90 protein-coding genes and 4 tRNA genes (1 of these 94 cut by a window edge) are annotated in these 115343 nt (G+C 67.9%); 34 read left to right on the top strand and 60 right to left on the bottom strand.

Annotated elements, in window-relative coordinates:
- Window positions 1-125: the 3' portion of a M20 family metallopeptidase gene (locus CURTO8I2_RS02165; RefSeq protein WP_159678280.1), read on the top strand. It extends 1396 nt beyond the left edge of the window; only the last 125 of its 1521 coding nucleotides appear in the window; its start codon lies beyond the left edge, outside the window; its stop codon occupies window positions 123-125.
- 795 nt (window positions 126-920) lie between these two features.
- On the opposite strand, the gene CURTO8I2_RS02160 is transcribed toward CURTO8I2_RS02165, so the two are convergent.
- Window positions 921-996, bottom strand: a tRNA-Phe gene (locus tag CURTO8I2_RS02160).
- Between the two features lie 154 nt (window positions 997-1150).
- On the opposite strand from CURTO8I2_RS02160, the gene CURTO8I2_RS02155 reads away from it, so the two are divergent.
- From CURTO8I2_RS02155 to dxs, 5 genes are all read left to right on the top strand, one after another.
- The gene (locus CURTO8I2_RS02155; RefSeq protein WP_201295463.1) at window positions 1151-1624 is read left to right on the top strand and encodes an LEA type 2 family protein; all 474 of its coding nucleotides are present in this window, start codon (window positions 1151-1153) and stop codon (window positions 1622-1624) included.
- Window positions 1625-1667: 43 nt separating this feature from the next.
- A complete protein-coding gene (locus tag CURTO8I2_RS02150) occupies window positions 1668-3458 on the top strand; it encodes an acyl-CoA dehydrogenase C-terminal domain-containing protein (RefSeq protein ID WP_159678278.1) in 1791 nt (596 codons plus the stop codon).
- 95 nt (window positions 3459-3553) lie between these two features.
- Window positions 3554-4213 carry an HNH endonuclease gene (locus tag CURTO8I2_RS02145; protein WP_159678276.1) on the top strand — a complete coding sequence of 220 codons (660 nt, stop codon included), beginning with the start codon at window positions 3554-3556 and terminating at the stop codon, window positions 4211-4213.
- A 125-nt stretch (window positions 4214-4338) separates the two neighbouring features.
- Entirely contained in the window at window positions 4339-5490 is a 1152-nt protein-coding gene (locus CURTO8I2_RS02140) for a hypothetical protein (protein WP_236550979.1), read from the top strand.
- A 72-nt stretch (window positions 5491-5562) separates the two neighbouring features.
- The gene (gene dxs, locus CURTO8I2_RS02135; RefSeq protein WP_159678272.1) at window positions 5563-7476 is read left to right on the top strand and encodes a 1-deoxy-D-xylulose-5-phosphate synthase; all 1914 of its coding nucleotides are present in this window, start codon (window positions 5563-5565) and stop codon (window positions 7474-7476) included.
- A gap of 54 nt (window positions 7477-7530) precedes the next feature.
- On the opposite strand, the gene CURTO8I2_RS02130 is transcribed toward dxs, so the two are convergent.
- Window positions 7531-8703 (bottom strand): TraB/GumN family protein, encoded by a 1173-nt coding sequence (locus CURTO8I2_RS02130; RefSeq protein WP_236550978.1) that lies wholly within the window; start codon window positions 8701-8703, stop codon window positions 7531-7533.
- A gap of 113 nt (window positions 8704-8816) precedes the next feature.
- Here CURTO8I2_RS02130 and CURTO8I2_RS02125 point away from each other — a divergent pair, with 113 nt between their 5' ends.
- The gene (locus CURTO8I2_RS02125) at window positions 8817-8984 is read left to right on the top strand and encodes a hypothetical protein (protein WP_201295462.1); all 168 of its coding nucleotides are present in this window, start codon (window positions 8817-8819) and stop codon (window positions 8982-8984) included.
- A gap of 77 nt (window positions 8985-9061) precedes the next feature.
- On the opposite strand, the gene CURTO8I2_RS02120 is transcribed toward CURTO8I2_RS02125, so the two are convergent.
- From CURTO8I2_RS02120 to CURTO8I2_RS02060, 13 genes are all read right to left on the bottom strand, one after another.
- Window positions 9062-9138 (bottom strand) — tRNA-Pro (locus CURTO8I2_RS02120).
- A 58-nt stretch (window positions 9139-9196) separates the two neighbouring features.
- Complete coding sequence (locus tag CURTO8I2_RS02115) at window positions 9197-9553, bottom strand: MerR family transcriptional regulator (protein WP_096209477.1); 357 nt, start codon at window positions 9551-9553, stop codon at window positions 9197-9199.
- A complete protein-coding gene (locus tag CURTO8I2_RS02110; protein WP_159678270.1) occupies window positions 9546-9857 on the bottom strand; it encodes an integration host factor subunit alpha in 312 nt (103 codons plus the stop codon). Before CURTO8I2_RS02110 ends, CURTO8I2_RS02115 begins: the two co-directional genes overlap by 8 nt.
- A 22-nt stretch (window positions 9858-9879) precedes the next feature.
- Window positions 9880-12255, bottom strand: coding sequence for a phenylalanine--tRNA ligase subunit beta (gene pheT, locus CURTO8I2_RS02105; protein WP_159678268.1), 2376 nt, complete (start codon window positions 12253-12255; stop codon window positions 9880-9882).
- Window positions 12256-12342: 87 nt separating this feature from the next.
- Window positions 12343-13338, bottom strand: coding sequence for a phenylalanine--tRNA ligase subunit alpha (pheS, locus tag CURTO8I2_RS02100; protein ID WP_159678266.1), 996 nt, complete (start codon window positions 13336-13338; stop codon window positions 12343-12345).
- A gap of 146 nt (window positions 13339-13484) precedes the next feature.
- Window positions 13485-13844 (bottom strand): 50S ribosomal protein L20, encoded by a 360-nt coding sequence (gene rplT / locus CURTO8I2_RS02095; RefSeq protein ID WP_159678264.1) that lies wholly within the window; start codon window positions 13842-13844, stop codon window positions 13485-13487.
- Window positions 13845-13857: 13 nt separating this feature from the next.
- Entirely contained in the window at window positions 13858-14055 is a 198-nt protein-coding gene (gene rpmI, locus CURTO8I2_RS02090; RefSeq protein ID WP_159678262.1) for a 50S ribosomal protein L35, read from the bottom strand.
- Between the two features lie 373 nt (window positions 14056-14428).
- Entirely contained in the window at window positions 14429-14977 is a 549-nt protein-coding gene (gene infC / locus CURTO8I2_RS02085; RefSeq protein WP_159678260.1) for a translation initiation factor IF-3, read from the bottom strand.
- 65 nt (window positions 14978-15042) lie between these two features.
- Window positions 15043-16950 carry a threonine--tRNA ligase gene (gene thrS, locus CURTO8I2_RS02080; protein WP_159678258.1) on the bottom strand — a complete coding sequence of 636 codons (1908 nt, stop codon included), beginning with the start codon at window positions 16948-16950 and terminating at the stop codon, window positions 15043-15045.
- 327 nt (window positions 16951-17277) lie between these two features.
- A complete protein-coding gene (locus tag CURTO8I2_RS02075) occupies window positions 17278-18453 on the bottom strand; it encodes an HlyD family type I secretion periplasmic adaptor subunit (RefSeq protein WP_159678257.1) in 1176 nt (391 codons plus the stop codon).
- Window positions 18450-20615 carry a type I secretion system permease/ATPase gene (locus tag CURTO8I2_RS02070; protein WP_159678255.1) on the bottom strand — a complete coding sequence of 722 codons (2166 nt, stop codon included), beginning with the start codon at window positions 20613-20615 and terminating at the stop codon, window positions 18450-18452. Before CURTO8I2_RS02070 ends, CURTO8I2_RS02075 begins: the two co-directional genes overlap by 4 nt.
- Window positions 20612-22090, bottom strand: a complete 1479-nt coding sequence (locus CURTO8I2_RS02065; RefSeq protein ID WP_159678253.1) for a TolC family protein — start codon at window positions 22088-22090, stop codon at window positions 20612-20614. Before CURTO8I2_RS02065 ends, CURTO8I2_RS02070 begins: the two co-directional genes overlap by 4 nt.
- A 97-nt stretch (window positions 22091-22187) precedes the next feature.
- The gene (locus CURTO8I2_RS02060) at window positions 22188-26330 is read right to left on the bottom strand and encodes a BapA/Bap/LapF family large adhesin (protein WP_201295461.1); all 4143 of its coding nucleotides are present in this window, start codon (window positions 26328-26330) and stop codon (window positions 22188-22190) included.
- Between the two features lie 1033 nt (window positions 26331-27363).
- Between CURTO8I2_RS02060 and CURTO8I2_RS02050 the strand changes: the two genes are divergently transcribed.
- Entirely contained in the window at window positions 27364-28401 is a 1038-nt protein-coding gene (locus CURTO8I2_RS02050; protein WP_201295460.1) for a LacI family DNA-binding transcriptional regulator, read from the top strand.
- A gap of 169 nt (window positions 28402-28570) precedes the next feature.
- Here CURTO8I2_RS02050 and CURTO8I2_RS02045 read toward each other — a convergent pair whose 3' ends face one another.
- Together CURTO8I2_RS02045 and CURTO8I2_RS02040 are read right to left on the bottom strand one after the other, a co-directional pair.
- Window positions 28571-30304 (bottom strand): alpha-amylase family glycosyl hydrolase, encoded by a 1734-nt coding sequence (locus tag CURTO8I2_RS02045; protein WP_159678248.1) that lies wholly within the window; start codon window positions 30302-30304, stop codon window positions 28571-28573.
- Window positions 30305-30326: 22 nt separating this feature from the next.
- Window positions 30327-31814, bottom strand: coding sequence for an MFS transporter (locus CURTO8I2_RS02040; RefSeq protein ID WP_159678246.1), 1488 nt, complete (start codon window positions 31812-31814; stop codon window positions 30327-30329).
- Window positions 31815-32012: 198 nt separating this feature from the next.
- On the opposite strand from CURTO8I2_RS02040, the gene CURTO8I2_RS02035 reads away from it, so the two are divergent.
- Window positions 32013-33629, top strand: coding sequence for an alpha-glucosidase family protein (locus tag CURTO8I2_RS02035; protein ID WP_159678245.1), 1617 nt, complete (start codon window positions 32013-32015; stop codon window positions 33627-33629).
- 6 nt (window positions 33630-33635) lie between these two features.
- Here the strand turns inward: CURTO8I2_RS02035 and CURTO8I2_RS02030 are convergent, their stop codons facing one another.
- Complete coding sequence (locus CURTO8I2_RS02030) at window positions 33636-34568, bottom strand: oxygenase MpaB family protein (RefSeq protein ID WP_159678243.1); 933 nt, start codon at window positions 34566-34568, stop codon at window positions 33636-33638.
- A gap of 304 nt (window positions 34569-34872) precedes the next feature.
- Between CURTO8I2_RS02030 and CURTO8I2_RS02025 the strand changes: the two genes are divergently transcribed.
- Window positions 34873-37620 carry a TonB-dependent receptor gene (locus CURTO8I2_RS02025; protein ID WP_159678242.1) on the top strand — a complete coding sequence of 916 codons (2748 nt, stop codon included), beginning with the start codon at window positions 34873-34875 and terminating at the stop codon, window positions 37618-37620.
- Between the two features lie 54 nt (window positions 37621-37674).
- Here the strand turns inward: CURTO8I2_RS02025 and CURTO8I2_RS02020 are convergent, their stop codons facing one another.
- The 4 genes from CURTO8I2_RS02020 to uvrB form a co-directional block, all read right to left on the bottom strand.
- A complete protein-coding gene (locus CURTO8I2_RS02020; protein ID WP_159678240.1) occupies window positions 37675-37899 on the bottom strand; it encodes a hypothetical protein in 225 nt (74 codons plus the stop codon).
- Window positions 37899-46517 (bottom strand): glycoside hydrolase family 94 protein, encoded by an 8619-nt coding sequence (locus tag CURTO8I2_RS02015; RefSeq protein WP_159681512.1) that lies wholly within the window; start codon window positions 46515-46517, stop codon window positions 37899-37901. Before CURTO8I2_RS02015 ends, CURTO8I2_RS02020 begins: the two co-directional genes overlap by 1 nt.
- A 435-nt stretch (window positions 46518-46952) precedes the next feature.
- Window positions 46953-47027 (bottom strand) — tRNA-Val (locus CURTO8I2_RS02010).
- Window positions 47028-47084: 57 nt separating this feature from the next.
- A complete protein-coding gene (gene uvrB, locus CURTO8I2_RS02005; RefSeq protein ID WP_159678239.1) occupies window positions 47085-49118 on the bottom strand; it encodes an excinuclease ABC subunit UvrB in 2034 nt (677 codons plus the stop codon).
- Between the two features lie 521 nt (window positions 49119-49639).
- On the opposite strand from uvrB, the gene CURTO8I2_RS02000 reads away from it, so the two are divergent.
- The gene (locus CURTO8I2_RS02000; protein WP_159678237.1) at window positions 49640-50155 is read left to right on the top strand and encodes a GspH/FimT family pseudopilin; all 516 of its coding nucleotides are present in this window, start codon (window positions 49640-49642) and stop codon (window positions 50153-50155) included.
- A gap of 148 nt (window positions 50156-50303) precedes the next feature.
- Window positions 50304-50380, top strand: a tRNA-Asn gene (locus CURTO8I2_RS01995).
- A 122-nt stretch (window positions 50381-50502) separates the two neighbouring features.
- Here CURTO8I2_RS01995 and CURTO8I2_RS01990 read toward each other — a convergent pair.
- From CURTO8I2_RS01990 to grxD, 11 genes are all read right to left on the bottom strand, one after another.
- Window positions 50503-50964, bottom strand: coding sequence for a type IV pilin protein (locus CURTO8I2_RS01990; RefSeq protein WP_255475739.1), 462 nt, complete (start codon window positions 50962-50964; stop codon window positions 50503-50505).
- On the bottom strand, window positions 50961-54803 hold the full coding sequence (locus tag CURTO8I2_RS01985) for a PilC/PilY family type IV pilus protein (RefSeq protein WP_159678235.1): 3843 nt from the start codon (window positions 54801-54803) through the stop codon (window positions 50961-50963). Before CURTO8I2_RS01985 ends, CURTO8I2_RS01990 begins: the two co-directional genes overlap by 4 nt.
- A gap of 10 nt (window positions 54804-54813) precedes the next feature.
- The gene (locus tag CURTO8I2_RS01980) at window positions 54814-55317 is read right to left on the bottom strand and encodes a PilX N-terminal domain-containing pilus assembly protein (protein WP_236550977.1); all 504 of its coding nucleotides are present in this window, start codon (window positions 55315-55317) and stop codon (window positions 54814-54816) included.
- Between the two features lies 1 nt (window position 55318).
- Complete coding sequence (locus CURTO8I2_RS01975; RefSeq protein ID WP_236550976.1) at window positions 55319-56467, bottom strand: PilW family protein; 1149 nt, start codon at window positions 56465-56467, stop codon at window positions 55319-55321.
- Window positions 56464-56907 (bottom strand): type IV pilus modification protein PilV, encoded by a 444-nt coding sequence (gene pilV / locus CURTO8I2_RS01970; RefSeq protein ID WP_159678232.1) that lies wholly within the window; start codon window positions 56905-56907, stop codon window positions 56464-56466. The genes CURTO8I2_RS01975 and pilV overlap by 4 nt, the downstream gene beginning before the upstream one ends.
- Window positions 56904-57431 carry a GspH/FimT family pseudopilin gene (locus CURTO8I2_RS01965; protein ID WP_201295459.1) on the bottom strand — a complete coding sequence of 176 codons (528 nt, stop codon included), beginning with the start codon at window positions 57429-57431 and terminating at the stop codon, window positions 56904-56906. The genes pilV and CURTO8I2_RS01965 overlap by 4 nt, the downstream gene beginning before the upstream one ends.
- 134 nt (window positions 57432-57565) lie before the next feature.
- On the bottom strand, window positions 57566-58954 hold the full coding sequence (gene ppnN / locus CURTO8I2_RS01960) for a nucleotide 5'-monophosphate nucleosidase PpnN (protein ID WP_159678228.1): 1389 nt from the start codon (window positions 58952-58954) through the stop codon (window positions 57566-57568).
- A gap of 110 nt (window positions 58955-59064) precedes the next feature.
- Complete coding sequence (locus CURTO8I2_RS01955) at window positions 59065-62280, bottom strand: TonB-dependent receptor (RefSeq protein ID WP_159678227.1); 3216 nt, start codon at window positions 62278-62280, stop codon at window positions 59065-59067.
- A gap of 257 nt (window positions 62281-62537) precedes the next feature.
- Window positions 62538-63140, bottom strand: a complete 603-nt coding sequence (locus CURTO8I2_RS01950) for a YhgN family NAAT transporter (RefSeq protein ID WP_159678226.1) — start codon at window positions 63138-63140, stop codon at window positions 62538-62540.
- Window positions 63137-63895, bottom strand: a complete 759-nt coding sequence (locus CURTO8I2_RS01945) for an SDR family NAD(P)-dependent oxidoreductase (RefSeq protein ID WP_236550975.1) — start codon at window positions 63893-63895, stop codon at window positions 63137-63139. The genes CURTO8I2_RS01950 and CURTO8I2_RS01945 overlap by 4 nt, the downstream gene beginning before the upstream one ends.
- Entirely contained in the window at window positions 63892-64212 is a 321-nt protein-coding gene (gene grxD, locus CURTO8I2_RS01940; RefSeq protein WP_159681508.1) for a Grx4 family monothiol glutaredoxin, read from the bottom strand. Before grxD ends, CURTO8I2_RS01945 begins: the two co-directional genes overlap by 4 nt.
- 106 nt (window positions 64213-64318) lie before the next feature.
- Between grxD and CURTO8I2_RS01935 the strand changes: the two genes are divergently transcribed.
- On the top strand, window positions 64319-64906 hold the full coding sequence (locus tag CURTO8I2_RS01935) for a Fe-Mn family superoxide dismutase (RefSeq protein WP_159678224.1): 588 nt from the start codon (window positions 64319-64321) through the stop codon (window positions 64904-64906).
- A gap of 66 nt (window positions 64907-64972) precedes the next feature.
- On the opposite strand, the gene CURTO8I2_RS01930 is transcribed toward CURTO8I2_RS01935, so the two are convergent.
- Together CURTO8I2_RS01930 and CURTO8I2_RS01925 are read right to left on the bottom strand one after the other, a co-directional pair.
- The gene (locus CURTO8I2_RS01930) at window positions 64973-66208 is read right to left on the bottom strand and encodes a bifunctional diguanylate cyclase/phosphodiesterase (protein ID WP_159678222.1); all 1236 of its coding nucleotides are present in this window, start codon (window positions 66206-66208) and stop codon (window positions 64973-64975) included.
- Between the two features lie 19 nt (window positions 66209-66227).
- On the bottom strand, window positions 66228-67490 hold the full coding sequence (locus CURTO8I2_RS01925; RefSeq protein ID WP_236550974.1) for an HD-GYP domain-containing protein: 1263 nt from the start codon (window positions 67488-67490) through the stop codon (window positions 66228-66230).
- A 454-nt stretch (window positions 67491-67944) separates the two neighbouring features.
- Between CURTO8I2_RS01925 and CURTO8I2_RS01920 the strand changes: the two genes are divergently transcribed.
- The 3 genes from CURTO8I2_RS01920 to CURTO8I2_RS01910 all read left to right on the top strand — a co-directional run bounded on the left by CURTO8I2_RS01920 (window position 67945) and on the right by CURTO8I2_RS01910 (window position 71097).
- Window positions 67945-68760, top strand: a complete 816-nt coding sequence (locus tag CURTO8I2_RS01920; RefSeq protein ID WP_236550973.1) for an aldo/keto reductase — start codon at window positions 67945-67947, stop codon at window positions 68758-68760.
- Between the two features lie 13 nt (window positions 68761-68773).
- Window positions 68774-70090, top strand: coding sequence for an MFS transporter (locus CURTO8I2_RS01915; protein ID WP_159678217.1), 1317 nt, complete (start codon window positions 68774-68776; stop codon window positions 70088-70090).
- 65 nt (window positions 70091-70155) lie between these two features.
- Window positions 70156-71097 carry a DMT family transporter gene (locus tag CURTO8I2_RS01910; RefSeq protein ID WP_159678215.1) on the top strand — a complete coding sequence of 314 codons (942 nt, stop codon included), beginning with the start codon at window positions 70156-70158 and terminating at the stop codon, window positions 71095-71097.
- Window positions 71098-71110: 13 nt separating this feature from the next.
- On the opposite strand, the gene CURTO8I2_RS01905 is transcribed toward CURTO8I2_RS01910, so the two are convergent.
- Complete coding sequence (locus tag CURTO8I2_RS01905) at window positions 71111-72181, bottom strand: sensor domain-containing diguanylate cyclase (RefSeq protein ID WP_159678213.1); 1071 nt, start codon at window positions 72179-72181, stop codon at window positions 71111-71113.
- Between the two features lie 195 nt (window positions 72182-72376).
- Here CURTO8I2_RS01905 and CURTO8I2_RS01900 point away from each other — a divergent pair, with 195 nt between their 5' ends.
- On the top strand, window positions 72377-72601 hold the full coding sequence (locus CURTO8I2_RS01900; protein ID WP_159678211.1) for an RNA-binding S4 domain-containing protein: 225 nt from the start codon (window positions 72377-72379) through the stop codon (window positions 72599-72601).
- 61 nt (window positions 72602-72662) lie between these two features.
- Here the strand turns inward: CURTO8I2_RS01900 and CURTO8I2_RS01895 are convergent, their stop codons facing one another.
- A complete protein-coding gene (locus tag CURTO8I2_RS01895; protein ID WP_343161345.1) occupies window positions 72663-73172 on the bottom strand; it encodes a DUF4019 domain-containing protein in 510 nt (169 codons plus the stop codon).
- 173 nt (window positions 73173-73345) lie between these two features.
- Here CURTO8I2_RS01895 and CURTO8I2_RS01890 point away from each other — a divergent pair, with 173 nt between their 5' ends.
- Together CURTO8I2_RS01890 and CURTO8I2_RS01885 are read left to right on the top strand one after the other, a co-directional pair.
- The gene (locus CURTO8I2_RS01890) at window positions 73346-73903 is read left to right on the top strand and encodes a LemA family protein (RefSeq protein WP_159678209.1); all 558 of its coding nucleotides are present in this window, start codon (window positions 73346-73348) and stop codon (window positions 73901-73903) included.
- Between the two features lie 23 nt (window positions 73904-73926).
- Window positions 73927-75600, top strand: a complete 1674-nt coding sequence (locus CURTO8I2_RS01885) for a DUF2207 domain-containing protein (RefSeq protein ID WP_159678207.1) — start codon at window positions 73927-73929, stop codon at window positions 75598-75600.
- Here the strand turns inward: CURTO8I2_RS01885 and soxR are convergent.
- Complete coding sequence (soxR, locus tag CURTO8I2_RS01880; protein WP_159678205.1) at window positions 75585-76040, bottom strand: redox-sensitive transcriptional activator SoxR; 456 nt, start codon at window positions 76038-76040, stop codon at window positions 75585-75587. The two genes, CURTO8I2_RS01885 and soxR, sit on opposite strands and share 16 nt — an antisense overlap.
- Before the next feature lie 65 nt (window positions 76041-76105).
- Between soxR and CURTO8I2_RS01875 the strand changes: the two genes are divergently transcribed.
- Both CURTO8I2_RS01875 and CURTO8I2_RS01870 read left to right on the top strand, forming a co-directional pair.
- Window positions 76106-77137 (top strand): NADP-dependent oxidoreductase, encoded by a 1032-nt coding sequence (locus CURTO8I2_RS01875; RefSeq protein WP_159678203.1) that lies wholly within the window; start codon window positions 76106-76108, stop codon window positions 77135-77137.
- 101 nt (window positions 77138-77238) lie between these two features.
- Window positions 77239-79071: an ABC transporter ATP-binding protein gene (locus CURTO8I2_RS01870; RefSeq protein ID WP_159678201.1), complete on the top strand. Its 1833-nt coding sequence runs from the start codon at window positions 77239-77241 to the stop codon at window positions 79069-79071.
- Between the two features lie 297 nt (window positions 79072-79368).
- On the opposite strand, the gene CURTO8I2_RS01865 is transcribed toward CURTO8I2_RS01870, so the two are convergent.
- The 6 genes from CURTO8I2_RS01865 to CURTO8I2_RS01840 all read right to left on the bottom strand — a co-directional run bounded on the left by CURTO8I2_RS01865 (window position 79369) and on the right by CURTO8I2_RS01840 (window position 87475).
- Complete coding sequence (locus CURTO8I2_RS01865; protein ID WP_201295458.1) at window positions 79369-80643, bottom strand: hypothetical protein; 1275 nt, start codon at window positions 80641-80643, stop codon at window positions 79369-79371.
- A gap of 146 nt (window positions 80644-80789) precedes the next feature.
- Window positions 80790-81788, bottom strand: a complete 999-nt coding sequence (locus CURTO8I2_RS01860; RefSeq protein WP_159678199.1) for an alpha/beta hydrolase — start codon at window positions 81786-81788, stop codon at window positions 80790-80792.
- 76 nt (window positions 81789-81864) lie between these two features.
- A complete protein-coding gene (locus CURTO8I2_RS01855; protein WP_201295457.1) occupies window positions 81865-82542 on the bottom strand; it encodes a class I SAM-dependent methyltransferase in 678 nt (225 codons plus the stop codon).
- Window positions 82539-83897 (bottom strand): amino acid permease, encoded by a 1359-nt coding sequence (locus CURTO8I2_RS01850; protein ID WP_159678197.1) that lies wholly within the window; start codon window positions 83895-83897, stop codon window positions 82539-82541. Before CURTO8I2_RS01850 ends, CURTO8I2_RS01855 begins: the two co-directional genes overlap by 4 nt.
- A 225-nt stretch (window positions 83898-84122) precedes the next feature.
- Window positions 84123-85058: a ribonuclease H-like domain-containing protein gene (locus CURTO8I2_RS01845; RefSeq protein ID WP_159678195.1), complete on the bottom strand. Its 936-nt coding sequence runs from the start codon at window positions 85056-85058 to the stop codon at window positions 84123-84125.
- Window positions 85055-87475: a DEAD/DEAH box helicase gene (locus CURTO8I2_RS01840; protein WP_236551108.1), complete on the bottom strand. Its 2421-nt coding sequence runs from the start codon at window positions 87473-87475 to the stop codon at window positions 85055-85057. The genes CURTO8I2_RS01845 and CURTO8I2_RS01840 overlap by 4 nt, the downstream gene beginning before the upstream one ends.
- A gap of 168 nt (window positions 87476-87643) precedes the next feature.
- On the opposite strand from CURTO8I2_RS01840, the gene CURTO8I2_RS01835 reads away from it, so the two are divergent.
- From CURTO8I2_RS01835 to CURTO8I2_RS01825, 3 genes are all read left to right on the top strand, one after another.
- Window positions 87644-88183, top strand: a complete 540-nt coding sequence (locus CURTO8I2_RS01835; RefSeq protein ID WP_159678191.1) for a type 1 glutamine amidotransferase domain-containing protein — start codon at window positions 87644-87646, stop codon at window positions 88181-88183.
- Between the two features lie 22 nt (window positions 88184-88205).
- Window positions 88206-88598: an MAPEG family protein gene (locus CURTO8I2_RS01830; protein WP_159678189.1), complete on the top strand. Its 393-nt coding sequence runs from the start codon at window positions 88206-88208 to the stop codon at window positions 88596-88598.
- 195 nt (window positions 88599-88793) lie between these two features.
- A complete protein-coding gene (locus CURTO8I2_RS01825; protein WP_159678187.1) occupies window positions 88794-89030 on the top strand; it encodes a hypothetical protein in 237 nt (78 codons plus the stop codon).
- A 482-nt stretch (window positions 89031-89512) separates the two neighbouring features.
- On the opposite strand, the gene CURTO8I2_RS01820 is transcribed toward CURTO8I2_RS01825, so the two are convergent.
- Entirely contained in the window at window positions 89513-89740 is a 228-nt protein-coding gene (locus tag CURTO8I2_RS01820; protein ID WP_159678185.1) for a hypothetical protein, read from the bottom strand.
- Between the two features lie 690 nt (window positions 89741-90430).
- On the opposite strand from CURTO8I2_RS01820, the gene CURTO8I2_RS01815 reads away from it, so the two are divergent.
- Window positions 90431-90808, top strand: coding sequence for a DUF1428 domain-containing protein (locus CURTO8I2_RS01815; RefSeq protein ID WP_159678183.1), 378 nt, complete (start codon window positions 90431-90433; stop codon window positions 90806-90808).
- Between the two features lie 208 nt (window positions 90809-91016).
- Here CURTO8I2_RS01815 and CURTO8I2_RS01810 read toward each other — a convergent pair whose 3' ends face one another.
- Together CURTO8I2_RS01810 and CURTO8I2_RS01805 are read right to left on the bottom strand one after the other, a co-directional pair.
- Window positions 91017-91838, bottom strand: coding sequence for a hypothetical protein (locus CURTO8I2_RS01810; RefSeq protein ID WP_159678181.1), 822 nt, complete (start codon window positions 91836-91838; stop codon window positions 91017-91019).
- Between the two features lie 119 nt (window positions 91839-91957).
- On the bottom strand, window positions 91958-92461 hold the full coding sequence (locus CURTO8I2_RS01805) for an MgtC/SapB family protein (RefSeq protein WP_159678179.1): 504 nt from the start codon (window positions 92459-92461) through the stop codon (window positions 91958-91960).
- Window positions 92462-92698: 237 nt separating this feature from the next.
- Here CURTO8I2_RS01805 and CURTO8I2_RS01800 point away from each other — a divergent pair, with 237 nt between their 5' ends.
- Window positions 92699-93811, top strand: a complete 1113-nt coding sequence (locus CURTO8I2_RS01800; RefSeq protein WP_159678177.1) for an alkene reductase — start codon at window positions 92699-92701, stop codon at window positions 93809-93811.
- Window positions 93812-93857: 46 nt separating this feature from the next.
- On the opposite strand, the gene CURTO8I2_RS01795 is transcribed toward CURTO8I2_RS01800, so the two are convergent.
- Together CURTO8I2_RS01795 and CURTO8I2_RS01790 are read right to left on the bottom strand one after the other, a co-directional pair.
- Entirely contained in the window at window positions 93858-94247 is a 390-nt protein-coding gene (locus tag CURTO8I2_RS01795; protein ID WP_159678175.1) for a hypothetical protein, read from the bottom strand.
- Between the two features lie 108 nt (window positions 94248-94355).
- Window positions 94356-94718 carry a hypothetical protein gene (locus tag CURTO8I2_RS01790; RefSeq protein ID WP_159678165.1) on the bottom strand — a complete coding sequence of 121 codons (363 nt, stop codon included), beginning with the start codon at window positions 94716-94718 and terminating at the stop codon, window positions 94356-94358.
- A 160-nt stretch (window positions 94719-94878) separates the two neighbouring features.
- Here CURTO8I2_RS01790 and CURTO8I2_RS01785 point away from each other — a divergent pair, with 160 nt between their 5' ends.
- From CURTO8I2_RS01785 to CURTO8I2_RS01775, 3 genes are all read left to right on the top strand, one after another.
- Window positions 94879-95985 (top strand): calcium/sodium antiporter, encoded by a 1107-nt coding sequence (locus CURTO8I2_RS01785; protein WP_236550972.1) that lies wholly within the window; start codon window positions 94879-94881, stop codon window positions 95983-95985.
- 169 nt (window positions 95986-96154) lie between these two features.
- Window positions 96155-96544, top strand: coding sequence for a BlaI/MecI/CopY family transcriptional regulator (locus CURTO8I2_RS01780; RefSeq protein WP_159678164.1), 390 nt, complete (start codon window positions 96155-96157; stop codon window positions 96542-96544).
- A 1-nt stretch (window position 96545) separates the two neighbouring features.
- The gene (locus CURTO8I2_RS01775) at window positions 96546-98363 is read left to right on the top strand and encodes a M56 family metallopeptidase (RefSeq protein ID WP_159678162.1); all 1818 of its coding nucleotides are present in this window, start codon (window positions 96546-96548) and stop codon (window positions 98361-98363) included.
- Window positions 98364-98620: 257 nt separating this feature from the next.
- On the opposite strand, the gene CURTO8I2_RS01770 is transcribed toward CURTO8I2_RS01775, so the two are convergent.
- From CURTO8I2_RS01770 to CURTO8I2_RS01755, 4 genes are all read right to left on the bottom strand, one after another.
- Window positions 98621-99658, bottom strand: a complete 1038-nt coding sequence (locus tag CURTO8I2_RS01770; protein ID WP_159678161.1) for an SMP-30/gluconolactonase/LRE family protein — start codon at window positions 99656-99658, stop codon at window positions 98621-98623.
- A gap of 84 nt (window positions 99659-99742) precedes the next feature.
- Window positions 99743-100408 (bottom strand): ChrR family anti-sigma-E factor, encoded by a 666-nt coding sequence (locus tag CURTO8I2_RS01765; protein ID WP_159678159.1) that lies wholly within the window; start codon window positions 100406-100408, stop codon window positions 99743-99745.
- Window positions 100405-101043, bottom strand: coding sequence for a sigma-70 family RNA polymerase sigma factor (locus tag CURTO8I2_RS01760; RefSeq protein WP_236550971.1), 639 nt, complete (start codon window positions 101041-101043; stop codon window positions 100405-100407). Before CURTO8I2_RS01760 ends, CURTO8I2_RS01765 begins: the two co-directional genes overlap by 4 nt.
- A 196-nt stretch (window positions 101044-101239) precedes the next feature.
- Complete coding sequence (locus CURTO8I2_RS01755; protein WP_159678157.1) at window positions 101240-102613, bottom strand: MFS transporter; 1374 nt, start codon at window positions 102611-102613, stop codon at window positions 101240-101242.
- A gap of 204 nt (window positions 102614-102817) precedes the next feature.
- On the opposite strand from CURTO8I2_RS01755, the gene CURTO8I2_RS01750 reads away from it, so the two are divergent.
- From CURTO8I2_RS01750 to CURTO8I2_RS01740, 3 genes are all read left to right on the top strand, one after another.
- Window positions 102818-103315 (top strand): sigma-70 family RNA polymerase sigma factor, encoded by a 498-nt coding sequence (locus CURTO8I2_RS01750; RefSeq protein WP_159681503.1) that lies wholly within the window; start codon window positions 102818-102820, stop codon window positions 103313-103315.
- Window positions 103316-103325: 10 nt separating this feature from the next.
- Window positions 103326-103982 (top strand): hypothetical protein, encoded by a 657-nt coding sequence (locus CURTO8I2_RS01745; protein WP_159678156.1) that lies wholly within the window; start codon window positions 103326-103328, stop codon window positions 103980-103982.
- Window positions 103983-104281: 299 nt separating this feature from the next.
- Window positions 104282-105445, top strand: a complete 1164-nt coding sequence (locus CURTO8I2_RS01740) for a zinc-dependent alcohol dehydrogenase (RefSeq protein WP_159678154.1) — start codon at window positions 104282-104284, stop codon at window positions 105443-105445.
- A 78-nt stretch (window positions 105446-105523) separates the two neighbouring features.
- On the opposite strand, the gene CURTO8I2_RS01735 is transcribed toward CURTO8I2_RS01740, so the two are convergent.
- The 4 genes from CURTO8I2_RS01735 to CURTO8I2_RS01720 all read right to left on the bottom strand — a co-directional run bounded on the left by CURTO8I2_RS01735 (window position 105524) and on the right by CURTO8I2_RS01720 (window position 110593).
- A complete protein-coding gene (locus CURTO8I2_RS01735) occupies window positions 105524-106501 on the bottom strand; it encodes a hypothetical protein (protein WP_159678152.1) in 978 nt (325 codons plus the stop codon).
- A gap of 71 nt (window positions 106502-106572) precedes the next feature.
- The gene (msrB, locus tag CURTO8I2_RS01730; protein WP_159678151.1) at window positions 106573-107037 is read right to left on the bottom strand and encodes a peptide-methionine (R)-S-oxide reductase MsrB; all 465 of its coding nucleotides are present in this window, start codon (window positions 107035-107037) and stop codon (window positions 106573-106575) included.
- 68 nt (window positions 107038-107105) lie between these two features.
- Window positions 107106-107693 carry a hypothetical protein gene (locus CURTO8I2_RS01725; protein ID WP_159678149.1) on the bottom strand — a complete coding sequence of 196 codons (588 nt, stop codon included), beginning with the start codon at window positions 107691-107693 and terminating at the stop codon, window positions 107106-107108.
- A gap of 92 nt (window positions 107694-107785) precedes the next feature.
- Entirely contained in the window at window positions 107786-110593 is a 2808-nt protein-coding gene (locus CURTO8I2_RS01720) for a PAS domain-containing protein (protein WP_236550969.1), read from the bottom strand.
- Window positions 110594-110843: 250 nt separating this feature from the next.
- On the opposite strand from CURTO8I2_RS01720, the gene CURTO8I2_RS15390 reads away from it, so the two are divergent.
- Both CURTO8I2_RS15390 and CURTO8I2_RS01710 read left to right on the top strand, forming a co-directional pair.
- A complete protein-coding gene (locus CURTO8I2_RS15390; protein WP_236550968.1) occupies window positions 110844-111296 on the top strand; it encodes a DUF305 domain-containing protein in 453 nt (150 codons plus the stop codon).
- Window positions 111297-111379: 83 nt separating this feature from the next.
- Window positions 111380-112279, top strand: coding sequence for a prolyl oligopeptidase family serine peptidase (locus CURTO8I2_RS01710; protein WP_159678148.1), 900 nt, complete (start codon window positions 111380-111382; stop codon window positions 112277-112279).
- A 123-nt stretch (window positions 112280-112402) separates the two neighbouring features.
- Here the strand turns inward: CURTO8I2_RS01710 and CURTO8I2_RS01705 are convergent, their stop codons facing one another.
- From CURTO8I2_RS01705 to CURTO8I2_RS01695, 3 genes are all read right to left on the bottom strand, one after another.
- Window positions 112403-112762, bottom strand: coding sequence for a YciI family protein (locus CURTO8I2_RS01705; protein WP_159678146.1), 360 nt, complete (start codon window positions 112760-112762; stop codon window positions 112403-112405).
- 187 nt (window positions 112763-112949) lie between these two features.
- Complete coding sequence (locus CURTO8I2_RS01700) at window positions 112950-113225, bottom strand: hypothetical protein (RefSeq protein WP_159678144.1); 276 nt, start codon at window positions 113223-113225, stop codon at window positions 112950-112952.
- A gap of 262 nt (window positions 113226-113487) precedes the next feature.
- Window positions 113488-115026, bottom strand: coding sequence for an ATP-binding protein (locus tag CURTO8I2_RS01695; RefSeq protein WP_159678143.1), 1539 nt, complete (start codon window positions 115024-115026; stop codon window positions 113488-113490).
- Window positions 115027-115343 lie beyond the last annotated feature (317 nt).

Genomic DNA, 115343 nt, shown 5'->3' with positions numbered 1-115343 from the left:
GCGTCACGAGCTGCGTCGCCCGCGTGATCACGGAACACCATCATGCAGGCCGGCGCGGTGAGACCACCGGTGCTGCGGTCGTGGCCGACAGCGGGACCCGCCACGGCGACCACGGCTGCTGCTGAGCTTCACGAGGGCCGGCGGACACGCCGGCCCGATTGTCTGCCGAGGGTCCCAGCTGCGAGCCGATGGCCTTCGACGCACGCGGCGGAACCAGCCGTGGCGATTGGAGCAATCGAAAGTCTGGCGTATGCAGCGTCGCCGCACGTATGCCGCACGACGACGTGGCGTTTCGGAATGCGTCCCGGGCCACGCGCGCCAGCCGTGCGCGGATTGCACGCGGCGACCTGGGCAAATGACCGCGCAGGCAACGTGAGCTGCGTTTTGTCTTGCGCTGGCACGGCGGAATCTTGATTGGGGCGCTTCGGACTGTTCTGCCGAAGGTGTGTCCGGGAACGGATCAAACGCGCGGGCGTGCAGACCACGAGCGCCATCTCGCAAGCGCCACCTAACGGATTCGTGCGCAAGCATGCAGTGCGCGCAGGCAGGGTCCGTTGCGCAAGCGGTGGGTACCCAAGTTAGCGCGTCCAGCTTCTGCCCGAAACCGCACCTGTTATCGGCGCATCGCAGCGGTCTATCCAGCCGTGTGCACCTCGCTGCGCGCCAAGCTCGCCTCCAGCCAAACAGCGAGTGCACTGATCCGCGATCACGGTGCAGCTCCGGCCCACCCCTCCGCTTCGGCCAAGACGTGTCACGGCTGACGGCGCGCCATCCGGCTGGGCTGGGACCTCTTGAGGCGCGCACACGCATGCTGCCATGCGCCGAACACCGCGAAGAGGCGACGCCGAGGGCGGCAGCGATGGCCCGAACGGCAGACATGCAAAAGGCCCGCGCGTGGCAGGCCTTCGACGTTCTCGCAATGGTGGCCGGGGAGGGAATCGAACCCCCGACACGGGGATTTTCAATCCCCTGCTCTACCAACTGAGCTACCCGGCCACTGCGGGAGGCGCATGATACGAGGCAGGCTCGCGAACAGCAACCGTTTTTAGCAAATCTTCTTCGCCGGGCGCATTCCCGCCGCCGGACTGCAGCGGCCGGCGACCGTCGACGCGTTAACATCGGCCTCCACCCAGCCACCGGAGTGCCGCGCATGAAGCCGTGGAAGTTGCTGACGATCCTGTTGATGATCGGCGCCCTCGTCGCCTGCGCCACCGGGCAGCGTCGCGTGTCCGAGCCCACCGCGAGTCTCCAGCAACTGAGCGTCTCCGCCGACGGCACCTGGTCTGTCGATCTGCGGCTGCAGAACTACAGCAGCATTCCTATGCGCTTCGAATCGCTGCGTTTCACGCTGTCGGTCGACGGCGAGTCGGCGGGCATCCTCGACGCCACGCCCGCGTTGACCATCGGCCCGGAATCGGCCGACATCCTGAGCCTCCGTCTTGCGCCTTCTCCGGAAGGCCGGCTGCATGCGGCCGACGCGCTGGCCGCGGGTCGCGCGCTGCCGTACCGCATCGACGGCACCATCCGCGCCGCGCCCGACGACCGCGGCAGTGCCCGGGACTACACCATCCGCCGCGACAGCACCTTGGCTCCGGTCCCCGGGCTGCCCGGCGTGATGCGCTGAGACCGCCGCCCTTCAACGACCCGAATACGAGACAGACCGACGCATGAGCACCTACCACGCCCCATTGACCGACATCCGCTTCGCGCTGCACGACGTCCTGCAGGTCGAGTCCCTGTTCTCCACGCTCGGCTTCGACGACGCCAACCGCGAGACCGTCGACGCGGTGCTCGACGAGTGCACGCGCTTGTGCGAGGGCGTCCTCGCCCCGCTCAACCGCATCGGCGACGTGCAGGGCGTGCGCTTCGACAAGGCTACCGGCGCGGTCACCACGCCCGACGGATTCAAGGCGGCGTACGACCAGTTCGTCGAAGGCGGCTGGACCGGCATCAGCGCGCCGACCGAATTCGGCGGCATGAACATGCCGCACGCGATCGGCATCTGCCTGGAGGAGATGATCGACGCGGCCAACCTCGCGTGGAGCAATTTCCCGCTGTTGTCGCATGGCGCGGTCAACGCGCTGCACCACCACGGCGAGGCCTGGCAGAAGGAGGTCTTCCTCAAGCCGCTGATCGCCGGCACCTGGACCGGCACCATGTGCCTGACCGAGCCGCAGTGCGGCACCGATCTGGGCCTGCTCAAGACCCGCGCCGAGCCGGCCGGGGACGAGACGTACGCGATCACCGGCACCAAGATCTTCATCACCGCGGGCGAGCACGACCTCACCGACAACATCGTGCACCTCGTGCTGGCACGCCTGCCCGACGCACCCGAAGGCAGCCGCGGCATTTCGCTGTTCGTCGTCCCCAAGATCCGCGTGGCCCGCGACGGCACCGTTGGCGAACGCAACGCGGTGCGCTGCGGCGCGGTCGAGCACAAGATGGGCATCCACGGGTCCGCAACTTGCGTGATGAACTTCGACGGTGCGCAGGGCTATCTCGTCGGGCAGCCGCACAAGGGCCTGATGGCGATGTTTACGATGATGAACACCGCACGTCTCGGCGTCGGCGTGCAGGGGCTGGGTCTTGCCACGCGCGCTTACGAGAACGCGTTGCGCTACGCACGCGAACGTCTGCAGTCGCGTGCGCTGTCGGGCCCGAAGCTGCCGTCGAAGCCGGCCGATCCGATCCTCGTGCAGCCCGATGTGCGCCGCATGCTGCTGACCTGCAAGGCCCTGACCGAAGGCGGTCGCCTACTGGCGTATCACGCCGGGTCGCTGGTCGACAGCGCAGCGCATGCCGGCGACGCCCCCGCGCGACAGGAGGCCGATGATCTGCTCGGATTCCTGACACCCATCGTCAAGGGGTGCCTCACCGAATGGGGCAACGAGTGCACGTCTCACGCGCTGCAGTGTTTCGGCGGCCACGGCTACATCGCCGAGCACGGCATGGAGCAGCTCGCCCGCGACGCGCGCATCACCACGCTCTACGAGGGCACGACCGGCATCCAGGCGCTGGACCTGATGGGCCGCAAGACCCTGCAGCTGAAGGGCGCGGGCCTGCGCGTATTCCTGGGCATGATCGAGGGCTTCTGCACCGAGCATGCGACCGATGCAGCGCTGGCCGAGTTTATCGGACCGCTGCGCGAGAAGGCCGGCGAGTGGCAGGCGCTGACCCGTGCCATCGTCGAACGCGCGTCGGCGGATCCCGAAGAGATCGGCGCGGCCGCCCACGACTACCTGTTCTTCTCCGGCTACGTGGCCCTGGCCTACTGGTGGGCGCGCAGCGTGGCGGTGGCGGATGCCTCGTCGCGCTCCGAGACCTTCAAGGCCGGCAAGCGTGAGACTGCGCGCTTCTATTTCAGCCGCATCCTGCCGCGTACGCTGACGCATGCGGCCGTGATCGCCAGCGGCCCGGCCCCACTGCTGTCGATCACCGACGAGGCCCTCGACAGCTGAGCCCTGCGCGCACGTCGCGACGGCCATCCGGCGTCGCGACGTGCGCTCAAATCCGTTGCACACAGTGTCATCGTTCGGGTATATGCTCGATCGCAATGGAGGCAGACAGCGCGATCACACGCCTGATCCCCACCGGCGCTGCAAACGCGCTGGACGCCGGAGTCTCCCCCGCACCTTCTGGTCACGCGCCGCGTCGCGATGCAGTCCGTCTGCTCGCCCTCGATGCATACGGCCGTGCCCTCAACTGGATCAGCTGGCAGGACGCCGCGTGCCTGTACGCGCGCGGCGCGGTTGCCTGGACGCTTGGCGATCCCTGCATGACCGTGCATGGCGGCCTGTGTCGCGCCACCGGGCAGCAGAGCCGCATGGACCTGCATCCGATCATCGCCGGCCGCAGCCACGTCCGCCCGAGCGCGACGGACCCGACGCCGGCGCTGACGAATACCGCCCTGTTCGCCCGCGATCACCAGCTCTGTCTGTATTGCGGTCGCCGCGCGGGTCGTCAGACGCTGACACGCGACCACGTCGAACCGCTGTCGCGCGGCGGCCTGGACATCTGGGAGAACGTGGTGACGGCGTGCTTCCACTGCAATTCGCGCAAGGGCGCGCGCACGCCGCAGGAGGCCTCGATGCCCCTGTTGGCGGTCCCGTTCCGGCCGAGCTGGATCGAGCACCTGATTCTCAGTAACCGCAACATCCTCGCCGACCAGATGGCCTTTCTCAGCACCCATCTGCCACGCCGCGACCGGGGGTGATGCCACGGCCGTGCAGCGCGTTCGCTGCACAGCGTCGACGGCACTCGATACACTCCAGCGATGGCGCAGCTCGCGCAACGTGGCCCGGTATGTCCTGCATGACCCTGACGATCTCCCTGAGCGGAATGGATACCGCCACCGAAACCGCCCTGCGCGCTGCATTCGCCGGTGCCAACACCCAGCTCGGTGCGCCCTTCCTGCTGGTCGCAGAACCCGACGCCCAGCACGTCATCGTCGACATGGACAGCATGTACGGCCCGATGAGCTGGTTGCGCCTGCACGCGGCCGGCAAGCAGATCGTCGGCCTGACCTCGGCGCCGCGCGTACAGACCCATTTTCGGCTGGGTCGTCCGTTCGACGACCACACCATGGCCGCGTTGCTGCGCGAAATCGCCGCCACGCAGGACGTCGCGCTGGACATGCACGCACAGGTGACCCCGTCCGACGTGCCGGCATCCGCGGCGGTTGCAGACACGTCCGCGCCCGAAGCCGAAACACGCGAAGCGCCCGATGCTCCGGCTGCATCCACCGCGAAGCCCGCGACGGCGCAGCCGGCTGCGCCTCCCGAGGCGGCACCGGCAGCGGGCGACGATGCGCTCGACACGCCGCCCCTCGACGCGTCGGCCATGCAGCCCGTGGCACAGCCGGAGATCGAACCCGCGCTCGAGCCCGAAGCCGAACCGGAGCCGGAGCCGGAGCCGGAGCCGGAGCGTGCGCTGCCCTTCGCGGCCTGGCTCGACGCCGGCGTGCTGCGCGGACGGCGCCGCTACCGGCGCGAGACCGGACCGACGCTGTGGCTCGATTTCGATGCGCAGCACTACCACGGCCCCACCACGCTGAAGCCCTTGAGCCAGTATTTCGACGGGCCGATCGAGCGTGATGCGATCGAGGCCGTCGATGACGCGACCTGGTCGCGCGAGACGCAGGCGTCCGGCGCGGCGCAGCCGCTGATGCGTCTGGTGTGGCTGGGCGGCCTGCTTGCCGGAGACGGCACGTTGTCGGCCGCGCATGATCCCGATGCGCGCTACCAGCTGAACAAATGGCCGCAGACAGAGCGTGAGTACCCGCGGCATTTCCGCATCGCGACGGCCATGATGAAGGGGCCGGCGACGCTCGACGACATCGTCGCCGCCAGCGGCCTGCCGGCGGAGGATGTGGTCCGGTTCGTGAACGCGAATCTCGCGACCGGCTACGCCGAACCGTTCGTGGAATCGCCCGAGCCGGTCGACACGCCAGCGCGTCCGGGCGGTTTTTTCTCCCGTCTGCGCGGTCGCTGAACAGGCGGACCGACGCACGGTCCATGACAGATCGGTGACGCCGGCAGAAGGGTCGCGGCGTACAATTGGCGGATGATCGACTCCACGCGCTATCCGCGCCTCGCGCGCATCGACGCGCCGTCCGACCTCCGCCAGTTCGACGAGTCCGAACTGCCCGCGATCGCCGACGAGCTGCGCGCCTATCTCATCGAATCCGTCGGCAAGAGCGGCGGCCACTTCGGCGCCGGCCTCGGCGTGATCGAACTGACGACCGTGCTCCACTACCTCTACGACACGCCGCACGATCGCGTCGTCTGGGATGTCGGCCATCAGACCTATCCGCACAAGATCCTGACCGGTCGCCGCGACCGGATCCACACCGTCAAGCAGAAGGACGGCGTCGCGCCGTTTCCAAAGCGCGAAGAATCCGAGTACGACACCTTCGGCGTCGGGCACTCCTCGACCTCGATCTCGGCGGCGCTGGGCATGGCGATCGCGAATGCCCAGGCAGGCAACGACCGGCGCGTGGTCGCGGTGATCGGCGACGGTGCGATGACCGCGGGCATGGTCTACGAGGCGCTCAACCACGCCGGCGGCATGGAACCCGAGCCCGACGTGCTGGTGGTGCTCAACGACAACCGCATGTCGATCAGCGAAGCCGTCGGCGGTCTGACCAAGATGCTCGGTCGCGCGACCGGCAACCGCACGCTCAATGCGTTGCGCGAAGGCGGCAAGAAACTGCTCGGCGACAAGAACAATCCGACCGCGAAGTTCGTCCGCCGCTGGGAGGAACACTGGAAGGGCATGTTCGTGCCGTCCACGCTGTTCGAGGAGATGGGCTTCCATTACACGGGGCCGATCGACGGGCATGATGTAAAGGCGCTGGTCGACACCCTGAAGACGCTCAAGGGCCTGAAAGGCCCGCAGTTGCTGCACGTCATCACGACGAAGGGCAAGGGTTACGAACTCGCCGAAGGCGATCAGATCGGCTATCACGCCGTGTCTCCGTTCGACCCGGACAAGGGCCTGGTCGCCAAGGCCGGCGCCAAGAAGCCGACCTATACCGACGTATTCGGCGACTGGATCTGCGACATGGCTGCGGCCGACCCGTTGTTGCTCGGCATCACGCCCGCGATGCGCGAAGGGTCCGGGCTGGTGCGTTTCTCGAAGGAATATCCGGCGCGCTATTTCGACACCGCCATTGCCGAGCAGCACGCGGTGACGCTGGCCGCGGGCATGGCCTGCGAAGGTGCCAAGCCGGTCGTGGCGATCTACTCGACGTTCCTGCAGCGCGCCTACGACCAGCTGGTCCACGACGTGGCGGTGCAGAAGCTCGACGTGCTGTTCGCGATCGATCGCGGTGGCGTCGTCGGCCCCGACGGGGCGACGCATGCCGGCAATCTCGACCTGAGCTTCCTGCGTTGCGTGCCGAACATGGTCGTCATGGCACCAGCCGACGAGCAGGAATGCCGCACGATGCTGACGACCGGGTTCCGCCACGAAGGAGCTGCCGCGGTGCGGTATCCGCGCGGCAGCGGCCCGGGCGTGCCGATCGACACCACGCTGGAGACGCTGACCATCGGCAAAGCGGAGGTCCGTCGTCGCGGGGCGCGCATCGCGTTGCTGGCTTTCGGCGCAATCGTGCCTGCCGCCGAAGCGGTCGCCGCCCAGCTCGACCTCACGTTGGTCAACATGCGCTTCGTACGCCCCCTCGACCGGGATCTGCTGCTGGAGCTGGCGAAGACCCATGATGGCTTCGTGACGCTCGAAGACAATGTGGTTGCCGGCGGCGCAGGGTCGGGTGTGGCCGAGCTGCTCAATGGCGAAGGCGTGACGATGCCGCTCCTTCACCTCGGCCTGCCGGACGCATTCCAGCATCACGCCAGTCGCGAGGACCTGCTCGCCGAAGCCGGGCTGGATGTGGACGGCATCCGGAACACGTTGTTGCGCCGCTGGCCGGCGCTGGCACAACCGCTGGCGGCGGACGCCCGGGTCGCGGCAGGCTGACGGATCGACGCGGCGCGCGGACGCCCGCCTGAGTGCGGTCCGCGCCGCGGTGGATCAGGGCATTTCGCTGTCTGCAGGCGTGACGTTCCCGTCGTCGACGTCGTCCGCCTCGTCGGGTGCAAGCACCGCATCCACCCGCGGACGCAGCGCTGCGAGATAGCCGGCCGTTCCCAGCAGATCGTCGACCGACAGCGTCGCGAAGCTCACACGATGCCGGGTCAGCGCTTCGTCCGCGGCTGCCAGCCAGTGCGCGCGTACCTGCATCTCCAGATCGTCCAAGCCCCGCTTGCGCGCGGTTTCGGTCTGCAGGAACGATGACAGGCACGCCTGTACCCGTGCGCCCTGCCCGGCCGTCGCCCGCAGTACATCGAGATCCCCGACGGCCCATGCGTTGGCGCGCGCGGCGACCTGCGGCAACCCCCGCTCGATGACGTCCAGCATGTGGCGCATGCATGCCACGTCCTCGGGCTTCGTGCCTTCCTTGCGGAAATCGGCCAGCGCCTGGCGCGGGTCGTCGATCTTGACCTCCAGCGTGGTCGGCGTGAGCGCCATGTCGCGCGCCTTCAATGCCTCGTCGAGCACCGGTGTGATCACACGTCCTTCGCGCAGCCCGTTGGCGTCGAGCGCGGCGCGATAGAGCTCGTACACGGCAATCGCCGGCCGCTTGCGCTCGATGCCACGATCACGCCCGAGGTAGCGCGCCTTGAGCGTGGACCAGCGCTGGTAGAGATCCGCTGGCAACAGCGCGTCCAACGTGGCGCCGTCCGGGTTGCGCGAGGCACGCATGGCCGCGGGCAACATCGTCAGCCCCCGCAGGATGCCGATGTCAGAGCCCACGGTCACGCCGGGCGGGCCCAGCACCACGCCGGCTTCGGCGAGCACCTCGCGCACTTCGTCCGAACGCCAGGTCATGGCCTTGGGCAGCGGCGACTGCGTGCCGAGAATGTAGAGCGTGTGCGTACCGCGGCGCACCCGCCAGAGACCCGGCCCGGGCTGGACGCCGGTGACCACGACCGTCTCCATGTCACGCACATCGCCGACATCCGGCGCTGCGACCGCGGGCGGGAGCGCCGCAGCATCATCCCGGGCCCCCGCCATCGAAATCACCGGCGCGGTTGCGAGCAGCAGACACATCATGACGAGCTGTCTGGCCATGCGTCGAATCCGTTCAAGAAGATGAAGGCCGAGCATACATCCGCGCATGCGAACGCCTGTCGTCACGCACACCCATCCGCCATCGGTTCAGCAAAGAGGCGACTGCACAGGCCACTGCGCGGCGTACCCACGCGCTTCCCACATCCAGATCGTTACGGTGCCGTACGCCCCAATGGAACGACACCATGACACTCAGCGCAGACGAGCGCCGCATCCTGCAGGACATCGACACGACCACGCGGATCACCGAATCCGAAACCAGCTGGGCGGTCAACGCCGGCTACGCCATGCTGGCCGAGGACGGAGACATCGATCTCTCGGCCAAGGGACGCGCAGCGCTGGACACGGCGTGAGCGGAGCCGCTCGCAACGACTGACCGATAGCAGAACGGCCCGTGCTTGAGCACGGGCCGTTCGGATCTCGCGTGTAATGGTCGGGGTAGCCGGATTTGAACCGACGACCACTTGTCCCCCAGACAAGTGCGCTACCAGGCTGCGCTATACCCCGGAATCTGGAAATTATACCGTCTGGCGGACGTTTCGCCCATCCATATCGCGCCTCGGGATCAGCGCTTTAGCAACTGCAGGACGTCCTCAAGCTCCATGCGCACCTGGCGGACGATCTGGTTGCTCAACGCCGATTCCTGCTTCGCCCCCTCGCCCTCGAGACGCAACCGCGCGCCGCCGATGGTGTAGCCCTGCTCGTAGAGCAGACCCCGGATCTGGCGCACCATCAGAACGTCATGGCGCTGGTAGTAGCGCCGGTTGCCACGACGCTTCACCGGTTCGAGACTCGGGAACTCGGTTTCCCAGTAGCGCAGCACGTGCGGCTTGACGTCGCACAGTTCGCTCACCTCACCGATCGTGAAGTAACGCTTCGCCGGAATCGGCGGCAGTTCGCGGTTGCTGCCCGGATCAAGCATGGGCGGCGCCCACTGAACCCGAGTAGGCCTCGACGCGTTCCTTGAGCTTCTGCCCCGGACGGAACGTCACCACCGTGCGGGCGGAGATTGGAATCTCTTCGCCCGTCTTCGGATTGCGGCCCGGGCGCTCGTTCTTGCGCCGCAGATCGAAATTGCCGAACCCAGAAAGCTTGACCTGTCGACCCTGCTGCAGCGCGTCGCGCAGCACGTCGAAGAAGGCGTCGACGAATTCCTTTGCCTCGCGCTTGTTCAAGCCGACCTCCTCATAGAGCTTCTCGGCCATATCCGCCTTCGTCAGTGCCACGCAGCCATCCCCCTGTGAGGCCTCAGCCCCGGATCTTCGCGTCGTGTTCGCGCGCGAGCGCGGCCACCACATCCGCAACGACGGCATCGACATCGCGATCGGTCAGAGTGCGTGAAGTTTCCTGCAGAATCAAGCCCATGGCGAGACTCCTGAACCCCGTTTCGACCCCCTGACCTGCGTACCGGTCGAACAGGCGTACGTCGGCCAGCAACGGGCCGGCGGATGCGCGGACGGTCTCCTGCAGCGCGGCCCAACCGACCGAATCCGGCGCGACGATCGCCAGATCGCGTCGCACCGACGGGAACTTCGACAGTCCGGTCACACGGGGCAGCGGACGGGCCTGCAATGCGGATGCGTCGAGTTCGAACGCCACCACCGGCACGTCGATGTCGAGTGCGCGCAACAGACGCGGGTGCAGTTCGCCGATCCAGCCCACGCGCGCGCCGTCGCGCAGCACATCGGCCGAGCGGCCGGGGTGGCCGTGCGGCGCGGTCGAACGCGCGAAGGCCAGAGTCGCACCGGCGACTGCGGCCAGCGCTTCCAGATCGCCCTTGAGGTCGAAGTAGTCGACCGGACGCGTGGCACGGCCCCACTGCTCGGCGCCGGCATCGCCGGCAACGGCAGCGGCCGCGCGCAGGGTTTCGACCGGCGCGTCGCCAGTTGCGGCCGCCTGCTCGAAGACCTTGCCGATTTCGAACAGGCGAACGCGGTCCTGCTGGCGCGCGAGGTTGCGCGCGAGCGTGGACACCAGCCCCGGGAGCAATGCGGTGCGCATGACGCCGAGTTCGGCGCTCAGCGGATTGGCAAGTGGCACGCTGCCGGCATCCGCCTGCCAGGTGGCGAGCAGCGACGCATCGACGAACGCGAAGTTGACCGTCTCCAGGCAATCGCGCGCGACCATCTGCCGGCGCAGTTCGGCCTCCGCCACATGGGTTTCGCTCGGCACGGCGATGCGCGTCGCGCCGCCGGGCAGCGTGGTCGGCACGCGGTCGTAGCCGTGGATGCGCACGACCTCCTCGATCAGGTCTTCCTCGATCGCCAGATCGAAGCGACGCGTCGGCGCGGTGACCTGCCAGCCTTCGCCGTTGGCGACGACGGTGAGCCCCAGCGCGCGCAGAATGCGTTCGATCTCCGCGTCGTCGACCGTCAGGCCGAGCACACGCGTCAGGCGTGCGCGACGCAGCGCGATCGTGCGTGGCTGCGCGAGATGCGCATCGAGTTCGGCAGCGGTCACCGGACCGGCGCTGCCGCCGGCGACATCGAGGATCAAGCGCGTCGCGTATTCGATCGCGGTCCGCGGCAGTTCCGGATCCACGCCGCGCTCGAAGCGGTGCGCGGCATCGGTATGCAGGCCGAGACGGCGGCTGCGGCCGATGATCGCGTCCGGCGCGAAGTGCGCGGATTCGAGGAACACGTTGCGGGTGCCGTCGGTCACGCGCGTGTCGAAACCGCCCATGACACCGGCCAGCGCGACGACGCGGTCCGCGTCGGTGACCGCGAGGAACTGTTCGTCCAGCGTCACGTCGCGACCGTCGAGCAGCTTGAGCGCTTCGCCCTTGCGCGCGCGGCGCACGCCGACCTGGCCCTTGAGCAGGTCACGGTCGAACGCATGCATCGGCTGGCCGAGTTCGAGCATCACGTACTGAGTGACGTCGACGAGGAAGCTGACCGGACGCACGCCACTGCGTCGCAAGCGCTCGGCCATCCATGAAGGCGTCGGGCGCGTCGCGTCGATGCCTTTGATCACGCGGCCGAGATAGCGCGGCGCATCGGCGCCCGCGTCGAGCACCACCTGCAGCGATGCCTCCGACGTCGCCGATACGGGCGCCGCGTCGAGCGGTGCGACTTCGCTGCCGAAGGCAGCGGCGACATCGAACGCGATACCGCGGATGCCGAAGCAGTCGGCGCGGTTCGGGGTGAGCTTGAGTTCGATGCTCGCGTCGGGCAGTCCGAGGTAGTCGGCCAGCGGCGCGCCGATCGGCGCATCGTCGGGCAGTTCGAGCAGACCCGATGCATCGGCGTCGATGCCGAGTTCCTTGGCCGAGCACAGCATGCCGTTGGAATCGACGCCACGCAGTTGCGCAGCCTTAATCGTCAGAGTGCCGACTGTCGTGCCGATCGTTGCCAGCGGCGCAACCAGGCCCGGACGCGCGTTCGGCGCGCCGCAGACGATCTGCAGCGTCCGGCCACCGGCATCGACCTGGCAGACCTGCAGCCGGTCGGCTTCGGGGTGCTTCTCGGCCGAGACGATGCGCGCGACGACGACGCCATCGAGCGACTCGCCCAGCGGCGTGATCTCTTCGACTTCCAGGCCGATCGCGGTCAGCGTCGCCGCCAGCTGGTCACGGGTGGCATCGGTCTTGACGTGCTGGCGCAGCCAGTTCTCGGAAAATTTCATGGCGATCTCTTGGAATCGTCGTCCCGCACTGCGGGACCTGTTCGCGACGGATGACGCGGAGAGGGAACGGGCGCGACGCGCCTGGTCTTACGCGAACTGGCGCAGGAAGCGCACATCGTTGTCGAAGAACGCGCGCAGGTCGTCGACGCCGTAGCGCAGCATCGCGAAGCGCTCGACGCCGAGTCCGAAGGCGAAGCCGGTGTAGCGCTCGGGATCGATGCCGACGGCCTTCAGCACGTTCGGATGGACCATGCCGCAGCCCAGCACTTCGAGCCAGCGCGTGCTGCCGTCCGCCTGCTGCCAGGCGATGTCGACCTCGGCGCCGGGTTCGACGAACGGGAAATAGCTGGGGCGGAAACGCATTTCGAAATCGCGTTCGAAGAACGCGCGGACGAACTCGCTCAACGTGCCCTTGAGATCCGCGAATGTCGCGTGTTCGTCGACCAGCAGGCCTTCGACCTGGTGGAACATCGGCGAATGCGTCTGGTCACTGTCGGAGCGGTAGACCTTGCCGGCTGCGATCATGCGCAGCGGCGGCGCGTGTTCGCCCATGTAACGCACCTGCACGCCCGAGGTATGCGTGCGCAGCAGGCGACCGTCGCCGAAATAGAACGTGTCGTGCATCGCGCGCGCGGGATGGTGCGGCGGGAAATTCAACGCCTCGAAGTTGTGCCAGTCGTCCTCGATCTCGGGACCGTCGGCGAGCTCGTAGCCCAGGCGGCCGAAGATGTCGGCGATGCGCTCGAGTGTGCGGCTGATCGGGTGCACGCCGCCGCGCGTACCGTCGCGGCCCGGCAGGGTCACGTCGATGGTCTGCGAAGCGAGCCTGGCATCCAGTGCGATGTCGTCGAGCGCGATCTTGCGCGTCGACAGCGCGGTGCCGATCACGTCGCGCGCGCGGTTGATCGCCTCGCCCGCCGCTTTGCGCTGGTCGCCCGGCAACGCGCCGAGCGCCTTGAGCTGCGACGTGATGCTGCCGCTCTTGCCGAGCAGTGCGACGCGCAGCGCTTCGAGCGCCTCCGGCGTGGCAACTGACTCGATATCGGCAAGCGCCTGGTTCGAAAGGGAGTCGATTTCGCTCATCGCACTGCTGGCCCGTCGCTGATGGGGAATGTCACGCGCGGAACATCCGGCGCCACAAACAACAATGGGGAAGGACTTGCGCCCTTCCCCACGTGACCGCCGGACGGATCCGGCGGCAGTACCGCTTTACGGTGGAGACGACGGCCTCAGGCCGCCAGCGCGCCCTTCGCCTTCTCGGCGAGCGCGGCAAAGCCGGTGGCATCGTTGACCGCGAGGTCGGCCAGGATCTTGCGATCCAGGGTGATGCCGGCCTTGAGCAGACCGTTCATGAAGCGGCTGTAGCTGATGCCGTTCAGACGTGCGGCCGCGTTGATACGCGTGATCCACAGCGAACGGAAATCGCGCTTCTTGAGCTTGCGACCGATGTACGCGTACTGGCCAGCCTTGATGACGGCCTGCTTGGCGACGCGGAAGACCTTGCGACGGGCGTTGTAATACCCCTTCGCGCGACCGAGAACCTTCTTGTGACGACGGCGTGCCTGGACGCCCCGCTTGACTCGAGCCATGGTTCAGTCCTCCTCAGAGATACGGCAGCATGCGGGCGACGCGACCGCTGTCGCACGCCGGAATGATGTTCGTCTGACGAAGACCGCGCTTCCGCTTGGTCGTCTTCTTCGTGAGGATGTGGCTACGGTTTGCGTGGCCGGCCTTGAACTTGCCGGACGCCGTCTTCCGGAACCGCTTGGCGGCACCCCGGTGCGTCTTGATCTTGGGCATTGAGAGAGTCCTTGTGGGATACGAGTACTGACTGGGCGGTGGCTGGCGCCACACTTTCCGTCCTGCCCATGCCGGTTTTAAGCCTTTGATCCCACGAGGGAATCCAGGCGGGTCCTGGATGAATCTGCCACCCCGGCGGACCGGGGAGCCGCGCATTATGCCGTGCCCGGATTCGGCTTGCAAATCATCGGGTTGGCGGACGACCCGTGCCGCAGGCGATCCGGCTGCGATCGCGCACGAAGCGCGATCGGGCGACCGTGCGCCTGATCCGGACCGCCTCGGCCTGGAACGGCAAGAGGCGCCTTTCGCCGCCTCCACCACCTTCAGCCCGCTTCCACGGAAACGGCCGAGGGACTCCGCGCGACAGCGCGGATTACTTCTTCTTCGGCGCGATCATCATCACCATCTGCCGGCCTTCCAGGCGCGGACGCGATTCGATGACGATGTCTTCGCCCAAGTCCGCTTCGATGCGCGACGCCATCTCGCGGCCCAGCTCCTGGTGGCTCATCTCGCGACCACGGAAGCGGATGTTGACCTTGATCTTGTCGCCATCCTCGAGGAACCCGCGCATCTTGCGCAGCTTGATCTGGTAGTCGCCCTCGTCGGTGACCGGCCGGAACTTGAGTTCCTTGATTTCCTGCTGCTTGGTCTTCTTCTTGGCCTCGTTCGCCTTTTTCTGCAGGTCGAACTTGAACTTGCCGAAGTCCATGATCTTGCAGACCGGCGGATCCGCGTTCGGCTGGATCTCGACGAGGTCGAGCCCCTCCTCCTCGGCAGCCTTCAGCGCATCGTCGCGCGACAGGACGCCGATCATCTCTCCGTCGGAACCAATCACGCGCACCCGCGGAACGCGGATGTCCTGGTTGCGCCGATTCTGCTTGTTGTCAGGGGTGCTAATACTGCGATCTCCAAAGTGGAACATGCCGCCGGTTCGTCAACCAACGGGGCGACCGGCGCGTCCATGGTGGACCGGCGCCGGTGAAGGACTCATGCTGGAACGGGCGCCGCGCGAAGGCGGGCAACGAAGTCGTCGATCGGCATCGAGCCCAAATCTTCCCCGGAACGCGTCCGAACAGCGATGGTACCGGTTTCCTTCTCGCGATCCCCGACCACGACCAGATACGGCACCCGCTGCAGCGTGTGCTCGCGAATCTTATAGCCGATCTTTTCGTTCCGCAAATCGGCCTCGATGCGGACCCCTTGATTTGCAAGGGATTTCCGAACCTGCTCGACGAAATCGGCCTGGGCGTCGGTGATATTCATCACCACCGCCTGCACCGGCGCCAGCCAGGCCGGGAAGGCGCCTGCGTGGTGTTCGATCAGGATGCCGATGAACCGCTCCATCGAGCCGACGATCGCGCGATGCAGCATTACCGGCACCTGCTTCTGGCTGTGTTCGTCGACGTACTCCGCGCCCAGGCGACCCGGCATCATGAAATCGACCTGCATCGTGCCCAGCTGCCAGGTGCGACCGATCGCGTCCTTGAGGTGATATTCGATCTTCGGGCCATAGAACGCGCCCTCGCCCGGCAGCTCTTCCCACGCCACGCCGCAGGCCGACAGCGCATTGCGCAGCGCGGCCTCGGCCTTGTCCCAGGTGGCGTCATCGCCGAGCCGGGATTCCGGGCGCAGCGCGATCTTGATCTGGATCTCGTCGAAACCGAAGTGCGTGTAGACCGCCAGCGCCTGCTGGTGGAACGCGGTGACTTCCGATTCGATCTGCGCCTCGGTGCAGAACACGTGGCCGTCGTCCTGGGTGAAACCGCGGACGCGCAGGATGCCGTGCAACGCGCCCGAGGGCTCGTTGCGATGGCAGCTGCCGAACTCTCCGTAGCGGATCGGCAGGTCGCGGTAGCTGTGCAGGCCCTGGTTGAAGATCTGCACGTGGCCCGGGCAGTTCATCGGCTTCACCGCGTACGTGCGCTTCTCCGACTCGGTGAAGAACATGTTGTCCTTGTAGTTGTCCCAGTGGCCGGACTTCTGCCACAGCGACACGTCGAGGATCTGCGGGCAACGCACTTCGCCGTAGCCGCTGTCGCGGTAGACGCTGCGCATGTGCTGCTCGACGACCTGCCACAGCGCCCAGCCCTTCGGATGCCAGAACACCAGGCCCGGCGCCTCTTCCTGCAAATGGAACAGTTCCTGCTGCTTGCCGATGCGGCGATGGTCGCGCTTCTCGGCTTCTTCGATGCGCTGGATGTAGGCCTTGAGCTGCTTGGAATCCGCCCACGCGGTGCCGTAGATGCGCTGCAGCTGTTCGTTCTTGGAATCGCCGCGCCAGTACGCGCCGGAGATGCGCGTGAGCTTGAACGCCTTGAGGAAACGCGTGTTTGGCACGTGCGGGCCGCGGCACATGTCGACGTATTCCTGATGGTGGTAGAGCCCCATCTGCGTGATGTCGGCGGACATGTCGTCGATCAGGCGCAGCTTGTAATCCTCGCCGCGGGCCTTGAACGTTTCGATAACCTCGGCGCGCGGCGTCATCTTCTTGATGACGTCGTACTCGGTGTCGATCAGCTCGACCATGCGCTTCTCGATCGCCGCCATGTCTTCGGGCGTGAACGGGCGCTCGCTGTAGATGTCGTAGTAGAAGCCGTCGTCGATCACCGGGCCGATGACCATCTTCGCGTCCGGGTAGAGCTGCTTGACCGCGTGGCCGACGAGATGCGCGCAGGAGTGGCGGATGATCTCGACGCCCTCGGCATCCTTCGGGGTCAGGATCTGCAGCGTCGCGTCGTGATCGATGACGTCGGACGCGTCGACCTGGCGGCCATCGACCTTGCCGGCAACGGTGGCCTTGGCCAGGCCCGGGCCGATCGACTGGGCGACCTCGAGGACGGAAACGGGCTGTTCGAATTCGCGGCGGCTGCCGTCGGGGAGCGTGATCGTGATCATGGGAACCGGGATCTGGAAGTGTCGGGAGCGGGCCGGTGTCGGTCCGCGGGCCGCGTGGCGGCCACAAAAAAAGCGCCGGAGGGCGCCTTGTGCAGGAGGCCTCGGGGCGGTCAGCGCTGGGCGGTGGTAGTGCGCATGTCGCACGCTCGGCCGGCGTTGCCGCGGGCCACCTGTATGCAGAAGGACGGAATCGGATGGTAGCGCAGAATTCCGCGTCGGGGCGCCGAGCGCGGCGGCGCCCTGTCCATGAGCGCCCTGTCTCCGGAGGCCGACCGGTGATCCCGGCGAGGTCGGAATCTGCAGATCGTTCGGTACATCCCGGCCCACTCAGCGCTCTCGGAGCGCTTCTCCCGCCCGGTTCAAAGGCTTCATGAGGTAACTCATGATGGTCTTGCTGCCGGTATGGATGTCGGCCGTGGCCACCATCCCGGGAAAAATGCGGAACTGGCGCCCCGCGGCATTGAGCAGGTGATCGCGCTCGGTCCGGACGAACACCCGGTAGTAGTACACCTCAGGCTTCACCTCGTCCTGGATGGTGTCGGGAGAGATCATCGCCACCTCGCCTTCGAGGCCGCCATAGATGTGGTAGTCGTATGCGGTGATCTTCACTACGGCGCGCTGTCCCGGATGCAGGAATGCGACGTCGCGGGGCGACACCCGGGTCTCGATCAGCAGCTTGTCGTCGAGCGGCACGATTTCCATCAGTTTTCCGTTGGGGGGGATCACACCCCCCACCGTCGTGACCTCGACATTCTTCACGATGCCCTTGACCGGCGACACGATCGTCGAGCGCCTGAGTGCATCGCTGCGACCGCGGGTCACCGACTGGTATTCGAGAACCTGCGCGTTGGCCGTGGCCAGTTCCTCGCGCGCCGTCACCAGATACTGGGTTCGCAGGTCGGTCAGCTTGTTCTGCAGCTCATTGGCCTGTCGCCGCAGGCGCAGGAGTTCGACGTTGCTGGCCGCGCCCCGCGCTACAAGCGGCGCGGTCAGGCTGATCTCCTGTTGGATGAGCGCCAAGGCGCGCCCGAGCCCGGCCGTGGTTTCCTGGAGACTGTCGCGTCGCGATTGGTAGAGCGCGGTCTCGGCCTGGACCAGGCGAGGGTCCTCGCGGACTTCAGCAGGGAATTCCAGAGCGCCGCCACCGACCTCCGCCTGCAGTCGCGCCGCTTTGGCGAGCGTGGCCCGCATGCGCGATGCGCTTTCCTCGACCGTTGCCTCGGCGAGCGTGGGATCGAGATGGGCAAGGACCTGCCCAGGCTCCACCACGTCGCCCTCCCGCACGTGCAGGCGCGCCAGGATGCCGCCTTCGAGCGATTGCACCACCTGCTCCCGGGAGGTGGGTACCACCCGCCCGGTACCCGTGGTGACCTCGTCGAGTTCGAACGCGGCGGCCCAGGCGAGCAGGACGAGCAGGCAGGCGACGGTGGCCCACACCACTTTGGACGCAAACGGCGCGCGCGCGCGCGCCAACCCCGTACTTCCGCGCAGTTCACCGGTCATGACCGCGTCCCGCCCGCAGCCAAAGCACCGCGCGGCACACGGGTGGCCACAGGTCGCACCAGCACGTCGTCCTTGGGCCCATCGCGCACCACGCGCCCGTTCTCGAGCACCACAACCCGATCAACCCACTGCAGGACAGCCGGGCGATGCGTCGCGACCACCAATGTTCTCGGCGCGAGCCAGCCCGCCATGCTGTCAATAAAGCGGCGCTCGCTGGCCTCGTCGAGCCAGGCGGTAGGCTCGTCGAGCAACAGGACATTGGGCCCGCGCATCAGGGTGCGGGCCAGCAGCAGGGTCTGGCGTTGCCCGCCCGACAGCCCGTGCCCGCCCTCCTGCACCATGTAATCCAGACCCTCCGGCAACGAACGCACCACATCCGCCGCGCCACTGCGCGCAAGGGCCTTCAGCAGATCATCGTCGGTGGCGTGCGGCATGCCCATCGTCAGGTTATCGCGCAAGGTGCCGTAGAAGAGCGCCGCGTGCTGATTGAGGAGCGCGACGTCGCGACGCACGTCCATCGGATCGAGCACCGAACTCTTGACCTCGTCGAGCAGCACCTGCCCCGACTGCGGGAACTGCATCCCGGCCAACAGCTGCAGCAGCGTCGACTTTCCCGCGCCGTTTCGACCCAGCAACGCGACTTTCTCTCCGGCGGCGATCTCCAACCGCTTGATCTCGAGCGCTGGCCTGCCCGCCTCTGCGTAGGCGAACCGGACCTCGTTGAGGACATAGCGGCCGCGCAGCACCGGCCGATGCACGCGCAAGCTGCGTTCGGGCTGGTCGACGGGGCGCTTCATCAGTTCGTCCAGACCCTCGCGCGCCACCTTCGCCTGCTGCCAGCGCACCATGACGCCGGTCATCTGACCCAGCGGCGCGATCATGCGCGAGGCGAGCATCGAGCACGCCACCAGCACGCCCACCGACAGTTCGCCCGCCATGACCGCAAACGCGCCGACGAGGACCACGCAGGCATAGACCAGCTGCTGGACTTCCTGCGTCCAGGCGTTCAACGCACCGGTCAGGCGCCGGGTCCGCATGCCGATGCCGGCCGTGGTCTCGTTGAGGTGGTTCCACTGGTTCTGGAACCGCGGCTCGGCCCGCAACAACTTGATGTCGTCCATGTTCTGGACAGTCTCGACCAGCATCGCGCTACGGATCGACGACTCCCGCATGCCGGACCGAGACAGCCTTGCCAAGGGCCGCTGTGCCAGCAAGCCAGGAATCAGCAGCACCGGCAGCGCGGCCAGCGGGACCAGCACCAGATGCCCGCCGATCAGCCAGATCACGCCGAGGAACAATACGAAGAACGGCAGATCCGCAAGCGCGCCGATCGTCGTCGATGTCGTCAGCTCGCGAATCTGTTCCAGCTCGCGCAATTGCGCAACGAAACTGCCGGTGGACCGCGGACGGGCGTCATTGCGGATGCGCAGCGCATGCCCGAACACGCGATCGGAAATTCGCAGGTCCGCGCGTCGACCCACGAGATCGGTGATGTGAGTCCGCAATACGCGCATCAGGAATGCGAACGTCAACGCGATCAGCAGACCGCCGAACAGCACCCACAGAGTCGGCGCCGATTGGGCAGGCACGACCCGATCGTAGACCTGCATCGTGAACAGCATTCCCGCCAGCGTGAGCACGTTGGCGACCATCGAGGCGAGCATCACGTCCAGATAGCGTGGCCACTCCTTCAAGGCCTCTTTGAACAGCCAGTCCGACTGCCACGGTTTGATGTACTCGTCCACGCGCGCGTCGGGCACGGCCGACTGGGGCTTCGCCAGCAGCACGCGCCGCGTGCGTTGCAGGAGGTCTGCCTTGGTGAGTCGTGTGACCAGTCCATGCTCGCCGCTCAGGCGCACACTGACCTCGCCGTCGCTGTCGATCTGCTCCAGCACCCCCACCTGGCCATCGCCGAGGTCGACGATCATCGGCAGCCGCCAAGGGTCGAGCATGACCGGAACCAGGCGGTCGATGACGGCCACCAGCCCAAGCTGACGCGCCATGTGCTCGATCACATCGTCGAGACTGTCGGCGTCGGCGCGCCACTCCGCCTCCACCCGCACACGCTCTTCGGAACCGTCGAGCCGGTAGTGGCGCGAGACGGCGATCAGCGCGTCCAGCCATGGCAGATGATCGAAAGGTTCACGCGGCGGCGTAGTCAAAAGGTTGCTCCTGAGGCCCCTGTCCAATCGCGCTCCGCAGCCGACTGCAGACCGAACGCCGCGCGTGCAGCACCGCTGGCCAACAAATAATCCAGCTGGGCGAGCCACAGATCGTGGCGGGCGTTGTGAAGATCTTCGGTGGATTGACCGATCTCCTGCTCGGCGTTGAGCAGGTCCAGCACATTACGGGTGCCAAGCGCCAGGTACTGGTCCCAATAGAGCTCGCGTGTCTCGACGATGCTCGTCACACGTCGCTCAAGCACTTCGATGCGTTCCGCCAGGCCTTCGATGCGCGCCTGATGGGTGCGCAGCGCATCGAGGGCCTGTAAACGCTCGGTGCGCAGCTGCTCGTCGGCGAGCTCCAACGCACTTGCGCTCGCCCGCGCCCGGGCTCCGGTCGCGCCGCCCTGGTAGAGATCGCTGCGGACGGCGATCAGGGCGTTGTTGTAGGTCCGTCGTCCGTAGATGCCCTCGTAGCGTTCTCCGGCCGCGCCCAACCGATGGTTGGCGTTCGCTTCAAGGCTGATGGTGGGATAGCGCTGGGCACGTGCCAGGCGCAATAGTGCTTCCGCCTCGGCGCGCTGCGCACGCGCGACATGGATCGCGGGCAAGGCATCGACATCGACATCGATCGTCGTTGACCCCTGCTCAAGCAATGCACCCGGGCCTGCCGAGACCGGTCGCATTGCGTCCGCTCCGATGTAAGTCTGCAATCGAATGCGCCATTGGTCGATCTGCGCACGCGCGGTGGACTGCTTGGCCTCGACGGCCTCGATCCGCGCGCGCGCCTGCAAGGGATCGCTGCGCGTAGCGGCGCCGGCTTCGGCGCGCAGACGGGTGATTTCCTCGACCCGCCCCAACGCTTCGGTCTGGTCCGCGAACCTATCGAGCAGACCTTCATGGCGATGGATCTCGATCAGCGCCTGACCGGTCTGTTCGATCACGCTGTCGATCGCGATCAGCAATTCGGCCCGCTCGCGCTCGCCAGCCGCGCGCTCGCGCGCGACTGCGCTGCGGGTTTTGCCAAAGTCGTACAGCATCTGCGACACCCCCACGGTCGCGACCTGCCCGGTTCCGAACTCGCCCTGCTGCCCGCTGGTGATCTCGGCCTGCACGCGCGGGAGATAGCCGGCGCGCGCCGCGGCCTCCAGGCTGGTCTGCTGGTCGATCGCCGACCGCGCGCCCGCAATTGCGGGAAAGCGCTCGACCGCCAACTGCACCGTTTCCCGCCAGTCCAGTGGCACGCCGGCGCCCATGTGCGCCTCCGCATCCGGCTGCCAGCCAGGCGGTCGTGCTGCGAGCATTGCGACGGGCGCCCGCAGAGCAACGGGTTTGGATTCGACAGGGTTGCCTGCCTGCGCGACTGCCGGGGCGGCGCTCGCCAGAACGGGCGCCGCCGCCATCAGCGTCCACACCAGGGCGCCGCGCACACCGAGAGCCGCCTGAGTCAAACGATGCTCCGCATCGGCAGGCACCTGTCGCACCGCCCGCCCCGATGGGCGTGCCGGCCCGTTAAACCAAGCCGGCACACGTTTCCCATATCGGACAGGACGTCGAACATCCAGCGCGGCTTCAAAGTGCGCTGGTCGTCTGTTGCGCCAGAAGCGTGTCGGTCTCGTCCTCCTGTCGAAGCGGAACGCCATACTCGGCCTCCCACATCGGCGCATGATGGAGACCGCCGACCTGCGGCACATCCAACGCAATCACCTCCCCACCCTCGCCTCGTACGAGAATCGGCGCTTCGTACGCCATCGCGCCGAACAGGGCGGATGCATCGAACTCTCCCGACACCGCATCGTTCCCGGCATCCGAATCGACCTGCGCATCTTCGATCGCCATCGTCTCGAGATCGAAGCTTTCGACAACGGAATTCACGCCTGCGCCGCCCGGCTCTACGGTGACCACGAGCTCACCTTGCGCGACCTGCCCCGTAGGATGCAGCAGCCGGTACTCGAAGGATTCCGAGACGGGTGCACCGAAGAAGCTGCTGTTCCCGTCAGGGGTATAGACATAACTTCCGCCTGCATCCACGTTCAGCGCGCCGTACTGCCCCTGGATCGAGACCGTTGTGCCCGCCGGCACATCGACATAGCCGCCTGCCGCATTGTCGAACACCTGCAGCTGGGTGAAGCCCGACCCTGGCATGTCGTTGGCCAACACGTTTCCGGTTGCGGCATCGACGCCGGCCACTTCGAACTGGTCGAGATAGGTGGCGTTGACATCGATACTGACGTTCGCGTTGAGGCCCACGACGCCGCCCACTGTGGCGCGGAACCGGTAGGTGCCGGCGCCGAGGTCGAGCGCCGCGAGATCTATTTCTGCTGCCGTCCCGACCACACCGAGCAGCAGGTTGTACGTCACGACATCGCCCACATTGACCCAGGCACCTGTCGTCGTCTGCTGCTGGAGCACCAGTGATCCATTCGATGCCAGGGCCACCAGCAGATTGATGCTCGCCGTACCAGACACCTCCATGCTGTCGGACACGCTGAAGGTCTGGCTGACGTAGGTCCGGCTCGGATTGATCAGCGTCAACGCCAGATTGGCGCTGTCGTCATAGAGATCGCCGGTGACATTCGCAAATTCCACGCCGGCTGCACCCGCGTCGCCGATCGCCCCAAAATCGAACGTCGCCGGCGCACCCGGATTCGCGTCGTCCCAGGTCAGATCCACATCGCTACTGTCGATGCGGACGAACAGAGTGGCCGATGACGTGTTGCCGGTTACCGGATCGAACAACGTGTATACGAACTGATCGACCTGCCCGATGTTCGCGACCGCCTCGTTCGGTACGTAGGTATAGGCGCCACTCGCATCGATTTGCAGCACGCCGTACTGGCCGACGATTTCCACCGTTCCGTCGACGACCTGGCCATTGACACTCTGCACGACTGTCGTGGACGTGACGACATCCCCGCCGCCGTCAGTGACGACGTTACCGCTGATGGCATCACCAACCACGTCGGCAATGATGGTGAAATCAGACTCGATGCCACCCACCGACAAGGCGCCCAGCAGTCCAACCCCTACGCCATTGAAGGTCATGAACGCTCGGTATTCACCAGGGCCGAGGTCAGGGGCTTCCGCCTGTGCATTGCCCGTCAGCAGGTTGAGTTCTAGCAGGGTAGCCTGGTCGTTTCCGTCGACACCCGTCCACTGTGTGCCGTCCCAGCGCTGGACAACCACTTGGTAATTGCCCAGTACGCCCGCCGTGAGCAGGGCGCTGTAGTCGAAGACCGCGTCCAGTTCGCGTCCCTGTCCCACAGAGAACGACACACTTTCTGTACCGAGCACGGTTGCCTGCAGGTTCAGTCCGCTGAGCGACACCAGCAACAGGTATGCCGCCGACCCGAGCGCGACGTTCTGGGTCGCGGGCACGATATCGAGGTTGGCCGATGCGATGTCGTCGTACGCGATGATGTTGTCGGAAACGTTCGGCGCATTGATCAGGGTCGGATCCGACACGTTCCCCGCAGGATCGGTCGCGGTGACGGACAGCCGCTCGCCTCCGGTCAGCGGCGGATCGAGGACGATGGCGTAGCCGCCGTCTGGACCGGCGACGGCGGTACCGAGCACTGTGCCATCGGCATCACGTACCGTGACAGTCGAATTCTCCTCGGCCTGGCCACTGACCGTGTCGCCTGCCGCGTTGATCATCGCGGTGGGCGCATCAGGCGCTTCAACGTCCAGGTCAGGGGCTGTCAGCAGCGTCGGATCCGAAACATTGCCCGCGGCATCGACCGCCGTTACCGAAAGTTGCTCGCCTGCGGTGAGCGGCGGATCGAGCGTGATCGTGTAGAAGCCGCCGGTGCCGGCGATGCCGGAGCCCAGCAGGTTGCCGTCCAGATCACGCACTTCGACCGTCGAGCCGATCTCGGCCTGGCCGCTGACGGTATCGCCCGTATCGTTGATCGCGGCAGTCGGTGCAGCAGGTGCTTCAACGTCAGTCAGATCCGGAGCGGTCAACAGCGTCGGATCCGAGACATTGCCTGCGGCGTCGACCGCCGTCACCGAAAGCTGCTCGCCCGCAGTGAGCGGCGGATCGAGCGTGATCGTATAGAAGCCACCGGTGCCGGCGACGCCGGAGCCCAGCAGCGTCCCGTCGATGTCCCGCACTTCAACGGTCGCACCGATCTCGGCCTGGCCGCTGACGGTGTCGCCCGTATCGTTGATCGCGGCGGTCGGTGCAGCAGGTGCTTCCACGTCCGTGAGATCCGGGGCGGTCAACAGCGTCGGATCCGAGACATTGCCTGCGGCATCGACTGCCGTCACCGAAAGCTGCTCGCCCGCGGTGAGTGGCGGATCGAGCGTGATCGTGTAGAAGCCGCCGGTGCCGGCGACGCCAGAGCCCAGCAGCGTCCCGTTGAGGTCCCGCACTTCAACGGTCGCACCGATCTCGGCGTGGCCGCTGACGATATCGCCCGTATCGTTGATCGCGGCGGTCGGTGCAGCAGGTGCTTCAACGTCCGTCAGATCCGGGGCGGTCAACAGCGTCGGATCCGAGACATTGCCAGCGGCATCGACTGCCGTCACCGAAAGCTGCTCGCCCGCGGTGAGCGGCGGATCGAGCGTGATCGTGTAGAAGCCGCCGGTGCCGGCGACGCCAGAGCCCAAGAGGTTTCCGTCCGGATCGCGCACTTCGACCGTTGCACCGATCTCGGCCTGGCCAGTCACGGTATCGCCCGTGCCGTTGATTACCGCAGTCGGTGCAGCCGGTGCTTCGACGTCGGCAAGGTCCGGCGCAAAGATGGTGGTCGGAAATGACTCGCCCACGGCGTTGGACGCCGTCACGGACAATTGCTCGCCCGCAATCAGCGGCGGATCCAACGGAATAGCGTAATCCCCGTTGGAGTCAGCCTCGACGCTGCCCAGCACGTTGCCGTCAGCGTCGTAAACCGTCACCGTCGCGCCTGCTTCGGCAGAGCCACTTACAGCATCGCCATTCGCGCTGACAGCAGCGATTGGAGAGGCGGGGACGTCTTCATTCCCGAAATCGGGCGCGGTGACCGACGTCGGGCCGGACTCGTTCCCTGCCGCATCCGTGGCAGTGACCATCAGTACCTCACCGGCGACAAGCGGCGGCGCAAGAGGAACTGTGAAGCGCCCATTGGTGCCAGCCACCCCGGTGCCAACGAGGTTGCCATCGGCATCAAAAACATTGACGGTGGCACCGGCCTCGGCGGTGCCGACCACCGCGTCGCCGCCCGGCGTCACGGCCGCGATCGGAGGCTCGGGTGCGATGTTGTCCGTCAGGTCCGGTGCGGTCAGGGAGATCGGCGCCGACTCGTTGCCGGCGGCGTCGGTTGCGGTCACCGTCAGTTGCTCGCCTGCGGTGAGCGCCGGATCGAGCGTGATCGTGTAGCGGCCGTCGGTGCCTGCCACCCCGGTGCCGATGATCGCGCCGCCCGCGTCGAACACGTTGACCGTCGCGCCGATCTCCGCCGTGCCGCTCACCGTATCGCCTGTGGCGTTGATCACCGCCGTCGGTGCGTCGGGAGCCTCGTTGTCCGTCAGGTCCGGTGCGGTCAGGGAGATCGGCGCCGACTCGTTGCCGGCGGCGTCGGTTGCGGTCACCGTCAGTTGCTCGCCTGCGGTGAGCGCCGGATCGAGCGTGATCGTGTAGCGGCCGTCGGTGCCTGCCACCCCGGTGCCGATGATCGCGCCGCCCGCGTCGAACACGTTGACCGTCGCGCCGATCTCCGCCGTGCCGCTCACCGTATCGCCTGTGGNCGGGGAGTCGGGGTCGGCGGGGTCGGTACGCCACCGGAACCGCCGCCACCGCCACCGCCACCGCCGCCGCCCGCCGCGGCGGCGCCCAATGCAAGAGCGCCCAGGCCGATGCCGAGCGCGAGGCCCGAGACGCCGGTATCTTGCGTCGTTGCGACAGCGGCAGCATCCGACGCATTCAGCGCCGACGCGACAGGAATCGTCTCCTCTCCGACGAGCAGGTAGCCACCGGTTTCGGGATCGGTCCGCAGCCACCACTGACCGCCACCTTCGTCCTCGATCACCAGTTCGCTCAGCGTGCCGTCCTCGTCATAGGCGTAGTAATTAGAGACGAGGATCTGCGTGCCGTCGTCGAGCACGATCAGCAGATCGCGGCCGTCAACGCCTGCGCGCGAGATGGTGCTGACCCTGCCCGGGTCAAGCTTCAGACTCACGGTGGAGGCCGCATCGAGCACGATCGGCTCGCCAGCTGCTACATCCCGTGTCGCTCCCGTTGCCTTCTCCACTACCGTCGCGGTACCGACCATGTCTTACTCCCTGTCTGGTGTGTACAAATCAGGCTTTAGTGGCGGTGCTCGTAAGCGCTTCATCCAGATCGTTGCAATCCGTACCGCCCCCTGTTCGAACTCGTTTATATCGAGCAGATCCGATCGAACACATGATGAAACGCACAGAATTCCTGTGACGCGCGCATTTTGAGAAAATTCTCAACCCTTCCTGTCGCAGGCGCCTGCCCGAAACTCCCGATCTCTCCAGACGCGCGGAAAGGCTGTACACCATCCGGTTGCTGGGAAAGCGGAGAAGGCTGCTTCAGACTCCGCGTGACGGGCGAGATCCAAGACGTCCGGCCTGGCATCTGCGTCGGTGCCGTCCTTTGCCCGGGCGTCGTATGCGGCGTCGGGCATCGCGTTCAGACGTGCGCGCCTGATTCTTCTGGTCACGCGCATTGCGACCGCGCTGGCCAACACGCCTTCTTGCTTCAAGTGCTCCTCCACCCTCCCGCATTTCCCGAATCGGACCGATGACGATCAAAGGCAAACCGACGTCTCTGGACATCGCCCACCTCGCCGGGGTCTCCCAGCCCACGGTGTCGCGGGCGCTGCGCGGGCATCCTTCGGTCAACCGCGAGACCCGCGAGCGGATTCTCGCGATCGCGCGCGAGCTCAATTACAAGGTCGACAAGAACGCGTCCAACCTGCGCCGCCAGCAGTCCGGCACGCTGGCGCTGTTGCTGTTCGAGGATCCGACCAGCGACCAGTCGCACATCAATCCGTTCTTTCTGCCGATGCTCGGCTCGATCACCCGCGCCTGCGCACGGCACGGCCAGGACCTGCTGATCTCGTTCCAGCAGCTCTCCGACGACTGGCACGCCGATTACGGCGACAGCCACAAGGCCGACGGGCTGATCCTGCTCGGTTACGGCGACTATCTCGCCTACCAGGGCAAGCTGCGCACGCTGGTCGAACAGGGCACGCAGTTCGTGCGCTGGGGCGCGGTGCTGCCCGACCAGCCAGGCATCTCCATCGGCTGCGACAATGCCGGCGGCGGCGCGCTGATCGGTGCGCATCTCGCCGACCTCGGCCATCGACGCATCGCGTTTCTCGGCGACGCATCGAGTCGCTACCCGGAATTCCTCGACCGGTGGCTGGGCTGCGAATCCGCGCTGCAGGCGCGCGGCCTGCCGATGGAACGGGCGCTGCAGGTGGATGCGGAAAGCGCCGAGGATTCGGGACACGCCGCGGCGACCGAACTGCTGCGCCGCGGCCTGCCGTTCGATGCGGTGTTCGCGGCCAGCGATCTCATCGCGATCGGCGCGATGCACGCGTTCGCCGAGCACGGCCTGCGGATGCCCGAGGACATCGCGATCGCCGGGTTCGACGACATTCCCGCCGCGCGCATGACCACGCCGGCGCTGACGACGGTCGTCCAGGACACGTTGAAGGCCGGCGAACTGCTGGTCGACACCCTGATGCGGCTGGTCGTCGGCGATGCCGCGGAAAGCCTGCGGATGCCGACGTCGCTGGTCGTGCGTGAGTCGACCGGCCGGCGTCCTCTGTAGACGCGCGCCTGCAGACACATCTCAGTATTTCGCCGTCACCGGACCTGTGGCTTCGGGCGCCTGCAGGCGTCTGGAATCAGCCGGTCGGTTGCCGTCGGGCAGTCGCCTCTGCAGGAGCGCGCTGACGCGCGACGGGCGCATCGCGCGCGAACGTGCGCCTACGCGATGGTCATTTCGCGCCGGGGCCGCCGAGACGTCCGGCCATCAATCCCTGCAGGCGTTCGCGCAGGGCCGCGGACACGGCGACATCGTCGCGCAGCAGGACCCGCACGCCGTGCCCAGGCACGTCGAGCGAGACGCCCTCTTCGACCGCCACCGGAACGCCGCCGAACGCATCGCGCCAGTCGCCATCGGCGATCTGCGCCGCGTCCAGCGTGGCGCGCCATGGCGCGTCGCCCTTGTTGAGCAGCACCAATGCGGTCTGCTGCGTGTCGCCATCGTCGAGCACGCGATAGAACGCCGCGTGGTCACCCTCGAGGTCGAGCACCAGCTGCAGGCCGCGCTGCAGCGCGGGCGTGTCACGGCGCAGGGTGGCGATGCGGGTCAGCGCGGCGTGGATCGGGCTCTGCGCGCCGGCGTCGACGCGCGCCTGGCCGTAGTAGCCGCGATTGCCGGCATGTTCCCCGCGGCCGCGCATGAAGCCGGTTTCCGAGCCGTAGTAGACGACCGGAATGCCGCGGGCGGTGAACAGCCAGTGGTGCGCGTCGATGAAGCCGGTATCGCTGGCCGCCATGCGTGGCATGTCGTGGTTGTCGTAGAACGTCGCCAGATCGTAGGGGTTGGCGTACGGCCCGCGCTCGAGATGCAGCGCCGGCGCGAGACGCTCGAAACCGGCATCGCCGGCGAACACCGCGTCCATCGCCTGCTTCATCGGAAAGTCGAGCACGCTGACCCCGCCGTTGCGCGCCCAGGTGTGCTCGGCGATCTTGTCGGCGTTGTAGTCGAAGGCTTCGCCGAACATGAAAAAACTGGGATGCTGGCCGCGGATGCGGTCTGCGAAGCGCTTCCAGAACGCATGCGGCATCCAGGCGATGGTGTCGATGCGGAACGCGTCGGCGCCCTGCCCGATCCATTGCTCGTAGGCGCCCGCCAGGTACTCGAACACTGCCGGATTGGCGGCGTCGAAATCGGAGAGCTGGGCGAGGTTGCCGTCGAAGATCGAACCGTCCTTGGCATCGACCACGCCGGTCGCGTTGTAGAACGCATGCAGCGGGTTGCCCTTGGGGTCGAGCTGCTGCGGCGGCAGGTTCTGGTGGTCGGCGATCAGTTTTCCGTCCGCGTCGAAGATCTGGCCGAAACCGGGCTGTGGCTCGGGCATCGTCCACGACGGCGCACCATGGTTGCCGACGATGTCGAGCACGGTCTTCAATCCGGCGGCGCGCATGCCGTCGGTGAAACCGCGGAAATCGAGGTCGGCGCTGGGCAGATGCTCGTCGACCTTGTAAAAGTTCGTGCCCCAGTACCCGTGGTAGCCGGTCTTGCCGCGATCGGTCAGCGAACTGCCGCAGGCGACCGGATCGCCCCCGGTGAACGCCTCGTCCGGGTTGGCCACGATCGGCGTGATCCACACCGCACCGAAGCCCATGTCGCGGATGTAGCCGGCGTTGTCGAGCACGCCGCGGAAGTCACCACCGAGATAGCCGATGTTGCCGTCGATGCCGTCGGGGCAACGCACGGGAATGTCGAACGTGCGATGCGCGCCGCCCTGGTCGCGTTGATCGTTGGACGTGTCGCCGTTGACGAAGCGGTCGGTGACGACGAAATACACCGCGTGCGCGGCGAAGGGCTCGCGCGTGCCGTACAGGCCGTCTCCGTCGGCCGCCTGCCCCGCCCGGACAGCGCCTGCGGAACTGCAGCCCGCACACAGCAGCGCGGCAACGGCGACGGTCAAGGCTCGGGTCATGCGGACACTCCTGTAATGATGGTCATCGCGTCGCCTGTTCCGACAGCGGCCGCGACACGCGCAGGGCGAACAGGCCGGCGATCGCCAGGCTCACGCCGCCGAGCATCAGCACGCGCATCGGCGCGCCGCCGAACACATGGCCGAGCAGGAAGCCCAGCGTGCTCACCGCGACCAGCTGCGGGATGACGATGAAGAAATTGAAGATGCCCATGTACACGCCCATCTTGTGCGCGGGCAGGCTGTCGGAGAGCAGCGCATACGGCAGCGAGAGGATCGAGGCCCAGGCGAAGCCGACGCCGGCCATCGACAGCAGCAGCCATTGCGGATCGCGGATGAAGGCGATCGACACCAGGCCCGCGCCGCCCAGCCACAGGTTCACCAGATGCGTCATGCGCAGGCCGAGGCGGCGCGCCATCCACGGAATCGCCACGGCGGCGACCGCGGCAAAGCCGTTGTAGGCGGCGAACAGCACGCCCACCCAGTTCGCGCCCTCGTTGTAGGCGGCCGACTGCGGGTCGGTGGTGCCGTAGTGGGTCTGCGCGACGGCGGCGGTGGTGTAGATCCACATCGCGAACAGACCGAACCACGAGAAGAACTGCACCACGGCAAGCTGGCGCATGGTGGTCGGCATTGCATGCAGGTCACCGGCGATCGCGGCGATCATGCCGTGGCCCCGCACCGCCGCGACCTGTCGCAGCACGCCGTAGGCCAGCGGCAGCCCCGCCAGCACGTAGAGCATGCGGTCCCAGCCCATGGCCCACACGAGCGCCACGCCGGCGATGCCGACCAGCAGCCACGGCAGGGCGCCGAGCGCCGAGGGCACGGGCACCTCGCCTCCCGCGACCGTACCGGGCGGATGCGCATCGTCGAATGCGGCCAGCGCCTCGGGCGGATACTCACGCGTGCGCAGCACGGTCCACAGCACGGCGCCCAGCAGCACCGCGCCGCCGAAGTAGAACGCATACCGCACGGTGTCGGGCACTTCGCCGGGGCCCGCGGTATTGGCGACGCCGAACTTCGCCAGCACGAACGGCAAGGCGCTGGCGACGACCGAACCCACGCCGATGAAAAAACTCTGCATCGCATAGCCAGTCGGCCGTTGCTTCGGCGCAAGCTGGTCACCGACGAAGGCGCGGAACGGCTCCATCGACACGTTGAGCGAGGCGTCGAGCACCCACAGCGTGCCGGCCGCGATCCACAGTTCGGGCGAGTTCGGCATCACCAGCAGCGCCGCGGTCGAGAACACCGCGCCCCACAGGAAATACGGACGGCGACGGCCAAGGCGCGTCCAGGTGCGGTCGGAGAAATAGCCGATCACCGGCTGCACCAGCAGGCCGGTCAGCGGCGCGGCGATCCACAGACCCGGCACCTGTTCCATGTCCGCGCCGAGCGTCTGGAAGATGCGGCTGACATTGGCGTTCTGCAGGGCGAATCCGAACTGGATGCCCAGAAAGCCGAAACACATGTTCCAGATCTGCCAGAACGACAGCTGCGGTTTCGCGTTGCGCATGTGCTGCGACTCCCCTCCCAAGGACCGCTGCGTCGCACCAACGCCGGTGCGTGCATGGCTGCATGGTAACGAGCGTGTCGCGACGCGCCGCGAGCTGCATACGTATTCATCGCATGCAGGCGCATCGCGCGCTTTCGCCGGCGCCGTGCGATGCACTACTTTCGCTGCGCGCCCGGCCGGCGCGAGACGAGAGCGGCGATGAGCGAAAGTCCCTGGTGGCGCGGCGCGGTGATCTACCAGATCTATCCGCGCAGCTTCATGGACAGCGATGGCGATGGCGTGGGCGACCTGCCCGGCATCATCGCGCGCCTCGACCACGTCGCCTCGCTCGGCGTCGACGCGATCTGGGTGTCGCCGTTCTTCCGCTCGCCGATGGAAGACTTCGGCTACGACATCGCCGACCAGTGCGACGTCGACCCGATGTTCGGCACGCTGGCCGACTTCGACGCACTGCTGGCCAAGGCGCATGCGCTGGGCCTGAAGGTGATGATCGACCAGGTCTTCAGCCACACCTCGAACGCGCACGACTGGTTCCGCGAAAGTCGCGAGTCGCGCGACAACGCCAAGGCCGACTGGTACGTGTGGGCGGACGCGAAGCCCGACGGCACGCCACCCAACAACTGGCTGTCGATCTTCGGCGGCCCGGCCTGGAAGTGGGAACCGCGGCGCCGGCAGTACTACCTGCACAACTTCCTGTCGAGCCAGCCCGACCTCAATTTCCACAATCCCGAGGTGCAGCAGGCGACGCTCGACTACGTGCGCTTCTGGCTCGACCGCGGCGTCGACGGCTTCCGGCTCGATTCGATCAACTTCTGTTTCCACGATGCGCAGCTGCGCGACAACCCGCCCAAGCCCGAAGCCCTGCGCATCGGCCGCGGTTTCTCGCCCGACAATCCGTACGCGTTCCAGTACCACCACTACAACAACACGCAGCCGGAGAACATCGGCTTCATCGAACGCCTGCGCGTGCTGATGGACGGCTACACCGACGTCGCTGCGCTCGGCGAGATCTCGTCGGAGGATTCGCTGGCCACCACCGCCGAATACACCGGGCCCGGCCGCCTGCACATGGGCTACAGCTTCGAGCTGCTGGTCGAGGACTTCAGCGCCGGCTACATCCGCGACACCGTGCAGCGGCTCGAAAGCGCGATGGACGGCTGGCCGTGCTGGGCGATCTCCAATCACGACGTGGTGCGCGCGGTCACGCGCTGGGGCGGCGGCGACGCCGGCGCGGCGTTCGCGATCCAGATGATCGCGCTGGTCTGCACGCTGCGTGGCTCGGTGTGCCTCTACCAGGGCGAGGAACTGGGTCTGACCGAAGCGGACGTGCCGTTCGAGGCGCTGCGGGACCCTTACGGCATCACGTTCTGGCCGAACTTCAAGGGCCGCGACGGCTGCCGCACGCCGATGCCGTGGACCGCCGATGCCGACGCCGGTTTCTCCACCGGCACGCCCTGGCTGCCGATCCCCGACGCGCACCACGCGATGAGCGTCGCGGCGCAGGAGGCCGATGCGGACTCCGTGCTCGCCCATGCCCGCCGCTTCCTGCAGTGGCGCCGCACGCAGCCCGCGCTGCGCACCGGCAGCATCACCTTCCTCGATACGCCCGAGCCGGTGCTGGCCTTCGTGCGCGCGCAGGACGGCGTGCAGGTGCTGGTCGCGTTCAATCTGTCGGCATCACCGGTCGAATGGCGTCTCACGCAGACCGCGCGCCCGCTGGCAGGCCATGGCCTGCCGATGGGCGAGCTGCACGACGGCGCACTGCGTCTGCCTGCGCACGGCGTGTACGTCGCGACGCTGGACGCCGTCGACTGAGCGGGTTCAACCGTCGGACGTCGGCGCCTGCGGCCACGTGCGCAGGATGGACGGCGACATCCCGACACGTCTGCAGGCGCGCGCGCCTGCGCCGTCCGGCAATGCGATGTGGAACAGCGGCGCCAGGCCGCGCAGGGCCCGGGCGCACGCGCGGTGCCGGGCACGCTGCAGCGTCGTGATGCCGAGCATGCGCTCCGCCCAGGGCGGCAGCAGCGCCGCGCCCGCCCCGAGAAAGAGGCCGCGCGACAGGGCCGCACCGGGGACCGGCAGGCGGATCTGCGCCAGCACCTCGAGCACTTCCCGCGCGCGGTCGTCGTAACGCAACGCGGGCCGCATCGCGTCGAAGTACGCGGCCATGGCGGCGCGGTCGGCAGGTATCTCGACCGCCCCCAGCGCGGCGGCCACGCGATCGCCCTCGGCGTAATAGCGGTCCTGCGCCCAGGCCGGCGTCTCGACGCCGGAATACGCGCGGAAGCCCTGCAGGAACGCGTAGGCCTCGCTGGCATGCACCCACGACAGCAGGGCCGGATCGTCTGCCGCATACAGCAGACCGTCTGCGGTCGTGCCGCGGACATGCGCGTGGATGGCGCGCACGCGCCCTATCAGCCGGTCGGCCTGCGCAGTGCCGGCGAACGACGTGCCGGCGACGAACCCGGTGGTGCGGCGCAGACGTCCGACGAGATCATTGCGGAAATCCGAGTGGTCCCAGACACCGGCCAGCACCTGCGGATGCAAGGCCTGCAGCATCAGCGCGCAGAGACCACCGGCGAGCATGCCGGGGAAATCCGCATGCACCCGCCAGGTCGCGCTGTCGGGTCCGAACAGACCGGGATCGCCAGGCGGCGCGTCGTAATCGATGCCGCTCGCCCCGCGCGGGAACACGCCCAGCACCCAGTGGCGCAGCGCGGCGGCGAGGGGTGCGGTCAAGGGCCTGGGCATGTCGCGATGCTAGCCGAGGCGGTGCGAGGGACCGGTCACCGTCCGCGCTAAGGCAGGAAAACACGCACGTGCCAGGCGCCGTGCGCGGGCGATGTGAGGTTCCGCGACATCGCCCGCGAGGCATTGCGACCCGTGCGATGACACCGTGGCAATCGTCACGCAATGAATACGTATGCAGCGTGCGTTGCACGTTCTGACTCGCGACTACCATGGCCGCGACCCGTACCACGCCTGCCCCGACGGCGCCGTGGACGGCTACAAACGATGCAATACCGCTGTCCGCTGGACACCCTTGGGAGGGGAGATGTCGAAGCTCGATCGCAACCTGCTCAGTGCCGCACTGTCGTCGGCACTGCTGATGCTCGCCGCTGGCGCGCACGCACAGACCACGACCAATTCCTCGAACACCGCCGCTGCGGACGAGGCCACCGAACTCGATGCGGTGAAGGTCACCGGCATCCGGCGCGGTATCGAGAGCGCGATCTCGATCAAACGCGACGCCACCCAGATCGTCGAAGCGGTGTCTGCCGAAGACATCGGCAAGCTGCCCGACGTCAGCATCGCCGAATCCATCGCCCGCCTGCCCGGTGTCTCGGCGCAGCGCGTCGCCGGTCGCGCGCAGGTGATCAGCGTGCGCGGCCTGTCGCCCGACTTCGCGACCACGCTGCTCAACGGTCGCGAGATGGTCAGCACCGGCGACAACCGCAGCGTGGAATTCGACCAGTACCCGTCGGAACTCGTCAGCGGCGTCACCGTGTACAAGACGCCCGACGCCGGCCTGTTCGGCCAGGGGCTGTCGGGCACGCTGGACATGCAGACCGTGCGGCCGCTGAACTTCAGCGAGTCGGTGATCACGCTCAACGGTCGCTACCAGCGCAATTCGCTGGGCGAAGCGGCGAAGACCGATCCCTACGGCAACCGCATCAGCGGCAGCTGGATCGGCCAGTCCGCCGATCGCCGCTTCGGTTTCTCGATCGGCTATTCGCACAGCGACACGCCGATCCAGGAAAACCAGGTCGGCCTCTACGAGCCGTGGAAGACCGACGCCCGCCCGGGCCTCGCGCCCGGCACATGGGCGACCGACGGCATGAAGGCGTTGCGCCGGACCGGCTTCACCAAGCGCGACGGTGTCATGGCGACGCTGCAGTTCCGCCCCTCGAACGCGTGGACCAGCACGCTGGACATGTTCCATTCGCGCGCCGAGCAGGAAGACACCGCGAACCAGTTCGAGGTCAATACCCAGTTCAACGGCTCGTTCCCCTGCAACCCCGCGTGCGTCTACAGCGATGTGCGCACCAGCGAGAACGGCAGCTTCGCCGGCGGCACGCTGACTGGCGTCTACCCGCTGGTGCGCGGCATCTACAACCGTCGCGAGGACCGCATCTCGGCGGTGGGCTGGAGCAACGAGTTCAACTTCGAGTCGGCGCGTCTGTTCACGGACATCAGCTGGTCGAAGGCCAAGCGGTCGGAAATCAGCCTGGAGAACAACGCCCAGCGCCTGCCGAACCCGTCGCTCGACACGATCGAGATCGACATCCGCAGCAATGATTTCACCCAGCTCGCCCCGGGCCTCGACTACTCCGATCCCGCGCGCCTGTTCCTGACCAACACCATCTACGGCTCGGGCTACGGCAAGACGCCGCAGGTGGAGGACGAGCTCAAGGCCGCGCGCATCGGTCTCACCCTGCCCGCCCCCGGCTCGATCACGTGGCTGTCGGAATTCGACTTCGGCCTCAACCACACCGACCGCGAGAAGTCCAAGCGCCAGCCCGAGGGCAACATCAACCTCGGCCCGCAGGGTGATACCGCGATCGCGGACGATCTGCAGTACGGTCTGGTCGACCTCGGCTTCGCGGGCGTCGGCTACATCCCGGCCTGGAACGTGCCCGGCGCCGTGGACCGCTACATGGTCTTCGAGCCGACCGAGGATCTGGATTACCTGATCCCGAAGGCCTGGACGGTCAGCGAGAAGATCACCAGCGCGTTCGCGCGCGCGAACCTGAGCACCGAATGGGGCGTGGCCACGGTCACCGGCAACGTCGGCGTGCAGATCCAGCGTGTCGACCAGTCGTCCGCGTCGCGTTACTTCGATTCCACGCAGCCGGCCGGCAGCAACGTGCGGCCGTTCGAGTCGGGCAAGACCTACACCGATGTGCTGCCGAGCATGAACCTCGCGTTCCAGCTGCCGAACGAGCACACGGTGCGCGTGGGCCTGGCCGAGCAGGTCGCGCGTCCGCGCGTGGACCAGCTGCGTTCGTCGCTGGAATTCGGTGTCGACGAGAGCACCGGCCGTCCGGGCGGCAGCGGCGGCAACCCGCTGCTCGATCCGTGGCGCGCGTACGCGTTCGACGTGTCGTGGGAGAAGTACTTCGGCAACCGCGCCTACGTGGCCGCTGCGTTCTTCTACAAGGACCTGCGCACCTACATCTACACGCAGACCGTCGACGACTACGACTTCTCCGACTTCGTCGCCAGCTACGTGCCGCGTCCGGGCACGCCGCCGGTGCAGAACATCGGCAACTTCACCGCGCCGCAGAATGGTGAGGGCGGCACGTTGCGCGGTCTGGAACTGACGGCGTCGCTGCCGTTCGACCTGTGGACCGAGTCGCTGCGCGGTTTCGGCATCGTCGCCAGCGCCAGCTTCAATGACAGCAGCATCCAGATCTTCGATCCCGAGAGCGCCAACAGCGTGGGCAGCGGCCCGATCGACCTGCCGGGTCTGTCGAAGCGGGTCTACAACCTGACGGCGTACTACGAGCGCGACGGTTTCGAAGCGCGCGTCAGCCAGCGCCGGCGTTCGGACTTCATCGGCGAGATCGGCAATTTCGACGGTGCACGTACGCTGCGCTACGTCGTCGGCGAGAACATCACCGACGCGCAGATCAGCTACAGCTTCGGTGAGGGGTCGGCGCTCGATGGCCTGACCCTGCTGCTGCAGGCCAACAACCTCACCAACGAGGCCTACCGCACCTACGCCGGCACCCGCGATCGTCCGCTCGAGAATCTCGAATGGGGCCGGACGTACCTGGCGGGCCTGAACTTCAAGTTTTGAGTCCGACAGCCTGCACGACACGAAGGGACGGCCCGCAAGCCGTCCCTTTCGCGTTCAAGGGCGCCTCGGCCGCACGCAGCCAGCCTCGGCGAGCATCGCCTCCAGACGCGTCCGCACCGCGGCGCGCTCGGCCTCGTCGCGGGCCCGTGCAAGGATCTTCGCCGACAGCGCGTCGAACTGCGGCCAGAACGCGGCTGGTGCGCGCAGCTTCTCGCGCCAGACCGGGAGCATGCCGGCCAGGGCGTCGAGCGCGCTGTCGAGTTCGATCCGCAGCGCCATCAGCCCACATCCCCGTCCGCAGGCCGCGGCCACTGCAGCACCACGTCGTGGACCGCGTCGGCGGTGTGCAGCGTGATCTCCAGACCAGGCTGTACCGCACCGTCGAGCGTGAGTTGCGGGGCCTGCGAACCACCGGTCCGCACGATTTCGATGCGATACACCGCCGCGCCATGCCGCAACTGCATCCGGTAGCCGGGCCAGGCGTCGGGAATGCAGGGCACGATGCGCAACGTGTCGCCGCGACGCTGCAGGCCCAGCAGCGACTCGCTGAGCAGGCGATACATCCAGCCCGCCGAACCGGTGTACCAGGTCCAGCCGCCACGGCCGACATGCGGCGCGACGCCGTAGACATCGGCCGCCATGACGTAGGGCTCGACCTTGTAGACCGCGGTGCCGGCCGCGTCTTCGGCGTGGTGCACCGGATTGATCATGCGCGCCAGTTCCCAGGCGCGCTCGCGGTCGTCGAGCGCGGCGAAGGCCATCGCCGTCCACACCGCGGCATGGGTGTACTGGCCGCCGTTCTCGCGCACGCCCGGCACGTAGCCGCGGATGTAGCCGGGATCGTGCGCGGTGGTGTCGAACGGCGGATCGAGCAGCTGGATCAACCCCGCCTCGCGCTTGACCAGATGGGTGTCGAGCGCGGCCATCGCCTGGCGCGCACGCCCCGGCTCCGCCGCGCCCGACAGCACCGACCAGCTCTGCGAGATCGAATCGATCCGGCATTCGTCGCTGGACTGCGAGCCGATCGGCGTACCGTCGTCGAACCAAGCGCGCCGGTACCAGCCACCATCCCAGGCCTCGGCTTCCAGATTCCCCTGCAGGCGTTGCGCAGCGGCGACGCAGGTGGCTGCGAACGTCGCGTCGCCGCGCGCCTCGGCAACCGGGATGAAACGTTGCAGCACGTCGTAAAGGAAGAAGCCGAGCCACACGCTTTCGCCGCGGCCGGCCTCGCCCACGCGGTTCATGCCGTCGTTCCAGTCGCCGGTGCAGATCAGCGGCAGGCCGCGTTCGCCGAGCAGCGACATGCCCCGCTCCAGTGCGAGCACGCAGTGGTCGTAGAACGACTGCACGCGACCCGACGGCACCGGAAGGTCGTAGTACGACTCCTCGTCGGCATTGACCAGGCGGCCTTCGATGAAGCCGACCCGCTCGTCGAGCACGCTGTCGTCGCCGGTGACCTCCAGGTAGCGGCAGGCCGCGAGCGGCAGCCACAGATAGTCGTCGGAGCAGCGCGTGCGCACGCCGCGGTCGGCCGGCGGGTGCCACCAGTGCAGCACGTCGCCCTGCGGGAACTGGTGCGCCGCGCTGAGCAGCAGATGGGCGCGGGTCAGCGCCGGCATCGCATGCACGGTCGCCATCGTGTCCTGCAGCTGGTCACGGAACCCGAACGCGCCGCCGGACTGGTAGTAGCCGCTGCGGGCAACGTAGCGGCACGCCAGCGTCTGGTACAGCAGCCAGCCGTTGACCAGCAGGTCGGTCGCAGGCTCGGGCGTCTCCACCCGCACCGCACCGAGGATCTGCAGCCAGTGCAGGCGCACCCCGTCGAGCGCGTCGTGCGCCGGCATCGAGCCGCGCAGTCCGTGCGCCAGCTGCAGCGCGGCGTGCATGTCGTCGCCGATGCCGAGCCGGAACACGGTCTCCGTCGCCTGCCCCGGGGCGAGATCCACCTGCACCTGGATTGCGGTGCACGGGTCCAGCCCGGCACCCAGGCGGCCCGACAACCGCTCGCGACGCAGCGCATCCGGGGCCCGCAGGCTGCCGTTGCGGCCGAGGAACTCGGTGCGGTCACCGGTGAACGTGCGCCGGTCGCCGTCGACGTCGAAGAAGGCGACGCGCCCGCCGAATTCCGTGTTGTAGGGGTTGCGCGCGGTCAGCACGCCAGTGCCGGCATCGCGCTCGGTGATCACGTGCATCTGCGATTTCACCCGGATGTCGCCGAGCACCCACTCGACGTAACCCGTCGCCGACAGCCGGCGCGCACGACCCGAGAGATTGCGCAGCTTCAGCACCGAGAATTTCACCGCCTCGCGCAGGCCGACGAAGATCCACAACTCGCTGGCGATCCCGTCCTCGACGTGCTCGTAGACGCTGTAGCCGAATCCGTGGCGGGTGCGATAGGCGCCGCGCCCGCGCATCGGCAGCGGCATCGGCGACCACGTGTGGCCGCTTTCCTCGTCGCGCAGATAGAAGGCTTCGCCGCCGGTGTCGGACACCGGATCGTTGTGCCACGGCGTCAGCCGGAACTCGTGCGCGTTCTCGAACCAGGTATAGCCGGCTCCGCTTTCGCTGACCACGCTGCCGAGCTTGGGATTGGCCATCACGTTGGACCAGGGCGCAGGCGTGGTCGCGGCGTCGTCGAGCACGATCACGTACTCGCGGCCATCGGCCGCGAACGCCCCCAGACCGTTGTCGAAGCGCACGGATTCGGCCACTTTCTCGAACGGCCACGGGTCTTCGTCGGACGTCGACGCGTCACGCGGCGGCAGGCCGTCGAACCCGGCCGACCGCTCGGCCGCCGCGTCGTCGCCCGCCTCGTCCGGCGCGCGCACGCCCGCATCGCTTGCGACCAGCAGCGGCATGCTGCGCTCGGCCGTCGCGTGTCGGGACACCTGCGCGGCCAGCGTGCCGTACTGGTCGCCGACGATCACGCGCGCCACCGACTGGATCAGGATGCGGTCCTCCTGCGAGATCTGCTGCGCCGGCCGCACGAAGATGCCACCCGGCCGGTCGAGGACATTGCCTTCCGGCCCCGCCGAGACCAGGCCGAGGATCTGCTCCTGCAACTCCTGGCGGTAGCCGGCCTGGTCCTCGTTCCAGATGACCAGGTCGACCTGCAGGCCTTTCAGACGCCAGTACGCGTGCGCCTGGACCATCTGCCGGACCAGTTCGATGTTCTCGGCATGGGCGATCTGCACCAGCACGATCGGCAGGTCGCCGGAGATCGCATGCCCCCACAACCCCGACTGTCCCCGCCTGTTCTGCAGCAGCACGGCGCTGTCGGCGCGCAGGAACGGATGCGCGAATGTCAGCAGTCCCGCCACGCGTTCGTAGAGCTGCGCGTCGCCCTGCGTGGCGTTGATCTGCCGGCGGACCACCTGACTGTGGGTCCAAGCGAGATCGAATACGCGGTCGGCGAGACGGCGGTCGCGATACTTGTCCAGCAGCGCCGCACAGGCATCACGATCGCCCCCGACGCCGGTGACCAGATCGAGCACGGCGGTCTGCTCCGGCGCCAGCGTCACCCGCACGCGGATCGCGACGACCGGATCGAGCACCGACCCCGCGCTGTCGGACAGCGGGCCGGCGCTGCGCATGGCCAGCGGATCGCGTGGCGTCAGGCCGCGACCGATGAAGCGTGCGCGATCGGTCTCGTAGGAAATTTCGACAATGTCGGCATCGTGGGCGGCGACGAGATGGAACATCCACGGCGGGATTTCGTCGTGCGCGCGCGGGCGTCGGGTGCACAGCAGCGCCTGCTTGTCGCGGACGATTTCCGTCTGCACGAACAGGTTGCTGAAGGCCGGGTGCAGTTCGTCGGCGATCGCCGGCGCCAGCACGACTTCCGCATAGGTGGTGATCTCGATGGTCCGCGGACGCCGCGACCGGTTGCTGAGCCGCAGACGCCGCAGTTCGATGTCGTCCTCGGCCGAGATCGCGATTTCAAGATGCGTCTCGACCCCGCGCCTGCGACCGCGGAATTCGGCCTTCGCGTCGGAGAAGATCGCCTCGTAGTGCTCCACGGGCACGCAGGTGGGCTGGTACGCGGCCGACCAGACATCGTCGTTCTCGACATCGCGCAGATAGCAGAAGCTGCCCCAGTGGTCGCGGGTCCCGTCCTCACGCCAGCGCACCACCGCCATGTCGTGCTGCCGCAGGTAACCGCCGCCGGCGCTGGTGAGCAGCGCATGCATGCGACCGTTCGACAGCATCTGGACTGCGGGTCGTGTGGTCTCGGGCGTCCGGAATACACGCAACTGGGTCTCGTCACCGCCGCCACTGGTGCGCACGCCGACCGACTCGACCTCGTGCGGCAGGAATACGCCGGTCCGCGGCACGCGCTCCTGCAACAGCAAGAGCGTGGCTTGGAATTCGGCATCGGCGGTGAAACGCTTCTGCATCGGCTGCTCGTGCAACAGATGGTCGAGCGCGAGAAAGCCCATGCCCTGGTGATGCGCCATGAACGACCGGACCACCGCGTGCGTCTGACCACGCGGCAGGCGCGAAGCCGTGTAGTCGATCGCCTCGAACAGCCCGAAACGCCCGGAGAAACCGGCGGCATCAAGCCGTTGCAGGTTCTGCGTTGCCGCCTCGGGCGCGACCATCAGTGCCATCATCGTCGCGTATGGCGCGATCACCAGATCCTCGCCGAGTCCGCGCTTGAGCCCGAGTCCGGGCACGCCGAACGCGCGGTACTGGTAGTTCATCCGCGTATCGACCGTGTTGTAGCCGGATTCCGAGATGCCCCAGGGCACGTCGTGCTGACGGCCGTAGGCGATCTGCGCCTGCACCGCGTGCCGCGCAGTCTGGTCGAGCAGCGTGTCCGGGTAACTCGGCATCACCAGCTGCGGCATCAGGTACTCGAACATCGAGCCACTCCACGACAGCAGCGTCGGGTCACCATCGACCTCGGTCAGCAGCCGGCCCAGCGCGAACCACGTGTCCTGCGGCAGCTGGCCCTGCGCGACCGCGACGAAACTGCACAGCCGCGCTTCAGAGGCGAGCAGATCGTAGTGCCCCTGATCGAGGCGCCGGTTGTCGACGTCGTAGCCGATCGACAGCAAATGCCGCGCGCGGTCGTAGAGAAAACCGTACTCCATCAGCGAGAACTGGCCGGCGACATGGGCCAGCCGTTCCAGTTCGTGGACCTGCGCGCAGGCCCACGCCCGCACATCGGACGCGTTGCCCGGCGCGCACAGCATGCGCAGCGATGGCAGACCAGCCCTGTGCCCGGGGCGCGTCGCAGTGGTGTCCGATGCCGGCATACACGCGCGCAGGGCGTCACCCGCTTCGGCGCACGCGGCAACCAGACGCGCTGCCCAGTGCGCGGGTGCGTCTTCCAGTGGATCGTAGGTATCGGCCGGCGGCGACAGCGACGCCAGCGGTACCGCGAGCGCGGCAAGCGCGTCGATGGCCGCGAGTGCATCGCCCAGCGTCTCCGGCGGCGTCGCCCGGGCGAGCGCGAGGCGCGCCTCAAACGCTTCGACGGCTGCGCTCCATGCCGGATCGGCATGGCCCTGCGCTTCGTAGAGTTCGCGCAGTACGTCGACCGTGTGGGACAGCCCCGTGAAGGTCTGCGGCGCCAGCACGGGCGCATCGGCGAGGCCCAGCAGGCCCTGTCGCAGGGTCAGCAGGTGGCCTGCCAGGTTGCCGCTGTCGACGCTGGAGATGTAGCGCGGCTGCAGCGGCGTCAGCGTTTCGGTGTCGTACCAGTTGTAGAAGTGCCCACGGTGGCGCTCCATGCGGTCGAGCGTGGCGAAGACGCGCCGGGTCCGCGTCATCACCGCAGCGGTCTGCAGATAGCCGAAATCCCACGCGCCCAGATTCGCCAGCAGCGACAGGCCGATGTTGGTCGGCGAGGTGCGGCGTGCGACGACCAGTGACGGGTGTTCCTGGATGTTGTCCGGTGGCAACCAATGGTCGTCTTCGCGGATGTTGACCTCGAAGAACGCCCAGGTACGTCGCGCCAGGCGGCCGAGAAAATCCAGCTGCACCATCGACAGCTGCGCGCTGCGCTGCGCCGGCGCGCGACCGAGCCACGCCATCAGCAGCGGCGACACCGCCCAGAGCAGCAGCACGGGACCGGCGACCCACAGCGCCACGGGATTCGTCCGCAGCACCAGCAGGCCGATCAGCAGCGACAGCACGGGTGCGCCCCACATCGCGCGCAGCTCGGCGGCCATGCCGCTGCCGAGCGACCGCTCGACTTCGCTCGACGGATTCCATTGCAGCAGATGCCGGCGCGTGACCAGCGTGCGCCACAGCGTCACCGCGATCGCCGACAGGCTGAACATCGCCTCGTAGGGCAGACACGCGAAATTCACCACGGCGCGCACCAGCCCACGCCCGGTCGCATCGCCGACCTGCAGCAGATGCGTGTCGAGGCGCATGTCGGCCGGTTTCGACAGCAGGTCGCGCAGCGCAGGAATCAGCACCGGCGCGAAGAACACCGCCAGCAGCCAGAACGTCCAGGCCAGCGGCGCGGTGAGCGTCGTCCAGCCGAACACCAGCAGCGCGAGCGCGGACGCCGGCACCAGACTGCGGCGCAGGTTGTCGATCAGCTTGCCGCGCGAGAGCCACGACAGCGGGTTGCGCACCCGGCCGTCGCGTGCCGTCGGTACCCACGGCATCAGCCAGGGCAGCAGCTGCCAGTCGCCACGGATCCAGCGGTGGCGCCGCTTCACGTCGGCGGCGTAGCGCGCGGGATAGTCCTCGTACAGACGGACGTCGCTGACCAGGCCCGCGCGGGCGTGGCAGCCTTCCAGCAGGTCGTGGCTGAGGATGCGGTTGTCGGGGAAGCGCCCGTGCAGGGCCTGCTCGAACGCGTCGATGTCGTAGATGCCCTTGCCGACGAAGGAGCCTTCGCCGAACAGGTCCTGGTACACGTCCGACACCGTGCGCGTATAGGGATCGATGCCGGGCTCGCTGCCGTACATGCGGGCATAGCGGCTGATGCGCCGGCCGCTGAAACTGCTGCCGACACTCGGTTGCAGGATGCCGTAGCCGCGGGTCACGCGATTGCGCCTGGGATCGAACACCGCCCGGTTGAGCGGATGCGCCAGCGTGCCGACGAAGGCGCGCGCGGCGTCGCGCGGCAGCCGTGTGTCGGTATCGAGGGTGATCACGTAGCGCACGTTGGCCAGCACCTCGGTCCGGCCGACGATCTGCTGGAACGCACCCGTGCCGGCGCCGCGCAGGAAGCCGTTCAATGCGGCGAGCTTGCCGCGCTTGCGTTCCTCGCCGATCCAGCGCCCCTCGCCCGCATTCCAGGTGCGCGGCCGGTGGAACAGGAAGAAGCGGTCGCCGCCGGGCGCCGGGCTGTCGGCCAGATACCGCTGGTTGAGGCCGGCGATCAGTGCCGCGGCGTGGGCGAGCACGGCCGCATCGCCCGGCAGGGTCTGCTGGTCGGCGTCGAGATCGTCGCTGAGCAATGCGAAATGGAGATGCGGATCGCGGTTGGCGAGGAACCGCACCTCGAGTCCTTCGACCAGTGCGTCGACCGTGGCGATGTCGCCGAACATGCAGGGCACGACGACGAGCGTCCGCTCGCTGGGCGGCAGGCCCAGGGAGAACTCCAGGCGCGGCAGCGGCTTCGGCGCCACGATCACCGTGGCCAGCCAGTTGGTCAGCGCGATGCCGAGCTCGCTGAAGACCAGCAGGCCCAGCAGGATCAGCACCCAGGCAGGCGCCCAAGAGACCGCGTGCGCACCGGACTGGCCGAGCAGGCCGGTCGTGGCGAGGGCGACGACCACGGCGATCAGCGACAGATACACCGGTAGCGGCACGGTGCGCGGCGCCATGCGCGCCTTGCGGCGTCCGTGCGCCGACGCCAGCGTGGTCAGGGTGGCGTCGACGCCGTCGTCGACGAGGTAGTAGCCGACGTGCGCTTCGATGCTGTCGGCCGCATGCACCTGCGCCAGTCGCACCGTCGTCTGCGCGACGTCCACCTCGCTGGCGCCGCTGCGCCGGGCGATGGTCTCGACCGCATGGCGGTAATGGTCGCGGGTCGCGAAATCCATGAGGCCGTACGTGGCCGCGGGGTCCTCGCGCAGGGCCGCATCGACCAGGCTCATGGTCTCGACGTATTCGCGCCAGTCCATGTTCGCGAGGAAACGCAGGCTGCCGATGCTGTTGCCGATCGACACCTGGTCGGCCGCCTGCTGCTGGCTTTCGGCGTGGACCAGCGCGTCGATGCGCAGTCCACTGTCGGTCAGCCACTGCTCGATCCACGTCAGCGGCAGCGACAGCAGCGCGCCGCGCCCGTGCAGGCCCCGGGTGAGTTCGGCGACGAAGGCGCCGGTGGCCGGCGGCTGGCTGCGGGCCATGTCGGCGACCACCAGCACCACATCCTTGGGCGAGCCGGTCGCGGTGGCGTTGAGTTCTTCGGCCCAGCGCCGCGCACGGCGGTGATCACGGCCGTCGTGGATCACGCGGGCGGCCATGCGCCGCAGGTTCTCCAGCACCGCGAGGCGCAACATGATCGGGATCGCCCACAGCTCGCCCAGCGTCAACGGCGTGACCAGCTGGTAGGCCGCGACGAAGCGGCTCAGCGTGACCGCATCCACCTGGCCATCGCCATGTGCGACCGCCTCCATCGCGAGGTCGTAGACCCGCGGCAGTCCGGCCGACGCACCCTGCGACAACGCCGGCAGTTCACGGCTGTAGCCCTTGGGCAGATGCCGCCGCGCGAGTCGCACCTGCTCCTCGATCAGGTGGTAGTTGTCGAGCAACCACTCGCCGGCCGGGGTGATGCGGATGTCGTCGCGGACCATCAGCGACAGGAACGTGCGCGCATCCTCGAGCAGCGCCGCGTTCTCGCTCAGTCGTGCGAGCAGACGATCGGGCACGCGCCCGGTGTGGATGCGATGGGTGAGCGCGAGCGCCTTGCCGTGCAGCTCCATCTGCTCGGCGCTGAACAGCTGCGCGCGAAGCGGCGCCTCGGACGCGAGATCGGTGGAATCGAGCGGGGAAGCGTATGTGCCGAACCGGCTGCGCAAGCGCGACCAGCGGCGGGACATCCTCGAAGCAGCGTGCATGGAGGATCCTGTCAAGCCGACGGCCTGCTTGCCGCTAGGCTGCGCCCTGCAGACGGGAGCCGGCGTGACGGCACGCGCCCACTGCATCGACCGATGCGCGCAAGCGCACCGATGATTGCGAGTCGCATACGTCGCCCCTGCGCGCAGGGCGAGACAGCAGCGCGAACCGCGTGCGTGAATCCGGAGAGATGAAGATGCGTGTGGCCTGACGTCGGCCGATCGCGCGTCACATCGGCCAGGGCGCTGCGCGCCGGCCGGCTCTTCGATCCCACCCCACCCTGCTGCATCAAGGGTACGAGGTGGTGGGCGGTACAGGGTTCGAACCTGTGACCCCTACCATGTCAAGGTAGTGCTCTACCGCTGAGCTAACCGCCCGAAGGGTGCGAATCATACACCGGATTCGCGCGTTGTCGAATACCCGCGCGCAAATTTCTACCGGACCAGGCTCGCGTCCTTGATCTGGCGGATCTGGTCGCGGATCCGACCGGCCGCCTCGAACTCCAGATCGCGCGCGTGCTGGTACATCTGCTGCTCCAGCGCCTTGAGGCGTGCGGCCAGCTTCTCCGGTGGCATCGCGGCGTAATCCTCGACCGGCTCTGCCACCTTGCGGCTCTTGCCGCGCCCCTTCTTCTCCAGCTCGGGCTCGGCGCGGGCGCCTTCCATGATGTCGACGATCGCGCGCGCCACCGACGTCGGCGTGATGCCGTGCTCGGTGTTGTACTCGACCTGCTTCGCCCGGCGGCGATCGGTCTCGTCGAGCGCCATCTGCATCGAATTGGTGATCCGGTCGGCGTAGAGGATCGCCTTGCCGCGGAGGTTGCGCGCCGCGCGGCCGATCGTCTGGATCAGCGAACCGCCCGAGCGCAGGAAGCCCTCCTTGTCGGCATCGAGGATCGCGACCAGCGATACCTCGGGCATGTCGAGTCCTTCGCGCAGCAGGTTGATGCCCACCAGGACGTCGAACTTGCCGAGGCGCAGGTCACGGATGATCTCCACACGCTCCACGGTGTCGATGTCCGAATGCAGGTAGCGCACCTTGATCTCGTGCTCGCCGAGATATTCGGTGAGGTTCTCGGCCATCCGCTTGGTCAGCACGGTGATCAGCACGCGGTCGCCCATCTCGACCCGCTCGCGGATCTCGCCCAGGACATCATCGACCTGGCTCGCGACGGGGCGGATCTCGACCACCGGATCGATGAGGCCGGTCGGGCGCACCACCAGCTCGGTGATCTGCCCCTCCGACTTGTCCAGTTCGTACTTGCCGGGCGTCGCCGAGACGAAGATCGCGCGCGGCGCACGCCCTTCCCACTCCTCGAACTTCAACGGCCGGTTGTCCATCGCCGACGGCAGGCGGAAGCCGAAGTTCACCAGCGTTTCCTTGCGCGAACGGTCGCCCTTGTACATGGCGCCGATCTGCGGGACGGTCACGTGTGACTCGTCGACCACCAGCAGCGCGTCCGGCGGCAGATAGTCGAACAGGCACGGCGGCGCTTCACCGGGCATGCGTCCGGTCAAATGCCGCGAATAGTTCTCCACGCCGTTGCAGTAGCCGACCTCGGCCATCATTTCCAGATCGAACTGCGTCCGCTGCTGCAGACGCTGGGCCTCGACCAGCTTGTTCTCGGCATAGAACTGCTCCAGGCGCGGCGGCAGTTCCGCCTTGATCGCCTCGACCGCTTCGAGCGTCGTGCGGCGCGTGGTGACGTAGTGCGATTTCGGGTAGATGGTGTAACGCGGCAAGGTGCGCTTGGTCTCGCCCGTCAAGGGGTCGAACTGGGTGATGCGCTCGATCTCGCCGTCGAACAGCTCGATGCGCAGCGCATCCATTTCCGATTCCGCCGGATGGATGTCGATGACCTCGCCGCGCACGCGATAGGTGCCGCGGCGCAATTCGGTGTCGTTGCGGCTGTACTGCATCGCCGTCAGGCGCTGGATCAATTCGCGCTGGTCGATGCGCTCGCCGCGCACCATGTGCAGCACCATCCGGAAGTACTCGTTCGGATCGCCGAGGCCGTAGATCGCCGACACCGAACAGACCACGATCGCATCGCGTCGCTCGAGCAGCGCCTTGGTCGCCGACAGCCGCATCTGTTCGATGTGTTCGTTCACCGAACTGTCCTTCTCGATGTACGTGTCCGACGACGGCACGTACGCCTCGGGCTGGTAGTAGTCGTAATAGCTGACGAAGTACTCGACCGCGTTGTGCGGGAAGAACGACTTGAACTCGCCGTAGAGCTGCGCGGCCAGGGTCTTGTTCGGCGCCATCACCAGCGTCGGCTTCTGCACCTGCTGGATCACGTTGGCGATGGTGTAGGTCTTGCCCGAGCCCGTGACGCCTAGCAGCGTCTGGTGCGCCAGACCCGCCTCGAAGCCGTCGACCAGCTTTTCGATCGCCTGCGGCTGATCGCCCGCCGGCTTGTACGGCGAGACCAGCTGGAACGCGGCGGGGTGGATGACGTCGTTCATGAGGCAGGCCGATCCGGGGAAGCAGGTGACATGGGGACAGAGGCAACCCGCCACAACGCGAATCCGGCGCACTCGGGGCACATGGACAGGGCGCGGACATCGTTGTGACGCGGCCGCCCACGATAGCAGTGGGCGGTTTCCGACCACCGCATGGGACGCAGACCGGCTGCACGGGCCCGCCGACACGCGGAATCTGGATGCCCTGCAGGATTGCAGGTAACCGGTGCAGGAGCTGAGACGACACCCGCGACCGGCATGACGGAGCCGATCGCAATCGCGTCGTGGAGGCGCCCGCCCAGCGACAGGACAAGGACGTCCTCATGCGCCAGCGATACACCGCTAACCTTCCGCGCGACCGCCTCCATCTGGACGGGGCCGGACTGCCACCCGGCCGCCGGCATGCGCATCCGTGTGACGCAGGCACACCGGGCATCAGCGGCGCGCCGCCGCCTTCACCGATCCCTGGATATTCGAAGCCGCCCTTCCGCGCCTCCGGCCAGGAAACGCACGGGACACGCCCCATGCGCGGCCTCACGCTCGTCGAGCTGATGACGACCCTCGCCCTCCTCACCCTGCTCTGCACCTTCGGGATGACGGCCTTCGCGGATGTTCTGGACCGCTATCGGGTCCGGACCGCGCTGCACCTGGTCAGCGCCGATCTTGCGATGGCGCGCAACGCGGCGATCACACGCCGCAGCCCGATCGTGGCCTGTCCCGGACGCGCACTCGACGGCTGTCGATCGGACGCCGACTGGGGCAAGGGCTGGATCGTGTTCCTGGATCCCGACGGCAATCGTCGGCCCGACACCGCCATGGAGCTGCTGCGCGAGGCCGACGCGCCCTCGGGCGCCACGGGTTCGCTCCGCCTCGCGTCCACCCGTCCCTTCGTTCGATACCAGCGTGACGGCCGCAGTGCAGGCACCAACCTGACGGTCAACGTCTGTCGCGCCGACAGGCTGGGCGGACAGGTCGTCGTCAACAACCTGGGCAGGATCCGGAGCTCGCGACCCGCTACGGATCGACCGTGTCCCTTCTGACCCGCGCGACAGGTCAGAGCACCTAGACCCTGCATGCCGCCATCACGGAGGCCGGTGCCGCAGCCCGGAGCACCGCACGCGGCAACTTTCGAAAAGTCGCGATCCAACGCTTGACCCATGCCGACAACCGACTAGAATGTGCGTCCCCGCCCGAATAGCTCAGCCGGTTAGAGCACTTGACTGTTAATCAGGGGGTCGTTGGTTCGAGTCCAACTTCGGGCGCCAAGACATCAAAAGGCCTGTGCAGCAATGCATGGGCTTTTTTTTTGCGCACCGGAGATGCTGGACAGCAAAAAAAAGCCGCGGACTGCGCCGCGGCTTACTGAAGCTTGCTTTGCTCGTCCGGACTACCAGCAGTCTGAAAGGCTCCCTGTCCCTGTTTCGCTCTTTACCCCCGTATTCGTCATCCCGAGGGTGCCGCAACGCGTGTCCTGTGTCTGGTTGCCTTGCGGCTCCGACGTCAGCGTGAACGTATTGGGCGTCGCCTCACTGGTAATCAGATAGGCAACCGTTGCCCCCTGCGTCGAGGGCGATGCGACACTCGCATTCGCGGCGCCGAACGCCCCTGCCCAGAATCCTTCGTAGGTGTTATTGACCGTGTGGAAACGCTCAAAACGCTGCGCCAGCTCGACCATGTCCGCCTTGGCCTGCGCACGCCGCGACTTGCGCACGGAATCCTGATAGCTCGGGAGGGCGATCGAGGCCAGAATCGCGACCACCGCCACGACGACCATCAGCTCGATCAGGGTAAATCCGCGCGCGAAGCGCGAACGCGCAGTTGGTGTATGCCGAGCGAAAGCGCTGGTCACTGGATCTGCCTCCACGATTGGCGACCGCAGGGCCGCTTGAGGTACAGCGGCGGCGCACCCGCGACCTGGATCACCATCGAACACTGTGCTTCAAGCGCATCGTCGAGGTCATCCGGCGTCGCTCCGGCAGCGAGGGGTGAAATGCGCGGCGAACTGAAGATGGCGACATCCTTGACCGGCGCCGTGCCCTGCGTGTTGAGCGAGATCGCTCCTGTGCCTGCGCCGGGCGACTCGCCTTGCGGGGAATCGTAGGTCACATTCGACAAGCCGGCAGCGCCGGTCAACGCATTGAGACCGTAGAGCCAGTTGGCGCCCTCCACACTGCACTGGAGCGCACTGACCGGTGCATAGGTCGGCATGAAAACGATGCCGCTCTCGATGCGGGGATATCCGACGAACCGCTCGCGCACCGGCAGATCGATGTACCACCCAAGTCGTCCGGCAGCCGGGATATTGGAGCTTGTCGAACGCACACCGTCGCTTGTTGACGTGATGGTCTGGGCAGAGAGGTTGGTGCGGGTAATGGTCGTCGTGGGCTGACCGGTGCCCGCATCGAGCACCGCATAGAGCGACTGCTGCGTCACGTCGACCGGATCGCCATCGAACGAGAAGCTGCCGGTACCGAAGTACAGCATGACGCCACCGTTGCGACCGGCCGCTGCAGTCAGACCGCCGAGGATCGGCTGGCGCGTGTTGTTCTCGGCGCCGCTCGTATAGAGCAGCGAGGTGAAGAGCGGCCGCGTCGGTGCTACAGGCGTCGCAGCACGCAAATCGAACTTCCAGACCGCGCCCTTCTGATCGGCCGCGTAGGCGGTATCAGCGAAACCATCCCGCCCCGATGCTGTCAGCGAGTTGTCGGCAGCGCCAGTGAAACGGTCGAGGACGACCACATTGCCCAAGCCGTTGCTGCCGGCCGGTGCACCTGACTCGACGGCTTCGATCATTCTGATCTGCGGCGCGCCGGTTCCGATCTCGACCATGTACAGCACCGCCTTGCCGCTGGTGCTGTTGTAGCCGTTGCCGAAGATCGCGTGCCACTTCACCGGCCCGGTCGCAGAGCCAGTCTTGACCGGCACGATCACCGGACGTCCCAGCACGTAGCCGATGTTTTCCCGTTGCGCCTGGGTCAGGCTGGTGTTGAGGGCGCTCACTTCCCACAACCGGTCGGCTGCCGCAAAGTCACCTGACGTACGGGACACACCGGAGACATTCAAACCGAACACGCCCTTCGCGCCAGCGCCGGTCGAGCCGACAAGGACCGTACGCCAACCCGCGTCAGCGCCCGCACCATAGTAGGCATCGGAAACCGCCAGCGGTCCATCGACGAAATAGCGGTGCTGGAAGCGCTGGTCGCCGCTGGCTGCTTGGTCGTAGGGAAACAGCAGGTTACCCATGTGCCCGAGCACGGTCTGCGGAATGAAGGCGAACCGTTCGATACCGCCGGCCGTCGTCGTGCGCCCGTCAAAGCCGTGCAGCATGCCGTCATTCGCACCGGCATAGACCATCGGCCGACGGAGATTCGTGTTTCCGGTCGTGACCTTGCTGGACATGTAGGTGGCGTAGCTCGCACCGTAAGGCGCCGGCAACGCGCGATACCCGTAATCGTCCGTGGGCGCGCTGACGACCGGTGTGGCGTTGACGATGTCGCCGAGGCGCGTGGTCCGGAAGCGCAATGTGCCGTTGACGTTACGCTCGGCCTCCAGCGTCTGGTCGCCCTTCAGGTAATTGATGGCCTCGGTCAGCGTCAGCGTGCTGCCTGCGCCGCCGAGCGCAGCCAGCGTGGCCTGCGAGCACAGCGACATGTTCGGCACCGGGTTGTCGCACAACCGTGCCAGGGAATTGACATTCGTTGGATTGAACAGCGCAGCGTTGGTGCCGGTGCCGTACCACACGCTACGGGCCGCGACCGCCGGCATTCGGTTGCTCGCCTCCCAGGCATTGGAGAAGCTCACCACACCGGTGTTCGGATTCGTCGTGACCGACTGCGCCGTCAGCGTGCTGTACCAGTCGGTCCCGTTGTTGCGCGCCTCGTAGAACGGAAACACCGACAACGACCCGGCGCCGATACGCGCACCGGTCAGCGCGATACTGCCGGCCGGCGAAGACCCGGCGCTGACCGACGCCAGCACGCGCCGCATCGCAGCCGTGATGTCATTGGGCGTGCGCGCATTGATGTATTCGCCACGGGTGTTGATCGTGGCATGCCAGATGTCGTCGACCGTCGTGGGATTGTCGTTGTTGTGCCCGGGCCAGTTGGGGAACGGCGCAACGAATGGATCGCGGGCCACATCCGGGTCATAGATCGACCCGGTGGCGCCCAGGGTCACGCCATAGAAGTTCATGTGGAGATTGGTGTTGCAATCCAGACGCGGGTCAGGATTGGCGGCGCTGCATCCGGTTGGCACCGGCACGCGACCCGTCGGGAAATCGGGACGCAGGTTGGTCTGGTAGTACTGGGTCGCGATCGCCGCAAGGCTGCCCGAAGGTGTCGGATCGAATGGCGCACCAAGCCCGGTGACCGCATTCGCGCCCGGCGTGCCGCCGTTGCTGTAGCCGTCGGTGAACAGCATGCCCGCATTCTTCTGGCACGCGAGCTGGATCGGGGCGCCGTTGCCAGTGCGCTGGAACTGACGGCCGATATGATCCACCGCGAACAGGTTCGGCGTGCCACCGCTGGCGGGCAACGCAAGCAGATCCGTGTACAGCAAGGACTTCTCGCTGGGCAGATTCATATTGCGCATCGCGACCGGATTGGTTCGGCTGTTGATCCGGAAATAGCCGACGCGCATATTCTGGACGTCGCTCAGCGAGCGCGTCATGCCCGCGATCATCGCGCGATTGCGATTGCCATAAAACGAAAACCAGTTGGCGAAGTTCTGGATTGCCGCGTTGTACGCACCGGTAGATGTGTAGTTCTCGCGCCTGATCTCGTACCGGTACATGTCGCATCCAGGACCGCATGCGTTGGACGCAAGCTGGCGCCCGCCAAAAACGCCTGGCAGAAGCGTGTTGAGAACCGTCGCCCGATAACCGGCGGGTGCAGGCGCAGAGGTTGAAAGATAAAAGGTCGCGGGAAAGTATCGGATCCCGACCGTGCATGTCGCGGTGACGCTGCCACCGGCCAGAGGACCTACGGTGACCCAACGGTTTCGAGTGGCGCCGGTACCGCCCACCGCACCTGCCCCGTTGCCGCACGCGCCGGTGGCGTAGTACTCGGTGCCGAATGGCAACGTCATGCCGTTGAGCAAACGGAAACCCAACGCAGTGTCCGTGTTTTCCTGGTCCTCCGTCATATCGATGACCGGCGAGTTGGCGCGGGGGTTCGCCCGAGTCGCGGTGATCGATGCATTGCCCTGGGGATTAGTAGCAGTTGCACCGAACGGAGTGCCGTCGGCGTTCAACCAAGGCAGATAGGTCTCAGCCGGATTGAAGTAAGACGGGTTGTATTCGTGGGAACGAGCAAATCCGAACGTCAAGATCGGCGCAATCGCATGACGATTGCCGTCGATCCGATGGCCCGTGTAAGGAATAAGGTGGTTGTACCCACAGGCGCCGCCCGTTCCTGCCGTAGTCCTTGGGGATCCATTTGCATTGAAAAAGCCACCGGTCGGGTTCCAGCAGCCCTGACCATCCTGACCGGGCAGCAGCGTCTCGAACGTCATCGAACCCGAGTCGTCCACCGCCATGATGAACGCGGGCGGGATCTGCGCCTGCACGTTCAACGGCTGCTGCGCGAGCGTACCCTGTCCCTGCACGGCCATCACGGAATGCAGGAAATAGGCACTACCGGCGAGAACAAGCGCCGTGGCACCGGCATAGAGTTTTGTGCGGCCTTTCATGGCGCTGCCCTCACGGCCTGAAGATGGTGTCGATGACGGCCTGCGCCGTCGGGTTGCCAGGATCGTCCACGCGATACGCGGTGACCTGGTAAATCGGGTTCGGGTCTTCGTTCACGGCCGCGCCCATATCGAGCGTGGAGTTGCCCGAGATGCACGGCCCGATCAGCCGCGCGTTGACCGCGCCGGTCTCGGCGAACGACCGTCCCGCGGCCCAGTTGCCTGGATCGAACCCGGTGTCGCACGACTGGATGTCGGCGGCGACTACCGCAGTGCAACCGGCCGTCGAGGTACGGTTGATCATGTCCTCCAGCGCGCACTCGGCGCTGCGCGTCAACGCCTCGGTTTCCTGGAACGCCAGGTTCACCGCGCGGTAGTTGGAAGACATGCGCTCCTGCAAGCCGGCGACCTGCATGCCCACGATGCCCAGCAGCGCCAGAAGCACCAGCATGATGAGTGCGATGTAAAGGACGGCACCGCGCTGGCGGCGCGCAGGCGATGGTTGGAAGCGGGCCATCTCAGTTCCCATAGAGGCGGTTGCGCATGGCGATGGTGCTTTCGTAGCCGAAGCGGTATCGGGTGTCGGTCGCGTCTGCGGGTGTGAACCTCACGCCGAGCACGCTGCGTCCCAAGGGGGCCTGACCGGAGGCCGAGCGGTCGGGGCTGCTGGCCAGCACGCCGAGCCGTACAGCACCGACCGAACGCGATGCAGGCTCCGTCGTGGCCATGGCCGAAGGAAGGACGAACGTACCGACGTACCCGCTCGGTGATTCGGCCGGCATCGTGCCGGTGTTGCGGTCGAGGCCCAACTGCAGCTGCAGGCTTTCGATGCCTTCGACCAGCTCCTCTGCCGGACCATAGAAGCCGCTCGCGAGCGCGCGCGCGCGCCACAGGGAGCGTTGCCCCGACGCGTTCGGCGCGACGTAGTACACCAAAGATTCAAGGCGGTAGAGCATCGTCTGGCCTGCAGGCTGCGGCGTGTAGCGATCGAGCGCCGCGTTCACCGTGACGGTTCTCGTCGCTGCATTGGTGCTCGATGGCAGGAAGAGATCAACGAAGCTGCAGTCGGCGATTCCGAACATCGTGGGGTTCACCACCCCGTCTTGCGTCAACGCATCCCAGCGACCGGGCGCCACCGTGATCGTCGAAGTGGTGCCGGAGACCACGACAGCCTGGATGGCTGCACCTTCGCTCGCAAGAAACCGGAGTTGCAGAACATCGCTACCGGGCGAGGGAGCAGGATTCAGCGCCGCCAGGGCGCCGGGAAGCGCCGGCGTCCATGTGTTTGCCGCCGTTCCAAGATTCATCGTGGTGGCCGATGTCTTGGCCGCCTCGTACGCCTGGATGCCCAGCGGAAAATTGACGCCCGAGTTGGCGCCCGCGGTTCCCGCGGGGACACGATTGAGCAGCGCACCAACGTTCTGCAGGTGCGCTTGATCGTTGACGCACCCCATGTGACCGACCATGCGCAGGTCACGCTGGATGAAGTCGATCGCGAAGCGGCCGTTTTCCTGCACACGCGACACACCTTCGGACAGCTGGTAGGCGGTGCGCGACGCGGAAAACACACGCGCCAGGCCCAGGATCAGGAACGTGCCGATCGCGAGCGCGATCATCATTTCGATCAGCGAGACGCCGCGCGCGCGTTTGGGAGAAGGAAACCTCACAGCTGGGTCCTCGCGGTGAACTCGGTCGTGTCCTCGCTGGCGATCGCGGACCGCTCCCCCCAACTCAGGGTGACCGTTGCCTCACCGGACGCGTCGTATGTGACCGTCGCCTGCGCCGACGGCCCCAGCGCATTCAAGACCTGGCAGCGCCAGTTGGCGATCCCCTGCGAGACGGCATCATTGCCTGCAGGCGCAGTGCACGCAGCCGTTGCAAAGCCCGCGCTGGTGTACTGGGCTGCGGAGAGCCGGTTGCTCCGCATCTGGTCCAGCAGGCTGTAAGCGAGATTCGTCGCCATCGTGCGGTTGTTGGCGCTCTGGGTGTAGCGCAGGTTGGTGGTCTGCAGCAGGGCGAAGCCGAGCAGGCCGATCGCGAGCACAACAATGGCGATCAGCACCTCGATCATCGAGAAGCCACGCTGCGTGGAACGGTGCAGTTTCATGGGCAATCTCCCCGCGCGATGGACGCGCCTCCGGTAGGCCGGACGGTGAACGTGCGCACGAGCGGCGCACCCGCCGGACAGGTGACCGAGGCCAACGTCAAAGCGCGTCCGCCACCCGCCAGAAACCCGCGCTGATCAAAGCGGAAGCTCGTATTCGCGGCGCCCGCGGCGGCGGTGATCGCAACACCCGGCTTGGCTTGCGAGTAGCGCACGACACGATCGCCTTCTGCCGCCTCCGGCTGGTCGCCTTCCCCATCGATATTGATCCAGACGATCCAACCCTGGTCCCAGGCCGTATTGGTGCATGTGGCGCCATCGGCACTGGAGCACACCTGCGCGCCCCCCGGGCTGCGCAGCGCCTCGGACCGCGCGAGCGCGAACGAAGCAAGCAGCTCGTTGGTGGTGGTGGATACCCGGTTCGAGCGCATCGTCGCCTCGAAACTGGGGAACGCGATGGCCGCCAGGATCGCGACGACCGCGACCGTGACCATCAACTCCACCAGTGTGAATCCCCTCGCTCGCATGCCGCTTCCGCCCGCCGCCGGTACGCCCGGCGTTCCCCATGGCGCAGTCTAGCCAGCGCCGTCCGTCCTTCAAGCAGTGACGGACGGACGGTCGCCGGCGGGCGATGAACGTAGCGGCAGGGACGGCTGGACGGTCAGGACACCACCTCGTAACAGGGCCTGTAATCCCCCGCGATCTTCATGCGCCGCTGCTCGACGAACGCGCGCAGCAGGGCATCCAGCGATTGCATGATGTCGCGGTCGCCGTTGATGCGGAACGGGCCGAACTCTTCCACGCGTCGCAGACCGTCTTCCTTGACGTTGCCGGCGACGATGCCGGAGAACGCGCGACGCAGATCGGCGGCGAGTTCGTGCGGTCGGCGGCCGTGGTGCAGATCGAGCGCGGCCATGGCTTCATGCGTGGGCACGAAGGGCTGCTGGAGGTCGAGCGGAATCGACAGCGACCAGTTGAAGTAGAACGAGTCCTTGTGCGCGACCCGGTATTCTTTGACCTTGCGGATGCCGGCCGACATGCGGCGCGCAACCTGCTCCGGATCGGCGACGATGATCTCGTAGCGTGACGCGGCTTCGTCACCGAGGGTCAGCCGGATGAACTGGTCGATCTGCTCGAAGTACGGCGCCGACGCGGTCGGGCCGGTGAGGATGAAGGGAAACGGGATGTCGCGGTTCTCTTCCTGCAGCAGCAGGCCCAGCAGATAGAGAATCTCTTCCGCCGTGCCCACGCCGCCGGGGAACACGATGATGCCGTGACCCAGGCGCACGAACGATTCGAGACGTTTCTCGATGTCCGGCATAATCACCAGCTGGTTGACGATCGGGTTCGGCGATTCGGCTGCGATGATGCCCGGCTCGGTGATGCCGATGTAGCGCGCCGGATATTGGCGCTGCTTGGCGTGGGCGACGTTTGCGCCTTTCATCGGCCCCTTCATCGCGCCCGGGCCGCAGCCGGTGCAGATGTCCATGCCGCGCAGGCCCAGCTCGTAGCCGACCAGCTTGGTGTAGTCGTACTCGACGCGATTGATCGAGTGGCCGCCCCAGCAGACCACCATGTTCGGATCGCCCGGCTGCAGCAGACGCGCATTGCGCAACAGGCCGAAGACCGCATTGGTGATACCGGCCGAAGACTCGAGATCGGTCGCGTATTCCGGACCCAACTCGATCGCGGTGTATGCGAGATCGCGCACGACCGCGAACAGCAGCTCGGCGACACCGCGGATGATCTGGCCATCGACGAAGGCCATCGCCGGCGCGTTCGCCAGCTCGATCCGGATGCCGCGATCCTGCTGCAGCACCTGGATGTCGAAGTCGGGGTACAGCTCCTGGGCGGCGCGCGGGTCGTCTGACGCGCTGCCACTGGTCAACACCGCGAGTGCGCACCGGCGCAGCAGATCGTGCATGCCGCCGGCGGACGCGTCCTTGAGGCGGGCGACTTCATCGCGGGACAGGACGTCCAGGCCGCCGCGGGGATAGACGTAGGCATTCACGGTGGGCAGCGCCGTCGCCGCCCCGATCTCGTTGCTCATTCTTGCTTCGCTTCTTTTAGGGGTGCGGCACTGTAGCGCAGGACCCCGCAGATAAGAAAACGGCCGGGTTTCCCCGGCCGTTTCCTGGTTTCACGCGTTCGATCCGCGGATCAGAACTTGTAGCGGAAGCCGATCTGGGCAGCCCAGCGCGACACACCCTTGTCGTCGTAGATGCTCGCTTCGTCCGGGCGGTTGAAGCGGTACACATACTTGCCGGTAGCCGGGTCGACACCGCCGTACTCGACGATACCCTTCATCGCCGGGAAGCCGACTTCCTCGATGCGGCCCCAATCCTTGTTGATCAGATTGCCGACATTGAGGATATCCAGCCAGATTTCCGCCTTGTTGTTGAAGAAGCCGGGCAGTTCCTGCGAAATGCGGATATCGAACTGGTTGACCCAGTCGTTGCGCGCCGCGTTGCGGCCCGCCACCTGGCCCCGGTGCGAGCGAAGGTATTCATCGCCCTCGACGTACGCCCAGAAGTCGCGCTCCTCTTCCGGAGAGCCGAAGAGCACATCGCCAGGGCCCGCCGGGATGTACAGCAGATCGTTGAAACGGCCATCGCCGTTGGCGTCGTTGTCGAAGGTGTAGCTGAAGGGGCGTCCCGAACGTCCCTCGTAGAACATCGAGACAGACGTATTGTTGTCGCCGAAGAACGCATGCTTCCACGTCAGCGCGGCGGAGAACCGATCACGGATTTCGTAGTTCGAGCGCGACGCCACTTCCTCGTTCGCCTGGAACACGGCGTTGTTGCCCAACTGCGAACCCGACGTCGAACTCGTCAGCGCGCTGACTTCGGTCGCGTGGGTGAAGGTATAGGCAACCTGCCACGACCAGTCACTCTCGTTGAAGGGCTTGTTGAGCCCGAACGTGTACTGCTGGCTCTCACCCTTGTCGGTGGGGCGGGCGATGATGACGTTGGTGAAGTTGGTGTCGCGACCCGCACGGGCGTTCACGCCGCTGCCCACACCGCTCTGGTTCCAGCTGCCGGGGTTGTAGCCCGCATCGTTCCAGTACAGCAGCCGACCGTCCTGACCGACACGCGTCGACGCACCGGTATTGAGCTCCTGGTAGTAGATCGCTTCCTTGACCTCGGTCCACACGCCTTCAGCCGAAGCCACCACGCCCCACCACGGCAGTTCGGTGTCAAACGCAAGATTGGCTTTCCAGACAGCCGGCTGGCCGAGCTCTGGATCGATGAAGTCGATTGCTTCAGCGCCGCCGGCTGCGGCGGTCGGCGGACAGGGACGTCCGTTCAGGCCCACGAGGGCGCACTGCGCCGCAGGATCGGGGTTGAAGCCGTTGAACCCGCCGTCGGCTGCGGTGAAGAGGTAGTCGACGTAGGCTTCGCGACCGTAGTTCGAGAATCCGTTCGAGAGCCAGACGCTGGCCGCTGCGCCCTGGAAGAGGCCCACGCCGCCGCGCAGCTGCGTCGGCAGTTCGCTGTCGAACGTGTAGTTGAAGCCGGCGCGCGGCTGGAACAGCCCGTTCCCGTCGATGGTCTGGCTGTTGTCGAACCCGAACGCACTGAAGGCACGGGGGTTGTAGAAGGGCGAACCATCCACACGCGGCTCGTCGTAGCGAGCGCCCAACATCAAGGTCAGGTTGTAATTGACCGCCCACGAGTCCTGCACGAAGACGCCGATGTTCTTCAGACCGAACACGGCGGCCATGTTGTCGCGTACGCCATCGCGCGGATAGAAGAGCTGATAGCGACTGGCGGTGCCCGCCTCGAAGTCGTCGATGCTGTCGTAGCTGTAGACGCCATTCAGACGTCGGCCGAAGAGGTTGTAGATGTCGTTGTCTTCATAATCGAAGCCGAACTTCACCGTGTGGTCGCCCAGGAACAGGTTGCCGGCAAAAAACGCGTTCAGCGTCTCGGTTCCGACCGCATTGACGTGGGTGTTCTCTTCGGTGCCGAGGTTGAGCGTGTTGTCACCGATACGCACGGAAATGGCGGGCAGATCGGCCAGCGGGACGCGCGGCACGAAGTAATCGCGGTACGACACCTTCATCTCGGTGGAGAACGAGTCGCTCCAGTCACTGAACAGCTGCGCGGTCATCGTCTCGACCTCGTAGCTCTTGGTGTAGTGGTAGGTGTTGAGCGCCAGCGAGCTGTTGCCGAACCCTTGGAGGTAAGCCTGGTTCTGCTCGGACTTCGCGTAGCGGAAGCTCGCGCGATGGTTGTCGGTGATGTTCCAGTCGATCTTGAGGCCGTATTCCTCGGATTCGGTGTCGAGCGCGGGAAGTGCGAGTGAACCCGCGTCAAAGCCCCACGTGTTGCGGGCAATGCCGATCACACGGTCGATGTCGCCCTGCTCGATGCCCACGATGTTGCTTGCGCCGGAACCGATCGGACCGAAGCTGGAATTGCCGATGAAGAGGTTCTTGCCCGTGTACTTCTCGTAGTTGGCGAAGAAGAACAGCTTGTCCTTGACGATGGGGCCACCGAAGGTGACGCCGTAGGTCTCCTCCGAATCGAACAGCACCGGACGGATATCGTTCTGGTTCTTGCCGGACCAGTCGTTGTCGCGGTACAGACCGTACACGGACCCACTGAAATTGTTGGTGCCGGACTTCGTGACCGCATTGATCACGCCGCCGACGCCGCCCGTGATGGTGACGTCATAGTTGGCCACGTCCACTGCGATCTCGTCGATGACGTCCATCGAGAACGGCTGACGCGGCGCTGCCAGACCATTCGACTCCAGGCCGAATGTGTCGCCGCTGTTGATGCCGTCGACGCGGATCGCGTTGTAACGCGGATTCTGGCCACCAATCGAGATTTCGTTGCGCGCCTTGTCGGTCTGCGACACCCGCGGATCGAGACGCGCGTAGTCCTGCAGCGTCCGGCTGATCGAGGGGAGGGCTTCGAGCTGCGCGCTCGTCACGTTGGTGCCCGTGCCCATCTTGTTGGCGCTGAAGATCTCCGAACCACCGATCGCGGTCGCAGTCACGGTCGCCAGGGTGGTCATGTCACCCGTCAGGGCAGCATCGACAGTGTTGACCTGGTTGAGGTTGAGATAGACGTTGTCCTCGGTCCTCGTCCCTTCGCCCGCCTTGGTCACCGTGATCGTGTACGGACCGCCGACGCGCAGGCCACGTGCGTTGTAGCGGCCGCTTGCATCGGTCGTGGCACGGCTGACGGTGCCGGACTCGGTGTGCACGATGGTCACTTCCGCGCCGGTCACCGGCGCGCCGCCAGCGCCGGTCACCTGGCCACCGACGCCTGCCGAGGTGGTCTGCGCGAATGCGGGAGCGGCTGCAAGGGCGACGATCAGGCCGAGCGACAGCTTGGAGAGTCGGGCGCGATGCGAGTGGTTCATGGGTTGTATAGCCTCGATGCGTGGAGTGCGGCGCAAGCCGGCTGGCGAGCGACGTTCAGGTCTTGGAACAAGAATGGGGGGCCCCGTCACGGCGCATGGGCGTGGCGCCGTGGTTAACAACAGGTTAACACGGTAAACAACGGAAGTGACAGTGCCATGACAGCCGGCCCGGGCCGCAACCTACTGACAGCGTTGGGATTTATGACCTGCTGCAACAATGACGGCTAAGTCCTTGTCGCGCTTTGGTCACGCCGCGCTCACACCGGGGCGAGACCGGTCCTGAGGTAGCTGACGAGGCCATCGAGCAGCATCTGGACGGAGATCGCGACCAGCAGCATGCCCATCAGTCGCTCGATCGCTGTCAGCGCGCGTGCGCCGAGCAGCTTGTAGAGATAGGTCGCGGAAAACAGGATCGCTGCCGTGGCACCCCAGGCGATCAGCAGTGCCAGACTCCATTCGCCGAGCCGGTCGGGCTCGTTGCTGCCCATCAGCATCACCGCGGCCATGCCCGACGGACCGGCGACCAGCGGAATCGCCATCGGCACGATGAAGGGCTCGCCGTCGGGAATCTCGCCCATCAGCCCTTCCGGCGGCGGGAAGATCATGCGGATGCCGATCAGGAACAGCACGATGCCACCCGCGATCGCGACCGATTCCTGGCGCAGGTGCATGACCTCGAGCGCGTACTTGCCGGCCCACAGGAACAGCATCAGCACGACGAGTGCAATCAGAAGTTCGCGCGCCAGCACGATGCGCTGACGTTGCGGCGTGAGCCGCCGCAACATGCTCAGGAACACCGGAATGTTCCCCAGTGGATCCAGGATCAGGAACAGCAGCAGCGCGGCGGAGGCGATGGTCATCCTGCGCGCGCTCCTTCGGGCGACCAGAGATGGCCACGATGCGATGCACCGGCAGGCGAGAGCAGCTCGACGCAATGGGCTGCGACCTCGGCAGGCGAACGCGCGACGCGGTCCTCGGCTTCGACATGGGCCCTGGCCCGAAGCGGCGTGCGCATCGGCGGCGGGAGCAGGCCACTGACACGCACCGGCGCATCGCCGAGCTCGGCCTGCAGCATGCCGACCAGGGCGGCGAGTCCAGCCTGGGCCAGCCCATAGCCCCCCCAGTACGCACCCGAGGTGCGTGCCGGGTCATCGATCGCGAACACCACCGCCCCGTCACCCGAGCGGCGCAGGAGTGGCAGGCAGGCCTGGGTCAGCCACCAGCGTGCGGTGAGATTGACGTGCAACGCGCGGGCGAATACGGCCGGGTCCGTCAGCTCCAGCGGCGTGAGGCCGTCGAACGCCGCGGCGACGTGCAGAATGCCGTCGAGCCGACCGAATTCCGCTTCGAGACGCGCGGCGAGTTCGGCATGGTCGTCGGGCGTCGCACCCTCGAGATCCAGCGGATACAACGCGGGCGCAGACCCGAGCTTCTGCAGACGGTCGTGCAGGCGGTTGAGCTTGGGCACGCGCCGACCGAGCAGCACCAGCGATGCGCCGGCCTCGGCGCAGGCCAACGATGCCGACTCCCCAAGGCCGCCAGCCGCGCCGACGATGAGCACGACGCGCCCACCCAGTGCCCCGGGCCGAGCCACCACTGCAGCCTGCGCGCTCACGCGTCGAGCACCTCGGCCACCATGCGCGACAGTTCCCCGGATTCGTGCAACTCGGTCGTGATGTCACAGCCCCCGATCAGCTCGCCGTGGATGAAGAGCTGCGGGAACGTCGGCCAGTTCGAGAAGCGCGGCAGGTTGGCGCGAATCTCCGGCGCCTCGAGGACGTTGATTGTGCGGTAACGCGCAGCGCCGGCCTCGCGCAGCGCGGCAACGGTGCGGCTGGAGAAACCGCACATCGGAAACTGCGGCGTCCCTTTCATGAACAGGACGATGGCGTGACCGTCGATTTCGGCCTGGATGTCTTCGAGGATCGACACGGTGACGCTCCCTGTGGACCCGCCGCGGGACATCGCCAGCGGGGATCGGGTTTCGGAATTGGTGCATTCTATCGCGTCGCCGCCATCGCTCACCGGACCGACGTCCATGCCCCTCGAACTCGCTGCCCTGCCCTACGACCGCACCGCGCTGGAACCGCACCTGTCGGGCGACACGCTCGACCAGCACCATGGCCACCTGCAGCGCACGCACCTCGAGCGCCTCGACCACCTGCTGGCAGGCACGGAACTGGCCGACGCGCCGCTGGAGACGATCGTCCGCAAGGCCCAGGGCGCCGCGTTCGACCATGCCGCACAGGCCTGGAACAACGCCTTCTACTGGCATTCGCTCAAGCCCGCGGCGGCCGGTGGCGGGGGCGAACCCAAAGGCCGGCTGGCGGATGCCATCACGAAACAGTTCGGCGATTTCGCCGGCTTCCGGACCCGCTTCGACGCGCTGGCGCTGTCAACGTTCGGTGCAGGCTGGGTGTGGCTGCTGCAGCGTCCCGATGGCCGGCTCGCGCTGGCATCGACCGCGAATGCCGCCACGCCGATCACCGGTCAGGACACGCCGCTGCTCGCGATCTCGATGTGGGAACACGCCTGGTATCTCGACTACCGGGATAACCGGCAGAAGTATCTCGATGCGTTCTGGCACCTGGTGAACTGGGACGCGGTCGCCACGCGCCTGCGCTGACCCTGGCGGATCACCCTGCCGTTCGCCTGCGCGCGTGCATCACGCGCATCGGCCCCGCCCGGACCGCTAGCGCGCCTGCGCGCGCTGCACCACGTCGTCGGCCAGTGCGGGTCGCCCGATCAGATAGCCCTGCACGGCGTCGCAGCCCGCGTCCTGCAGCAGTGCGAGCGTCGCTTCGTCCTCGATGCCTTCGGCCACCACCACGAGGTCCAGGTCGTGGGCCAGTTCGATCATCGTGCCGACGATCCGACGCGCACGCAGGTCGCCGACCATGTCCCGGATGAAGCTTCGGTCGATCTTGATGGCATCGACCGGCAACTGGCGCAGATAGGCGAGCGACGAATAGCCGGTGCCGAAATCATCGATGGCGATGCGGACACCGCCCGCCCGCAACTGCGCCAGCAGATGGCTGCAGCGCTCGACGTCGCGCATCAGCGCACTCTCGGTGATCTCGAAGACCAGCGCGTCGCCGGGCACGTTCCACAGGCGCAGCAGATCCAGCACCTGATCGACGAAACCGGGTACCTGGAGGGCCACGGCCGACAGGTTGATCGAGATCCGGACCGGCTTCCCAGAAGCGCGCAGCGTCGCCAGGTGACGCAGGGCGACATTGACGTTCCACCGGGTCAGCTCGCCGATCGTGCCGCCACGTTCGGCCACGCCGATGAACACGTCGGGCGGGATACGACCCAACCTCGGATGCGTCCACCGCGACAGGGCCTCATAGCCGTGGATGACGCGATCCGGCAGCACGGCCACCGGCTGCAGGTGCACGGACAGCCGGTTGTCCGCGATTGCCGCACGCAGATCGTCGTGCAGCGTATCGAGGGGAATCGGCGGCGCCGTCCAGAATGCGTACCGCTCCACGCCGTGCATGGCGTCGTCGCAGGCACGATCGGCGCGGCGACACAGCAGCTCCGGGTCCTCGCCGTCTTCCGGTGCCATCGCGATGCCCGCGACCACGATCGGCTGCGCGCGCTGCCCGTCGAAATCGAGCGGTTGCTGCAGGGCCCGGACGAACTTGGCCGCACCGAGCGCAGCGTGCGAGCGGCCGCGCAGCGCGGGCAGCAGCACCAGGAAATCGTGCGCGCCGATGCGGATCACGCGGTCGCCGGGGCGGACCGCCGCTTCCAGCGCGTCCTGCATCGCGTGGCCCAGCGCTTCACCTGCCGCGTAGCCCAGGGTGAGCTCGATGTCGCGGACGCGCTGCGCACGCAGCACCAGTACCCCGAGCGGAGCATCCGGTGATGCCTGCCGCACCCTTGCGGCGACGTCCGCCAGCACCGCGGCACGATTCAGCATCGCGGGTCCCTTCGCCGCATCACAGGAACAGATCGACCGGATCGAGACCGTACGCGCCGCGCGTCAGTGCGCTGGCGATGCGCACCGGATCATCGCTGTGCGCGCGCACCATGAGATCCAGCGAATGAAACTGCGAGAGCACCTGCTTGTCCGGCCCGGTGAGCACCATCACCCGCGGCTGCAGGCGCCGCGCGGCATTCTGCGCGGTCACGATCGCCACTTCGCCGCTGCTCAGTTCCACGAGCGCGCCAATGGGATAGACGCTCATGCACTGCATGAACTGCTCGACGATCTCGGCCGCGAACTGGTCGCCGCGCGCCCGATAGAGGGTCTGCAGGGCGACATGCTGGGCGACCGCAGGCCGGTGCGGGCGCTCGCTCGTCATCGCGTCGTAGGCGTCGACGACGGCGGCGACGCGCCCCAGCAGCGGAATCGCGTCGCCTTCGAGACCTCCGGGATAACCGCCGCCGTCGATGCGTTCGTGATGGGTGCGGATCATGTCGCGGACGTGCTCGGGCACCTCGCCGCCCGCGTCGATGAGCGCGAGCCCCTGCTCGACATGCGCCTGCATCCGCGCGCGCTCGTCCTCGCTGTAGGCGGCCGTGCTGGCGAGCAGCGCCGGATCCACCCGCAGCTTGCCGATGTCGAGCAGCAGCGCGCCGCTCGCCAGATCCACCAGCAACGGCTCGGGCAGACCGACGTGGCGGCCGAACGCCGCGGCGAGCGCGCTGCACGACAGCGCGTGCCGGTAGGCGTAGTCGCCCTGCGCGCGCAGCGCGTCCAACCACAGGAACGCGTCGGCGTTGCGCACCAGGCTGCGCACCATCGGCTCGACCGCGCTGCGGACTTCCTCCACCGCGACCGCGCGGCCCTCGCGGACGCCGTCGAGCACGCGCTCGGCGAACACGGCGACCTGCGCATGCGCCTCGCGTGCCTGCTGCAGTTCCTGCTCGAATTCCACGCGTTCCGGATAGACCGTCGAGCCCTGCAGCGCCGCGATCTCGTCGCTTCCGTAGCTGCGCCAGCGCGGCACCGGCGGCGGCGCGAGCCTGGCGGGCGCCGCATCCAGCCGCTGCAGCCCCGCTCCCGACGGCGCGAGTCCACGCTGGATGTCGATGAAGACATGCCGGCACAGACCTGCCAGCGTGCGGATGTCGTCGTCGGATTCGACCGTCAGCCCCTGCAGCAGGAACGGGGTGCCCTCCCAGGGCCGGTCCAGGCGGCAGACATACATGCCTACTTCGAGCGCGTGCACCTCGAGCTTGCGTTCGTCCAGCATCATCCTTGCCTCGGCCCTCCCGGCCACGACCCGGCCACCCCCTTGGCTTCGCGGCTGTGTGCGCCCGCGGGGGCGGCATCACAGGCTGTCGCGAACCGGCCTGACGGGTCAGGCCCGGCCGGTCGCACAGCGTACAGCCAGTCGCCGTCACCGCTGCGTCGTGAGCGCCGGATTGCCCGTTCCGGACCGAAAATGTCAAACCCGCACCAGGCGTCACCCCACCCGAAGCCGCGGGACGGCGCGAAGGCGCCGGACACCCGGTGCGGGGAACCGCCCTATGATCGGTAGCCGACCCGATGCAGGAGCCACCGCCATGCCGTCCCGTCGCCGTTTTCTCCGCGTCACCTCACTCGCCACCGCAGGATTCGCACTCGCTCCGCTGGCTGCATGCAGTGGCGAAACCGCGCCCCCGGCAGCGCCCGCGCCGTCCCCCGCCCCGGCACGCGCCGGCGCGCTGATGACGCGCACCATTCCCTCGACCGGCGACACCGTGCCTGCAATCGGTGCGGGGACGTCCGGCAGCTACGAGGTCGCGTTGGACTCGCCCGACTTCACCCGTCTGCAGGAGACCGTCCGGGTCTTCTTCGACGGCGGCGCGACGCTCTTCGATACATCGCCCAACTACACCAATGCCGACGAGGTCCTCGGCGCGCTGCTCGCCGCGGGCGGCTGGCGCGACCGCTGTTTCCTGGCGACCAAGATCGCCGCCGACGACCGCGCCGCGATGGAAGCTCAGTGGGCCGAGAGCCGGCGCCGCCTGCAGACCGATCACGTCGAACTGCTGCAGGTCCACAACCTGCGCGCGCTCGACATCGCCTGGCCGTATGCGCAGCAACTGAAGGAAGCGCGCGCGACGAAGTACATCGGCCTCACCCACTATCTCGAAAGCGGACATGCACCGCTGGTGGCGGCGATGCGCGCGCTGCGCCCGGATTTCGTGCAGGTCAACTATTCGGTCAATGCCCCGCAGGCCGCGCGGACCGTGCTGCCGGTCGCGCAGGAGCTCGGGATCGCGGTGCTGGTCAACCGCGCGTTCGACGACGGCAAACTGTTCGCCCGCGTGGGTGACGCCGCGCTGCCGGGCTGGGCCGCCGATGTCGGCGTGACCTCCTGGTCGCAGCTGTTCCTGAAGTTCGCGATCAGCCATCCGGCGGTGACCGCGGTGATCCCGGCCACCGGACGTCCCGACCGCCAGGCCGACCAGCTGCGCGCCGGCACGGGCCCGTTGCTGAGCGAGGCGCAACAGGCCGAACTCGTCGCACGGTTCGCCTGAGGACCGGGCCGCCATGACCCGGGGAAAGATCGCCGACCTGTTCAACCTGCGCCGTGGCGAGACTGCGCCGGTGCTCGTGGCCGGCCTGTTCTTCTTCTGCATCCTGACCGCGCTGATGATGCTGCGGCCGGCGCGTGATGCATTGGGCATGGCGCGCGGCCTCGACAGCGTGCGCTGGCTGTTCATCGGCACCGCAGTGGTCACCTTGCTGGTCAATCCGGTGTTCGGCTGGCTGGTCGCGCGGCTGCGGCGGCTGCATTTCATCTCGGCGACCTATGCGTTCTTCGCGCTGAGCCTGATCGGGTTCTGGGCGCTGCTGGTGTTCGCGCCCGGCGCGATCGGCGCGCGCAGCGGGCAGGTGTTCTACGTCTGGTTCAGCGTCTTCAACCTGTTCGTGACGATGGTGTTCTGGGCACTGCTCGCCGACTGCTTCGACAGCCACCAGGCCAAGCGCCTGTTCGCGCTGATCGCGGTCGGCGGCACGCTCGGCGCGATCTTCGGCCCGTGGCTGGCCGCGCGACTGGCCGAGCCCCTCGGCACGCCGGCACTGCTGCTGGTCGCTGCGGCGTTTCTCGGCCTGGCGATCGCGCTGGCATGGATGCTGGTGCGGTTGCGCGGCACCGGGCCGCGCAACGGTCAGGCAGCGGACCCGGACGCCATCCGCATCGGCGGCAGCGCGCTGGCCGGCATCCGCGCGGTGTTCGCGTCGCGCTATCTGATGGGCATCGCCGGCTACGTGGTGATCATGACCATCGTTGCGACCTTCCTGTATTTCACCCGGCTGCAGATGGTGGCCGCGGCGGAGACCGATCTCGATGCGCGGACCGGCCTGCTCGGCAATATCGACATGTGGACCCAGATCGCGGTGCTGGCGCTGCAGCTCACGCTGACCGGCCATATCGTGCGCCGGCTCGGGCTGGCGTTCGCACTGGCGCTGTTGCCGATCGCGATGGCGCTCGGCTTCATCGGACTGGCCCTCTACGGCTCGTTCGCGGTGCTGATCCTGCTGGAGGCGACGAACAAGGCGATCCAGCGCGGGCTGACCCGCCCCGCGCGCGAGACGCTGTTCACCGTCGTGGGCCGCGAAGACAAGTACAAGGCCAAGGCCTTCATCGACACCTTCGTCTACCGCGTGGGCGACGTGGTCGGCGCGCAGACCGAAGGCGTGCTCGGGCGGCTGGGTCTGGCCCTGGGTGGGCTGGTCAGCGTGGTGGTGCCGCTCGCCCTGGTCTGGGCGGCCCTGGGCATCTGGCTGGGCCGGGCGCAGCAGCGGCAGGCCGAGGCGGATGCGGCATCCGGTCACGCGGACAACACCCCTGCGCCGCCCTGACCGGCGCCTGCCCGCAGCAGGGGGCCGGCGATGGATAATGCGTGCCCTTGCCGGCGCCCTCCGCGATGCAGCCCACGACGAAAGCCCATTGGCAGATCCACTTCTGCGTCCTGCTGTGGGGCTTCACCGCCATCATCGGCAAGCTGATCACGCTGCCTGCGCTGCCGCTGGTGTGGTGGCGGATGTTGCTGGTCGCCGGCACCCTGATGCTGGTGCCGCGGGTGTGGCGCGGCATGCGCGCCCTGCCGCCGCGCCTGTTGCTGGCCTACGCCGGCGTCGGCGCGCTCGTCGCACTGCACTGGCTCACCTTCTACGGCGCGGTGAAGCTCGCCAACGCATCGGTCGCGGCGACCTGCATGGCGCTGGCGACGGTCTTCATCGCATTGATCGAACCGCTGGTGGCGCGCAGCCGGTTTTCCTGGCGCGAACTCGCGCTGGGCATCGCGGTGCTGCCCGGCGTGGCGCTGGTCGTGGGCGGCATTCCCGACGGCATGCGCGTGGGCGTCGCGGTCGGCGCCGTGTCGGCGCTGTTCGTCGCCTGCTTCGGCTCCTTGAACAAGCGCCTGGTCGAGCGCGCCGATCCGCTGACGGTCACTGCGCTCGAACTCGGCGCCGGCACGCTCACCCTGACCCTGCTCGCCCCGCTGATGCCGCTGCTGTTTCCGGTCTTCGCCGGCAGCCTGCTGACCCTGCCCGGCCTGCACGACGGCGCGTATCTGCTGGTGCTCGCGTTCGCCTGCACGCTGCTGCCGTTCGCGCTCTCGCTGGTCGCGCTGCGGCACATGAGCGCATTCGCGGCGCAGCTCGCGGTGAACCTGGAACCGGTGTACGCCATTGCGCTCGCGATCCTGCTGCTGGGCGAGCAACACGAACTCACGCCGCGGTTCTATGCCGGCGTCGCGATCATCCTGGCCGCCGTGCTGGTGTATCCGCTGCTCTCGCGTCCGCGCCGCATCGTGCATCCGGAGAATCTCGCCGCCGGCGAGGCCAAGCAGATCGCGGACTGACGCGCACGCGGCGTCACGGCAGCGCGCAGACCCGGTCGCGGCCTTCGCGTTTGGCCTGGTAGAGCGCCTGGTCGGCGCGCGCGAGCAGCGACGAGGCGTCCTCTCCCGCGTGCAGCGCGGCGACCCCGATGCTGATCGTGACCGGCAGGCCGGTCGGCATCGCTGCCACCGCCTCGCGCAGGTATTCCGATTCCCGCGCCGCGTCCGCCAGCGCGCGATCCGGCAGCAGGCGCACGAACTCCTCGCCCCCGAAGCGGGCCACGCGGCCGCGCGCCGCCTCGGTCGACAGCAGCATCGCGCCCAGCGACTGCAGCACCCGGTCGCCTTCCGCATGGCCGTGCAGATCGTTGATCGACTTGAAATGGTCGATGTCGACGATCGCCACCGAAAGAGGCGTGCCCAGTGCCTGTGCCTGGCTGATCGCCTGGTCCAGCGTTCGCGAGAACGCGCGCCGGTTCGCCAGGCCCGTCAGCGGATCGGTCGACGACTGTTCCGCCAGATCCGCGTTCTCGTGCTCCAGTTCCTGCTGGTAATGCAGCAACTGCTCCTCGTACCAGGCGCGCTCGTCGAGCTGCAGACGCAGCTCCTGGCTGACGCGGTGCAGTTCCATCAGGCGCGACGCCTGTCGCGACAGCGCTTCGAGCGCACTGCGCTGCGCGGGTTCGAGCTCGCGCGGCCGGTCGTCGATGACGCAGAACGTGCCCATCGGCTGGCCATCCGTCGCCCGCATCGGCGCGCCGGCATAGAACCGGACGTGCGGGCCACCGGTCACCATGGGATTGCCGCTGAAGCGCGGGTCGGTGCGGGCATCGGTGACGATCATCGTTTCCGACGGGTCGAGGATCGCGTGCGCGCAGAACGCGATGTCACGCGGGGTTTCGCTGCCCTCCACCCCGTGCGCCGACTTGAACCACTGCCGGTCGTGGTCGATCAGGGTGATGACCGCCATCGGCACATCGCAGATCGCCGCGGCGATCATGACGAGATCGTCGTAGGCGGCTTCGCGCGGCGTGTCGAGAATGCGGTAGGCATCCAGCGTGGCCTGACGCTGGTGCTCGTCGGCGGGAAGCGGTGGTCGGATCACGACCGGGACACGCTTGCGACACGGGGTCGGCTTGCTGCCATTGCAGGGCTCTCCTGGAAGAACGGCGGCTACGGTAGCGCACCGCGGCTGAAGCCACCGGCGCGGGCGGCGGGGTGGCCTGCGCACGCTGCTCGACACCGGATGCGCCGGGGCCGCGATGGCCGATAATGCCGGCCCGCACCACGAGACCCGCCGATGCCCGCGCCAATCGATTTTCCGCTGGAAGGCGACCACGTCGAACTCAACCAGTTGCTCAAGCTCGCGGGGCTGTGCGACAGCGGCGGCGCAGGCAAGGCGATCGTCGCCAGCGGCGCGGTGTTCGTCGATGGCGCGGTGGAACTGCGCAAGACCTGCAAGATCCGCGCGGGCCAGACCGTCGAGCTCGACGGGCAGGTGATCCGCATCGTCGCCGCGGCCTGAAACGCGGAAACGCGAACGGCGCCCGCAGGCGCCGTCCGGTCACACGCAATCGATCGTCGGCTCAGCGGACGCTGTAGCCCGACACGCGCCAGGTGCGGTCCTCGTCGAGACGGAACGACACCAGTTCCCGCACCGCCTGCGGCTGGCTGGCGAACGTGGTCGGCGAAGCGACGTTGATGTAGATGCCTTCGGGAACGGTGTCGCCGGCGCGGAACTGCGAGCGGCTCACGACGGGCTGGTCGCGCTTGGTGGGCGCGCCGAGACGGTTGCGGTCGATGTTGAGCTGACGCACGAACTCGTCACGGGTCACCGCGCTCTTCATCGTCGCCGAAGCGCCGTCCCACACTTCGCCGGCGCGGTTGCCGTCGATCATCTGCATGACCTGCAGTGCAGCAGCGCCCATCTCGGCGTCCTGGCGCGCGACCTGTGCCTGCTGCTCGGGCGTGAGCGTCTGCTGGGCGGCGGCGGCCGGCTGCGCCGCGGGCTGGGCGGCCGGCTGCTGCGCGTGCGCGGCGGAGGCAAGCGTGACCAGCAGCGCGGCCGACAGCGACAGGCGAAGGGTGTTCATCATCGTGACGTTCCTCACAGAACTGCTTGAAGTGGACCGAGTGTACGCATTGCATCGCGGCCGGCAAGCACGTGCGTCCCCGGGGTCGCCGCCGCGCAGCGAGCGGGTATGCTCGGGCACTTCCCTGCTTCCGTATGGTCCATGGATCGAGTTCCGGACATCGCGGACGGTCGTCGATGACGGCTCTCCTCTTCGGGGCGCTGCTGCTGGCGGCGCTGGCGACCTGGTCGGTCGTCGTGTTCAACCGCCTGGTCCGTCTGCGCAACCAGGTGCGGACAGCGTGGGCCGACATCGACGTGCAGCTGATGCGCCGCCACGATCTGGTGCCGCCCCTCGTCAGCGCCGTGCAGGCGTATGCAGCCCACGAACGCGCCACGCTCGACGCGGTGACCGCGCTGCGTACGCGTGCCATCGGGACTTCCGATACCGCGGCGCTGTCGGATCTCGAGCAGACCCTCGGCGAGCGTCTGCACGGTCTCGTCGCACTGCAGGAGGCCTATCCGGCGCTCACGGCCGACCGCAACTTCGCACGGTTGCAGGCGGACCTCGTCGAGGTGGAAGCGCAGCTGCAGTACGCGCGCCGTTTCTATAACGGCGCGGTGCGGGACCTCAACGATGCGGTGCAGCGTGTGCCGGACACGTTCGTCGCCCGGGCGACGGGCATCGCCCCGGCCGTGTTCTTCCAGGCGGACGCCGGCAGCCGGACCGCGGCGACCGTGGAGCTGGCGCGCTGAAACGGTGGGCGCTCCTGCTGCTCGTGTGCCTCGCGCTGCCGGCATGGGCGCAGGAACGCATCCTCCGGCACGACGTCGATGTGCACGTGCGCGCCGATGGCCGCCTGGATGTCACCGAGCGCATCGAACTGCGCGCCGAAGGCCGGACCTTCCGTCACGGCATCGTCCGCGATTTCCCGCAGCGGGCGCGCGATCCGCAGGGCGCGACCGTCGTCAGCACGCTGCAGATGCTCGACGTGCTGCGCGACGGCCGCGTCGAACCCTGGCGGATCGAACGGACGGGCCGCGTCATGCGCCTGCACACCGGGGATGCGCGCCATCTGCAGGTGCCCTCGCAACCGGTGTACACGCTGCAATACCGCACGACCCGGCAACCGCTGTTCGGCGAGACGCAGGATGTGCTGTCGCTGGATGCGATCGGCCGCGATCACGCGGTGCCGGTCGAACAGGGCACGGTGACCGTGACCCTGCCCCGCGCCGTCGCGGTGGACAGGCTGGAAGCCCAAGGCGTCACCGGTACGACCGGTCGTGATGTCCACGTCGCGCTGTCGGCGGCGGGCACCGCCCGCTGGACGCTGACGCGTCCGCTGCCGCCGCATGCGGGCCTGCATGTGCGGCTGGCCCTCCCGAAGGGCGTGATCGATCCGCCGACGCCGCGCCAGCGCGCAATGTGGTGGCTGCAGGACCAGGCCGGCCTGCTGGTCGCACTGGCGGGCCTGTTGCTGCTGGCGCTCTATTGCCTGCTGCGCTGGCGCCGCGTCCGGCATCCGCAGGCGGCCGGCACCGTGCCCGAATGCCACGAGCCGCCCGCCGGTTTCTCGCCCGCGGGCCTGCGCTACCTGCGCCGCATGCGCTACGACGCACGCTGCTGCGCGGCGGACCTGCTGGCGGCCGCGGTCGACGATCACCTGCGCCTCCGTCGCATACCGCAGGGTGCGCGCACCGGCTGGCGGATCGAACGCACCCGCGAAGGCGCCCACACCCTGCCGACCATGGAGCAGCGTGCGCTGCTGACCGCCTTGCTGCCCGGACCCGATGCCACGGTGGACCTGCGCAGCCGAGAACAGGCGCGGATCGCGCAGGCCTGCAAGGTGCATGCGCTCGCCCTGCGCAAACGGTTCGTGCCGGCGTTGTTCCGCGCGCACGGCGGCAGCATCCTCGGCGCGCTGGCGATCGCGATCGCGGCCGCGGTGCCGGCCCTGTGGCTCGCCTGGCATGCGCCATCGCTGGCGGCGACCGTCGCGGTCGTCGTGCTGATGGCGCCGGTGCTGCTCGCGTTCGCGCTGCTGGTGCGCGCCCCCACCGCGGAAGGCCGGCGTCTGCTGGCGGACGCGGAAGGCCTGCGTCGCCACATGGCCATCGCCGCGAAGACTGGGCGCCGTCATGGCGATGCGCCCGCGACGCCGCCGCTCGATGCCGCGCGCTACCTGCGCCTGCTGCCCTACGCGGTGGCGCTCGATGTCGAAGATGCGTGGACGAAGGCGTTCGCGGCGACGGTCGGCGATGGCCAGGCCCTCGAAACGGTCGCCGGCATCCCCTGGTACCGCGGCATCGTGGTCACCGATCTGGCGCGCTTCAGCCGCTCGATGGGCGACAGCCTCGCTGCGCGGATCGCGGCAGTCGCCAGTCCGACGAAAACGAAAAACGCAGCCGGGTCGACGCCGTCTCCGACCGAGCCGCCTCAGCCTTCCAGGTAACGCGCGCCCGGGCCGCGCGCGCCCGCGACATCGTCCGGATTGCGCAGCGGACACGCCTTCAGCGACAGGCATCCGCAGCCGATGCAACCGTCGAGCTGGTCGCGCAGACGCGTGAGCTGGTCGATGCGCGTGTCGAGCTCGCTGCGCCAGCGGCGCGACAAGCGCGTCCAGTCCGCCTTGGTGGGCGTGCGGCCGTCGGGCAGCGTGTCCAAGGCCTCGCGGATCGACGCCAGCGGAATGCCGGCGCGTTGCGCGACCTTGATGATCGCCACGCGGCGCAACACCTCGCGCCCGTAGCGCCGCTGGTTGCCGGCATTGCGGCCGCCGTGGATCAGGCCCTGGCGTTCGTAGAAATGCAGCGCCGAGACCGCCACGCCGCTGCGCGCGGCCAGTTCGCCGACCGATACCACCTCATCCGCCCGCCGTGCACGCGTCGACATCGCTTGACCTCAACATTGGTTGAGGTCTTAGCCTGCGCGTCCTCCGTTCGGCTGTCCACACCGCCATGACCTTCGACGACGACACCCGCCCGCGCACCGAATCCGATTCCGACCATGGCGTCGCCATCGACGGGGATGACGACACGATGCTCGCGCTCGCGTTCGCACGTTTCGGCGGCCCCGGGGTGCTCTCGGTGATCGCACGTCCGATTCCCCGCCCCGGCCCGGGACAGGCACTGGTGCGCGTGCTGTCGGCGGGTTTCGGTCCCTGGGACGTTCTCGAGCGCGAAGGTGCGCTGGCCCCGTTCGCCAGCGGCGCACCGGCGTTTCCGTACGTGCCGGGGGCCGAGGGTGCCGGCACGGTGGTGGACGTGGGCGCAGGCGTGCACCGGCTGCGCGAGGGCGACCGGGTCTGTGGCCTGCTGCCCCTGCGCAGTCCCAAACAGGGGTTCCATGCGCAGTTCGTCGTGGTCGATGCCGATCATCTGTGGCCGGTGCCCGCGCGGCTGACGCTGCCGCAGGCCGCCGCCCTGCCGGTCGACGGCGGCCTGGCGATGCACGCGGTCGCCGTTGCCATGGCACTGGGGCCGGACGACCGCGTGCTGGTGTTCGGCGCGAGTGGCGGCATCGGCCACATGGCGCTGCAGTTCGCGCGCCAGCGCGGTGCGCGCGTGCTGGCGGTGGCGTCGGGCGCAGACGGCGTGGCGCTGGCCGAACGGCTGGGCGCGGACCTGGCCATCGACGGCAGACGTCACGCCCTGGCACCGGCCCTGCGGATCTTCGCACCCGACGGCCTCGATGCCGCGCTGCTGACCGCGCACACACCGGACGCGGCAGCGATCGTCGATGCGCTGCGCCCCGGCGGCCGCCTCGCATGGCCGCGGGGCATCGCCGCGCCGCCGGTGCGCGGCGACATCACCGCCTCCGCGTTCGGCGCGGGCGCCGGTGCGCGCCAGATGCACGCGGCCTGCCGGGCGGCTGAGCGCGGCCCCTTCCATCTGCACATCGGGGCGCGGTTCCCGCTGGCCGACGCCGCCGGCGCCGCGACCGCGATCGGGCGGCATCACCTGGGCCGCATCGTGCTGGACGTGCCCTGACCGCACGCAGCGTTCGCACCGCGTCGCGCCATCGGCGACGCCCATCGCCGACAATGGACGGCCCACCCCCGCGCGCCCGACGCGCCGCAACCGGATTCCCCATGCTCCGCTGGTTCGAAAACCGCATCGACCCGTTTCCGCCGTCGATCCCGACGCAGCCACCGACCACGCTGTTCGCGTTCTGCATGCACTACGTGCGCGGCAGCGGCCGCTGGCTGTTGCTGATGGCGGCGTTCACCGCGCTGATCGCGGTGGCCGAGGTCGTCCTCTACGCCTATGTCGGCTCGCTGGTCGACCGGCTCGGTGCGCAGACGCCCGCGACCTTCATGGACAGCGAAGGCCTGCGACTGGTGGCGATGGCCGTGCTGGTGCTCGTCGCCTTGCCGCTGCTGACCTGGGGCAATGCGATGGTCATCCACCAGACCCTGCTCGGCAATTTCCCGATGCGGATCCGCTGGAACGTGCACCGCTATCTGCTGCGGCAGTCGATGGGCTATTTCCAGGAAGAGTTCGCCGGCCGCATCGCCACCAAGCTGATGCAGACCTCGCTGGCCGTGCGCGAGACGGTGATCAAGCTGCTGGATGTCGGCAATTACGTGATCGTCTATTTCACCGGCGCGATCATCGTCGCCGCCGCGGCCGATTGGCGGATGATGCTGCCGTTCATCGGCTGGCTGCTGCTCTACGGCGCGCTGATGTGGCGCTTCGTGCCGCAGCTGAGCCGCATCTCCGAGAAGCAGGCCGATGCGCGTTCGGTGATGACCGGACGCATCGTCGACAGCTACACCAATATCGCGACCGTCAAGCTGTTCTCGCACTCCCAGCGCGAGCAGGCGTATGCGCGCGAGGCGATGGACGGCTTCCTCGGGACCGTGCACCGGCAGATGCGCCTGGTCACGGTGGTCAACGTCTGCAACTACGTGCTGAACATGCTGCTGGTCGCGTCCGTCGCCGGACTGGGCCTGTGGCTCTGGCATGGCGGCGCGATCAGCACCGGCTCGATCGCCGTGGGACTGGCGCTGGCCCTGCGCATGCTCGGCATGTCGCAGTGGATCATGTGGGAACTCTCGGCGCTGTTCGAGAACATCGGCACCGTGCGCGACGGCATCAATTCGATCTCCCTGGCGCCGACCGTGGAGGATGCGGACGACGCGACGCCGCTGGCGCCGGTCGCCGGCGACATCCGCTTCGAGCACGTGGATTTCCACTACGGCCAGAACGACCGCAGCGTCATCGAAGGCCTGGACCTGCACGTGCGGCCGGGCGAGAAGATCGGCCTCGTCGGCCGTTCGGGCGCCGGCAAGTCGACACTGGTGAACCTGCTGCTGCGCTTCTACGACCGCGAGGCCGGCACGATCCGCATCGACGGCATCGACATCGCGACGATCGAACAGGATTCGCTGCGCGCGCAGATCGGCATGGTCACCCAGGACACCTCGCTGCTGCACCGCTCGGTGCGCGAGAACATCCTCTACGGCCGCCCGGATGCGGGCGAGGACGAGATGATCGAAGCGGCCAGGCGGGCCGAGGCGCACGATTTCATCCAGACCCTGAGCGATGCCCAGGGCCGCACGGGTTACGACGCACACGTGGGCGAACGCGGGGTCAAGCTCTCCGGCGGCCAGCGCCAGCGTATCGCCATCGCCCGGGTGCTGCTGAAGAACGCGCCGATCCTCGTCCTCGACGAAGCCACGTCCGCGCTCGATTCCGAAGCCGAGGCCGCGATCCAGGAAAACCTCTACCGCCTGATGCAGGGCAAGACCGTCATCGCGATCGCGCACCGGCTGTCGACGATCGCGGCGATGGACCGCCTGATCGTCATGGACCGTGGCCGCATCGTCGAACAGGGCACGCACGAGGCACTGGTCGCCGGCGACGGCGTCTACGCGCAGCTGTGGAAGCGGCAATCGGGCGGGTTTCTGGCCGAGGGCTGAGCTGTCGCGAATCGCGCGTGCCGGCAGGCAACGCGCACGCGTCAGGGTTAGGCCCCGCGAAAGATGGACAACGCTTTCCAGGAAGCGATCGAAAGACCCGCCCTCACCCGACGCGCGTCGCGCGTCGACCCCGGATCAGGCCCGCAGCAGGCTCTCTGCCTTCGGGAGAGGTGCTGAATCTGTGGCGGCCGGTTGGATCCTGGCGCGCAGGCGTCAAGGACGTCGTTGCGGCAGACGCCGCCCTGAAGCCTGGCGCCGCAGCCACGCCGGGATCAGCGCCAAGCCCTGGCGCGCCGATTACGGAACAGGCGCTTCCGCTTCCTCGTCTGCCGGCGCCGCATCGCCTTCGTCCGCAGGCGCGCTTGCCGCGCGCGACTCGGCGGACACCGCCGCCGGTGCGGCGACCGGCGTCGCGCGCACCGGTGCGGCCTGTCGCGCGGCCGGGCGCGGTTCGCGGTCCGGTACGCCGAGGATGCGCAGTCGGCTGGCATTGCCCGCGGCGGCGGTCAGCGCACCGACGAGATCGAATTCCGACAGCGGGCTTTCGGTCGGGCACTGCGCGTCCGGAAACCCGAACTTGCCGCGCAGCTCCAGGCCGCAGGCCGCCATCTGCTCGACATCGCGGTCGGGCGCGCTGCAGGTGGTGTCGAAGGCGCGCGCGTAGGCATCGCGCCGGGCGACGAAGTCCTGCCCGCACTTGCGCATCAGACGCAGGCGGTCCAGATCGTCCTGGGCCGGATTCACCCCGTCGAGTCCGTAGAGCTTGAGCTCGTCCGGCGTGAGGATGCGCAGGCTGCGGTTGGGCACGGCCATCATCAGATCGGCCACCGCCACCGCCGCGCCATTGCGCTCGAGGTAATCGCGGACGCGGCCATAGACTGCGCGCAGTTCGCGGTTGAGTTCGGCGCGTGTGGAGGCGCTGGAGCTCATGCGGATGATGCGGTGGATGCCGACGCGACCACCGATCAGACGGGTGTCGCCGCCGGCGAGCAGGAACACGCAGGAACTGTGGCAGACCGCGCCCTCGCGCACCCAGATCGTCCAACGCGTCTCGGCGATGACGTCGCCGGCGCGGATGGCCTCTTCCACCATCCCACCGCTGGAATCGATGTCGAGCACGCGCTTGTTGATGGACAGGTCGTCGGCCACGACCGCCAGACGCCGCATCAGGCGGGTGAAATCCTCGGTCACCCGGCCCTTGAAGCGCAGGCGGAACACGCCGCGTTCGGCGCAGGGCGCCATCGCCGCCCGCAGCGCGTCCTGGTCGAACGCGGTCAAGGCGTCGCCGTCGCCGGCGTTGGCGTAATCGAGTTCGCAACTGACCGACGCGGTGGCGTCGGGCAGGGTCATCACCATCGACCAGTCCACGGCGCCGGTATCGGGCCCGGCCACCGGCAGCGCCGGCACCGCCTCGACGTCGACCGGCGCACTGCTGACCGCACCGCCTTCTTCCGGACTCGCCACCTCGACGGTTTCCACCGGTGGGGTCGTGTCTTCCGCCGCCCGCTGGCAGGCCGACAGGGCGATGCACGCGGTCAACAGCAGCGGGAGTGGCAGGCGCCGGATCGACATCGGAAAACGGGTCCTATGGGCGGCACGCGCGGCGCGCGACGAGGTTCACAGTCTAGGGGCTGCGCCCTGCACGGGACGAATGCGGAATGAATGTCGGCCTTGCAGATGCGAGCGCCATCGCTGCACCCGGCCTCGCCCGCGGACCTTCAACGCGGCGCGAGTCCGCGCAGCAGCGCGACGTGGAACTCGCCGGGCGATTCGACCTGCGGCGAATGGCCGAGCGCGGGAAACTCGACCAGGCGCGCATCGGGAATCGCATCCGCGGCCCGGCGTCCCAGCGTCGGGTAGTCGCCCAGTCGCGCGGCCACCGCCGCCGGTGCACGGTTCGCGCCGGGTGCCGTGCGGTCCTTGCCGCCGATCATCAGCAGCGTCGGCACGCGCAGCTCCGGGAACTCGTGGACGACCGGCTGGGTGAAGACCATCTCCGAGGTCTGCGCCTGGTTCCAGGCGACGATGTCGCGATCGGGTCCGGTGTACATGCCGGCGAGCATGTCGACCCAGCGGTCGTAGCGCGGCGCCCACCGGCCGTCGTAATAGAACTTCAGCTGGTAGGCCTTGATGCTGTCGAACGTGGTCTTGCGCTCGCCCTCCACCATCGCATCGATGCTCGCATAGGGCACGCCCGCCGCCTGCCAGTCCTCGAGCCCGATCGGATTGACCAGCACCAGCTGCTCGACCGCATCGGGGTACTGCAACGCGTAGCGCGTGGCCAGCATGCCGCCCATCGAATGCCCGATCAGCACGGCGCGCTCGACTCCCAGTGCCTCGAGCAGGCCTTGCGTGTTGGCGGCGAGCTGGGCGAACGAGAACTGGTAGCCGCGCAGCTTGGTGGACCCGCAGAAGCCGATCTGGTCCGGTGCGATCACCCGCCAGCCGGCCTCGACCAGGACGGCGATCGTCGTCTCCCAGGTCGGCCCGCAGAAGTTCTTGCCGTGCAGCAGGACCGCCGTGCGGCCGTTGCCCGCGCCTGCGGGCCGCACATCCATGTAGGCCATCGACAGGGCCTGCCCCTGCGACTCGAACGCGTGCGCTTGGCGTGGATGCGGATAGTCGAAGCCCTGCAGCTCGCCGCCATACGATGTCGCGGACGCGACGCCCGTCGGAAGCACGGCGAGCGCCAGGGCGAGTGGAACGATGCGGATCATGGCGGAACGGTCTCCTGCGCAATGCGATGGGGATGCTGCGATGCGCCGCCGGCGGTGGCCCGCAACGCGGACCCGCTCAGCGCGCCGGCACGGTCCACAGATAGATGCGGGTGCCGTCGATCTCCTGCGTCTGCTCCGGCTCCCACTGGTCGGCCATGTCGAAGGCATGGCTGACGATGCGCGTGCCCGGCTTGAGTTCGGCCAGCAGCTTCGGACGCAGCTTCACGTTGAGGCTCTGCAGCAGGTAGAGCGTGACCACGCTGGCCTCGCTGATGTCCTCCTCGAACAGGTCGGCTTCCTTGAACGTCACCAGATCGGTGACGCCTGCGGCCTCGGCGTTCGCATTCGCCTCGCGCACGCGCACCGGGTTGATGTCGATGCCGACGCCGCGCACGCCGAAGCGCTGCGCCGCCGCGATCGGAATGCGGCCATCGCCCGAGCCCAGGTCGTAGAGCACGTCGCCCGCCTTGACGCCGGCGAGGTTGAGCATCGCGTCGACGACGGGCTCGGGTGTCGGCACATAGATCACATCGGGTTCGCGTGCCGGCGCCGCCGCGCCCTCTGCATACGGCGAATCGGGGCCGATCGCGGCAGTGACGGTGTGCGTGGTGTTCATCGCCGCGCCGTCGTCCATCGTCGACGGACGGTCGGCGCTGCCGTCGACCGGCGCGTCGGCGTCCGCCGCCCGGTCGGTGCAGGCCAGCAGGAACGGCGCGCAGAGGGCGAGTGCGAGCAGGGTCTTGTGCGACTTCATGGCGGTGTCTCCTCGGAAAGCGGGTTCGGTTCGAACAGCAACAGCAGCACGGCGCCGACGGCGAGCACGGCGACGCCCACGAGCGCACCGCGACCGGTGTAGGCCAGGCTGGAATACAGCAGGTAGGCACTGGTCGCGCAGAACAGCAGCGGCAGCACCGGATACAAGGGGACGCGGAACGGACGCGGCAGATCGGGGTCGCGTCGGCGCAGCACGAACAGCGCGATGCCGACCAGCAGGAAGAACAGCCAGAACACCGGCGCCGTGTATTCCACCGCGACCTCGAAGCCGCCGCGGGCGAACGCACCGAGTGCGACCAGCGCCAGTGCGAGCACGCCCTGGGTGACGATCGCCGCGCGCGGTGCACCGCTGCGGGCATCCCATCGCCCGATGAAGCCGAGCGCCGGGAAGTCGCGACCGACGGCGTACACGCTGCGCGCGCCGGTGATCATCGTCGCGTTCGCCGACGTCAAGGCCGCAGCGACGACGATCACGCTCATCAGCACCGCGCCGGTCGGCCCGAACACGCGCCCCATGACTTCGGCCGCGACCGCGTTGTGTTCGGCCATCCCGCCGAGTCCCAGCACCTTCAGGTAGGCCAGGTTCACCAGCACGTACAGCGCTGCGACCGCGATCAGGCTCAGCACCAGCACGCGCGGCATCCAGATCTTCGCGTCGCGCACTTCGGACGTCACGTAGACCGCTTCGTTCCAGCCGCCGTAGGTCAGCAGCACGAACACGAGGATCAGGCCGATCGCACTGTCGCCGCCGCTGCCGGGCACCGGCGCGATGTCGGTCGGCGCGAATGCCAGTCCGGCGACGACGATCACCAGCACGCCGGCGATCTCGGCGATCGTCAGCCAGGTCTGCACGGTCGCGCCCTGGCGCGTCCCGATCCAATTGATGCCCGTCAGGCCAATCACCGCTGCGGCGGCGTACAGCGCCGACGACCATGGCCCCAGGTCGAACAGCTGGGCCATGTAGTCGCCCACGATGAAGCAGAGCAGCGCGATCGAGCCGGTCTGGATCACCGACACGCGCGCCCATGCGAACAGGAACGCCGGGCGCAGACCGTAGGCGCGGCGCAGATAGCTGTAGTCGCCGCCGGCCTGCGGATACGTCGTCGCGAGTTCGGCGTAGCACAGTGCACCGACGATCGACAGGAGGCCGCCGACGATCCACGCCGCGAGCAACACGAACTCGGTGCCCGATGCGCCGGCGATCAGCGAAGGCGTGCGGAAGATGCCGGCGCCGACCACGATGCCGATGGTGATCGCGAACGCGTCACGCGCACGGAGTGTGGCGCGCGGTGATACTGGGTCGGCCGTCGCCGGCCGGCGTTCGCGTCTAGCCATGGGGCTCCAGAGTGGCGCGGGACACCGCTGCCGGTCGGCAGGCGGATCGGACTGCTGGGCCGCCTGATTCAAGCATCGTCGCGATTCAGACCACGTGAACACAAGCCTGCGCGTGATTCCGCGGGCGCGCGCCTGTGCGCGACCGGACTTGACCGGGAACGTCCGATCGCGCGCACGCGCGCCTGCAGATGCCCACCGACGTGTCAGCCATCCGATGCGCTCGACTCAGTCGAAGGCCCAGTCCGTCACCGGCGCGTCCACGGCGTCCGGCACGACCACCGTGTCGACCGCCGCCTCGTCGCGCATCACTTCGAGCACGCCGAACAGGCTGCGCAGGTCCTGCGCGTTGTGGAGGCCCACGCGCCGCAACTTGTCCGCGCTGCCGCCGCGCAGGTAATCCAGCCATGCGGCAGGCGCCTCGCTGCCCGGCAGATCGTCCTCGCGCAGCACACCGAGCAATTCGCGCTCCACCGTCGCCAGCTTGCAGTTGGCCCAGACGCCGCGATAGCGCCGCCGCACCGGATGCAAAAGGTCGACATGCCGCAGCTCCACCATCGGGTCGCGCAGGCGCGCGAGGCGATAGCGCGTGGTCAGCAGCGGCCGGTCGTAACTGCGGCCGTTGTAGCTGACCAGCACCGTGTCCGGGCGGAGCCACGTCGAGAAGGTCTTCAGCATCTCGCGCTCTGCGCCCAGCGTGGTGATGCACAGCTGGCGGATGCGCAAGCCACCGTCATTGAAGTCGGCGGCGCCGATCATGAAGGCGCGCGTGCCGGTGCCGCCGGCGAGGCCGGTGGTTTCGGTGTCGAAAGCCAGCAGGTCCGCACGCAGTGCGGGTTGGTGCCGGATGTCGTAGAGCGCCAGCTCATGGTCATCGTGCGCCCAGGGCGCGGTCTGCTCGAGATACCGCAGGCCGGGCGCGATTTCTGCGCCGGGCAATGCGCGATCGATCGGCCCGGTCGGGCGCGTGGCCGGCGTCGCCACGCGCAGTTTCATCAGCTTGCGCAGTTGCGCGACGACCTCTTCCGGCGAACGTGTGCCATCGGCGCGCGGCCAGTGCGGCCGCCGCGCGGTCGCCGGCATCGGCGGTGTCGGCGTCACTGACGGCAAGGCGGTGCCGGCCTGGGTGCGCAGCATGCCGAGGCGTTTGGCCAGTGCACTCATGCGATGCGTTGCGGCGCGTGCGCCAGCAGGTCGATCACGCGTGCGGCCAGCTGGCGCGGCGTGCGTTCGGCATCCTCTTCCGACGCGAGAATGGGGCCGACGCACGCCGGGCAGCCGGCGCGGCAGCCGCAGCGGTCGATCAGCGCGGCCGCCTGCGCGAGCAGTTCGTCGCGCCGCTCGTGCAGCGGCGACGACAGCCCCACGCCGCCGGGATAGTTGTCGTAGAGATAGAGCGTCGGCGTGAACCGGCCGATGCCGTCGAAATCCAGCGCGGCGCCTTCACCGTCGCGCAACTGTCCACGGCCGCGCTGGTCTGCGGTGGCGAACCAGGTGCCATCGCCGCTGCCCACCGCCTTCTGCAGATCGCGGCTCTCGGCCATCACCGCGACCTGCGCGACCAGATGCAGCGCATACGACGCGCCGAGGAATCCATCGAGCGCCTCGTGGCGCGCCTCGAACGCACGGTCCAGCGCCTGCTGCGGCAGCTGCCACCACACCGCGCTCGTATGCAGCTCCTGGTCCGGCAGGTTCACCGGCCCGTAGCCGATGTTCTCGTGGGTGTGGAAGCGGATTTTCTTGTAGCCCGATACGCGCCGCACCACGTGCACTTCGCCCAGGTGTGCACTGCCCTGCCCGGCATCGGCCTGTTCTTCGTCATCGAGCACTTTCAACTTGGTGTAGTCGATCGCGTCGGTGTAGTAGTCGACCGTGGTGCGGGTGACGTAGGCCTTGCGGCCTTCCCAGTCGAGGCGCTCGACCTGGAAGGGCTCGGACTGGACCATGTGGATCGCGCCCTCGTACAGCGTGAGCGCGGCGGCCGAGTAATCGACCTCGGCAATGATCGTCTGCCGGCCATCGGTGCGGTCGACGACGACGAAGTTGCCGTCGGCGACCGAACGGAGGTTCACCGCCTGCGCCGGATAGCTGTCGGCGATCCACTCCCAACGGTCGCCCTCGTGATGCAGCACGCCGGATTCGGCCAGCACCTCCAGCCACGGCAGCGGCGCGACGGGTCCAAACATGTCGCCGTCGACGAACGGCAGCTCGAACGCGGCGCAGCGGATGTGGTCGAGCAGGATCAACGGCTGGTCGGGTTCGATGCGCGCATGCTCCGGATTGGCCTCGGCGAAGAACTCTGGATGCCGCACCACGTACTGGTCCATCGGTTCGGAGCTCGCGACCAGCACGCCGACCGACGGCTGCTGCCGACGACCGGCGCGGCCGAAACGCTGCCACGTCGCCGAGATGCTGCCCGGATAGCCGTTGAGCACCACGACATCGAGACTGCCGATGTCGACACCGAGTTCCAGCGCGGACGTACTGACGATGCCGTCGATGCTGCCGGCGCGCATCTCGCGCTCGGCCGCACGGCGTTCGGTCGGCAGGTAGCCGCCGCGATAGGCGCGGATGCGCTTGGGCTTGCGCGGGTCGTGGTCGAAGATTTCCTTGAGGTACTTGGTCAGCACTTCGACCATCAACCGCGTCTGGCAGAACACCAGGGTCTTGAGCCCGGCGCGGATCGCCATGCGCGCGATGCGGTTGGATTGCGAACGCGCCGACGCGCGCAGGCCGAGATCGGGATTGATCACCGGCGGATTCCACAGCAGCACGTGCTTATCGCCGCGTGGCGCGCCGGATTCGAGAATCGCCTCGAGCGCGGCGTCGTCCACTTCCACCAGCGCACGGCCGTGCTCGCGCGCATTGCCGATCGTCGCCGAGCACAGGATGAACTGCGGGGTCACGCCGTAGAACGCGCAGACGCGCTTGAGCCGGCGGATCACGTTGGCCACGTGCGAGCCGAACACCCCGCGATAGGTGTGGATCTCGTCGATGACCACGTAGCGCAGGTTCTCGAAGAACTGCGCCCATTTGGTGTGATGCGGCAGGATCGCCTGGTGCAGCATGTCGGGATTGCTGACGACGATGTCGCCGTTGATGCGGATCGCCTGGCGCGCGTCGCCGGGCGTGTCGCCGTCGAAGGTCGCCGCGCGCAGGCCCAGGCTCCCGGCCGCGTTGAGCTCCAGCAGTTCGGCCACCTGGTCCTGCGCCAGCGCCTTGGTCGGAAACAGATACAGCGCCTTGCTGCGCGCGGTGATCGCCGCCGACAGCACCGGCAGCGTGTAGCACAGCGATTTGCCCGACGCCGTGGGCGTGGCGACGACGAGATGGCGGCCGGCCCGGGTGGCCGCCCACGCGTCGGCCTGGTGACGGTAGAGCCGATCGATCCCCCGGCTGCGCAGCGCGCGCGCCAGCGCTTCAGGCACATCGTCGGGTAAGGGCGCGTAGTCGCCGGCCTGCCCCGGCAGCAGCAGCGTGCCGGTCACGCGACCGGGGTACTTCGCCGCGAGTTTCGTGGCCAGCGCGCTGCCGGACACGGCGTCGCCGGTGGTCGCCAGTGCCTGCACAGGCTTGAGGATCGCGTTCAAGGGCCTGCTCCGGCGCAGTCGATAACGGGGCGCAGCGTGGCTGCCGGGCGTCTCACGACGCGAGACTGCGCCGGACGACGTGACCTGCCGCCACTTCACGGCGGTGAGACTCCACGGCGCGCAGCATCGACGGTTCTTTCCACTCCCCCGGAGACTCCCATGCAGAATCTCGACGGCAAGAAGATCGCCATCCTCGCCACTGACGGCTTCGAACAATCCGAACTCGAGCAGCCGCTCAAGGCGCTCAGGGACGCGGGCGCGCATGTCGACGTCGTCTCGCCGGGCGACGCCAGCGCGATCAAGGGCTGGGACCAGAAGGACTGGGGGCGCAGCGTCGACGTCGATGTCGCGCTTGCCAAGGCCGATCCCGGCCACTACGACGCGCTGGTACTGCCCGGTGGCCAGATGAATCCCGACATCCTGCGCGCCGACAAAGAGGCGGTCGCCTTCGTGCGCGCATTCGGCGACGCCGGCAAGCCCGTGGCGGCCATCTGCCATGGCCCCTGGCTGCTGGTCGAAAGCGGGTTGGCGAAGGGCCGCAAGGTCACGTCGTGGCCGTCGGTGAAGACGGACCTGGTGAATGCGGGCGCACACTGGGAAGATTCGGAGGTCGTCGTCGACGGCAACCTGATCACCAGCCGCAAGCCGGACGACATCCCGGCGTTCAACGAGGCGATCGCGAAGGCGGTCGCGAACTGACTTCACTTCTGGAGACGGCACGATGACGATCGAACTGCAGATGCTCGGCTGGGCGATCGTCCTCGGCCTCCTCCATATCGGCGTCGCTGCCGCGTTCGCCACCGCGCAGCGCGGCATACGCTGGAATGCCGGCAACCGGGACAGCGCCGATACCCCGCCGCTGAGTGGCGCCGCCGTGCGCACGGCGGCCGCGAGCCGCAACTTCCTCGAGACCTTCCCGTTGTTCGCCGCCGCAGTGCTCGCGGTGGTGCTCGCAGGCCGCGCCGATGCCGGGACTGCGCTCGGCGCACAGGTCTACGTCTGGGCACGCATCGCCTATCTGCCGATCTACGCCATCGGGATTCCCTACCTGCGCTCCGCCGTCTGGGTGGTGTCGTTGTGGGGCACCATCCAGGTGATCAAGCCGCTCTTCTGAGCTCCGCTGCAGCATCGGGTACGCCCGACTGCACGCATCTGCGCGCGCGCAGCTTCGATCGATCTTCGCTCCGCCGCGACACGCCGCGCCCGGCGCTGAACACGCCCGCGGTGTCATCGAAATTGCGTATGCGATTCACGGGAACGAGACGAATCGGACCGTAGCCTGCGCGCTCCCTACAGGCAGTACCCCCGCATGAAGCACGACTCGGACCGCACCCTCGTGATCTCGCTCGGCCGCAACGGCCGCGCGTCGTATCCCGAACGTCCCTGGGAAGACATCGAGCCGGTCCTGCGTCGCATGTGGGAGTTCGACGGCCGCCTGCGCGCCTGGCAGGACGTGCGCGCCGAAGTCCAGGCCGCCTGGCGCGCGAGTGACGATCTGACCGCACCACGCACCCGCCGCATGCAAGAGCGCAGCCGCGCCGCCTGACGCGTGGACGCCTCTGGCGTCTGCAATACACGCTGCGCCGCAGCGCTTCGACGCGCTTGAGCATCCGCTTGCCTTGCTCCCCGGTACGCAGAAACTGCATTGCGCGGAAACTGCGCGCAGAGTTTGCGGTGACCAAGTGTTGCGATGACGCAGCGCGAAGCTTTCCCTCGGATCAGCGGAGCCTCCAGCGGCGAGGCCACCTGTCGCGCGCCGTGTTGGCATCAAGGGTTCCCGGGGACGTGGGCCGCCACACGTCCGCGCCCGGTGGCGACGCAAGATCAGGATTCCCGGTCAAGGCGCCCTGCAACGCACGACATGCGCGGAGACAACACGTGCCCGTGGTGGGTGCGCACGCGCCAACACACCGTTCGCATGCATAGGGAAAAACACGCAGCGCGCCGGTATCGACAGCGTCGAATGCCGCGGGGCGCCGGACGCCGTCCCGAGTGACGAGCGGGCCGGCACTGCCGGCCCGCGCTGTGTCAGCGGCGGTACACCGCTGCGTTGATGCAGGCGAAGATGCTGACCACGAACCAGCCGAACGGCAGCAGCGACACCGTGAGCAGCCAGGTGATCGCGAAGGCGATGCAGGCGGCAGCGAACCACAGGATCGCCGACAGGATGCGCCCCTGCACCAGTTGACCGAGGCCGGGGACGAAGAAACTGCAGATCGCGGCGATGACGTTGCCAGCCGAACCCTGTGCGCTCATGGAGAAGCTCCGGAAGAATCGAGATTGGTGACAATGGTCGCGCAGAAATCTGAATGGGTGCGTGAAGGGAGAGCGTTGCAAGCGCGCGCCGTATCCGCTGGTTCGTATGCGCATGCGCCACGCGCCGCTGATGGTGCGCGTGGCGCGATCGCTTCGACTTGAGGAAGGTCACGACCGGCGTTCCACGGATCTCAGTGCCGCTGGCGCGTCGGGCTGCCCAGCGCGTCCAGCTGCAGCTGCGTGTCACGACGTCCACGCGCGCGGCACCCGCGACCTGCGCAGGCTGCGCCATCTCCGCAATGCAGGAAAACACTGGCTCTACGGTCGACGGCGTCGCCGCACGATCGACGTCCGGTGCGACGCATCCCACTATGGCGTGCGTTGCGTGGCGTGGACCGGATCGGCCCCTTTCGCATCGGCGCGCTCGATGCCCGCATTGCACTGCGACCGGCGCGAGCGTACCGGCCCCCTCGCGTGCTGCCGGTCGCGGCGCTGGCGTGGCCCCTGCCCGTGCCCCGACGCGTTCGATTCGAGTACGTGACCCGGCGGATCACGAGCACAGCGGCCGGTGCACTGAATGCGGTACGGCGGGATGTCGAAATGCGGGACGTCCGGTCGTCGCCCTGGAGGCAAGCCGCTGGAGACTGTGGCGACGCACCCGCGCATCCGCGCCCCGACAGGAGTTCCGACATGTCCTACATCGATGGTTTCGTCATCGCCGTGCCCACTGCCAACAAGCAGAAATTCGTCGAACACGCCAAGACCGGCGATGCCTTCTTCATGGAGCTGGGCGCGACGCGGGTGCTCGAGTGCTGGGCCGACGACGTGCCCGACGGCACGCTCACCGATTTCCGCAAGGCGGTGCAGGCCCGCGATGACGAGACCGTGGTGTTCTCGTGGATCGAGTGGCCGGACAAGGCGACGCGTGATGCCGCGTTCGCGAGGATGATGGATGGCAGCGATCCGCGCATGGACCCGCAGAAGAATCCGATGCCCTTCGATGGCAAGCGGATGATCTACGGCGGGTTTGCACCCGTGGTGGAACTCAACGCGAAAGACGTGCGCTGAAGCGACGGCAGCGACTTCCAGCGGTATCGCGCGCGGCCGGCGGCCGCTGGCAGTGAGCCATGCGGCCATGTTCGGAATCGGTCCGTACAGGCATTGCCGTCCACCAAGGCGCGCGGTGCGGTCCACGTGGCGCGTTTGACGCGCAGGGGTCCGGACACCAGAAGGGCGCACCTCACGGCGCGCCCTTCTGGCTCAACTGCCGGCGTACTCAGCCGACGCGGAACCGGTCGGTGTCGTCGCGGCCGCTGTTGCCGCGCACGTAGCCGCCGCCGGTGTACCGGTCATGCGACACGTAGGCATCTTCCACGGCCGCCTTCGCGCGGTCCCAGTCGAGCGGCGAGTCGCCACGACGATGCGTCCAGTCGCGTTCCAGCTCGGCCGCCAGGCTGTCGTCCCATGCCCGGTCCGCGTGTCGGGTCCGCGCATAGGCGCCGTAGCGATACGCCGGCTGGTAATGCGCGTAGTCCGCATCGGCATCGCGATACGGCGCGCGCTCGAACGCATCGGCGTAGTAGGCGTCACTGCGCTCGTACAGATCGTAGGTGCGGTCGGTACGGTCCCATGCATCCTGGACCGCCGGCCGCGCGTCGTCCCACGCCAGACGCGATTCGCCGCGCGCGGTTTCCCACTCCTTCCGCAGCGACGCTTCCGACTCGCCCCAGTCGCGGGTGCGATCGGCTTCGCGTGCCTGCAGGCCGAAGCCGTAGGCCGGCGCGTAGTCGCGGTCGTAGTCGTGATCGGCCTTGACGTAATCGCGTTCGCGATGCGCGTCGCGCCAGTATTCGGTTTCGCCGGTCGGATCGATGCGCTCGGCAACGCCCTTGCCGACAGCGGCGCCGGCGATCACGCCGATGGCCGCGCCGATCAGCGTGCCCACGGGTCCGAAGACCGTGCCCGCTGCCGCGCCGGCCGCCACACCGCCGGCCGTGCCGCCGACGCCCACGCCGACCGGATGTGCGCCGGGGGTCTTGCTGATGGGGTCGCGGTTGAGATCGCGGCCGCCGTCCTGGATATCGTCGTGCTTGCTCATGGGGGGAAATCTCCGCTTGCGTTGGGTTCGAACCCACACCGTGCGTGGCATCGGATGAAACCGCCGTCGCGAAATGCCCAATAGGCGATGGAACCATTCAGACCCGTGTGGCCTGCGCATCACACGTCGCGCGGCACATCGCCGTGACCAGCCGGATCCTTGCGCTGCAGCCGCGGCACTGCGCCGACGACGAGCAAGGCCATCACGGTGGTCACCAGCGCGACCATCTCCTGACCCATGCCTGCCGCCATGCCGATCGCCGCGGTCATCCACACACCCGCCGCCGTGGTGAGACCTTCCACGCGGCCGCCCTTGTCGAGCTTGAGGATCGCACCGGCGCCGAGAAACCCGATGCCCGACACGATGCCCTGCATGACGCGGGTGACATCGCCGCCCTCGATGCCGCTGAGCAGCGGGGCGAGGACGAACAGTGCCGAGCCGATCGATACCAGGATGTGCGTCTTGAGGCCCGCGGCGCGGCCCTTGTGTTCGCGCTCCCAGCCCACCATGCCGCCCAGCACCGCGGCCACCAGCACGCGCACGACGATGGTGGTCGCGGTATCCACGTCCGGCAACGCGAGTTCGCGGGCCACCGAGGCGCCGATCTGTTCGAGCACGCTCATCGCGGCAGCGCGCCGGCATGGCGGATGGCGTTGCAGGCGAAGGGTCGCGGCATGTGGCGTTCACTCGGGGACGGAAATACGGACGCTAGCGGCTGCGCGGTCGGTCGCGGGTGAGGACGCCGCGACGGGCGTGGCGCACGCTGCCGCAACGAAGCATCCCGCGCGTCGCAACGCCGCTGCGCTTGAAAAGTGCGCCGGCGCCAGCAGTTCAGGCGCTTACCGACCGGAACTCCTCCCATGCCGACCCTTTTCGATCCCCTGACCGCTGGCGCCCTGTCGCTGGCCAACCGCGTCGTCATGGCGCCACTGACGCGCAACCGCTCGCCCGATGCGATTCCGCAGCCGCGCACCGCGCTCTACTACGCGCAGCGCGCGACCGCGGGCCTGCTGGTCACCGAGGCGACCGCGATCTCGCATCAGGGTCAGGGCTATGCCGATGTGCCGGGCCTGTATGCGCCGGCGCAACTCGAAGGCTGGCGACGCGTCACCGACGCCGTCCACGCCGAAGGCGGTCGCATCGTCGTGCAGCTGTGGCATGTCGGCCGCATCTCGCATACGTCGCTGCAACCGGGCGGTCAGGCACCGGTCGCGCCGTCGGCGATCACCGCCAAGAGCAAGACCTTCATCCACGACGCCGAGGGCAACGGGACCTTCGTCGACACGTCGGCGCCACGTGCGCTCGAACTCGACGAGCTGCCCGGGATCGTCGAGGACTACCGGCGCGCCGCGCGTGCCGCGGTCGACGCCGGATTCGACGGCGTGGAGGTGCACGCCGCGAACGGCTACCTCATCGACCAGTTCCTGCGCAGCGGCAGCAACACCCGCACCGACGCCTACGGCGGCAGCGTGGACAACCGCGTGCGCTTCCTCGGCGAAGTCATGCGCGCCGTGGTCGAGGAGATCGGAGGCGATCGCACCGGCATCCGGCTCTCGCCGGTGACGCCGGCCAACGATGCGCACGACCCGGACCCGCAGCCGCTGTTCGCGCATGTGGCGAAGGTGCTGGCACCGCTCGAACTCGCGTTCGTGCACGTCATCGAAGGCGCGACCGGCGGCGAGCGTGACTACACGCAGGGCGACGCGCCGTTCGATTACGCGGCGTTGAAGGCCGCCTACGTGCAGGGCGGTGGCCGCGGCGCCTGGATCGTCAACAACGACTACGGCAAGTCCGATGCGGATGCCGCGATCGCATCGGGACATGCCGACGCCGTGGCCTTCGGCCGTCCCTTCATCGCCAATCCCGATCTGGTCCGGCGTCTGCGTGAGGATGCACCGCTCAATACGCCCGACCAGGCGACGTTCTACGGCGGCGGCGACGCCGGCTATACGGACTATCCGACGCTCGACTGAGCGTCGCGGCGCGCGCCGCCGGCAGATGGCGGCGCGCGAGACCCCGTCAGAAGGGACGCGGTACCGGGGCGGTCTGGAATTCCTGCCCGGTTACGGGATCGCGTGCCCGCCCGGGCACGACTTCCTGTGCACCCGGCACGATGCGGCCCTGTGCATCCCGCACCTGGGTCGGCATCACCCGGGGCGTCACCGGCGGGTTCGCCCGCATGGTCGGCTGCGGACGCACCTGCGGCGCAGGGCCGGTAGAAGGAATCGTGCCCGGCGGCATGCCCCGCTGCGACGGCGTCGCCGGTACGGCCGGTGGCGCAGGCATCGCCGCCGGTTGCGTGGATGGACGCGCAGGCGGGTTCGGCTGCTGGAGCTGTTGGGCGAACACCGGCGCCGATGCGAGCGCGAGTAGCATCGGCACACCAAGCTTGAGGATGGGACGGGTCATGACGCCTCCGGGGCGCGAGTGAGCGCCGACCCTATGGCGCGCGCGATGCAAGCGCCATGAAGGTGCCCCGGTCATCGCCGGGCCCGCAGGCCCGGCGATGCGTGCGGTTCAGTCCACGCAGATCGTCGACGCGACGCCGTCGCGCACGCGCTGCTGGCAGCCGAAGGAATTGGTGTCCACGCTGCAGGCGCCACCGACCTTGGCGCCGTCGGTCGTGCCTTCTGGCGCGATGCACTGGCCTTCGCACTGCTGGCTGTCACTGCAGGCCTTGCCGGCGTCGGTGGTCTGGCGCAGGCACTGCTTGACCGGTGCGCGGCCGAGCTGGGTCCACTCGCCGCCGACGCGGGCGCAGTCGGCCTCATGGGTCACGGTCGCCGTGTCCGGGCCCCCGTGGGTGGCAGACCGTTCGGTTGGCGCGGCACAGGCGACCAGGGTGGCGGCGAACAACAGCGGCAGGATGCGCTTGAACATGGGGGCGTCCGGACAGGAGGGACCGCGAGTCTAGCGGCGGCGATGTGAAACGCGGGAAGGCGCCGCGCAGCCGGTGCCGTGCACGTACACGCCGTCGCACGGTCGCGTGAATACCATGCACCGACGCGATCCACGCCATCTCCTCGATCCGGGACACCCCATGCTGAATGTGCTGCTGTTCGTCGCCGGCCTCGTCGCCCTGGTCGGCGGTGCCGAACTCCTCGTCCGCGGCGCCTCGCGCCTGGCGCTTGCATTCGGCATCTCGCCACTGGTGGTCGGCCTGACCATCGTCGCCTTTGGCACCAGCGCGCCTGAAATGGCGATCTCGGCCGGCGCGGTGCTGGGCGGGCAGACCGATCTCGCCGTGGGCAACGTGGTCGGCAGCAACATCTTCAACGTGCTCTTCGTGCTCGGCATCAGTGCACTGATCGCGCCGCTGGTCGTACACCGCCAGGTCATCCGCCAGGAAGTGCCAATCCTGATCGGCGCCTCGCTGCTGCTGGCAGTGCTCAGTCTCGACGGTCGGTTGACCCTGTTCGACGGTGCGCTGCTGCTGGGCCTGGTCATCGCCTACACGGTGTTCCTGGTGGTGCAGTCGAGACGCGAAACCCGGGACGCCGGGGTCGCCGCACACGGCGATGCGCCTGCGAACGAATACGACACGGCCCTGCAGACGCCCCGCGGCGGCGCCCGGCTGCCGGTGCAGCTGGCGCTGATCGTCATCGGCCTGGGCCTGCTCGTCGTGGGCTCGGACTGGCTGGTGACCGCGGCGGTCGCCTTCGCGACGGCGCTGGGTGTCAGTGATGTCGTGATCGGCCTGACCATCGTCGCCGCGGGCACGTCGATGCCCGAAGTCGCCACCTCGATCGCCGCGGCCATCAAGGGCGAGCGCGACATCGCCGTCGGCAATGCGATCGGCAGCAGCACGTTCAACATCCTCGGCTGCCTGGGTCTGTCGGGACTGCTCGCCGGCAGCGCCGGCCTGGTGGTGCCACCGGCGCTGCTGGCGTTCGACCTGTGGGTGATGGTGGCCGTCGCGCTGGCCTGTCTGCCGATCTTCCTGTCGGGTCGCGAGATCGCCCGCTGGGAAGGCGGCGTGTTTCTCGCCTACTACGTGGCCTACGTTGCCTACCTGATCCTGGCCGCGCAGTCGCACGCCGCCCTGCCCGCGTTTTCCAGCGTGATGATGGGGTTCGTCGTACCGCTGACGGTGATCACGCTGGTCGTCGTGCTGATCCGGCGACCGACCGGCGCACCCGCGCACTGACGCCGGACGCGAGGGGCGTCAACGCCCCGATGTCGCATGGCGACATCGGACGGCACGCCGTCCCACGACAACGCGACGGCAACGACGCCGGACCATGCCATCCGGCCTATTGACTACAAATGTCGTCAGGTGCAATCTTGCTGACACGTGTAGTCAGAGGGCGAGCGCCATGCCAAAGAAGACGATCGGGGACCAGGAACTGGCCCTGCTGCAGTATCTGGACGACGCCGGCCCGTCCACGGTCGGCGAGGTCGCCGCCGCATTCGGCGAGACCCGCGGCCTGGCCCGCTCCACCGTGCTGACGATGATGGAGCGCCTGCGCGCGAAGGCCTACTTGCGCCGCAGCCAGGCCGGCGGCGGCGCCTACCGCTACGCACCCACGACCGGCCAGGACGAGGTGGTCCGCAGCGCGGTCGGCAGCTTCGTCGAGAAGACGCTGCAGGGCTCGGTGTCCCCGTTCGTGGCCTGGATGTCGGAGCGCAAGGAGGTCAGCGACGACGAACTCGCCGAACTCGAGGCGCTGGTCGCCAATCTGCAGTCCAAGCGCAAGGAGCGGTGAGATGGCCCTGGAACTGATCAGCGACATCCTGCTGCCGCGCCTGCTGGCAACCAGCGTGCAGTCCACGATTCTGGCCGCGGTGGTGTGGGCGCTGTGCCGGTTCGTACCGCGCCTCTCCGCGGCGACCCGCTGCTGGTTGTGGTGGCTGGTCGCGCTGCAGCTGCTGGTCGGCCTGGCGTGGTCGAGCCCGATGGCGCTTCCGGTACTCCCCGCCGAAGCCGTGCAGCCTGCGGTGCAGATCGCCCAGGTCGCACCTGCCGCGGCCCGGGATGCGTCCATCGTGTTCGCGCCCGCGGCTGCCCCGGATGCATCGCCCACATGGTCGTGGCCGCTGGCGCTGGCCGTGGCGTGGCTGCTGGGCCTCAGCGTGATGGTCACGCGCAGCCTGCGCGGCTGCCTGGCGACGCGCAGCCTGCTGCGCGCGTCGGCGCCCTGTCGCGACCGCAGTCTGCTGCATGCGCTCGCCCTTGCCGCCGAGGCTCACGGCCTGCGTGGACCGCCGCGTCTGCGCCTGTCGGATGCGATCGATTCGCCGCAGCTCGTCGGTCCGTGGCGCCCGGTCCTGCTGCTGCCCGCGCACCACACGGACTCGATGCAGCCCGACGAACTCGACATGGCGCTGACCCACGAACTGGTGCATCTGCAGCGTCGGGACCTCTGGCTCGGCCTGGTGCCGGCGCTCGCACAACACCTGTTCTTCTTCCATCCCCTCGCCCATCTGGCCGCGCGCGAATACGGCCTCAGCCGCGAAGCCGCCTGCGATGCCGCCGTGCTCGAAGGCAACCGTCACTGCGCACGCGAGTACGGCCAGCTGCTGCTGCGTCTCGGCGTCGCACCGCGTCCCTGCGCCGGGCTGGCCAGTGCCTCGCCCGACTTCACCCTGCTCAAGCGGAGACTCACCATGCTGCAGACCACTTCGTCCTTCCCGCGCGTCGTCGCGGTGCTGATGACCGTCGCGATCGGCGTCGTCGGTGTCATGCCGTATCGCCTGACCGCCGCGACGCCATCCGTCGCAACTGAAACGCCGGCACCCGCCGCGCGTCCCGCGCCTGCCCCGAAACCGGCAACCGCCACGTCGCGCACGTCGACGACGACGGCGCGAACCGCCACCCGCAACGGCGTGCCGGTCGACCCGGTCGACCCGGCCGACATGCCGGATCCGCCTGCACCGCCGGCGCCGCCCGCGCCGGTCGCCCCGGCTGCACCGGTCGCGCCGCCCGCACCGCCGGCCCCACCGACCGGCGCCCTGCGCGGTACCTTCACCCTCGGCACGCAGCGCGGCGAAAACGCGTTCGTGCTGCTCGATGACGATCACAGCATCGCGGTCAGCGCGACCGACGAGCTCCGCGAGGCGCAGGCCGCACGTCGCGGCGATGCACCGCTGCTGTGGATGCGCCGCGGCGATGCGCGCTACGTGGTGCGCGACCGCGCCACGATCGAGGCGATCCGCGACGCCTACGCCGAAGTGACCGCACTGGGCGAAGCGCAAGGCGAACTCGGCGCGCTGCAAGGCAATCTCGGTGGCCAGCAGGGCAAGCTGGGCGCACGCCAGGCGGAGATCGCCGTGCAGGCCGCGACACGCGCGCTGGCCGACGTCAACGTCCGGGCCCAGGTGGATGCGAGCGTGAGCGCCGCGCTGCAACGCGAGCAGGCCGGCATGCAGGCGGAGATGCAGCGTCTGGCTACGCAACAGCTGGGACTGGCCCGCGAGCAGACCGCACTCGCCACGCGCCAGCAGACCGCCAGCGCGCGTGCCGAACGCGAAGCCCGTGCGCTGATGGATGCGGCGATCCGTAACGGTCTGACCGAGCGCCTCTGAGTCCAGAGGACCGCGCAGCGCAGCCGATCGCTGCGCTGCAACCCCTCATGTCCTGCTCCACGGGCCTGACACCTGCGCCGGTGGTCACCACGCGCCGGCCGCGCAGTCTCCGCCGTCGTGATGGAGTCGAGAGCTCCGGATCTTCTGCATCTCCAGACTTGAATCGCTCACGTCGCCGGCAGCGAACGGTAGTGGGCGATGGCGAGCGTGGTGAGCATGGCCGCGGCAGCGCAGGACAGGACTAGACGCGCGTTCTGTCAGCGCGCGGTCGCAGGCCCTGCGATCTGCAGGCGCACGCGCGCGAGCAGGCTGCCGGATGTCATATAGAGCGTGCGCCCGTCATCGCCGAACGCGACGTTCGCGACCGGGCCGCCGGTCTCGATCCGCCCCAGCCGCGTGCCGTCGGGGGCGAACACCAGCACGCCGCCCGGACCGGTCGCGAACAGCGTGCCGTCGGCCGCGACGGCCATGCCGTCGGGCAGGCCGGGCGCGCCGTTGCCGACCAGATCGCCGGCATCGGCGAACACGCGGCGCGCCGTCACCGCACCCGTGGTATCGAGGGCATACGCCATCCAGATCGCGCGTTCGGGATCGGAATTGGCGACGTACAACGTGCGCCCGTCGGGCGACAGCGCGATGCCGTTGGGCCGCGTCAGGCCATCGTCGAGCAGGTGGACGCGGCCGTCGGCGTCGAGCCGGTACACGCCGTTGAACGACAACTCCTTGACCGGTGAATCGTCGAGATCCTTGAGCCCGTACGGCGGATCGGTGAAGAAGATCGCACCGTCTCGGCCACGCACGACATCGTTGGGACTGTTGAAGCGGCGCCCTTCGAAGTCGCGCGCCAGGGTCGTCTTGGTCTTCGTCGCCAGGTCCAGGCGCTCGACGCTGCGACTGCCGGAGTCGGCCATCAGCACGGTACCGGCAGGCTCGACGCACAGGCCGTTCGCACCGGCTTCGCGCAGGGCCGCCGTGTCGCTGCCCGCGTAGCCGGAGGGCTCGAGGAACACCGACAGGCCCGCGGTCTCGGACCAGCGGTGGATGCGGTTCTCCGGCACATCGGTGAACAGCAGATAGGCGCCGTCCGCGATCCAGGCCGGGCCTTCGGCCCAGGTGAAGCCGTCTGCCAGACGTTCGACGCGGGCGTCGGACGCGACGACAGCCGCGAACCCCGGCGCGTAAGCGGTCAGGCCGCCGATCGAGGGACGCTCACCGTCCGACAGCGTGGCGCCGCCCGCGCAGCCGCCGAGCAGCGCGGCGCAGAGGAGACCGGAAAAAGGACGGGACGATTGCATCGGCGGACCTTGCGGGGATTCGGGCCGCACAGCCTGCCATGCCGCAGGCGAGCGGCCTACCCGCGTGGCGCGCCTGCGCCGGGGTCAGAGCCGCAGAACGGACTGCATCGCGCGCGCGATCCAGCCGCTGAACCGCATAGGCGCATCCGACGCGGCCACGCAGATGCACGGCACGCCTCGACTCGTCACCGGCTGGTGCTCGGTGTCGGCATCGAGGTCGGCGACATCGCCCGGACCGAAATGGCCCAGGACGTCGTCGTAGGCGCCGCGCAGGATCAGGGTCAGTTCGTTGTTGCCGTGGCTGTGCATCGGCATGCGCTTGCCCGATGCCGTGCGCAGCATCATCAGCTGCGCGCCGAGCGCTTCGTCCTGCGCGCGCAGCAGATGGATGCCCGGCCCCACCGCGCGCCAGCGCAGCGTGGAATAACGCTCGCCGAACCACGGACGCAGCGGCGTCGGCAGCAGATCGGGATCGGCACGCGGCGGTGCCATCGGCACGGACGGCGGCGGCGCCGCGGCCTCGCCTTCCAGACGCGCGCGGAAGGCATCGCGTGCCTGCGCCGACAGCGGTGCGCCCTCCTGCTGCTCGATGAGCCGGGCGCCGATCGCATCGGCGACCGCCAGCTGTCCGCGGCAGGCCGCACACAGCTCCAGATGGCTGGCGACGACCGCAGCGAAGGCCACCGGCAGCGCACCGGCCGAATAGCCCACCAGGGTGGCGTGGTCGAGATGGCGCGCCGGCAGGTTCATGCCTCGCCTCCCAGCCCGCGACGCAGCTTGGCGAACGCCCGTCGCAGCGTCGACTTCACCGATCCCAGTGGCATGCCCAGCTCGCCGGAAATCTCCGAATGGCTCTTGGATTCGAGATAGGACATGCGGATCAGGCGCGCCTGGCCTGCAGGCAGCGCGTCGATCGCGCGGCCCAGGCCCACATGGTCGGCGAACGCTTCCGGCCCGCTCGCGCCGACTTCGCCGTCGTCGTCCTCCAGCAGATCGATGTCGTCGGGCCACGCGGTGGCGGACGCGCCGCGCCGCAATGAATCGATGTGCAGGTTGCGCGCGATGCGGAACAGCCAAGTGCTGAGGCTTGCGCGACTCGCATCGAACGAACGCGCGCGCCGCCACAGCCGCAACATCGCCTCCTGCACCAGATCCTCGGCCTGCGCCGGCGCGATGCCCTGTCCCAGCAGGTAGCGCTTGAGACGCGGCGCAAAATGGTCGTAGATGCGCATGAAGCAGTCGACATCCGCGCTCGCGGCCACGCGCGTCATCTGCTCGGACCAGAACCCCGCGTCGGACGACGGATCGGCAAGTGGCTTGGACATACGCACTGCCCCGTGCAGGGGCGTGACCTTGGTGACGGCGATGGCTGGCAGCTTGGGCATGGCGCCGTGTGCGAGGTGTGCAGGTGGGGACAGGGAGTCATACGCCGCAGGGGCGCGATTGGATGCGTGGCCGCTGCGTGGGCCCGGGCCGCAGCGGGGCCTTGCACGGATCCGGGCCAATGGCCCCGTGAGATCACGCCCACCCCAGGCCACGCGCGCCGAGGCGGGCGCGCATGGCGTCGCGGGCGGGCCGGGCTCAGCGGCGCCTGCCGACCCGGTCCTGCATGTGCGCGGCATCGTCGAGCCAGTTCTGGTCCTTGTTCTTCAGGAAGAACACGTAGACCACCAGCGACACCGCGATGATGGCGGTGGCGTAGATGGCGAACGCGACCACCTGGTCCGACTTCAGCGCCGCCTGGTAGAGCAGCGGCGCGGTGCCGCCGAAAGCCGAGTTGGCCAGCGCGTAGCCCAGGCCCACGCCCAGCGCGCGGATGTGGGTGGGGAACAGTTCCGCCTTCACCACTGCGTTGATCGACGTGTAGCCGGTGAGGATGACGAATCCGATGCCGAGGATCACGAACGCCGACAGCGCGCTGGTCTGCTGCGGCAGCGCCGTCACCAGATACCAGGTGTAGAGCACGCCGCCGATGCCGAAGAACACCAGCAGGCTCTTGCGGCCCACGCTGTCCGACAGCCAGCCGCCGATCGGCTGCAGCAGCATCAGGAAGGTCAGCAGGCCGAGGTTGATCAGCGTGCCCACCATGACGTCGTCGCCGGCGAACGCGGTCTGGATCATCTTCGGGCCGTTGACCGAATAGGTGTAGAACGCGACCGTGCCGCCCGCGGTGATCAGGAAGCACAGCAGCAGCGGCCGCCACTGGTTCACGAACAGCTCGCGGATCGAGCCCGAGGCCTGTGCGCCGCCGGTCTTGGCGGCCTGGATGGAATCCGATTCCAGCGATTCGTCCATCGTGCGGCGCAGCCAGAACACCACGATCGCGGCGATGCCACCGATGCCGAACGCCACGCGCCAGCCCCACTCGGAGATCTGCGAGGTGTCGAGCAACAGCAGCATCGCCAGCAGCGTCGCCTGCGCCAGCACGTGGCCGCCGACCAGGGTCACGTAGTGGAACGAGGACAGGAAGCCGCGACGGCCGGGAATCGCGGCCTCGGACATGTAGGTCGCACTGGCGCCGTACTCGCCGCCGGTCGCGAAGCCCTGGATCAGGCGCGCGATCAGCAGCAGCACCGCCGCCCAGATGCCGATCTGCGCGGCGGTCGGGCTGATCGCGATCAGGAACGAACACCCGGCCATCACCGACACCGACACCGTCAGCGCCAGGCGCCGGCCGTAGCGGTCGGCGAAGCGGCCGAAGTACCACGCGCCGATCGGGCGCATCAGGAAGGTCGCCGCGAAGATCGCCCAGACGTAGAGCGTGGAATTCTTGTCGTCGGGCGAGAAGAACTGCGACTCGAAGTACACCGCGAACACCGAGTAGACGTAGACGTCGTACCACTCGACGAGATTGCCGGCCGACCCTTTCAGGGTGTTCGACACGGACCGGCGCAGACTGGCCGGCCGGGCCGCGCTGGACGCGGCGGGTGGAACAGCGGAGCTCGAAGCAGTCATCAGGGGGCGCCTGCGTGGGGGCAAGGGATGGCGAGTATAGGCACCGGTGCGCAGTGGAACGGCGTCAATAGCCCACAGGTATTAGACCGTCGCCCGGCGTGGCCGCTCGATCTGCCGGTGCCCGCGGCGCTGGCGTGTGATATCCGCTGCCTGCGTGCGAACCACCTCATGACAGATTCCACACGGACGTCCATGGCCACCCCGATGCCCTTCGCGCACGACCGCACCGCGTTCACCCGGCTGCTGCAGGACCACCACGGCATCGTCGCGACCGTGGCGGCCAGCTACTGCCGGGACCCGGACGACCGTGCCGACCTCGCCCAGGACATCGCCGTGCAGCTGTGGCGTGCGTGGCCGGACTACGACCCGTCCAGGGCCTTCAGCACGTGGATGTACCGGATCGCATTGAACGTGGCGATCAGCGCCGTGCGCAGCGCGACGGTCCGCCATCGGCATGCGGTGCCGCTCGACGAGACCCTGCACGACCTCGCCGATCCCGCGCCGCGCGACCCGCAGGCCGAGCAGCAGGTCCGTGCCCTGCATCGCTTCATCCACGCCCAGGCGCCGCTCGATCGCGCCCTGCTGCTGCTCTATCTCGACGACCGCAGCCACCGCGACATCGCCGAGATCCTCGGCCTGTCCGAGACCAATGTCGCCACCAAGATCAGCCGGCTGCGCCAGCGCATCCGCACCGAACTCTAGAGGACCCGCCATGGAACCCGATGACCTGAAGACCGCCTGGCACGCACTGGAAGCGCGCATGACCCGCAGCGACGCGGTGCAGCTGGCGCTGCTGCGCGAAACACGGCTGGCGCGCGCGCAACACCACCTGCGCCCATTGAAGATCGTTCACTGGCTGCAGGCCCTGCTGGGCCTCGGGCTGATCCTGCTGGGCGTCGCCTGCTGGACCCGCAACACCGACGCCATGGGGCTGCTGATCGCCGGCATCGCCGTGCATGCGTTCGGCGTGCTGAACATTCTCGGCGCGACCGCGATGCTGGTCCTGGCCGGTCGCGTCGACTACGCCGCGCCGGTGCTGCGGATCCAGCGCCAGCTCGCCGCCTTGTTGCGCGCGCATGCGTGGAATGCCGGCCTCTGCGGCGCACCGTGGTGGATCATGTGGCTGCCGGTCGTCGTCGCGTTCGCAGGCCTGGGCGACGCGCGCGCCACCGCGGGCACGCCGGTGTGGATCACCTGGAGTCTGGTCATCGGCGGCGTCGGACTGGCTGCGACGTGGCTCCATGCATGGCGTCATCGCGCCCGGCAGCGCGCGAAGCCCGACGCTTCGGTCGACTGCGCCGACGGCGCGGACGGCATCCGCCGCAGCCAGCGCCTGCTCGACGAGATCGCAGCCTTCGAGGCCAGCTGAGCCCAGACTCCCGAGTGGACGCCGGCGCGGCACCCGGGGCGCAGGCCCGCCGACGCCGGCATCGGCTGCGCATCCAGTGCGTCGATCGAAGGCCAGGCGCGTATTCATGGCAACGGCTTGTGGCGGCGACGTCTGTATGTCGCGTCCACAGCGGATCGCCCGCAGCCGCGACGCGCTGCGATCCAGGCCGCGCCCGGCCTGCCCGCTTCGGCCCCGCATCACGCCATCGCGATCTCCGCGTCACGTGGTGCTGCGGTCTGTCCTGCGTCCATGAGCGCCCCATTGCACAGGACCACACGATGAAAGCGCTCACCTATCACGGCAGCAAGGATGTGCGGGTCGAGACCGTGCCCGACCCCGTCCTGCAGGACGCCGACGACATCCTGCTGCGGGTCACCGCGACCGCGATCTGCGGGTCGGACCTGCATCTGTTCCGCGGCAAGATTCCCGAACTCCACACCGGCGACATCCTAGGTCACGAGTTCATGGGCGTCGTCGAGGACGTGGGCCGCGATGTGACCAACGTGCGCAAGGGCGACCGCGTGGTGATTCCGTTCGTCATCGCCTGCGGCGACTGCTTCCACTGCCGTCTGGCGGAGTTCTCCGCGTGCGAGACCACCAATACCGGGCCGGGCGCCGCGCTCAATGCCAAGGGCATGCGCCCGCCCGCGGCGCTGTTCGGCTTCAGCCATCTCTACGGTGGCGTGCCGGGCGGTCAGGCGGAATTCGTGCGCGTGCCCAAGGGCAACGTGGGGCCGATCGTCGTGCCGGATGCGCTGCCCGACGAGCAGGTGCTGTTCCTGTCCGACATCCTGCCCACCGGCTACCAGGCCGTGCTCAACGCGCGCGTCACCAAGGGTTCCACCGTCGCGATCTTCGGCGCGGGTCCGGTCGGCCTGATGGCCGCCGCGTGCGCGAAGATGCTCGGCGCCGAGCGCATCTTCATGATCGACCGCTACCAGTACCGCCTGGATTTCGCGGTCGCGACCTACGGCGTGATCCCGATCAATTTCGAGGAGACCGACGATCCGGCGGCGGAAATCGTGTCGCAGACCAACGGCCGCGGCGTCGACGCGACGATCGATGCGGTCGGCTTCGAGGCCAAGGGCAGCAAGGCCGATACCCTCGCCACCCAGCTCAAGCTCGAGGGCAGCAGCGGCGCCGCGCTGCGCCAGTGCATTGCCGCGACGCGTCGCGCCGGCACCGTCAGCGTGCCGGGCGTGTATGCCGGGTTCATCCACGCCTTCATGTTCGGCGACGCCTTCGACAAGGGCCTGCGCTTCGAGATGGGCCAGACCAATGTGCAGAAGTACATGCCGGAACTGCTGGAACACATCGGCGAAGGCCGCCTGCAGCCCGACGTCATCATTTCGCACCGCATGGCGCTGGCCGACGCGGCCAAGGGCTACGAGATCTTCGACGGCAAGGAAGACGCCTGCCGCAAGGTCGTGCTGACGCCCTGACCGGCGCGTACGCCGCGATCCGCGATCACCGGGCGTTGCCGGTGGCACGGAGCTGCGCGGGCACGGTGTCCGGGGCGCTCAGGCCAGCGGCAAGGTCCGCGTGGCGCCGGACAGCCGGTCGTGCAATGCCATGACACGCGCGGCGCGGGGATCGACCGGCCCGGCACCGAAACTGCGCAGGAAGCGGCACGCCGCGAACGCGTCTGCTTTCCGCGTGTAGTCGGCGATCCAGTCCAGCCGCGCGGGCAAGCGGGCCTGCGCGCGCGACCACGCCGCCGATCGCGGCTTGATGTGCCGCGTGATGCCGATGCGCCATGGTTTCGGCGTCAGGCGTGCGCGAAAGCAGTGCTGCAGCCGGCACATCGTGGCGTAGAGCGTGTCGGCGGCCAATGCCGCGAACAGCCGGTCCACGTCAGGCTCGTGCGGTTCGAACGTGCGATGCACCACCAGCACACGCAGGCCTTTGGGCGTGCGGTACGCACGCAACTGCCAGTCGGGGTTCGCGTCCGCGAATCCGGATACGCGCGCCATCGCGCGTGCCTCGGCGCCGCCGTCCCGGTCGAACGCACGGCGTCGGAACGCCAGCGTGACGATGTTCGCCAGCACCAGCAGCGCGACCGCGAGACCCACGGCCAGCCGCCAGTCCATCGCCATCGCAGCAGCCGCGGTCACGCCGACGAGCAGCAGCGCCGCCACGGACAGCGGCAACACCCAGCCCGAAGGGCGCGCCTCGAAATCCAGGTCGGCGAACAGCACGTCGGGCGTGTTGAGGCACAACGCGCCGTAGCTGTTGCGGGTGATCACCACATCCCCGTCGCGCGCCACGATCTCCTCGCGGATCGGCACGCCCAGCACGCCGTAACTGGTCAGCAGTTCGCGGCGCGGCAGCGTTTCGCCGGCGAGCACCGCGTCGAACGCCACCTGCGCGCGCGATTCCGCGTGGGCCTGCGCGGCCGCCTCGCTGTCATCCGACCAGCCGAAACGCCGCACCGTGACGCTGCGCCCCTGATGCCGCGCATGGCGGCGCGCCTCCGCCCAGTATTCCGGAACGATCAAATCCCACTCCCCGACGCCCCCTGCAGACGCGGATTGTCGCCCGCGCCCGCGGCGGCGTCATCGGGGCCGCGTCAGGCGGTCCCGGCTTCCACGCCGCCGCGCTGCAGCGGATCCGGCAATGGCGTCGCCGCGTCGACGAACGACAGCGACACCGAGTTGAGGCAGTGCCGTTCGTGGGTCGGCGGCGGGCCGTCGGGGAAGATGTGGCCCAGGTGGCTGCCGCAGCGCGCGCAGACTTCCTCGACGCGGATCATGCCGTGGCTGGTGTCGCGCACCCGGCCGATGTGTGCCTCCTCGTACGGCGCAAAGAAACTCGGCCAGCCGGTGCCGGAATCGAACTTCGCGCTGGAGCGGAACAGCGGCAGTCCGCACAGCCGGCAGCAGTAGGTGCCCTCGCGCTTGTTGTCGAGGAAGACGCCGCAGAACGGCGCCTCGGTGCCGTGCTGCAGCAGCACGCGGCGCTCGTCGGCGGACAGGCCGGCCTCCAGCGCGGTGCGCTGCTCGGCGGACGGCGGGGTGAGATCGAAACGGCGCATGGGCATTCCGGCGTGGATGGGGGAGTCCACAACATGGCGACGCCGACGCCGTCGCACAACCCGCCGCGTCAGCGCGCGGAGCCGCCGCGCGCCCGGCGCCAGACGTGACGGGCGAGCGGATACAGGCCCAGATGCGCGCACGCCGAAACCGTCGCCACCACGCCGCGGACCAGCAGCGGCAACACCGCGCCGAACACGAGCGTCATCGCGAGCACGAACCCCAGCAGGCACTCGGCGCGATAGGCCGGCAGCACCAGACCCAGCGCGAATGCCGAGAACAGCACGGCGGACGCGCCGTGTGCCAGGTCGCCGACGTACGCCAGCGACAGCGCCGTGCCGAACCCGAAGGCGATCCCGAATCCGACCAGGGCACCGCGCAGCACGCGCCGCCGGTCCGTCCGGCGCGCCATGCGATGCGCGACCCGGCCCGACACCCACCACGCCATCGCCGGCAACAGCAGCAGGCCCCAACCGTTCCAGACCGCGGGCAGGTCGGGCCGCGCCAGCAGGTGGTGGCTGACGATGCCGCCCCGCAGATGCTCGAACGCCAGGTGGCCCGCTTCCGCGAGCAGCACGGCGAGCGTCAGCGCGATCCGCCAGGCGCGCGACCGTGCCGCGTGCGGGCGGACATCAAACCGGGTGCCGTCTGCATGCATCGACGCGTCTCCATGGGTGCGCGTCCGACTCTGGGGCCCGGCGCGCCCGCTGGCGCGTGCCCTTCGCCACCGTGACCTCCGGCGGCTGGGGCTCAGTGGCCGGAGACGGGCTCGGCGCCGAGCACCGCGGCCACGCGCACCGCCAGGGCATCGACCGTGAACGGCTTGCCGATCAGCTGGACGCCGGGCGCGAGCACGCCGTCCTGCACCAGCGTGTTGCGGCTGTTGCCGGTGGTGAAGAGCACCTTCAGATCGGGCCGGCGTTGCAGCGCGGCGTCGGCCAGCTGGCGTCCGTTGACCTCGGGCATGACCACGTCGGTGAACAGCAGCACGATCTCCGGGTGGGCATCGAGCAGCTGCAGGGCGGTGGCCGCGCCGTCGGCCGCGAGCACCCGGTACCCCAGTTCGGTCAGCGCATCGGTCGAGAACTGGCGCACCGCGGACTCGTCGTCCACCACCAGCACGCAGGCCTGCCCACCATCGAGGGCCGGGCGTGCCTGCACCGCCCTCGCCGCCGCCTCGACCGCGCCGGCAAGACGCGGCAGATACAGCTTCACCACCGTGCCGCGCCCCACTTCCGATGCCATGCGCACATGGCCCGACGACTGCCGCGCGAAGCCGTACACCTGCGACAGGCCCAGCCCGGTGCCCTTGCCCACCTTCTTGGTGGTGTAGAACGGATCGAAGGCCTTGGCCATCACCTCCGGCGACATGCCGCTGCCATCGTCCGACACGCTGATCAGCACGTACTCGCCGGTCGGCACGCCGTGCAGACCGGCGACATCGTCCGTGTCGAGCACGCAGTTGGACGTGGCGATGGTGAGCCGGCCGCCGCCGGGCATCGCGTCACGCGCGTTCACCGCCAGATTGAGGATCACGTTCTCCATCTGGTTGGCGTCGACATGCGTGCACCACACCGCGTCCTCCAGCCGGACGTCCAGCCGCACGCTGCTGCCGAGCGAGTGCGCCAGCAGATCGAGCATGCCGGCGAGCAGGCGGTTCATGTCCACCGCCTCCGGCTGCAGCGGCTGCTGCCGGGAGAACGCGAGCAGCCGCTGGGTCAGTTGCGCGGCGCGGTTCGCGCCGTCGATCGCCATGTCGACGTAACGCGCGACGCGCGGGTCTGGATGGTCCTTGAGCCGCGAGGCGAGCAGATCCAGCGGCCCGACGACGGCGGCGAGCATGTTGTTGAAATCGTGCGCGATGCCGCCGGTCAGCTGGCCCACCGCCTCCATCTTCTGGCTCTGGCGCAGCGCGTCTTCCACGCGCGTGCGCTCGGCGACTTCCGCCAGCACGCGGCTCTCCAGCCGCTCGTTCAATTCCTGCAGCCGCGCATCGGCATGCCGGCGCGCGGTCACGTCGATGACCACGCCGAGCACGCGCACGCAGCGTTCGCCCTCGAACAGACCGCGGCCTTTCGCCGCCACCCAGCGTTCGATGCCGTCCTCCTTGCCGATGGTCCGGTACTCCACGTCGTAGAGCGCGCGTCGGTCAGGATCGGCAGCGGCCTCGAACGCGGCGCGGGTCGCGTCGCGATCCTGCGGATGCAGGCCGTCGTAGAAATCCTGCAGCGACACCGGCACTCCGGGGGAGATGCCGAACATCGCGCGGGTGCGCGGTGACCAGATCAGCGCGTCGTGCAGCAGGTCGACGTCCCAGAAGCCAAGGTCCGCGGCCTCGGTCGCCAGGCGCAGCCGTTCCTCGCTCTGCATCAGCGCGGCCTCGGCGATCCGCCGCGCGGACAGGTCCAACATCGCGCCGATCATGCGCACCGGCGCGCCCGCGGCGTCGCGCAGCACCGTGCCGCGATCGAGCACCACCGCATAGCTGCCGTCCGCCCGGCGGAAGCGGTACTCGTCCGTCCACACCGAGCCGTCGCCCGCGATGACTTCGTGGATGCGGACGTCGATCCGGTGGCGATCGTCCGGATGGATGTGCGCGACCCACCACGCCGCATCGGTCTCGGATTCGGCGTGCCCGAACAATGTGGTCAGGGCCTCGTTCCAGACCACGTGGCCATCGGCGATGCGCCAGTCCCAGATCGCGTCGTTGGTCGCGCGCGCCGCCAGCCGGTAGCGCTCCTCGACCTCCAGATGCCGCGCCTCGGCGGCCTTGCGATCGGTGATGTCGAGCGACGTACCGACCAGGCCGATCACCTGCCCGTCGCCGTCGCGCAACGGCGCCTTGGTCGACAGCCACCAGCCGCGCCGACCGTCGGCATAGCTCACCGCTTCCTCGATCTGCTCCGCCTGTCCGCTGGCCATGATGCGTTCGTCGTTCGCCATCACCGCAGCCGCCTGCGCGGCATCGCCGAGGAACTCGGCGTCGGTGCGCCCGACGTACTCCTCCAGCGGCTTGCCGATCAGTTCGCTCGTGCCGCGGTTGCCGATCAGCATCCGGCCCTGCCGGTCCTTGGCGTACACCACGCCCGGCGCGGCATCGATGAACGAGCGCAGCAGCGTCTGCGCCTGGTCGCGCTCGGCCTCGACGCGCATGCGCGCCTCGAGGTCGATCAGCACGCCGGGGAAACCGATCGCCGTGCCGTCCGCGTCCAGATCGACCTTGCCGATCGCTTCGATGAAGCGGTACTGGCCGTCCTTGCCCTGCGTGCGGTAGGCATGTGCGTAACGGCCGCCGCAGCGCAGCGCCTCGGCGATCGCCGAGGCCACGCCCGCGCGGTCGTCCGGGTGCACCGCGTCCAGCAACTGGTCCAGCGCCAGCGCATCGCGCGGCATTGCCGGGTCCAGACCGAAGGCTTCGGCCAGCGCGTCGTCGATGGTGAGCCGGTCGCCCAGCACGTCCCAGTACCACGTGCCGAGAATCGCGCCGGCGGCGAGGGCCATCTCGACATGCTCGGCGTCGCGCGCGCGTTGCAGGTCATCGGATTGCGAAGCTTCCATGCAGGCACCGGACGGGATCGAAGCGAGTCCGCATTCTCCTCCATCGACGACGCCTGCGGCGGGCCGTTTTCGACGGTCCTGTGCGGTGTACCGCACATTGGGCGGTGCGCGCCGATGCGCTGTCCCGCATGCCCCTCGCGCATGCCAGGCCGATACCGATACCGGCCCGCGCGTCCGTCCGCCATTGGACAAGGGTCGAGCCCCCCGGGCATGGTGTCGCCCTCCCCCGCACACCCGAGGATCCGCCTCCATGCGCCTGATGCCCCTGCTCGCATTGACCGCCCTGCTCGCCGCCTGCGCGCCCGATGGCGCCGACACCGCAGCCGCGACTGCGGCCGACGCGACGCCGCCCGCCACGGCCGCGAGCGCACCCGCGCCTGCGACCGCCGCAGACGAATCCGCGAGCCCGTCGACCCTGGCCTACCAGCGCGTCAACGACACCATGCACGCCGGCATGGGCGCCGGCTTCACCGGCGATGCCGATGTCGATTTCATGCGCGGCATGATTCCGCACCACCAGGGCGCCATCGACATGGCCCATGTCGTGCTCGAACACGGCACCGACCCCGAAGTGCGCGCCCTCGCGCAGCAGGTCATCGCCGCGCAGGAAACCGAGATCGCGCAGATGCAGCGCTGGCTGCAGGACCGCGGCGTCGCCGTCGACGCACCGGCCGCGGATGCCGGCGCCCACGACCATCACTGACGGCGCGCGCGTGCGCTGCGATGGCGGACGACAGGCGTGCACTGCGTGAATTCCGAAAGACCCGACACCGCAGGCGGCATCTCATGACGCACGACATCGGCGCACGGCTGCGCGAGCGACTCGGCCTCGCGCCGCCCGTGCCCGTCGCGTTCGAGCGCGGCGACGTGACCGCGTTCGACGGCTACACCCGGCAGCGCATCGATTACCGCGGCCTCGAAGGCGACACCATTCCGGCGTTCCTGTTCGCGCCCACAGCGCAGCCCGCGTACGGCGGCGTCGTGGTCTTCCATCAGCACAACGGCGAATTCCACTACGGCAAGAGCGAAGTCGCCGGCCTCGTGGGCAGCCCGTTCCAGGCCTTCGGCCCCGCGCTCGCGCGTCGCGGTCTCGCCGTGCTCGCACCGGACGCCCTGACGTTCGAGGATCGCCGCGGCGAGGTCCATGGCGTCGAGCCACATTACTACGACTGGCTGCAGCACTACAGCGCCATGAGCTACCGCCTGCTCGACGACGACACGCTGATGCGCAAAGGCCTCGACGACGCGCAGCGGGCGCTGAGCGTGCTGGTCGACGCGGCCGAACTGGACGCACACCGCGTCGGCATCGCAGGACATTCGTACGGCGGCTACACCGCGCTCTACCACGCCGCCGTCGACCCGCGCTGCCGCTTCGCCTGCATCAGCGGCGCAATCTGCAGCTTCGACACCCGCCGCCGCGAAGCGACCGGCATCACCCTGTTCGAAGCCGTGCCCGGCCTCGCGCAGATGGTCGACACGCACGACGTGCTGGCGGCCATCGGTCCGCGTCCGACGCTGGTCGTGTCGGGCACCGAGGACAAATACTCGCGCGACGCGGATCAGGTCGTGGCGAAGGTCGCCGGCGACTTCATCACCGAACTCCGGGTCGCGCGTGGGCATGCGCTTGATCAGGAGCGGTTCGATGCGATCGTCGAGTGGCTCGCGGAGCAAGCGACGAGCGGTTGAGATCACTGCATTACGCTGAGATCCGCAGCGATCGCAGCCGCGGGACGTGAGGCCGCGATCTCCGACGCGGCGTCCGGAAACCGCCAGTTCCCACACGGGCGCACTCCAGCCCCCGTCAGTCCGTCAGCTGAAGTCGGATGCCTCATACAGCGGACGGATCTCGATCTCGCTCGGTCCGGGCATCGGGTTGGGGCAGCGCTTCACCCAGGCGACCGCCTCGTCCATGTCCTCGACCTCCCAGAGCCAGAAGCCGGCCACCAGTTCCTTGGTCTCGGCGAACGGCCCGTCCACGACGCTTCGATCCGCGCCCGAGAACCGGACGCGCTTGCCCTGCGATGAGGGCTTCAGCCCGTCGCCGGCTTTGAGGATGCCGGCCTCGATCAGCGAACCGTTGTATTTGTCCATCGCCTCAAGCAGTTCGGGTGTGGGCAGAGTCCCTGCCTCGCTGTCTCCGGTCGCCTTCACCAACACCATCACGCGCATCGTCGTCTCCTTTCTGGCGGCGAATCGGTGCCACCTTGTCCTGTTGCGACGATCGACGCAGGGGCAGATCGACATGGGGCTTCACCAAGCGTCCGATGTGCGGACCCGAGGTCGATCAATGCACCTCGGATTGTCAGCGCGGTAATCCTCAGGCCCGCTTACGTGCAAATAAGTGAACCTGGCACCGTTATCTAGGTGCGCGCACCTCGCCCGCCGCGCCGATTTCAACGATTCGATCGCCCATCACAAGCACTGCGCGCGCATCTTCTGCGTCGGGGGCGTCGCGAACCATCGAAACCAGCCGCACATTGTCGAGCAACACGCCTGCGGGCTGAGCCCGACCCCTAGTCAATGCATCGGGAAGGTCGTTGACGACATACCAGAGACCTGCAGCGGGGATTGCTGCTGCGAGAACGATCCCGATACCAACGCGCTTCAGCTTCGTGTTCTTCGTAATCTGCAACTCGCGCACTTAGATGTGATTGGGGCCCCGAAAGGACGATGCACATGGGACGGGCAAAACGCAAAGATCGCGCTCGCCCACCTGGTGCATGTCAAACAACTCCCTGTTCTTCTTGGCTGATGCCGGTGGTGACGGCAGGGGCTGTACCACCAAGCCGGCCCCCACAGCGACCCGTCTCACCCTCTCGAATTAACTGAACCTGGAACCGTTAATTCGGCTCTGAGGTGTGGAAACGGATCAATTACCTCCGTCCCTTTGATTTTTAGCTAATGGCAGCGTTCCGCTGAGCCTTGATGAAGCCGCGCATGGCTTCAATGGAGTCATAGAGGTTAGCGGGGGAGAAGCGCTGGTTGTGTGGATTCTCAGGGTGATGGATTTGGTGACGAATGAAATCGGTGCTGCTGATCTGCTCCGTGCGTGTCGAGCCACTTCTCAACAGGCGAACGTAATTGACGACTGGCCGAGTAGCCCGGAATGCTTCGAGGTCGCCAGATGATTCTATGTGCGCGTAGAGCTCGTCGTGGTACTCGGACGTCGATTCGCCGAATGCAGAGAAGCTGACCTCATTGAGGCTCGGGTAAGGCAATTCATTGGGCAGAACGCGCGACACGCGCTCCTGCGGCCCGCTGGACACAAGTCTGAGGCAGTCAAAGCTCAAGTGTTTGACGACTTCGGGACTGTGCGTTGTGAGGAGAACCTGGGTAGCTTGTGCAGTCGAAAGCGCCTTTAGGGCGGCAGTTAGGCCGCGCTGGTGCTCGGGATGCTGCGAGGTTTCTGGCTCTTCGATTGCGTAAACAACGTGCCGATTTCCTGCTTCAGCCAGTCGCCGCTCAGCCTCAGCGCGGAAGAAGCTTATTAGTACAAGCCGCTTGACCCCGCTGCCCCGCTTATTGATGGGTATGCCTTGATCGCCCGATATTCCAACGCTTTTAAAGACGTCCGACCACTTCAGCGCGTCGGAATCCGGTATTTGCGGCTCCAATGAAGCGGCTAGTTGCGGGTTCAATTCACGCAGCTTCTCAAGAGTTCGACCCGCAACATCCTCCAAACGTGCTCGAACCTTATCCGCAACCTCCCGAAGGTTCGCCCGAATTGCTGGGTCGCCGAGTATTTCCCGAACTGCCACGCGCATTGGATCCTGCACTTCATCGTCGGACTCAGCATTCTTCCGGTCGGACTGGAACAAGGTAAACAGTGGCATCTTCGCTTTGAGCTGATCCCAGATTGCCTTCGTGTCCTCCTTGGCAATTTCAACCTCGCATTCACTAAGTGCGAGGTCGGAGTGACCAGCCCAGATCGCCTTTCGTAGCTCCGCGCTCCGTGTCTTGTCGGAGCAAAAGAAGCCATTCTCGTCTACGGCCTTACGAAGCTCGGCTATTTTCTTTTGGTGAAGATCTCCGCAGCCGTCAGCAGTCGGATGGCTGGCGCGGATAAAGACGCGCTCTTTTCCTGATGGAGAGAATCGCTTGGCGATGTGCAAAGTGCCTTGTGCCGTAGTCAAGTACTCGCTCGCCAATGTTGTCCGATTGGTGGAATCGATCACGATCTCGACCGGGAGTTCGGTGAACTCAACGCTGACCTCAATTTGGTCTTCCCCGCGGGCGAGGCAAGACTTGTTGATGTCTTCCTTGTCGATCTTGATGCACCCTTTGCCCTCGTTGAAGAAGACATCTAGTGCCTCGAGAATCGTCGACTTCCCAATGTCGTTTCGCCCTACCAAAACGGACAGATCGTCGAGCTCCACAACAACCGGCTCGGAGTAGCCACGAAAGCGATTCACCGTTACAGATTTGATCTTCATTAGCTACGATCTCCCCATCATCAGCTAACTAAAAGTAGAGCCCAGAGAAGGTGATATGCACTGGACGCGGAAGCGCGATGCTCGCGTCCGCCGACTTGGACCTGGCGTCAATATCAACACCTTGCACCCCGCTAAGCCTCCCCAAGCCGGCTTTCATCACGTGCACTCATCGCACAAAAAGCGCACGCCGGTGCATATTGCACAGTTCGTGGCGATTCCATGCATATCGAAGAATCTGCGGCTTTCTGACCGTCGATGCCAGTGACGCTAACAGCCATACTGACTAGCTCACACCCGCCGCGTCCCCACCCACCTGT

Source organism: Luteimonas sp. 9C (assembly GCF_902506295.1).
GTDB lineage: Bacteria > Pseudomonadota > Gammaproteobacteria > Xanthomonadales > Xanthomonadaceae > Luteimonas.
This window is presented reverse-complemented; position numbering and strand designations above follow the sequence as displayed.

What these genes read in the sequence shown, in the direction of transcription:
- msrB (WP_159678151.1), bottom strand. Translation starts at nt 107,037, where the DNA reads ATGCGCCGTTTCGATCTCACCCCGCCGTCCGCCGAGCAGCGCACCGCG.
- ppnN (WP_159678228.1), bottom strand. Translation starts at nt 58,954, where the DNA reads ATGAGCAACGAGATCGGGGCGGCGACGGCGCTGCCCACCGTGAATGCC.
- CURTO8I2_RS01790 (WP_159678165.1), bottom strand. Translation starts at nt 94,718, where the DNA reads ATGTTCAAGCGCATCCTGCCGCTGTTGTTCGCCGCCACCCTGGTCGCC.
- CURTO8I2_RS01865 (WP_201295458.1), bottom strand. Translation starts at nt 80,643, where the DNA reads ATGTCGATCCGGCGCCTGCCACTCCCGCTGCTGTTGACCGCGTGCATC.
- rpmI (WP_159678262.1), bottom strand. Translation starts at nt 14,055, where the DNA reads ATGCCCAAGATCAAGACGCACCGGGGTGCCGCCAAGCGGTTCCGGAAG.
- CURTO8I2_RS02030 (WP_159678243.1), bottom strand. Translation starts at nt 34,568, where the DNA reads ATGCCCAGGCCCTTGACCGCACCCCTCGCCGCCGCGCTGCGCCACTGG.
- CURTO8I2_RS01695 (WP_159678143.1), bottom strand. Translation starts at nt 115,026, where the DNA reads ATGAAGATCAAATCTGTAACGGTGAATCGCTTTCGTGGCTACTCCGAG.
- CURTO8I2_RS02040 (WP_159678246.1), bottom strand. Translation starts at nt 31,814, where the DNA reads ATGCGCAACGCGAAACCGCAGCTGTCGTTCTGGCAGATCTGGAACATG.
- CURTO8I2_RS01775 (WP_159678162.1), top strand. Translation starts at nt 96,546, where the DNA reads ATGGCCCTGGAACTGATCAGCGACATCCTGCTGCCGCGCCTGCTGGCA.
- CURTO8I2_RS02035 (WP_159678245.1), top strand. Translation starts at nt 32,013, where the DNA reads ATGAGCGAAAGTCCCTGGTGGCGCGGCGCGGTGATCTACCAGATCTAT.
- thrS (WP_159678258.1), bottom strand. Translation starts at nt 16,950, where the DNA reads ATGATCACGATCACGCTCCCCGACGGCAGCCGCCGCGAATTCGAACAG.
- CURTO8I2_RS01720 (WP_236550969.1), bottom strand. Translation starts at nt 110,593, where the DNA reads ATGGAAGCTTCGCAATCCGATGACCTGCAACGCGCGCGCGACGCCGAG.
- CURTO8I2_RS01910 (WP_159678215.1), top strand. Translation starts at nt 70,156, where the DNA reads ATGCAGCCCACGACGAAAGCCCATTGGCAGATCCACTTCTGCGTCCTG.
- CURTO8I2_RS02150 (WP_159678278.1), top strand. Translation starts at nt 1,668, where the DNA reads ATGAGCACCTACCACGCCCCATTGACCGACATCCGCTTCGCGCTGCAC.
- CURTO8I2_RS15390 (WP_236550968.1), top strand. Translation starts at nt 110,844, where the DNA reads ATGCGCCTGATGCCCCTGCTCGCATTGACCGCCCTGCTCGCCGCCTGC.
- CURTO8I2_RS01755 (WP_159678157.1), bottom strand. Translation starts at nt 102,613, where the DNA reads ATGACTGCTTCGAGCTCCGCTGTTCCACCCGCCGCGTCCAGCGCGGCC.
- CURTO8I2_RS02020 (WP_159678240.1), bottom strand. Translation starts at nt 37,899, where the DNA reads ATGGCGCTGCGGATCGAACTCGACAGCGCGCTCGACGCCCTGGCCGGC.
- CURTO8I2_RS01855 (WP_201295457.1), bottom strand. Translation starts at nt 82,542, where the DNA reads ATGAAGTCGCACAAGACCCTGCTCGCACTCGCCCTCTGCGCGCCGTTC.
- rplT (WP_159678264.1), bottom strand. Translation starts at nt 13,844, where the DNA reads ATGGCTCGAGTCAAGCGGGGCGTCCAGGCACGCCGTCGTCACAAGAAG.
- CURTO8I2_RS01845 (WP_159678195.1), bottom strand. Translation starts at nt 85,058, where the DNA reads ATGAGTGCACTGGCCAAACGCCTCGGCATGCTGCGCACCCAGGCCGGC.
- CURTO8I2_RS01870 (WP_159678201.1), top strand. Translation starts at nt 77,239, where the DNA reads ATGCTCCGCTGGTTCGAAAACCGCATCGACCCGTTTCCGCCGTCGATC.
- CURTO8I2_RS02140 (WP_236550979.1), top strand. Translation starts at nt 4,339, where the DNA reads ATGGATACCGCCACCGAAACCGCCCTGCGCGCTGCATTCGCCGGTGCC.
- CURTO8I2_RS01895 (WP_343161345.1), bottom strand. Translation starts at nt 73,172, where the DNA reads ATGATGAACACCCTTCGCCTGTCGCTGTCGGCCGCGCTGCTGGTCACG.
- CURTO8I2_RS01725 (WP_159678149.1), bottom strand. Translation starts at nt 107,693, where the DNA reads ATGCATGCAGACGGCACCCGGTTTGATGTCCGCCCGCACGCGGCACGG.
- CURTO8I2_RS02025 (WP_159678242.1), top strand. Translation starts at nt 34,873, where the DNA reads ATGTCGAAGCTCGATCGCAACCTGCTCAGTGCCGCACTGTCGTCGGCA.
- CURTO8I2_RS01850 (WP_159678197.1), bottom strand. Translation starts at nt 83,897, where the DNA reads ATGGCTAGACGCGAACGCCGGCCGGCGACGGCCGACCCAGTATCACCG.
- CURTO8I2_RS01985 (WP_159678235.1), bottom strand. Translation starts at nt 54,803, where the DNA reads ATGAAAGGCCGCACAAAACTCTATGCCGGTGCCACGGCGCTTGTTCTC.
- CURTO8I2_RS02075 (WP_159678257.1), bottom strand. Translation starts at nt 18,453, where the DNA reads ATGACCGGTGAACTGCGCGGAAGTACGGGGTTGGCGCGCGCGCGCGCG.
- pheT (WP_159678268.1), bottom strand. Translation starts at nt 12,255, where the DNA reads ATGAAATTTTCCGAGAACTGGCTGCGCCAGCACGTCAAGACCGATGCC.
- CURTO8I2_RS02155 (WP_201295463.1), top strand. Translation starts at nt 1,151, where the DNA reads ATGAAGCCGTGGAAGTTGCTGACGATCCTGTTGATGATCGGCGCCCTC.
- pilV (WP_159678232.1), bottom strand. Translation starts at nt 56,907, where the DNA reads ATGAAACTGCACCGTTCCACGCAGCGTGGCTTCTCGATGATCGAGGTG.
- CURTO8I2_RS01835 (WP_159678191.1), top strand. Translation starts at nt 87,644, where the DNA reads ATGCAGAATCTCGACGGCAAGAAGATCGCCATCCTCGCCACTGACGGC.
- CURTO8I2_RS01760 (WP_236550971.1), bottom strand. Translation starts at nt 101,043, where the DNA reads ATGCCCAAGCTGCCAGCCATCGCCGTCACCAAGGTCACGCCCCTGCAC.
- CURTO8I2_RS01770 (WP_159678161.1), bottom strand. Translation starts at nt 99,658, where the DNA reads ATGCAATCGTCCCGTCCTTTTTCCGGTCTCCTCTGCGCCGCGCTGCTC.
- CURTO8I2_RS01820 (WP_159678185.1), bottom strand. Translation starts at nt 89,740, where the DNA reads ATGAGCGCACAGGGTTCGGCTGGCAACGTCATCGCCGCGATCTGCAGT.
- CURTO8I2_RS01825 (WP_159678187.1), top strand. Translation starts at nt 88,794, where the DNA reads ATGAAGCACGACTCGGACCGCACCCTCGTGATCTCGCTCGGCCGCAAC.
- CURTO8I2_RS01810 (WP_159678181.1), bottom strand. Translation starts at nt 91,838, where the DNA reads ATGAGCAAGCACGACGATATCCAGGACGGCGGCCGCGATCTCAACCGC.
- CURTO8I2_RS01980 (WP_236550977.1), bottom strand. Translation starts at nt 55,317, where the DNA reads ATGGCCCGCTTCCAACCATCGCCTGCGCGCCGCCAGCGCGGTGCCGTC.
- CURTO8I2_RS01965 (WP_201295459.1), bottom strand. Translation starts at nt 57,431, where the DNA reads ATGCGAGCGAGGGGATTCACACTGGTGGAGTTGATGGTCACGGTCGCG.
- CURTO8I2_RS02000 (WP_159678237.1), top strand. Translation starts at nt 49,640, where the DNA reads ATGCGCGGCCTCACGCTCGTCGAGCTGATGACGACCCTCGCCCTCCTC.
- CURTO8I2_RS01925 (WP_236550974.1), bottom strand. Translation starts at nt 67,490, where the DNA reads ATGATGCTGGACGAACGCAAGCTCGAGGTGCACGCGCTCGAAGTAGGC.
- CURTO8I2_RS01800 (WP_159678177.1), top strand. Translation starts at nt 92,699, where the DNA reads ATGCCGACCCTTTTCGATCCCCTGACCGCTGGCGCCCTGTCGCTGGCC.
- CURTO8I2_RS01930 (WP_159678222.1), bottom strand. Translation starts at nt 66,208, where the DNA reads ATGCTGAATCGTGCCGCGGTGCTGGCGGACGTCGCCGCAAGGGTGCGG.
- dxs (WP_159678272.1), top strand. Translation starts at nt 5,563, where the DNA reads ATGATCGACTCCACGCGCTATCCGCGCCTCGCGCGCATCGACGCGCCG.
- CURTO8I2_RS01765 (WP_159678159.1), bottom strand. Translation starts at nt 100,408, where the DNA reads ATGAACCTGCCGGCGCGCCATCTCGACCACGCCACCCTGGTGGGCTAT.
- CURTO8I2_RS02115 (WP_096209477.1), bottom strand. Translation starts at nt 9,553, where the DNA reads ATGCTTGATCCGGGCAGCAACCGCGAACTGCCGCCGATTCCGGCGAAG.
- CURTO8I2_RS01920 (WP_236550973.1), top strand. Translation starts at nt 67,945, where the DNA reads ATGACGCGCACCATTCCCTCGACCGGCGACACCGTGCCTGCAATCGGT.
- pheS (WP_159678266.1), bottom strand. Translation starts at nt 13,338, where the DNA reads ATGAGCGAAATCGACTCCCTTTCGAACCAGGCGCTTGCCGATATCGAG.
- CURTO8I2_RS01780 (WP_159678164.1), top strand. Translation starts at nt 96,155, where the DNA reads ATGCCAAAGAAGACGATCGGGGACCAGGAACTGGCCCTGCTGCAGTAT.
- CURTO8I2_RS02015 (WP_159681512.1), bottom strand. Translation starts at nt 46,517, where the DNA reads ATGGAGCTGCACGGCAAGGCGCTCGCGCTCACCCATCGCATCCACACC.
- CURTO8I2_RS01935 (WP_159678224.1), top strand. Translation starts at nt 64,319, where the DNA reads ATGCCCCTCGAACTCGCTGCCCTGCCCTACGACCGCACCGCGCTGGAA.
- CURTO8I2_RS02125 (WP_201295462.1), top strand. Translation starts at nt 8,817, where the DNA reads ATGACACTCAGCGCAGACGAGCGCCGCATCCTGCAGGACATCGACACG.
- CURTO8I2_RS01950 (WP_159678226.1), bottom strand. Translation starts at nt 63,140, where the DNA reads ATGACCATCGCCTCCGCCGCGCTGCTGCTGTTCCTGATCCTGGATCCA.
- uvrB (WP_159678239.1), bottom strand. Translation starts at nt 49,118, where the DNA reads ATGAACGACGTCATCCACCCCGCCGCGTTCCAGCTGGTCTCGCCGTAC.
- CURTO8I2_RS01745 (WP_159678156.1), top strand. Translation starts at nt 103,326, where the DNA reads ATGGAACCCGATGACCTGAAGACCGCCTGGCACGCACTGGAAGCGCGC.
- CURTO8I2_RS01705 (WP_159678146.1), bottom strand. Translation starts at nt 112,762, where the DNA reads ATGCGCGTGATGGTGTTGGTGAAGGCGACCGGAGACAGCGAGGCAGGG.
- CURTO8I2_RS01830 (WP_159678189.1), top strand. Translation starts at nt 88,206, where the DNA reads ATGACGATCGAACTGCAGATGCTCGGCTGGGCGATCGTCCTCGGCCTC.
- CURTO8I2_RS01710 (WP_159678148.1), top strand. Translation starts at nt 111,380, where the DNA reads ATGACGCACGACATCGGCGCACGGCTGCGCGAGCGACTCGGCCTCGCG.
- soxR (WP_159678205.1), bottom strand. Translation starts at nt 76,040, where the DNA reads ATGTCGACGCGTGCACGGCGGGCGGATGAGGTGGTATCGGTCGGCGAA.
- CURTO8I2_RS01740 (WP_159678154.1), top strand. Translation starts at nt 104,282, where the DNA reads ATGAAAGCGCTCACCTATCACGGCAGCAAGGATGTGCGGGTCGAGACC.
- CURTO8I2_RS01955 (WP_159678227.1), bottom strand. Translation starts at nt 62,280, where the DNA reads ATGAACCACTCGCATCGCGCCCGACTCTCCAAGCTGTCGCTCGGCCTG.
- CURTO8I2_RS01795 (WP_159678175.1), bottom strand. Translation starts at nt 94,247, where the DNA reads ATGACCCGTCCCATCCTCAAGCTTGGTGTGCCGATGCTACTCGCGCTC.
- CURTO8I2_RS01875 (WP_159678203.1), top strand. Translation starts at nt 76,106, where the DNA reads ATGACCTTCGACGACGACACCCGCCCGCGCACCGAATCCGATTCCGAC.
- CURTO8I2_RS01915 (WP_159678217.1), top strand. Translation starts at nt 68,774, where the DNA reads ATGACCCGGGGAAAGATCGCCGACCTGTTCAACCTGCGCCGTGGCGAG.
- CURTO8I2_RS01805 (WP_159678179.1), bottom strand. Translation starts at nt 92,461, where the DNA reads ATGAGCGTGCTCGAACAGATCGGCGCCTCGGTGGCCCGCGAACTCGCG.
- CURTO8I2_RS01890 (WP_159678209.1), top strand. Translation starts at nt 73,346, where the DNA reads ATGACGGCTCTCCTCTTCGGGGCGCTGCTGCTGGCGGCGCTGGCGACC.
- CURTO8I2_RS01785 (WP_236550972.1), top strand. Translation starts at nt 94,879, where the DNA reads ATGCTGAATGTGCTGCTGTTCGTCGCCGGCCTCGTCGCCCTGGTCGGC.
- CURTO8I2_RS02050 (WP_201295460.1), top strand. Translation starts at nt 27,364, where the DNA reads ATGACGATCAAAGGCAAACCGACGTCTCTGGACATCGCCCACCTCGCC.
- CURTO8I2_RS01750 (WP_159681503.1), top strand. Translation starts at nt 102,818, where the DNA reads ATGCCCTTCGCGCACGACCGCACCGCGTTCACCCGGCTGCTGCAGGAC.
- CURTO8I2_RS02045 (WP_159678248.1), bottom strand. Translation starts at nt 30,304, where the DNA reads ATGACCCGAGCCTTGACCGTCGCCGTTGCCGCGCTGCTGTGTGCGGGC.
- CURTO8I2_RS01815 (WP_159678183.1), top strand. Translation starts at nt 90,431, where the DNA reads ATGTCCTACATCGATGGTTTCGTCATCGCCGTGCCCACTGCCAACAAG.
- CURTO8I2_RS01860 (WP_159678199.1), bottom strand. Translation starts at nt 81,788, where the DNA reads ATGATCCGCATCGTTCCACTCGCCCTGGCGCTCGCCGTGCTTCCGACG.
- CURTO8I2_RS02145 (WP_159678276.1), top strand. Translation starts at nt 3,554, where the DNA reads ATGGAGGCAGACAGCGCGATCACACGCCTGATCCCCACCGGCGCTGCA.
- CURTO8I2_RS01900 (WP_159678211.1), top strand. Translation starts at nt 72,377, where the DNA reads ATGCCCGCGCCAATCGATTTTCCGCTGGAAGGCGACCACGTCGAACTC.
- infC (WP_159678260.1), bottom strand. Translation starts at nt 14,977, where the DNA reads ATGTTCCACTTTGGAGATCGCAGTATTAGCACCCCTGACAACAAGCAG.